The organism is Bacteroidia bacterium (genome assembly GCA_041391665.1).
Lineage (GTDB): Bacteria > Bacteroidota > Bacteroidia > J057 > J057 > JAGQVA01.
The window spans coordinates 1,211,100-1,326,442 of the sequence record JAWKNO010000003.1 but is presented as its reverse complement, the minus strand read 5'-3'; the positions used below and the strand labels follow the sequence as shown (position 1 = coordinate 1,326,442).

Sequence of the window (115,343 nt, the reverse complement as noted above, 5' to 3'; positions counted from 1 at the left end):
CACGGTAGATGTAACAGGGGCAAGTACCGCAACATATTCTACAGTCGTCACAAGCGGTGTATTGGCTTCTGGCGCGACGACCAGTGTTCTGGTTTCTACCAGTGCTAACTTTTCAGCAGCGGGTAACCATAACCTTTCTATATACACCAGCATTCCCGGTGATAATAACGATTTTAATGATACGACAACCGCTGTAATACAGGCTCTACCTGTTGTTTCATTTCCCTATATCGAAGATTTTGAAAGCGGATTTACCATAGGCTCTCCCGGTACATTTGGCAATGGCTGGACGACCAGTTCCACCAACACCAGTACGACTGTTGGCTGGACGGTAGAAACCGATGGTATTCAAAACTCCACCGGTACAGGGCCACTTGACGATCATACAACCGGTGGATCTATTTATGTGTATACAGAAACCTCAGGCGCTGTGTTGGGCAATGTGTTTGATCTGATCTCCCCCTGTGTGGATTTAGGTTCGGCCAACCAGCCCAAACTCGGCTTCTGGTATCATATGTTTGGTGCGGCTATGGGTACACTGCAGGTAGTCGTACGGTCTGATACCGGTGATGCCGTTGTATGGTCACTTTCCGGCCAGCAGCAGACCGCTGAAACCGACCCATGGCTGGAAGCTACCGTTGACCTGTCGGGTTATACTTCACTGGGAACGGTTCAGATTGTATTCAGAAGTATCGCAGGTACCACATTCACCAGCGATATGGCGATTGACGATATCAATCTGTTTGAGCCACAGCCTTATGATGTAAAAGCCGGAACCGTATTGCTGCCCAACGATGGTTGCGGACTTTCTTCCGCAGACTCTGTAAAAGTAGAAATCTACGGTTTTGGTCTTGATACGCTGACCAATATCATTGCATCCTTCTCTGTTGACGGTGGTGCATTTACGACTCCGGAAACCGTGCCCGGCATTCTGCCTCCCGGCGATACAATGGTGTACAGCTTTATAGCAACCGCAGATCTTTCTGCTGTCGGTCCTCATACGATCACTGTAGTTACCACCCAGGTTACGCCTGCTGATAACAATCCCCTGAATGACACCACCTCTAAATCGGTTATTCACTATCAGGCTTATACCGGTAACTATCCCTACTTCGAAAACTTTGATGGTCCGGGCTGGGTTCCCAATAACGTAACATTTGGCCCCGGTGCGCCGGTAATTACGCTGCCCAACGGATGGTTTAACGTACAGTTGTGTGCAATTAAAACTAAAAACTTAATGATTGACTTTAGACATATATTCCTATTTCTGACTTTTATCCCAGTGATTATATTTGGGCAAAGCAATACTTTTAGCAAAGAAATGATACTTGAGGATTTAACATACCTTCAGTCAGCATTAATTGAAAAACATCCAAACATTAATATCTACACAACGAAAGAGGAGTTTTCTAACTTCTTCAACAATTTAACTATAGAAGATAGTTTAACGGAATTGGAAGTGTATAATTTGTTATCCAATTCAAATGGAGTTATCAAAGATGGCCACACATTATTCTATCCAAATAAGAAATGGATGGAAAACAATAATGCAAACAAATTATTTATCCCGTTGCAGCCGTTTTGGGATGGCAGTAAATTGTACGTTTCTAAAAGCTATAGCTCAATAGGCAAATTGGAAGAAGGAACTCAAATAATTTCTATAAATGGAATAAAGTCATCCGAACTAATTCAAGAAATGCTGAGCAAAATGATGCGAGACGGAGACAATTACAATTACCCCACTTGGGTTCTGAATACGTATTTTTACGAATATTTCAGTTATTTCTATGGTTGTAGTGAAGAATACCAAATAAACTTTTATGATGGATTAGAAGAAAGGGCAATATCTTTTAAAGGTATTTCCAAACCTGAACTTTTTAAACAAATCAGAAAACTTCAAGAACCAGATGAAAAAGGAATAACACTTGCAATTGACGAAGAAAAAAGCATTGGTATTTTAACAATCAAAGACTGGCATAATAATATTTTAAAGAAGTATTACGGACAAAAGTTTGTTCCTGAAATTAAAAAAGCAATTGAGCAAATTAGAGATAAAAGTATTCAAAATCTTATTATTGATGTGCGTAATAATCAAGGAGGTGATACAAGGAACTCAAATTACTTACTTAAATATTTACTAAACGAACCATTTGTATTGGTAGAACAATATTATAGAAAGAAAAAAGGAATTATTGTAGAATGCAATGGTCCACAGAGTGGATTACATCAACCAATGTCTCAAAACTTCAAAGGGAATATCTATGTGCTAATAAATGGTGGTAGTTTTTCAAACACAGGGATATTCTGTTCCGTGCTTAGAAAACACAAAAGAGCAATCTTCATAGGTGAAGAAACGGGAGGAAGTGAGTTTGTAATTTGCGGGAGTCCCAAAAATATTACACTCCCCAATACTGCTATCCAAATCGAGTTGCCACAATTACAATATATGATTAAACCTAACGAAGATGACAAACTTCATAGTGTTATTCCAGATTATTACATTAAACCCAAAATCGATTATATCATAGAACAAAAAGATAAGGATTTGGAATTTGCTTTAGAACTAATAAGTAAAAGCACACAACAAAGGCTAAAACGACAATAGGCTCGATTCCTCGCCTCCTGCGTTTAGCCAAACCGAAAGATGCACCACAGGACTGGGCGGTGCGTAGTGCTGCTACAGGTTCGGCAAACACCGGTCCTATTGCTGACCATACTACCGGCAGTACGAACTATATCTTTGCTGAAGATGATTTCAACAATGACTCGGTGATTGTGATCTCTCCATGTTTTGATGTGAGTAGTTTCAACCAGCCGAAGATGCAGTTCTGGTATCACTCCAATGACGCCAACTTCCCCAACAACGAGAACACGCTGCATATTGACCTGATTCAGGGAAGTGATCTGATCCTTGATATTATTCCTCCGCTGGGACACAAAGATCCCAACTGGAATTTCATCGATCTGGATATGTCTGCTTATGGACCGGTATTCAGTGTGCGGTTCCGGGTGAATAACAACAATGGTTCATTTGTCCATGATATTGCTATTGATGACTTCGGATTGGTGGATGTAATTCCTCAGGATGCCGGTATTACTGACGTGTTTACCCCTGTAGGTGGTTGTGGGCTCACAGCAAGCGAAGACGTTACACTTGGCCTTTCCAACCTGGGTACGGACTCGATCCTGACAAATGTGACGGTAAGCTACCAGATCAGCCTCAATGGCGTGCCTGGAGCCGTCAATACTCTGCCAAGCCCGCAGGATACGATTGCTCCTGGTGTTACCATTCCGATTATCATTGCTGCACAGAACTTCAGCGTACCGGGAACTTATACCGTAACCGCATGGACTTCCGGTCTGGCAGGTGATACCAATGTCAACAATGACACTACCTCTGTTGATATTATCAATATTCCGGTTGTTTCCTCTTATCCATATTCGCAGGATTTTGAAAATGGCGATGGTGGCTGGACAGTAGAAGGAACTACTACTTTCGAATTGAATACCCCTGCCAATGTTGTTATCAACTCCGCAGCTTCCGGGGTAAACGCATGGGTTACCAATGCTACCGGACTGTACAATAATGACGAAAATGGCTGGGTACTCAGCCCATGTTTTGATTTCTCCAACCTCTCTGCTCCCCGGATAGAGATGGCCATCTGGTGGGAATCAGAAATCAGCTGGGATGGTGCTGTGCTTCAGTCAACCATTGACAACGGTGCTACCTGGCAAAACGTAGGTGCCTTTGGAGACCCCGACAACTGGTACACCGACAATACGATCAATGGTAATCCCGGAGGTCAGCAGGAAGGGTGGACAGGAAGAAATGGTTCCGGTTCCAATGGCTGGGTGATTGCTAAACATGCCCTTGATGGTCTGGCAGGTCAGACAGACGTGCGTCTGAGAGTGGCATTTGGTTCTGATGGATCTGTTCAGGATGATGGATTTGCTTTTGATGACATCTTTATCTACGATACCCCGGACGACGATATGGGGGTAGCGGCATTTACACAGCCCGCCGGACAGGATTGTAGCTCTGATTCTACAGTTATTGAAGTAATGCTGGTGAACTATGGTGTCCAAACCCAGCAAAACGTACCTGTAACAGTCAATATCACTGGCGCTGCAAATACCACGATTACGAGTGTTTTCCCGGACTCAATTGCTCCCGGAGACACGGCATTCTTTGTTGTGGGAACATTCAACTCCAACGTCGGCGGTATCTTCAACTTTGCGGGTTATACAGTACTGGCGGGAGATACGCTGTTCTTTAATGACAGTACACTGTTTAGCTCCGATATTTCGATCTCTGCTGCACCACCTACGGTATTCGCTGATTCGATCTGTTCGAGCGACTCTGCATCCTTTATGCTGATCGCCAATTCTGGATCTACCTCTATCCGTTGGTTTGATACGCCGGGTGGTAACATCATCGCGACAGGAGATACCCTGATTACTCCCTTCCTGACAAGTACCACCACGTATTATGCTCAGGCTACCGATCAGGTATCTTACAGCGGATTTTCTCCGGCAAATAATGCCATTGGAGCTGGTGCCAACTACACCTTCTTCGCCGATGGGCTTGTCTTTGATGCGCTTCAGGCACTGACGATCAATTCACTGAAGATTTACCCGTCAGGTGCCGGTAATATCGTGATTACAGTTTATGACAATACAGGCGCTATCGTTCAGACCGGAACTTTCCCATTTGCCGGAACGGTTCCTGATACCGTGCTGAATGTCAACTTTAGCGTTCCTGCGGGTGTGGGGTATGAAATCAATCTTGCGGGATCAACCATACCGAGTGCTTTCCGGAATACAGCAGGTGCTGTGTACCCCTATGAAGTCCCCGGTGTGATTTCCATCACCAATGCAATCAATAACCTCGCAGGGTTTTACTACTTCTTCTACGACTGGAACATTACACCATTCGGTTGTCCGAGCCCGTTTGTTCCTGTTCAGGCAGTATTCCTCCCGGATGTGCCTGTCGATCTGGGCCCTGATGGTACAGCTTGCGAAGGTCAGGTACTTGATGCATTCCTCCCACAGATTGTATCTTACATGTGGAGCACAGGTGATACGACTGCCAGTATCACAGCTAATGCCACCGGGTCTTATTATGTAAGTGTGGTGGATATCAATGGCTGTGTGGGTACTGACTCTGTGAATCTTTTGGTCAACCCCACGCCTACGGTTGACCTTGGTCCAAACGACACGGTAGCTTGTGATCAGATCGTACTCGACGCGGGTAACCCTGGCTCTACTTATGTATGGTCTGTACCGGGTACCTTTACCCAGACGCTGACTGTTACCGACAGTGGTACTTACTATGTAGAAGTAACTGCGCTGGGCTGTTCAGCAAGTGATACGATCACCATTGATGTGAAAGATGCACCGGTTGTAAGCCTTGGTGGCGACCTGACTACTTGTAACCCTGTTCCGCTCGACGCCGGCAACCCTGGTCTGAGCTTTAACTGGAGCACGGGCGACAACAGTCAGACTATCGTGGCGCTTCCTCCTGTAAGTGGTTCAGATACCGTTTCCGTAACGGTTACCGATCCAGCCAGTGGTTGTGCAACTACAGATGCGATTGTGATTACTGCGGGTACGCCTCCTTCGGTTGACCTCGGTGGCGATCAGGCAGGTTGCGACAGCATTACCCTTGATGCAGGCAACCCGGGAGCCAGCTACCTGTGGAGCAATGGCGCAACAACACAGACGATCACGGCAACATCCGCAGGGGTTTACTCTGTAGCCGTAACAGATGCTGGTGGTTGCGAAGGTGCAGACACCGTAACGCTGAGCCTCGAACTGAGTCCTGTGGCAGGCTTTAACTACAACTGGGTGAACTTCGGCTTTACCTTCCAGTTCAACGATGCGTCAGCCAATGGCTCATCCATCAGCTGGGATTTTGGAGACGGAAACACCAGTACAGATCCAAGCCCCACCCATACGTATCAGTTTACCGGTTCATTCCAGGTAACACAAATCGTAACCAATGACTGCGGTAGCGACACACTGGTACAGGTGGTAGGTCCGACAAGCATTGGCGACGAACTCTTTGGCAGTGCAATCAGCGTCTATCCGAACCCGACCGTCGATCAGTTCTGGATCGAAGGGCTGGATATTCAGGCTGAGACATTGACCATAGAAGTGAGCGATGCACGTGGACGTACGATCATGAAGCAGGTGGAAAACCATGTCTTCGGCGGATTTAAATACAGATTCGACCTTACCCAGCATGCGGAAGGTGTGTATGTAGTGAAAATTTCCGATGGCGAACGCACCGCTTACAAGCGTATTGTGAGAAAATAAATGATGATCTGATGATTGTCAGACAGAAGAAGGGGGCGTTATGCCCCCTTTTTTTTTATATTCTTATCATTTCAGGGGTAAACTTTTGTAGTTTAGGCTTTGTTTTATTTGTTTTGCAGACCAGATTAATATGCAATAAACTATGGCAAGCAAAGTAAAAGCGAGGGATTTGGACGACGAAGTATTGGACAAGGGCAAAGAAGTGTCTGAAGGCGGGTTTTCCATCGAAGAGTTTGTCGTGAAAAACCGAAACCTTATCATCATAGGGGTTGCAATAGTTGCCATCGTAATAGCGGCAATTGTTGGCTATGATGTAATGCGCAGCAGCAAACATACCGAAGCCAGCAGCGAGATGTTCCAGGCTGTAAAGTATTTTGAAGCTGATTCGCTCGACCTCGCATTAAACGGGGACGGACAATCGCTTGGTCTGCTCGATATTGTCTCTGACTACAGTGGTACAGAAGCCGCCAATATGGCCAACTTCTATATCGGTTCGATCTATTTACAGAAAAACGACCTGGAGTCCGCACGAGAGTATTTGGAGAAAGTCTCCCTTGGAGATAATCTTTTCTCCATGTCTGTACTTTCTGCATTGGCTTTCACCTATGAGGATCTCGGTAATCCGGAAAAAGCAGCTTCTCTTTTTGAGAAGGCCGCTTATACTCCAGCAGAGAACGAAGCCACGACTCCTACCATGCTGTTGAATGCAGGTAGAAACTACGAGGCTGCCGGCAAACCTCAAAAAGCATTGGGTCTTTACAAAAAGATCAAAACGGATTTCCCGACCAGTACCGAAGGGCTGAATATCGATAAATATATCGGAAGAGTATCAGAATGAGCGACTCTAAGGCGCACGACCTTTCTGCTATCCGTTACTCCGGAGGTAAAAACCACGGGGCTGACCGTGTAGTAATCGCTGTAAGCAACTGGCATAAAGAAATTACGACCGCACTTTTTCAAGGTGCGGTCAATGTTTTGAAAGAAACGGGTGTCCGTCCGGAAAATATTCTCCGGTATGATGTGCCTGGCTCTTTCGAACTGCCCATGGCTGCCAGCATTGCGCTTGCCAAACACTATAACCTCGATGGGGTCATTTGCCTCGGTTGTATTATTCAGGGTGAAACCCGCCACTTTGAATTTATCGCTCAGGCTGTAGCCAATGGGATCATCCGTGTTGCGCTTGACCACAATAAGCCTGTGATATTCGGTGTGCTGACTCCTGATACTCTGGAGCAGGCAATGGACCGTGCAGGCGGTAGTCTGGGAAATAAAGGCGCAGAAGCCGCCGTCGCACTTCTGGATATGATAGATCTGGAAAGAGGCTAAAGTTTTACCAGTAGAATACGGCATTCGCCAACAGCAACTTCCCGCTATACCAGAATCCCCTTATCACAGGTGAATCGGTAAAATAGATAATGGTTCCCCTCCCGTATTTCTCTACTCCAACTGCCATGCTATTGGGCATGATGTCTTTTACATTCTTTCCCGTAAAACCATGCGTTTCCAGTGCTTCCGGAAATTTTCCGACATTCCACCCCGAATCTTCTAATAGGGGAAACGCTGTAGAATTGTGCTTTAATAAATAAAAATGATCGCCCATCCCAAATGCCAGCGGATGCGTCGGGTCTGTATCTACACGGAAAATACTACCCGGAACCGAATTGCTGATCGCTAATCTGGGCATTTCCTCAAAAAGCGTGGCTGGTGTATCCTGCATCATAAAGTTGCGGGTAAGGCTCCTTTTCCCCCTTTCAATGGCCGTATATAATGCTGTCTGTTGTCTGTTTCCCGATTTTCCAAACAGATCCATGGCCTTTTCAAGGGCGATAACTGTGCCTCCGGTTTCAATGAAATCCATGATTTGATCGTAAAATCTTTCGTAGTTGCCCGATGGCAAAATCAAAAGATCAAAGGATTCTAAATCGACTTTTTCCAAAAATCGTGTATCCAATACCGAAACAGGATAACCCAGATCCTGCTCCAGATAATACCAGAGTTCGCCAAAACTAATCACTGACATCTCCGCTCCACGAAGCAACGCAACCTTTCGTTTTTGTAAGGCCTGGATCTGGTCAGACCCCAAATCGTTCCCTTCATCTACAAGGCCGCTCGCTACCGGAAATAATTCCACTCCACTTTCGGCAGCCAGTTTTTGTAGTTTTGAACCTGATGCATCTCCTTGTTTTCCTCCATAAAATATCAATGTACCCCGCTCAAATTCTTTGTCCCCGATACGAAAGGGCGCCGTAGCACGTGAGGGCACAATTCCGGCCTGGATCGCTGTGGCGAGAAACCTCGCATGGTGAAAGTCCTTCCATTCTACCAGCCATGCATAAGGATTGGCAGGTTGCAGTTTATCAGTTGGGTGGAAAGGGCTTCGATAGGGTTCCGGGTTGATCCGGCTTTCCAGTGCATAACATGACAACCCGTAGGCATACGGAAGTGCCCATGCCGTAAGATCATAGGTGAGAGAGTCTTCCAGTTGAGGTGAAGGTTCAAACAAGACCTGAAGTAAAAGGCTGTTGGGTTGATAGGCAGAAATGACAATGTCGTCCGCTGAGAGCTGGAAATTTATTTCTGCATTGTCCGCATAGCTGAATCCTTTCAAGGTTTTGGTTTCCCCCGACGGGCTACCGTATTGAATCTGGTTTTGATCCAGTAGCCGAAGCAATTGCCCGGCGCGTTCGGGGTGTGTACCTGGTTTTATTATATAAGTTTTGTATGAACCATAGGGTTTCTGGCTATTATTCTCAAAGTATTTTTGGAACTCGCCCAGGAGTTTTTTCCGGTTGTTATAGGCCGACTCAATGGTGGATATACCAGTCGTAAGGTGTTTGGCGATTCGGTCAGCGAGGGTTAGCGTATCGCCGTTTGCCAATAATACTGCCCTGCCCGCACCATCGCCACCGGTCTGCTCATAGGTAAAACCCATTGCGCCCTGAAACGAAGGCCAGGTATCACCATAGCTTGGGTAAAACAGGTCGTAAACTTCCTTGGAAAAGTATAACCAGTAGTTTTTATCAAACCATTTTGCATGGTTTTTCCCGATGATTGTGTGAAATTCTCTTTGCCAACCGGTGATGGCCGGATGGAAAGGACGGGCCGAAGGAGGGAAGAAGTACGTGGCTTTATCGGATTTCATTTCGTGGAAATCGACATGAATCTGGGGCATCCACTGGTAGTAAAGAGCGGCACGCTGGCGGCTTTCAGGCTGAGTTTGCCAACACCAGTCGCGGTTCAGGTCAAAATGATAGTGATTTTCTCTTCCACCGGGCCAGTCTTCGCTATGTTCGACGGATTGAGGAAAAAGATTCGGATTGGCTGCTCCGGTCTGATATTGCCAGTTTACATAGCGGTCGCGGCCATCGGGGTTCATACATGGATCGAGGATAACGACCATAGAATCAAGCCAGGGCAGTGTATCGGCAGTTGCCAGAAAGTACAGCATTTGCATGGCAGCTTCAGAACTGGAGGCCTCGTCTCCGTGTATATTGTAACTAAGCCATACAATCGGAATATCGGCTTTTTCCCCTTTGGATATTGCCCCCATACCTGCACGGACGAGGTTGGAAGCCTGGATTTGAGGCAAATTTTTATGATTTCCGGGAGAAGTTACTACTGCCACCAGCAAAGGGCGGCCTTCCCAGGTCGAGCCATAAGGAATAATCGCAACTTTGTCTGAAACCGAAGCGACATGAGAAAAGTAATCCGTAATCCTGTGATGAAAAGTGAAACGACTGCCAGGCGGATAACCAAGATATGCTTCCGGGGAAGGAACCAGACCGGCAAAGGAGGAAGGAACTATGAAAAAACACAAAAGCAGGGTATAAAGCCGAAGCATAAATAATTTTTATCCAAGCTAAGGATTCTGGATAAATTGGCCAAACAAAATTCAATCCAATCTTAAAGTGGATTATTTTGTTATTTTTTTTAAAAAATTCAACTTTAAAGTTTTATTATTCAATCTTATTTGTATATATTGCGTATATAAAGTTGAATTTAGGTGGAAGTTCAGGTGGAAACTCGTAACATACCCAATCTGGAAGAGATCGATTACTTTCTCTACGGCTTTCGGGCGTTGAAGAAAAAGTTTGGGATGATCATCTACGATCGTCGTAAAAATTTCAAAGCGCTGCTGGACCTGGAGATAACTGCTGAGGAGAGAGAACATATTCTCGACAACCTCTCAGCAAGAGATTACTACAAGGGCCCTAAGCCCGACGGAGTAAGGATCGGCGCCATGTATTGGGAGTTTGGTACGATGGTAAACGGAACGGAAGTCTATATCAAAATTTCCAAAGGATTGGGCAATCAGGCAGTGGCTTGTTTCTCTTTTCATCCGGCGGAAAGGAAAATTAAATATCCATATAAGTAGAAATGAAAAAGCCGCATATCGGGAAGGAATGGGTACTGAAAAGACAATTGGCAGCATCTGAGCCTTTCAGGAAAGAGGTGTTTGAAATCTGGGAACATTTTTATGTGCATAAGGAAACCGGTGAAGAGATTTCAACGACAGAACTTGACGAGATCAATATCCGGCAGGTATATAATCTCTACCGGGAAAAACATCATATTCCCTTCCCGGAAGAAATCAGACAAATTCGTGAACAGTACGGGTTGTCTGCTGCAAAAATGTCTGAAGTACTGGATCTCGGTGCCAATAGCTTCCGCAATTATGAAAATGGAGAAATCCCCAGCCTCGCCAATGCAAAACTCATTCGCCTGGCCAAAGCTCCGCAAAATTTTCTCAATTTTGTCAATGAAAAACGTGAACTCTTTTCTCCTGCTGCGTTTGACAAATTGATCAGACAGATTGATACCCTGATGGGTAAAGATAAACTGGATACGGTGGTGGAATATATCTGGAACTTCCACATGGAGGCCAATGAATATACTGGCTATACCCGGCCTGATTTTAAAAAGGTCGCCCATTTTGTCCTGTTTTTTGCAGAAAAAGTTCGCCCGCTAAAAACACGCATGAATAAGCTGATGTTTTACTGCGATTTTTTCAACTTCCAGCGAACGGGCATCTCAATATCGGGCTGCAATTACCGCGCGATTCCCTTTGGCCCTGTACCTTCACATTTCCATGAGTTGTTTGGCGTATTGGAAGCCGAAAAATTTATTTCTATTGAAGAGGAAATGTTTGATCACGGAGGCACAGGCGAGCGGTTTGTTGCTACTGCCCCCTTCGATCCCAGTCTCTTTACAACCGACGAGCTGGAGACAATGGAGCAGGTTGTGAAGGCCTTTGAAGATGTGCGTACCCGAAAGCTGATTGAACTTAGCCACAAAGAGGCTGGTTGGGTTGAAAATCAGGAAAAAAGAGAATTGATCAGCTATCAGAAATATGCTTTTAAATTGAATGAGTTTCCCGAAGAGGAATAAAAATATGCGTTTGATTTTTGGAACAGGAAGCAGAGAATTGTTTGTCCGAGATACTCACTTCCCTCCATACGTTCTTTCTATGATATCAGAACCCCGGTTTGCCGGGGTTTTTGATTTTACCTCTCTGACCGGGTGAGCCAGCCTGCTACCGACAATCGGTTGATCCGAAGCAATTCTTCAAATGTGGGGATTTGTACGTCCCTGGGGATTTTGATCAGGCGGTGGTCTTTTTTTTCAAATGGTGGCGGAACTTTTGACTGAAACAAAAGTCCCCATAAAGTAGCTGTACAGCTATACAGGATTTTTTGTGGTGCGTAGTCTTCCTCCCATTCGGTAAGCCGTTCGTTGATTTCCTCAAAAAATGTAACGGTATTGGCCAGCCTGACGCGCGAACCGGCTTTGGATTTCCCCCGGGTTTTCAGATAATTGATTTGAGATTTTCCCTGAGAGTGGCGTTTCATATACTTTTTGATCGCTTTGTGTTGCACGGCTTCTCCTTCTTCAAAATATCCAAGCGCGGCGGCGCCGGCCTGAACCAAAGCGATCATGTATGCGGGGATCTCCTCAGGTATAGACTGAAGGTATTGGGAAAGCGGAATATCTCTGTCAGAGATGGCCGGAAAGGGTAACGGCAAACGCATTTCCCATTCAATATTGGCATCTTTCCGCGCTACGATAAGATGCTTATCAGGAAATAGTTCTACCGAAAATTCAGAAACCGCCGGAGCCTGGAGGAAATCCAGACATTCAGCATAGGAAAGTCTCTGCGGTTTCTGCGGTGTTTCCGTAAAAATTCAATTAGTCGGCTTTTGCGAAATCAGCAGTTACAGGCATGGCTTTTTCTGCATGGTGCGTATCACCAGCATCTCCCACCACCTGCTCCACTACGATTTTGGCGCTTGGAGCGATTTGCTTCAGGAAAGGCGTAGCGTAAAAACCCATCCAGAACATCAGGATAATCAGCGGAAGCATAACGGCTATCTCACGGCCATTAATATCTTCAAGGCTGCGGTTTTCATCTTTATCAAGCTGGCCAAACATGACCCTTCTAAACATCCAGAGGAGATATACCGCTGCGATTACAACACCGGTAGCTGCGAAGATTGGAAGCGCATTGGAAATCGACTCCGATTTAAATGCACCCATCAGCACCAAAAATTCTCCAACAAAACCATTTAAGCCTGGAAGCCCTACAGAAGCCATGATCGTGATCATAAACAGGAGGGTGTATTTAGGCATTACGCGGGCGATACCCTGAAAATCGCTGATTTCACGGGTATGGCGACGGTCGTAGATCATTCCCACCAAAAGGAAAAGTCCTCCGGTAGCGATACCGTGGTTGATCATCTGAATGATTGCCCCGTTCATCGCTTCCTCTGTAAAGGCAAAAATGCCCAGTACGATAAATCCAAGGTGAGATACGGAGGAGTAGGCAACCAGTTTTTTGACGTCTGTCTGCACCATAGCGGCCATTGCGCCGTAAATGATTCCCACCACTGCAAGGGTTGACATAAACCCTGCGAAGTAAAGAGAGGCTTCCGGGAAAATCGGCAAACAGAAACGCACCAGACCATAAGTTCCCATTTTCAGCAATACACCTGCCAGAATCACAGAGCCGGCAGTAGGCGCCTGTACGTGCGCATCGGGCAACCAGGTGTGGAGCGGGAAAAGCGGAACTTTTATCGCAAAGCTGAGTGCAAAGGCAATAAACAGCCATTTTTCAGCTGAAGGTGTGATCGAAAGATGGTTGAGAATCAGGAAGTAGTCGGTAGTAAAAATCACTCCCTGAAGATCAGGACGCTGGCTCAGCAGTTCTGGTGAAATCGCCACGTGTGTGCCCAGATAAATGATGGCAATCAGCATCAGCAGAGAACCAACGAGTGTATAAAGGAAAAACTTAAGCGATGCATATACCCTGTCTTTTCCGCCCCATATCCCAATCAGGAAATACATGGGGATGAGCACCATTTCAAAGAAGACATAGAAAAGCAGCATGTCCAGGGCGATAAAGAAACCGAGAATACCCGCTTCCAGAATCAGAAGGAGCAGATAATACGCTCTCGGTGCTTTGGATACATCCCATGAAAAGTAAATACAAATGGGGAAAAGAATCGTGGTGAGCATCACCAGATAAACTGAAATTCCGTCAAGGGCAAAAGTGAAATTAATATCCACTCCGCCGGAAGACAGCCAGTCAAAGTTGAAAAAATAGACATAACCCGGAGCACCGCTGACGAATTCGCCTGCGTTGGAAAGAGAAAGGTAATCTATATACATTACCACACTCAGCACGAAGGGAACCATGGATACCCACAGGGCGATTTGCTTCGAAAGATTTTCCCGGGATTCATTGAGAGCGCCAATCAGGGCTGCGCCAATAAGCGGAGAAAAAACCAGAATAATGAGTAGCGTGCTCACAGGCTTTTATTAATTAGTATTTGATTTCAACGGCTCTTCGTTGAAGGGGCTAAAGATATAGACTTTTTCATATATAACCAATGGGAGAATGCCCTTACTGCCGGCCTGATGCAGAATTAATCGCAAATTCTTTCTCAGTATATTCTTTCACTGCCTCCACATATGCGCGGGCAACCACTTTTACCCGTTTGGAGACCGTAACTCCTCCGATATCTGTATCTTTTGTATTGAAAGTCCGGCTTTCTGAAATATTGTCCTGACAAAGACTTTCTCCATAACATACGGGCCCGTTGATCAGGCGGGTAAGGCTGAGGTTTCTCGCATATACACCGGGATATCCGGTATATACCGAGGCATTATGGAGGTAGCGGAGGGGGTATTCCTGTGTAACGATGGGCACGCCGGTAATTTGGGTGGAATGATGGATAAATGCCCGTGACAACTCGATAGACTGTTTTACATCATTGGTAAGCACCATTCGCAAAAAGGCCAGTCTGTTTTCGGGCTCCGCCAGTTCGCCCGCCATAAATGCACCTGGAACAAATGCCATACAGTAGTTTTGCCCGGTAGGCGAAAAATTTCCTTCTGCATCCCGGTTTTCCCAATTGGGTGAATCTACATTATAGTGAATGATGAGCGTCAGGTGAGGGTGGAAAGCATTGACAAGTTTTGCTCTTTCCCGAAGGTCTTCAGGGGTGAAAAACCGGCTCATGATGTCTTTGTCCTGCGCTTTGGTTTTCCACTGCCGGATTTCTTCAGCCGTCAGGGTACCTGTTTCTTTTTCTGCCTGCATCAGTGAATCCCACCGGTAGTTTTTCCATTCCTGAAATGTCAGCCCCAGCGCACCTCTGCCGGGCTGTGTACGTGTCATCAAAACGGTTGCACCCATTGCCTCCAGTTCTTCTCTGATCACCCATGCTGTGGCAAGCGTAAGCCCGGCTTCAAAAAACTGTATGGGTTGCATATAGGTAGCCGGAGAGGGTTTCATATGGATATATTTGCCTTCTGTAACTGCTGTTTCAAAATCGCCGGCTACATGCCCGGGGTCCAGGGCAATACGAAGACCTTTCAAAGGTTGCAGTGAGTCCTGTCCATAATGAAATATCGTTTCTTCGGTTGTCTGATAGGCGCTGAGAAGAGAATCAGGCCAGCGATTTGTGCCCTTTTTCAGGTAGAGACCAAGCATACTATCCGCAGACAGGGTATTGACCAGAGCGGCAAATAGTTCATATTCTTCGGGATAAATGACCGCTTCAGGAATGCCTGATTTTTTGTTTTCTGCATTTTCATACAAAAAAATCCCTTTTTCCGTCATGGCAAAATAGTCGTTGATGGCAGAATCTTTGACCAGAAAAGCAGTTTCATCCCGCAGTTCATCATAAGTGTCTGCTATAGAACTTTTCCCGGAAAAAAAGCAGCCGGCTACCCCGCAAAGGAGGACGGCGATGAAGAAGATGTTAGCGTGCGGATGCTGGTATTTCATGATTCGAAATTAACCGAATCCCTGTTCCTGCACAAATAAAAAAGGACCCTCGACAGAAGGTCCCTTGGCAATGACATATAAAAACTACAACTACTACTATCAGGTGGTATGATACAAAACTATGCATTCACCAGGGCTGCATCCAAACGAATATCGCATCTGACCTAACCAACAGGAATCCTGTGCACCTGCGCTCAAATATTCGCTAATCATCAAGCAAGGGCTGTCGTCCAGTGATTTTCCTTCGGTTCTCCTGATAATATTACAGTAGGTATAAATAGTTCTTCCGGACTAATTTGCTGCTCGCGACAAAGCTGAAAAATCACCGGCTGTGAGGTGCCCGGGAATGACGGTTTCGGCTTCATACATGATCCTCCCGCCTTCGGCTGAAAGTACGTACAATGTTTTGCCTCTGGGGTCAATATGCAAAAAGGCTGCATTGGGAAGCTGCGCATCTATCGCAGCGGCGATTGCCGCTTTATCTACAATACTGACCTCGTATTTGTAATATTTTTTCAGCGTTTCCAGATCTTGCAGATCGGTGGAAAGTTGTTCTTCCAATAAAAACAGGGTTTTCTCGTGAAGGGTATTGGCGAGGGCATTGTCAAATTTTTTGAGAAGCTTGGGGTGATTGTCTTCCGTGATTTTATTTGTGTCGAGAAAAACCAGGTAGTTGTGCATAGACTGGATGATCGCCGTAAGCTTATACAGGTATTCATCGACATTGTTGACATCGGTAAACTGATACTGGGCAATAGCTTCCGCTCCGGGGTAGTTTCTCATATCAGCTCCGTTGCCACAAAGGTAAAGTGCGATATGGTTACTTTTGATGCGGTCTGTGCGGCCCACCCGGTTGATAAAACGCTCGGCATCATTGCGCACAAGCATGGAGTAATCCTTACTCATCGAGAGTTTGAGCAGCTCTTCTGTGGTCGCAAATTGATACGGCGTCACCTTCCAGTATTTTTCTACCGCATCTTTGATTTTTTCATTATAGGCGTCCTGTCCTTCATAAAGTATGACAAGGGTAGTGGTTTTTTTGATTTTGGGCCATTCTTCCACAGCTCTGGTGCGGCCATTTTGTGCAAAACCCAAAGACAGGGCGACAACCAATAAGAAGCAAAATGATAGGATCGTTTTCATTCTGGGTATTTGGTAGTGAAACTAAGGATTCAAATTTTTACTTTATACGTATTTATCCCGGCAAAACGTGTAAAAATTATTCATTTTCGGTTGGAAAGGTACACCCCAGCGAGGATAACGCCCATTCCGCCAAATTGTGCCAATGAAAAACTTTCGCCATCCAGCAACCCCCACATGAGCGCTACTACCGGAATAAAGTAAGTTACCGAAGAGGCAAATATGGGACCACTTACCTGCACCAGGCGGTAAAATAAAACCAGTGCAACGGCAGTTCCAAATCCTCCCAGTATTACAATATAGCCCAGTGAAGCCCATGCGTGGTCATTGGTCTCAAAAACTTCAGGAAGACCGGCAAACAGCAGATAAATACTATAAGGGATAGCAATGGTTAACAGCGCAAATCCCGAGGCCTGTACAGACGGCGCATGATTGAGATACCGCTTCATAATATTGGTGCTGAAACCATATAAAATAGTAGCAATTACAACGAGGATGGAGTAAAGGGCATTTCCCCACAGATCGACCTCTGCTCCCCCTGACAAGATGAGGATCAGTGCTCCTGCAAGCCCCAGAAAAACGCCCGCAACCTGGCGGGATGAAAACCGAAACTCAAACAGCAAAAAGCCTATAAGCAGCACAAATAAAGGGCTCAGCGCATTCATTACTCCGGCAGTAGCGCTATTGATATGTGTTTCTGCCAGGGGAAAAAGAAATGCGGGGATTCCGTTTCCGATAAGGCCCATGACCATGACAAATTTCCATTCTGTCCGGGTGAGTTTTTTGGCTTTTCCAATTACGAATGGAAGTAAAAATAGTGCGGCTAACACCATTCGCAGCCCGGCTATCTGGAAAGGGTCAAATGCAAGGAGTGCTTTTTTTATCAGAATAAAGGAGCTGCCCCAGACCAGACAGAGAAGCGTAAAGGTGGTCCAGGCGATGAGATTGTTTTGGCGGTTATCCAAGGTGTTGGTGGTTAGGGATATTTAGGTATGATCGGGTCGGGGGCCTCTTTTGGCGCGAAAAAATTCCTGCATCAGCGTGCGGCAGTCGGTTTCCATCATTCCTGAAAGAATCTGGGTTTTGGGGTGAATAAGGCTGGGCGAATGTCGGCTAAAACCGGTTTTGGGCTCGTCTGCACCATATACAATTCTTTCTACCTGAGACCATCGGAGTGCACCTGCGCACATAGGGCAGGGTTCGACAGTGACAAACAGGGTACAATCGGTGAGGTATTTGCTTCCCAGATATTCGCAGGCTGCGGTGATGGCAATCATTTCTGCATGTGCAGTAGGGTCCTGTAATTTTTCCGTTTGGTTATAGCCTTTACCGATAATCCGGAAATTACTTACAACGACTGCCCCGATAGGCACTTCACCTTCTTCATAGGCGCGTTCTGCCTGAAGAAGTGCTTGTCGCATGAAGTATTCATCTGTATGGATAGAAAGCATATTATGATAATTCTATTTGGGTAAATGACTTCAACTCCGCATATAATCTTCCCGCGGGGAGTCCCATCACATTATAAAAATCGCCTTCAATCGCACGAACGCCAATCATGCCAATCCACTCCTGAATGCCATAGGCGCCTGCTTTGTCGTAGGGTTTGTAATGATCTGCATAATAGTAGATTTCCTCATCATCCAGTGTCCGGAAGCTTACGAATGTCTCTTCTGCAAAGCTGTGGAACTGCTCTTTGTATAAAATCGTGACTCCGGAAATAACGGAGTGTGTTTTCCCTGAAAGTTTGCGCAGCATATCGACTGCATCTTGCCGGTTTGCGGGTTTTCCCATTATTTCATCGCCGGAGACGACGATGGTATCGGCGGTGATGATGATATGATCGTGGCTGAGATCGCGGTAGTTTTCGGCTTTACTTTGGGCGATGGAAATGGCAACTTCTTTTGGGGAAAGATTTTCCTGGATATGTTCGTCTGAAGGGCGTACTACAGTTTCGAAGGTAAATCCCATGTCGCGCAGCAATTGCTGCCGCCGGGGAGACTGTGAAGCCAGAATAATTTTATGTGGGGTATTCATGGTTATCAATCGTCCTGACGCAACAGCCTTGGGATAAGATACCAGCGGAGGTGAATGGTCCTGACATCAAAGTGGGCCCAGTTGTCGGAGCGGCTTTCCATACAGGCCATGGCACAGGTGGGCATATAAAATGCGGCACTCATCTGAAGCAATTGTCTTACTGTATCTTCAAAGGTCGGGTTGTGGCCAAATAACATGACCGTATCTGCGTGGTCGGGAAGCTGATGAATCAGCTCCAGGGTTCCGGAGACGCCAGATTCGTAGATTTTTTTTTCAATTTCTATCTCCCCCTGATAATTGATTTTCCCACTGACAATCTTTGCCGTACTCAGCGCGCGGTTGGCGGGGGAACTGATAATCAGGTCTGGCTCAAAATTTTGTTGTCCGAGCATGGTACCCAGATATTTGGCGTCGTTGATGCCTCTTTGTTGGAGTGGTCGCTCAATATCCGAAACGCCGACCGGCCAGTCTGATTTTGCATGGCGGCAGATGACAAGGGTTTTCATTGATGCAGCAAATTGAGTGAAAAAATTTTGGGACAAAAATACAAAAAGTGTCCCGATAAGGGACACTTTTTATCTATAACCAATATAATGTTCGGATCAATGTACCACAACCGACTTCAGTGTTTGTGAAGTAGAGGTGGTTTCGTTCTGAATATCCACTCTGATAAAATACATTCCCGGCGAGAGGTGGCTGGTTTCAAGATTTACTTCATGAATACCCGTATCATAGTTGCTGTTTTGTGCCGATATGTTTCTGCCGTCAGCACTGTACATCATGATACGAACCTCCGCGGCTTCGGGAAGTTCAAACTTCACTGTGGCGATATCGCGGGTTGGGTTGGGATAAAGCGTAATATTTAATTTCTCTATGACAACAGGATCTACGGGTGCAGATTCCCTTCCAAGGACAGTCGAGGAGGTGGACCATAAACCCAGACCATGAGAAGCGATATATACCGTATTGTCCAGACTGAGGAAATGACCAGATTTGGTGACTTCCACTTCTGTGGTATCAAAACCTCCACCCGGAAGCGGATTGATTTTTACTTCTGTACGCTTCAGCGCGTCGGGGGTGAGTCTGGACTTATATTTTCTTACAAATATATCATACACAGGTGCACCGCTGAATTCAGCGCCTGACTCGTCTGTCCATGGAGAAGAGAGGTAGAGAGGTATAGAAGGACCTGCACGAACGATATCGCGTACGGACCATAGTTTGGTTTCTGTTCCAATCAGCAATACTGACTCGCTTTCAGCAGGATCTTTTACAAATTCTACAGAATAAACGGGTTCTTTCACAGCATGGCCTGACAGCAGCCCAAAAGAAGGACTGGTTTTGGCGGTTTCAGTCACCCATACAAAGCCTTGGGTTGCCTGGACATTTCCTCCGTAAGAGCCAAATGTTACGGCAATTCTATTTGGATTTTGTGGATCAACAGAAATATCCGAAACCCATCTTCCGGTCATCGGTGATAAGTTGCTGCCACTAACGTTGTCAATACGCACCACATTAGTCTGGACATTAAAGTTTTCCAGATCGTGTGCGCGGTCAATTCTCCAGATTTTACCACGGCTGGAACCCACGTATAAAGTGTGATCTGTGTCGCCGGATGCCGTGATCGTTGTCAGATATTCTGTACCTCCATCGACAAGCAGGTTGGTAATACGGTTCCATTTTACCTGAAGACCGTCGCCAAAAGCACCATTACATATCCATACATAGTTGCGCGAACAGAGGAAGAGATAGCTATCACTTTGGGCTTCAAGTTCTTCTTCTGTAATCTGATTATTGTTGAGCAGATTTGCCGGAACCACTTCATCAAGCACCCATGCAGTCTGGGCCGGAGTCGGCGAATTAAACAACGCACCTCCCTGGACATTGATGCCAGATCTGTCGACATAGACGTTATTTGCTGTGTCAAGATTTGCGACATTGGGGCGGATGGGCAATCCATAGAAACGCTCAGAGTTTGCGCCGGCATTAAAAGAGCGTACAACACCATTGTCTGTTCCCTGAAGAATCAGGGCTCCGGGGTGGAGGTAAGATACTGCGACGTCGCCAAGGTTTGTGGTTTGGATGGTACCAAATCCCTGACGCGTGGGGCTATCGCTATTGTAGTGGCGGTTGAGAAGGTAGCCTGCGGTTTCTGTTCCTGCAATGACTGCATCAAATAAGGGATCATCTGCGCCGACGGTTTCTACAGAAAGTGATGCGACACTATAGGCGATAGTTGCCTCATACCCTTTGGATTTTTGAGAGAAGGTAACACCACCATCGGGAGAATGCACGATCTGGCGGTCTGTTCCGACAAACAATTCATTTGGGTTTGAAGGATTATAGACAATCGTATAGATTTTCCGGGGTACATAATTGCTAAGGGTGGGAGAGGTCTGCTGAGCGGTGGGGGTCCAGCCTTTACCTTCTCTGAAGGTAAACCAGGCATTGCCCGCAACGATCAGTTCGTTGGGATTCGAGGGCGAAACCACCATAGCAAAAGCATTTTGGCCGGTAGATCCCAGAGGCGTAAAGCCGGGGCTTCCTTTGGGGCCATATACGCGCCAGGTTGCGCCATTGTCATCGGAGCGGAAGACACCACTGATTTCGTTATTGGCCTGAGTACCTGCTACATAGATCGTGCTTTTTGCACTGGGAGCTACGGCGATTTCACTTCTGGAAGTGCTAAATGCCCCCAGGCTGTAGAGCGTAGGATTTTTTACTACGGTAAAGTTTATTCCGTCAGCAGAAACATACAGAGAATCTCTGAATCCGGTTTTGGCAGTTGCAAATACGGTCGTACCGTCTGCCCCTTCCACATCGAAGACAACCCCTGCCTGAAAAGTCGGGCTTCCGCCACATTTTACCAGAGAGTTTGCTGTTAACTTTTTATCGTTGGAGTAAAAAAGCCCTTCTGCGGTTGCAACGTAAATGCGGTTGTTGATAACCGCTACTTTTTGAATCGCAGAGAATGGCCCTTTATAGTTGACGGTCTCGGCTGTATTGGTCGCAGGTGCCGGTTTCCAGGTTGCACCATTATCTTCCGAGAGAAATACTCCCCCACCGGGAAGTCCCGTCAAATAACCTTTAAACCCATCGGGGTCGGTACGCCAGTTATAGCTGCTGCTTCGGTTGAGGCGGGTTACAAAATAAGACAATTCAAAGGCGGTGGCACCTGTACCGACGTATATATTATTGCCATCAACGGCCAGCGAGGTAATGTTTGGATTGCCATTGTAGGAACTGGATTTTTCCCAGGAAACCCCGGAATTGCGGGAAATCCAGAGCCCGCCTCCCTGAGAACCTGCAAGCAGGTTTCCACTGTTGTCAAAAGCCAGTGCCCGGGTACGGCTACCACTATTGTCTGGGCCGAGGTTGCGCCAGGCGTACTGTGCATGGAGATTTATCCCGGAAGAAAGAATAAATATCACCCAAAAAGCTTTGTAAATATTTCTAATCATACAAACTACGGTTATCTGTCGTCTGGTAAAATAAGTATTTTCAACCTAACAAAACAAAATCACAGCCGGAAACTTGGCTAAGTACGAAATTAGCGGACTTACATCAACAAAGCCATATTCAAAACTGTTGCTGAATTACACAAAACAGGCAGCAATACTGCGCTTTTTTCAAAGATAAGTTTTATAGATGCCTTTCTGAATGGTAGCTCGAACGAACCAGCGGGCCGCTTTCCACATAGTCAAATCCCATTTCCATCCCGATTTTCTGGTAGTGTGCAAACAGATCAGGGTGAACGAACTCATGAACCGGTAGGTGCATTTTGGTAGGTTGGAGGTACTGACCGATGGTAAGCACATCACAGTCGTGTGATTTCAGATCGCGCATCAGTTCGTACACCTCTTCTACCGTTTCTCCCAGTCCAACCATAAATCCTGATTTTGTCCGGATGCCTTCGGCTTTGGTTCTTTGGATTTGCTCCAGGCTGCGTTCATAACGCGCCTGTGGGCGTACCCTTTTATAGAGCCTTTTCACCGTTTCCATATTGTGTGAGATGACGTCGGGCTTTTCGGCGGTGATCAGTTTCAGCATATCCCAGCGGGCCTTTACATCGGGGATGAGTGTTTCCATAGTTACCCCCGGACAATGTTTGTGAATAAGATTCACGGTCTGTGCCCAGATATTCATGCCACTGTCTTTCTGCTCATCGCGGTTTACAGACGTGATCACCGCATGGCGGATGCCCATGGATTTGATCGCTTGTGCTACCCGCTCGGGCTCCATTCCATCCATAACATCGGGACGGCCGGTAGCCACCGCGCAGAAGGAGCAGGAACGGGTACAGGTATTGCCCAGGATCATAAAAGTGGCCGTTCCGGCACCCCAGCATTCACCCATATTGGGGCAGCGGGCACTTTCACACACCGTATGAAGTTTATTATTATCAATGATCTGTCTCACATTGGTATAACTTTCCCCGTAAGGTAGTTTTACCCGCAGCCAAGACGGTCTCGGGCCATTGCCGGGAAGGTTCTTTGCCGTGAGATCGGTATATGTTGTTGTTATTGCCATGTAAGTATTAACTAAAATCCCCTACCATCTGTTTCCAATCATAAACCCTATCGAAAGTGCTACAAATATCCGGTGATTTTCCAACTTATCCAACCCGGTCATTATCGGTACGGGCTTCGCAAAAAAATCGGCATGGGCACCGAGTTTACACCCTGAGATATAACGGGAAGAACGGGCGAAATCAACCATGAGATATCCCTTGATACTTCCCCCCAATGTCGGGCGAAACGCGGGTTTTCCGGCAAAAAAACTGGCCCGTCCAAAGATTTTGGAATAGGTGTGAATGCCTGGATCATAAGCTTCAACCTGCCGGTCATTGGCGGTAGGTATCCCCAGTCCTGGCCGGAATATCTCCAGATAGTAAGGCGTAAGCAAGCCGATTGCCGGACCGACCTTGATTCCTCCCCGCAGATTGATAAGGTTGATGGAATTTAACCGGAAAAGATTTTTCTGAATGCCCGCAGAAGGGGTGAGTACAAAAAAGTAATTCAATTTCCCGTAAACGTATTTTCTCCCCAGTTCGGCACCGAAAGCTGGTTCGATATTCGATTCGTTTAATTCTTTCAGTGCAAAAAGATCAAGCCCCAGCATAATCTGTTTTTCATCGGGCCCGATCATATAGTTTAGTTCCATCCCCGCCCCTCGGTTGGTCTTATGAAACCCCAGCTCAAATCCTCCGGAAATAGGCTTTTCCTCCTTTTTTTGAGAAAAGAGAACCAGGGGAATCATAAAAAGGGCGATCAGATAAACGTTTTTCATAGGAGAGGATTTTTCCTCAGCCCGCATGGGCCATTCCCTAAATATAGTTATTAAACGCCAACATTCAACGATTTGCCCATGTGATTTTCTGCTAGGCCATAGCATTGGTGAGGAGAATTTCCTTTTTTTCTTCCAGCAAAGACATCAGCCGTTTTTCCGTCTCTTCCAGCGAATCTTTGCTTTTGCCGCCAGCGGCGTAAAAATGCCCGCCTCCGTCAAACTCTCTGGCAAACTCACTGGCAGAAACCTCTCCCCGGCTGCGAAAACTCATTTTGACCAGATCGTCCTGGGTTGTAATCAGGATGGCGAGATTGATATCCTTTATACTCATGGCATAATTCACCAATCCCTCGGTATCCCCAGCCTTTACATTAAACTGCCGGAAAACCTCTTTCTCCAGCTTAATATAGGCGGTTTTGTATTCGGGGAGTACATGCAGACAATTGAGCAGGCAGTAGCCGAGAAATTTATACCGCTCCGCACTAAAATTGGCAAAAAGCAGATCGTGAATACGATTGACATTGATGCCGGTTTCTATAAAATGTGCCACCATCCGGTGGACTTCAGCCGATGTATTGGTATAGCGAAATGAACCGGTATCGGTCATCACTCCTGTATATAACGCCTCCGCAACCGGCAGGTCTATCTTGTCGCTGTCTCCCAATGCCACGATGATCCGGTAGATCATTTCTGCAGTGGAGGAAGCCGAAGTATCGAGAAAGGTGAGGTCTTCAAAACCTTCGGGCTCAGGGTGATGATCCACCACGATTTTTTTGGCATAACTGTCTCTGACCATGGGCTCAAATTCGTTGATACGACTCAGTCCGTTGAAGTCAAGACAGAAGATCAGGTCGGCACCGTCAAAGGTCCAGCGGGCGAGGTCAGGGTCACTCGGCCCTACCAGCACCTTGTCCGAACCGGGAATCCATTTGAGGAAGTCGGCATATTCGGTGGGAGAAACAACCGTAACCCGGTGTCCGCATTTCACCAGATAGTGATAAAGTCCCAGGGAGGAACCCATCGCGTCTCCGTCTGGTTTTTGGTGTGTGGTAATGGCAATGCGTCCCGGACGGGATAAAAGAGATGCTAACGCTTCGATTTGTTCCATGAAATGATTCCCGGTAATTTTAAGACTGCGAAAATACGAATTGAAATTCACAGTATAAAATTGGATTATCAACCCCGTTGACCTAAGTTTGCACCTTATTTGCATTCCATAAGCAGAAACATACTTTAAAATGAGCAATATCACGCTTACGATCATCAAACCGGATGCTGTAGCCAGCGGACATACCGGCAAAATCATCGATCACATCCTTGCTTCCGGCTTTAAAATTAAAGCCATGAAAATGATCTACATGAACGAACGCGAAGCCGGTGGCTTCTACGATGTCCATCGCGAACGTCCGTTTTTCAAAGATCTCGTTGCTTTTATGACCAGTGGTCCCTGTGTACCTATGGTACTCGAAAAAGACAATGCTGTCGCCAGCTTCCGTGAAGTAATCGGTGCCACCGATCCGCAGAAAGCGGCAGAGGGCACAATTCGCAAACTGTATGCAAAATCAATCGAGGCAAACGCCATTCACGGCTCTGACTCTGATGAAAATGCACACCGCGAAGCGCACTACTTCTTCTCTGATCTGGAGATTTTCTAGCAAAAAAAAGGATGGCCATGCAACTGTATGGCCATCTTCATTTCCACTAAAATGTGTAACTTGAAAGCCGTAGCTTCAGTTGCATATTATGTCCAGTGATTTTGTTATTGTAGATATTGAGACGACTGGCGGAAATCCCAAATCTGACAGGATTACCGAGATAGCCATTTACCGCTACAATGGCGAGCAGGTGGTTGCGAAGTTTGAAAGTCTCATTAACCCGGAAATGCCTATTCCGGATTTTATTACCCGTATCACCGGCATCGACAATGATATGGTGCGCGACGCGCCCCGGTTTTTTGAAGTCGCCCGAGAAATTGTTGAGGTTACCCGCGATGCGGTATTCGTGGCGCACAATGTCCGGTTTGATTATAGCTTTGTGCAGAAAGAATTTCGCCAGCTGGGGTATACCTTTTCCCGCAAACAACTCTGTACCGTCAAGCTTAGCCGCAAGGTATTTCCCGGAATGGCTTCCTATAGCCTGGGTAAACTCTGTGACGCGCTCAATATATCCAACAAAAGCCGCCACCGCGCTGCCGGTGATGCCACTGCCACCCTGGAGCTTTTTCGGATGCTCACCGCACCCGAATCTCCGGCTTCCGAAGATGACCTGATGAATCAGGAAATCGCTATGGCTAAACTTCCGCCAAACCTCAATAAAAATGTACTTGAAGCGATTCCCGATGAGGCCGGAGTATATTATTTTATCGGAGAAAAAAGCGAAATCCTCTATGTAGGCAAAAGTAACCAGATCCGAAAACGAATTCTCTCCCACTTTCAGGGTGCCTATAAAGCAAATCGCAGCATACGGATGCTGGAACAGATTGTTGATATCGGCTTTGAAGTTACCGGCAGCGAATTGGTAGCGCTTTTGCTGGAAAATGAGGAGATCAAACGCCTGCAGCCGCCTTTCAACCGCGCGCAGCGACGGCGAAAGTTTAAGTATGCTGTCTATAAAGAAGAAACGCCCTCCGGCTATCTCAAACTATTTGTGGATAAATACGACGAAAACCGGAGACCTCTGGCAGGGTTTTCGCAAAAAACTTCAGCAGAAGGTATGCTGGAGCGTAAAGGCAGAAAATTTGAACTTTGCCCCAAACTCTACGACGCCGAAAAGGGCCCGGGCCGTTGTTTTCACCATCAACTCCATATCTGTAAAGGTGCCTGTGTCGAGGAAGAATCTGCAGAAGATTACAACGAACGCGTGCTGAAGGCGGTATATGAAATCAGTTATGGCAGAGATCAGATGGCAAGTTTTCTTATCGTGGGGGAAGGCCGGGATCCTTCAGAACAATCCGTCGTGTGGGTGGAGAATGGGGTGTACCGGGGATATGGTTTTCTGGATCTTTCTCAATTTTCTGCTGACCCGACTTCGATTACAGAGTTTATTCCGTTAAGAGAAGATCTTCCGGATGTAAGCAGGATCATTCACTCCTATATCAAAAAAAATCCGCGGCAGGTAGTCCCGATAAAACGCTGAAAATTCCGTTATTAACACTATGATCAGGAAACTTTCCATTATCTACTCCTTTCTTTTACTCATTCTCCTGCTACCCGCTCAGGCTCAGGTCTATAATGTCACTCGCTATACTACGCAAAATGGGCTGATTCAGTCTCAGGTGATGACCATGATGCAGGATCATCGCGGTTATCTCTGGCTGGGTACTCACCGGGGCATCAGTCGTTATGATGGCAATAAATTTGCCTCATACGGTGCAGAACAGGGGTTGACCGGTACATTCCTCTCTTCTATCATTGAAGATCGCGACGGGTATATCTGGGTGGGCTCTGATGCAGGGCTCAACCGTTTCGATGGCTACCGGTTTATGGATTTCTCCAGCCATAAAGAAATTGCAGATAAAGTCGTGGAGGTTTTGATGGAAGACCGCCAGGGCAATATCTGGATTGGCACCAAGTCCAGCGGAATTATTCTTTATTCAGACGGAACATTTGTCGAAAACCCTTTTCAATGGCCGGGAGAAAATAATAAAAATATTCTCTCTTTTCTCGAAGATCAATCGGGCAAGGTATGGATTGGCACGACACAAGGGCTGTATATGAAAGACCACTCTTCCGAAGTCAGGGCGCTTCGTGATTTCCCATTTAGCGATGATCTGGAGGTATTTTCGCTGACCGAAGATGGGCTGGGTGCTGTCTGGATTGGGACCAGCCGCGGGGTGTTTCGCTATTTCGAAGCTAAAACTGAGCATTTCGACCTCCTGAAACTGGGGTTTTCTGACAATCATGTATATTCCCTGATTGCAGATCTTCACCAGCAGGTATGGATGGGTACTGGTAAGGGAATTGTCAGATATCACCAGGGGCAGTTTTTTCCTTTGGTGAGAAATGACCGGATGCTTGATTTTCAGATGCGCTCCGCCTTACTGGATGCAGAGGGGAATCTCTGGTTTGGCACTGACGGCGGGGGCGTGCGAAAAATTACCGAAGGCGTTTTTGAAACCCTGGACATGGATGACGACCTATCTTCCAACCTGGCCAAGTCTTTCCTTCAGGATCGCCGCGGCAATATCTGGATCAGTACCAAAGACCGTGGTATCAATGTGTATGACGGAAAAAGAGTAATACGGAAATACCAGGTGACAGACGGGCTGGGGGGAAATGATATTTGTTCCAGTTTTCGGGACAGCAAAGGACATTTTTGGTTCTCTTCCTATAATGGTACTCTGACCCGCTATGATGGCGCACAGTTTCGGGTTTTTGGCCGGGAAAACGGATTGGAATGCAACTCCGCTTTTTGCGTGACGGAGGATAAAAATGGCTATATATGGGTAGGGACCGACAATGGTATTTTTGTGTGGAAGGGGAATGGCGGCTTTGTTCGATACTCTGTCGATCAGGGTTTACCTGACAATACCGTTTACTCTTTTGAAATGGATTCTGTTTCCGGTGATATATGGATCGGCACTTCTCTGGGGTTATGCCGGTTTTCAAAAGGTAGGTTTGCGGTGATGGACTCCGCCCGTTCCATAGGTAATAATGTCATTACCCTGCTTCGCGACAGGCAAAACCGCCTGTGGGTGGGAAGTGCTGAGGGATTGTCCTGTATTTCCGGCAACACAGATTACCGTATCCGGATCAGTGAGACACCCGGCGCGCATACAGTTGTAGGGCTGGTGCTGGAAAAAGGCCGGTACCTGTGGGTGGCTACGGAGAATGGCGCTTACCGTCTGGATCTTTCCGGTTTTTCTCTGGGAAGTGCAGACCGTGCCCGGTTTGAACATTATACCCAAAAAGACGGACTCCCCAGCCTCGAATGTAACGCAAATGCTGCCTTTCTTGACAATAAGGGCAATATTTGGCTTGGAACAGCGGAAGGTGCAATTTCCAAACCGGTAGGCACACAGCGCGATGAAAAAGATTATCCGCCTCTTGTCTATATTACGGAAGTGCGATCTGCCGCCGATACCAACTGGGCACAGGCGCAGTTTATGCCCCCCAAATCAGGTGTGCTCTTTCACCCGCCGCAATTGCAACCCAATGACAATCGGGTAGATTTTGAGTTTATCGGGCTGAGCCTCAAAAGCTCACAACAACTTATCTATAAATACAGACTGGAAGGGCTGACCGGCAAAGACTGGGACAGCCTGCCGGGACAAACACGGGTTTCCTATGCACACCTTGATCCCGGAGATTATACTTTTCAGGTAATCGCCAAAAAAGAAGCCGATGACTGGGAATACAATAATCCTGCTTCTTTTTCCTTTTCGATCAAATATCCGGTTTATCAGACCTGGTGGTTTATTTTGCTCATGTCGCTGTTAGGTTTGTCAATCGCTTCTGGTGTTTACTGGGTATTTTGGAGCCGGCGGAAACAGCAGATTGAAGAACAAAAAATCAGAGATACAGCCGAAAAACTCCAGCTCGAACATCAGGCATTATATGCCATGATGAACCCCCATTTTACCTTCAATGCACTTCAGTCGATCCAGTATTTTATTCATCGGCAGGACAAAATCTCTGCAAATAAATTTCTCTCAAGTTTTGCCAAACTGATTCGCAAAAACCTCGAAAGCACCAAAAGTGACTTTATCAGTTTGGGGGAAGAAATCGAAAGACTGAAACTGTATCTTTCGCTGGAGAAAATGCGTTTCCCCGAAAAATTTGACTATGTAGTCAATGTTGGCCCCGGGATTGAATTGAGCGAAACGCAGATTCCACCGATGCTTTTGCAACCGTTTGTGGAGAATTCCATCAAACACGGCATTATGCCGCTTGATGCCAACGGCATGATTGAGGTGAATCTCTCCCGAAAAGATGATGACTACCTGATGATCACCATCAGCGACAACGGGATCGGGATTGAGGCCAGCCGCAAACAACGCGCCGACCGGCCCAATGACCACGTGTCAAAAGGCATGCAGATCACGCTCGACAGACTTTCGCTGTTTGCCCGGATGACCCGCAAGAAGTACTCTCTCGACATTCACGAAATCGTCGATCCTGAAGGCAATATCAAAGGTACTATGGTGGAAATGCTGTTGCCTGTAAAGCAGTGGTAGCGCCTGAAGTCAGTTGGGTTGCCGGCTATCTATAATTCAAATTAGCATACAAGACGCCTTCATGATTCATGAAAGTGCTATCCTTTCTGTTGAGGTCCAATTTTCCTCCTGCAAAGTTTGTCGCCGGCAAGCCCAATTCCTGGTATATACAGGCCGTAGCTGCATAGTCCCAAATGCTCCCGCCGCCGTTTTCTTTTTTCGGAAGCTTTAGCATGCAGGCAGGGCCATTTTCGAGTACACGAATGGCATTCAATACGGCGCCGGCTCCTGCAATTTCCTGTACCCCATTCAACCCCAGCTTTCCTGCCTGTTGGTGTAGCAGGCTTTCTATTTCATCGGCATGGGGAGTATCCTTCAGCTTTCGATCTGTCACGTAGGTCAAATGGTTATTTATGGGATTGATTTCCCAAAGGCTGTTATTTTTACAGACTCCGTAGCCTTTGATTGCATGGTACAAAGTATCTGTGCTGGGATCAAACACTACCCCAATGTATGGCGTACCGTCTTTTGCAACTAAGGCAATCGATACAGAAAAACCTGGTTGTTTATTGATAAAAGGAAGCGTTCCGTCCATCGGATCGATGCACCAAAAAAAATCTCGCATGAACCGGCTCCCATCATCTTCGGTCTCCTCCGATAACAGGGCTATTCCAAACTCATCGCAGGCGGGAAGCAGATGAGCGAGAATGACGGCTTCAGAAGCTCTGTCTACTGCGGTTACGACTTGAGAGGCATAGCTGACGCCTCCCTGCTTTTTCTCTACAGCCACGTCTTCATTCATGTGTTTTTTAATGACTTCCCCTGCGGCAAGGGCTGCGTTGATCGCCATGTCGGTAAGTAGGTGTAGATCCATATTCAGAGGTTTTTGATCACTTCTGCGGTTACTCGTTCGCTATAACTATTGATTTTCCAGTGGCTGGGGCTCCAGCCTTTTAAAAAACGATGAAAGTCTGCCCAGGCTACCCGGTATAAAGACCGCCATTCCTTTTCCAGTGCTTCATTTCTTTCATTCAGTTCGCTTTGCAAATACTCAAAATAGGTATCCAGGATTTGTGTTTCCAGGCGTTCACACGCGCTTTCGTCGAGGCAACTCCCGATAAAATAAGCCACGTCTTTCATTCCACAGCCGCCCCCTGTATACTGAAAATCTACCCCGGCAACCTGCCCATTTTTCGCAAAACAGAAGTTTGCCAGCTTGGCATCGCCGTGAACAAAGGTTTTGTAAGTACAGCTATTGAGCTTCTCATCAATAGCAGGCGCAGCCTCTCTCAACCTTTGATCATCCAATGCGGCTAATTCCTGCGGTCGGGTCTCCAGATGCCAGTAGGTGCCTGCTTCCCAAAGCCCGTGTGGAATTTTTCCCAGATAACTTGCGTGAAACTGTGCCAGCCACGCCAGACAGGACTGTATTTCTTCCCATGTGAGAGACCGTTTGCGTAAGGGAAAACCAGCGATATCCAAATCCTCCAGCACAATCAGCACCTCATCATCTTGCGTCTCGATGGCCAGACATAGCGGCAGCCGGGCAGCGCTGCTTTGGCTGTATATGTCATACCAGGTAGTTTCTACTTTGTACGACTTCAGCTTTCGTTGATGCCCGATATCGGTGTTCCATCCGCGGGGGTGATTGTTAGATTTGGACGACAGCGGTGACTGAACGAGTTTGATTACTACGCTTTCGACAGAGGCATTTTTCAGGCCGATTCGCATGATTTTTCCGTAGCCACTCCACAATTTCTGGATGATCTCTTTTTCTACCAAAGAAGAAGCACCGGTTTGCTGCAGAATGATCGATCTGAAATATTCATTCATATTTACCCATAGATATTGTACACATCTCAAAAATCAGGATGGAAAGAAATGATTCCAAATTTAAGGATAAATCCCGCCGTTAAATTTTTTGCCTGTACTAAGGCCGTATGAAGTACCTTGTGTAAACCCTTTTGAATCTGCGCTTTGGGGAGTTAATGTAATGGGGCTGAGCGTTTGCCCGCAGCAGGGTTATTTGACATTTACAAGTTTCAATCTTGCTTCATGGTTTTGATTTTGAAACACAATATGATAATATCCTTTTTCCAACGCAAAAGTTATCGGTTCAAGGTTATCTTCTACTTCAACAATATCGACCGGAACTGATTTTCGGTAATCCTCATTTTCTTTAAAAGCCATTGCCAGAAAAGGTTTACCTATCTCAATTTCCTTAACATCAATATTCACTTTCATTTTGTCATTTCTTAAAATCCAGTCCGGGCGATTATGGACCATTTTGGTTTTTGGGTGAAAAATCATAATATCAAACCATTCAGGATTTTCCTCAAGTTTGAAAGAATTACCCATTCTGTCAATAAATACACTTGTTTCTATCAATGACAAATTTTGAAATAAAGGGTTTTCGAGGCTATCTACACTTCTTTCGGTAAACTCCGTTTGATTAATAGTCAATGGATTTATTCCTGTAAATTCTTGCAATCTCCCTGCCATGGCTTTACCCCAGGATTTATACTCCCCTTCTACAGCATGATCAAATCCGCAGTGAATCAAATATTTAGTTGTCGAATCATTTTTAATTTGGCTTTCTATATTTCTTGCTTGTCCTATTTCTCTTTCTCTACCATTTCCTTCTGATTCGTAGGCGAACAAATAATATCCGATGTCTAAAGCGCTCCTAATCAAATTCCCAAACTGGGGCTCTATTGAATATGTTCCACTGGAATATATAGGATATTTTCTTTTATTAATTTCCGTATCACTTTCCTGCAAGGTTTCTAATCCCAGGTATCTATATCCTTTTCCGTATAGTTCTTTCAGAAGTTCTGTTGTAAATACTCTATGTAGGGGTTGATGATGCGCTTCGTTTATAATTATTATTTGAAATGAATCTGCCTGACTTACTATATAATCTTTAGCATTTTTCCTTTCATACTTTTGCCTAAAAGAGTCAACCACTTCCTGGTTTACTGTACTTCTATTATCATGTTCTGTATCCCAGATATTTAGCATTTCTTCATACTTGCCTATATAAGAATAGTCCCAAGCCGCAACTTGATATTTCCAGGGTTCAGAACTCGTTTCAAGGTTTGTCAGTATCTCCTGACTAAATTTGTAAGGATGATCAATGGGTTCAATTTCAATCAATTCCGGAGAAGAATCACATTTTGTGGTTACAATTATTGTTGCAATTCCAATTAATTTAATCAACAGGGATTTCATCATCATTTCGGTTCATTTTATTGCTGCGAACGTTTCCTCACCTGATGTTGAGGCGAATACAAAGCGCCGGGATGGCACTTCACTCCGCCTGAGGCAACCCCCGGGTTGGGGGCTATCTGTATTTCCTTCCAGTGATTTGCCATTCGCCTCATAGAGCTGCTTCAATATTCTTAAAAAGTATTTCGTGTTGCTTTTTAAAAGTACGTTCCATAACGGATTTTACTGGAAAAGGAGAGTTAAAGTCAACTTGTTCTTCAATGATTGTACAATCGTCGTCTGCTGTTAAGACGAATATCATTTCAATCTTCGTCAGTTTGAACACAATTGCTCGAATAGAAACGGTTTTTTCAATTATACTCTTGTCTATTGTCACTGGATATGTAAACGGAAAAGGAATAAAACCAATTTTTAATGTTTCGTGAACTAAATAGGTTCCGCTTTCTATTTTATCCATTTGAGAAATAACCGGATGGACTGAAACAAATTTCTTCATATCAGTCAAATAGTCAAAAACAAAGTCAATGTTTTTATGTATTCTAAATGATAGTTTCATTGTGGTAAATGGTTTTGATTGTCGTGCGAATACAGGGTAAATGCCGTAATCTTAAAAAAATCAATTTCTATACGGTACTGTGCCAGTTGAATCAACGGCATACCCCCATTTTTCTAAATAGGAAGGCCCCGGTAAAAATTCATCGTTTAGGCGATTGAGCTCCTGAGTAAGTAAACCTGCTAAATTTTCAGCTATTGATTGATATGCAGGGTTTCCTGCGAGGTTATTTACCTGGTACGGGTCTGCCACATTATCAAAAAACAACCATTCTCCGGACAAATCGCGCGCATAAGTATATTTTTGGGTAATAATTCCTCTAAACTCTTTTCCCCCATGGGCCCTGGACCATTGCCCGAATGGTTGAACACAGGCAACAAGCGAAGCTTTTCGGTCATCTTCCTTTTTCCCAAGTATTATTTCTGTTATATCTTCTCCGTCCAAACCGGAGGGAATATCTATACCCGACATACCCAACATGGTCGGTAATATATCCATTGTATTGAGGAGGAAGTCGCTTTTCTTTCCCTCTTTCCCTAATAATGCCGGATATTTAATGATGAAAGGCACTTTGGCCGATTCTTCAAAAATTCTCTGCTTTTTCATTTGCCCGTGACTATTGATCAAATCGCCATGGTCTGAAGTAAAAACAAAAATGGTGTTGTCTTCAAGATTACTTCGCTTGAGTGCGTCCTGCAATTGTTTTATATAGCTGTCAAGCGCCGAACAGTGTGCATAATACCCTCTCAGGATGGCTTTTGTCTCCTCGGCTAATTCTGCCGGAACATTTGGTCTGAGTTGCACATCCATATTTTCGTATAGGTCCCTGAATTCTTGTGGCGCAGAATGATAGGGTGCGTGAGGCGGCCCCCAGGAAAGCAGTAAACAAAACGGGTTGCCGCTTCTTGACTGTTCTTCTATATATGCAATAGCATCTTTCGTTTGAGCCTCTGCATCATAACCTTCCCATGTATGCAACGCGTCATCATTTCCCCAGTAATTGGAATTATTATAACTATGCGAGCAGCCCAGGACCTTCCAATAATCGAAGCCTTGTCGCCTTTCTTTGGGAATAAAAGCTGAGCGGGCATTACCGTCAACGTGCCATTTTCCTATATAAGCAGTATTGTATCCATGTTGTTTAAATAGTTTGGCAAAACTCCTGGCTTCAGGCTCAAGCAAAACATCATTCATGAACATGCCATTTTTTAATCCATATTGCCCTGTCAACAACATCGCTCTGAAAGGGGTGCATACCGGAATAGTTGAAATTGCATGGGGAAAATATACCCCTTCAGAAGCAAGTTTATCAAGATTAGGTGTTTTAACATCTGGATTGCCAGCATACCCTAAGGATTGTGCGCGCCATTGGTCCGCAAACACAAATACGATATTAGGCTTTTGGGTTTTATCGCTACACGAAAAAATGAATAAGAATAAGCAGGCTATCAGAATACTATTTTTCATTTTACCGATGTTGAAGTTTGTATGAATAAGATAGCTGTTGGGGTGCCCGATGAGGCACTCTTTGCCTATTTTTTCTCACGGTTTTCCAAACGGTCTTTATCCTGTTCTTTGCTGTCGCGGATCATGTCTTCCACATTGTCGATTTCCGGAGATTCTTCCAGGGCTTTCCAGTTAAAGTTTTCGTCAAATGGATCTAATGCCTTTTGAGGATCGAAAATCCGGCCATCGATATCCACGGCATTGTACGCTGTGTAATCCGGATTTTCGGTGAAAAAATCGCTTAAGTCTGTCGCTCCGGCATCGTATTGATTTAAATAAGGCATTCCCAGAATATTCCAAAACGTTTTAAACAAGCTGCCAAAACTGTAATGCGTATGACTGACATAGTCTTTTTTTACCCAGGGAGAAATCAGCATTAAGATACTGCGGTGCGCATCAATATGGTCTACACCATTTTGCGCATCGTCCTCCGTAATCACGATCAGCATGTTTTTCCAGTAAGGGGTTCTGGAAAGATATTCCACAATACGGCCCACCGCCAGATCATTATCAGCCATATAACTTTCCCGGAAAGGGTATCCCGCTTCCGGCCGATCTCCGGCTCCATGATCATTGGGGATAATGACGGTTGTGAATGCCGGCATCATATTCTGCCCATCCATCCATTTTTCATCAAACTCTTTGATAAACTGATCCACCCTAAACTGATCCGGGATAGCGGTATTATACGTTGGATACATTTTGGAAGTACGCTCAAAAAGCGGTTGTGGCATGGGGTAATTCACGTATTGTTTTATCCCCGTATATTTATACTCAGCCTTGTAAAGTGCCGGCTCAAACATGATGCTAAACCCAAAATTATAGAAATCCACAGCATGGCGTTCCAGATGATCCCACATAGAACCCGCTTCGTTATAATCTTCGGGATAGATGGCACCTGCTGCGCCATTCATTGCAAAAATACCGGGAGCCTTTGAGTCTTCCTTAAAGTTTCGGTTGCCGCCATAACTGGCCGCTGTGGCTGTTTCACACCATTCATTCGGATAGGTATTTACCAGCCAGCGATGACCATCGGCTGAGACATCTGAATCCACATAAAAATTGTCGGAAATACCAAACTGCCTTGCTAATGCCAGGTGGTTGGGCATAACCGTTGCCTGAGAAACGGAGGCTGTTTTTTCATTGTTGGAAAAACTTGCGTTCCGGCCATAGCGAGCAATGGTGGAGTCGCCGTTGCCATTCTGTATCTGTCCAAAAACTTCATCGTAGGTTCTGTTTTCTTTTGAGATAAATACGATATGTTTGATTGGACTCTCTTTTTCTCCCGGATAGAGCGGTATGGGATTGTTTTCGCGGGTTTTATACACAGGATCAGTAGCTTTGGTGAATGCAAAGTTGTTTGATATTACCTGTTCTGTCATGGCTTTCAACCCGTGATCATCCGGGATATCTACTACCTGTACTGTCCCTTTCATCAGCGATCCGATATAACTGCCCTCCTCACCAGGGGTGAAGGCTGCCCCGCCATTAGGGCCGCTCCCAAAGCCTTTGGCATTTGCGATAATCAATTTTTTCCCATCGCGGCTTACTTCAACTTTTGAGGGAAACCAGCCCGTAGGAATATGCCCCAAAACCTTTTGCGTGGCAATATCTATAACCCCAATGGCATTGATCCCCGATTCTGCGACGAACAATTTTTTTTGATCCGGGCTCAAAGCCAATCCAAAAGGAATGACGCCCCGGAATTGTTTGATGCGATCATCCGGCTTCAGATAAATCGTGTTTACCACCGTATCTTTTTGGATGGAGATGACCGAGATATTATCATTTGTGCCATTGCTGACAAATACATATTCGTCAGTAGCTACCATTGAATTGGGACTGGAACCTCCGACTGCGGGAATATCCTCAACCATCGCCCCGACTAAATGACCAGTTTTGATTTTTGCTACCACCTCGGCGGCAAGTGGATTTTCGACACTGATGGCAAATACGGAAAATGCCTCAATGGCATTCATATCCCCTAAACCTTTAACTGAAAGGGTATCATTTTCAATACCCTTTTGCATTTCTTCTGAGCCATATGCAAACACAGGGTAAGGAACGGGTTTTATGTTGGCATCTTCCTGGGTACCATCTTTGATAAAGGAGTATTGAAACATGCCGACATTGGCTACATAAACCTTTTTTTCATCAGGGGATAAACAAATCCCAAACGGATAACGACCCACCGGAACAGATTTTTTAAGCGTTTTCGAACCTGTATCGATAATAATCATCCGAAAACCTATCTGATCTACGGCATACAGCGTTTTTCCGTCTTGTGATAACTTCAGGTCGCCGATATATCCGGTTGAATAATCCACATTTTCATCGCTGAATGAACAATCAATCATGCCTTTCTTTTCACCTGAATTCACGTCAAATATATACACCACGTTCTCCTGACCACCGGCAACATAGACTGTTTGGTTGTCAGGTGAAATGGCCAAACCCATAAAAACTGAAGCCAATACCCCCTGGTCAGATGAAGGGCCGGGGGGGATCTGTTGTACTTCCGGATTTTGGGATAAGATATTTCTGATGATGGTAATCGATAGGGGATTGGTTCCCGAATTGGCGGTAACCGCAACGTTGCCATCGGGGCTTAAGGTTAGCCCATAAGGGTGTGGGGCCGTTATAATACTGTTGCCGGCAGGCGTAAGGTACCTTCCGTTTGGGATGACCGTTTTTCCGGTTTTGTCAATTTGGGTGAATTCATTGCCTGCGGGTGCTGCGATGATCCATAATTGTTTTCCCTTCGAATTACTTTGAAATTCGCATGACGCAAAAAGTAATACTATCAGTAGTGGGACTATAAATTTCATATAGGATGATTGAAATTGAGGATTTGATGTGCATAATACAAAACATCCGCTCAACGCACAGGGTTTTATGGATAGCGTCGAATATCCTCCCTTTTCCCCGAAATCACAAACACTTACTTCCGGAATATGCAGGCCGTCGGGAGATCACACCCGGACGCCTTTTCCGGCGGTACGCCAGGGGGGGCTGTATTTTCACTCGTCATTCAGTGAGTGAATGCCTTGTTCTTTAAGTTTTTCCAATGCGTCTTTCATTGCGTCAACTTGCGCAGCCGGGTGTCCTTGCCAAACCGAAACTTCACCTACAATTTTAAAAGGTTCGGTCGAACGATAAGATTTTGTGGGATTGCCCGGAAATTTTTTATCTGTCAGATCCGGGTCGTCTTCAATTGCTCCTGTAGGCTCAACTAAATAAATTCTTTCCCGCCCTGCTCCAATGGCGAGTTCGGCACCCCAAATTGCCGCATCTAATGTGGCAGACAAGAAAATATATTTTGCATTTTTCCTTTGTCCAAAGTTTGAGTTGTTGCCAACTGTAATAAAGTCTCCAATTTTCAGGTCTGCCTTTGTACCGTGAAAATATGTCTGGGCAAAAGGCGTCGCACCTGGTCCGTTTGATTTCGCTTCTTTTTTGTTTTGTTCCATTGCCAAAGTCAATATTTAATTTTATGTCTGTAGTTTTTTTTCGGAATTGTAAAGTAATTGAGAGAAAGTAATCTTTCCGAAACGAAGCAGAAACCATCTGCATAGGCAGACAAAGGGCAAAAGGAAACGGCGATTTGTGTCCCTCGTGGCTTCCTGGGGTCCTTTGCGGTTTATCCCAATCAGTTGATAATTTCGTATTTCTTTACACAGAAATTATGGATTACAGTAATCACAGTACATAGGGTCTTCTTTTGTTTTTTTATGTGGATACATTTCTTCTTTGGTGAAATCACATTTTTGGCAGCGATAAATATAACTCAAGGTAGAGTTGGTGGGCGAACCACATAAACTACATTCTAATCCTTTTTTTGCTTCGGTAATGCCAAAACCGGGCATCTTGCATTGAGGGCAACAAGAATTTACTTTGTCAACTAATTTTTGGGTTGCAGTTTCAATTACCTTCAAACGGCTTGGGTTGTACATCGCTCTCATATCGGTTTCAACATACACCCTGCTGAATTTTTTATAGAGTAAATGGAATGCTTTTTTTAAGTCTGGTAAGTTTGTAATGCCTTTGATTATATCGCTGTTGTCTGTTTTCGACTTGCGAAGAATTAGCCCATGAGAAGGGAATTTTACTGATTCCGCAAAGTTTAAGAGGTCATTTTCATTTTCAATTTCTTTACCATTGAAATTCGTTTCTGTACTTAATTCTCTGGCTATTATCTCTAAATGGTTTGCTTTATCAATAAAAATAACAAACTCATCATCTGCATTTGCAAAAAACATTGAAGGATGAGCACCAAAAGAACCTTCACTTGCCACTCCCAGATCGCAGTTGCTTAGTGCCATTGCCATAAGGCATTTTTTTCTGACTGTCGCTACGGGATCAAGTTCTCTTTCAATCTCTCCTGTAAAAGTTCCTAATGTGTCAGTATCGAAGGTTTCATCTGTGAAGCATATTACGCCCAACTCTTTTTCAAGAATCGGTGCGATTACACTTTCCTTTTTGTGTTTCGTGGCTATGATTAAATTTCTACCATTAAACATAATAAGAGGGTAACAGCAGACCACCAGGCAATTTTGAAAAAATGCGGAAAAAGCAAGCGTATTGTGTTTACCACAACAACGATACTTATGCTTTTTCCGCAACTACTCAAATTTAGTAAAATCTACGAAGACTATGATTTGAGGGTAGCAAAGAATTTTTACCTGCTTTTCTTGCTGACCAGCCAGAAGTTATATGTGTTGTTGGGAATAATTTTTTATTTCATTTGTCGGCAATAACCTGGAATCTTCCAGGGCAGCTGTACGGTGTCCCGCTTTTTTCAAATAGTCTGGATTTTTCGCAAATTCCATAAACTTCAAAACAGATTCGTGTTCTACTAACAAAACTGCGTCCCATTTTTCCGAGTCGGGTCCAATCAAAAAGTTTTGGCTCTTTCCAAAATAGATAATTCGGCTACCAGCTTTCTCTAGTTCAGGTAGAGTATGGTCCATATACAACTGGTAGGCATCTTCTCCACTGATTTCATTCGCAGGTTTTAGTTCTTCCAGATCTGTATAGTCAGCGATTGCTTTAAATTTAAGTAAGTTTAGCATCACGATCTTTCCTTTGTTGTGGAAGTTTTGATAGAAAACTTTTCCAGCTTCAGGATTTGCGTCGATATATTTATTCATAACTTAACGTGAGTTTTGGATAAGAAAGCTTTAATATAAATCATATTTTATTGATAGTGAATTGATTGTATATTTTACATTCTCTATTGAGACGCAAAAAGATTAGACCCTTCCTTTCCCGGGGATCTGCGACCTTTGGCCGTCAGGTCCGTAAGGACTCCTTCGGAGGTGACGCCTTGCGTGGTTAAACCTACGCTTCTCCTGTCGGAGAAGCGCTTTTTGGGGCGATAGATCGTCATCCTGTGCGATAGCGTTGCAAATCCCTTAGGGAAAGGATCTTTCCCTTCTTTAAGCAATTTTGCTTATCCAAAACTCACGTTAACTTAATCGTCTCTTTGATGCCGCTGCACATCGAATCTTTAGCATCCTCCATTTATGGGTATGGCATAAATCACGTTGCCTGAAACTTGTAAATTGAAAACCTTGTCTTCTATGGAAGGAAGTAGCAGTTTCCAGGTTTTTCCCTTGTCCGATGATCTGAAAATGCCTTTGGGATGACCGCAAAAGAAGTTTTCACCAACCTGTATAATGGACGCAATGGAAAGCTGCGGCGGAAGGTCAGCATCAATGGGCTGCCAGGTTATGCCACCGTCGTAGGATGTTCGCACTCTTCGGGTTCTGGACTTTCCATTGAATGTGATCGCAGCAAATCCACCTTCGATGCGTTCTACCTCGATGCCTGCGCCGCCTTCGCTGATTACCAACGCCCAGGTTTCACCATTATCGGTCGATCTTACGATCCCTTTCGAGGTGGTCCCCAGCAATACGCCATTCGACTCTACCAATTCTCCGACCATGTCACCAACATGTTTCCATGATTTTCCACTATTGGTAGATCTAAAAAGACTTTTTTCGGCGTTGATGAAAATAGTGCCTGTGGCTGTTTCAAAAACGCTATACACCTGTTTCTCCTGGAAATCTGCGAATACCGGCGCCCATGCGTTCGTTCCATATTTTTTTTGGAAAACTCCGTTGCTCCAGTAATTGTATGCAAATATGCCGGCCCTTCCGGGAGCGATATTGCAGTGATTGTCGGGGAAAATATCTTTCTTCCAAATAGGAGCAGTAGAATGGGGTTTATTGTGATATATCCCATCCCCGACAGATACATAGAGTCCATGATCATCGGCAAACGAAAAGATCTTGTCTACACCATAATCATCTTTCACCGGCTCGGGCAAGCCTGCACTTATGTCCTGCCAGGATTGTCCGCCATCGGTAGATGTAAAAACAAGGTTTGCAGTTTTCGCGTTAGCGCTGTTTTGTTCAAGCTGACATTTCGGGAGATCAGATGACGGAGTCAATGCTAACTGCTCCTCAGAGGGGAATAAGAATTGAAAAAGAAGTAAGAAAGAGAGATTGTAGATATTCATTGCTGTAATGATTAGGTGAAACAATAAAGCAAATATATCGGGCATCAGCTATCCAGAACCTTTTTAACTGTAAAGAAGTGTAAAGGATATGTAAAACTTTGGGGGGAGTACAGTTGATATTAATCAATTCTATCAAAAATCGTATCAGTTGTAAAATTTCCTGTCGTCAATTCCATTTTATAACGAATTGTTTGATAATAAAATTTAGAAGGACTGTTTATGCCAATCCGGTATTTATAGTTTATATAAAGGTCATTCCTGACAATCGAATCAATTTTAGATCCTACACCATAAGGCCAGGGTGAAAGCTCGCCATATCTATTTTTCCATTTCTTGTCATGGTGTAAATATAACGGTGAAAAAGTGGTGTCTTTAAATATTTTTAGTTTTTGATTAGTCATTAAAATTATTGAACGAGAACCTTGTTCTATAGGTAAAACAATCCAATCTCCAATTTTAATTTCATTTAGCGTTAAACCCTCATCCCAGTTTTCATTTGAAAAAGTTACCTGACCTAAATTGATATCTTCTTTATTTTTTTCTTTAAGGGTAAAGTCCACATCGTAGAAAACTCCGGCAAAGTCTGCGCTGTATGTTTCTTTGCAAATTATTGTTTTGTCATTATTCACCTCAATTTCAACTGTTCTGTATATTGGCCCGAATGCCCCCCTAAGTATCCATTTTGCTACTAATAGAAATCCCACAAAGGTCAAACCTATTATCAATACCAATTTGAGAATTTTCATTTTTACTGTCTTTTTGTAATGCTTGCTGGAACATCCCTATATCCGCCGTAGCTTAAACCTGGTTTTCATGCTAGGCGCTGCGCGCAGCACGAAAATTTAGTTGTTGGGGACTGTTTTTCTTGTCAGACCGCCGTAACTAAACATTTCTTTTTCGTTATACACATTTTGGTCCAGGAATAAATCGTTTTCCAATTACAAGTTTAAAGCCAAATGAGAAGACCTGTTGCCAAGTTTTAAATAAACGTTGAGTGAAATTGTTTGTGAGTGCAAATTGTCCGCGGCAGTTAGTCGATTCCAAATCCTCCATGCATTCTTTGCCAATTCTTTCCAAATTCAATTTTTTCCAATGCCGCTTTCCGCTTGTCCTGGGGCAAACATTGGATACAGGTCGGATATTGAACCCCTTTGTAATATTCTTTGCATTTTGGACATAGTTCCATGTTGTTTATATCATAGTTAAATGCACATTTCTTACATGCAGTTATTGTATCCTCAAAGGAAAGATACTTTATGTTGTCGTCTAAAAATTGCAAAAATGCCTCTTTTCCGATGTCTTCGCTATTTTTAGCTTTTACCCTTTCTCTTTGCAACCAGTATTTTACATTTGGTAGGTTATGCTGATTCTTCCATTTGTCTTTTGAGACAAAGCATTTATCACGAACTTCAGCGACTTCTTCATTTTCATAGAAAGTTGCAATAAGTTCTTCTACTGATTTATAAGATGGTTCATCAAATTCGTATCGGCATACTGTGCAAAGATATTGTGGAACCTTTCTCATTCTCTTGTTTGGGTACCTACTTTTACAACTGGGGCACAACGGAACAGGTTCGTAATCATATTTTTGATTTATGTGTTCGATAAATTCAAATTTGTCAATGGTCGAATTAGAGTCTCTGAAAGATTGGGTATGCGTTTTAATTATTTTTCGCTCGAAGTCATTATATTTTTTCGGATGAGAACGATGCTGCAATGTCAATGTTTCTTTGCTTCCACATATTTCACATTTGTCTTTGATAACCCCACTTCGTCTTTCTTTCCAGTCCTTTGTATGCCATGACCGCTTCCCTTCCTCATGATCCTTACAATAAATTTCTTTTGCAAGCTCTTGCGTAATCTCTCCATTGGTCAGCTTCTTTCTTAATTCGATGAGTTCGTTATATGTCAACATATTCCATTTACTGTTATCTCAAACTGTCTGGAAAACTTGCCGCTAACATCCATATATCCACCACCCGTAGCGCGGATTTCCTTATTGACGCTTACTAATATCCTCCATTTCTCGCAGACTTACAAGTAGCTGGTAGAGACAAGGCCAGGCAGTAGGGTCTTGTTGGATTTTGGTAGCAGCAGATTTTCTGTAGTAGAGGTTTGCGTTTTGCCGCAAAAATCCTATCCGCCTGAACCGGGGGCTTAACTTAGTGGGGTGAGGGGAGGTTGGCGGAAATCAGGATATTTGTTCTAATGCGGTAATTGTCTCTTTGATGCCGCGGTACATAAATTGTCCCGAGTCGATCTCCTGTCGAATCCGCTTTATCACATCAGCAAATTCCGCCGCCGTCTCTATTGATATCGGCATATATCTCAGCGTCGCGTAAAATTTAAAGTAGAGATATTTTCTGTCCGGCTGATCGCTGAGTTTGATAAGCTTGATTGCTTTAAATTCGTATTCTTCCTCCATAGAATCTTCAACCCAAACAATGTCTCCGGGGTAGAATTCGAATAAGACAGTCGGATCGTCATCAATATACTCCGCATCGTCAAGAATTGTATAATTCAACCTGCCGGATGCAATGGCATTAACAGGAACCCAGTCTTCCACTCCGTCAATTATGCGTACATATACTTTTGTAGGCATGATGTTGGTATGAAGGGTTTGGGGGCTTGGCGTAGGTGGGGGTTTGGGAGCATCCGCCCCTGCGGATCAACATAGCACTGAATCCGCCTGAGGCGGACACAAAGTTCCAAGTTTGCACGTCACCCTGCCTGACGCAAAACCCATGGTGGTGCTGGCTTTCTCACGGTGTCAAGGTTTGAATAAAGTTTCTCATTAAGTCCACCGAGTCCTTGAGTTGTTGAAACGAATATCTTGCATTGTTTGTGTTTTCTGGGTGATGAATCTGATGTCTTATGTAATCTGTCAGCGCTACATTCTCAACAACTACGGTAACACCGTCTTTTTTCAGTCTATTGTAAGGCATTGTCGGTTTTCCATTTCTATAGTTTGTCATTTCGCCTTCTAACTCAATGAAGCCATATAATTCGTTATGATATTCTTCTGTAATCTCTGAAAACGCAAGGAAATTTACTTCATTTAACGATGGGTATGGTAGTCTGTTTGGCAATACTTTTTCAATGGTTTTTGTGGAACTGTCTGATTTTACAAGTCGTAAATGCTGAAACTCTAACTCTTTTACTAATGTTGCACTATGAGTAGTAATTATTACTTGAGTGTTTGGTGTGTTCGATAAGTCTAAAAACGCTTTTATAAGTTTCTTTTGATGCGCGGTGTGTTGTGATGTTTCAGGTTCTTCAATAGCGTAAATGATACTTGGAATGTTTTCAGCTAATTTTCTTCTTTCAGCTTCGGCTCTGAAAAAGTTCAAAAGAATAAGTCTTTTTACTCCGCTACCTCTTTTATTTATCGGTATGTTTTCGTCCCCGGCAATTGAAACACTTTTGAATACGTCTGTCCACTTCAAACTTTCTGTTGCAGGAATTACAGGTTTTAAGCTACTTGCAATTTCAGGATTCATCTCCTGAATTTTTGCTAATGTCCTTGAAGCAACGTCCTGCAATTTGGTTTTTACTTCTGTTGCTATTTCGTCAAACTTAGCCTTCAGTGCTGTATCATTTAGAATTTGTTTAACTGCTTCTTTTAGTGGGTCTTGGACTTCATCGTCTCCGTCACTATTTTTCCTGTCAGATTGGAATAAAGAGTAAAGAGGTAGATATGTTTGAAGTTTATCCCAAATTGATTTCGTGTCTCCTTTAGTAACATCAATTTCAATTTCCTGCAATTGAAGGTCTGAACTAAAGTGTTGCCAAATCGCAGTTCTCATTACTGCGTTTATTGTCTGATTGCTGCAAGTAACTGTAAGATCTTTGATGATTTTTTGAAGGTCAGTATTTTTCTTTTGCAAAAGGTCTTGACAACTGTTACTTGTCGGATGGTATGCTTTTACAAAGACTTTTTCCTTTCCACCGTTTGAATACTTTTTAATGATTTCAAGTTGATTATTTGAGTTTAAAAGGTATTCGTCTTGAAGTGTAGTTTGATTTGTGCTGTCAATTACGATACTCGTTGGCAACTCTTCAAAACAAACGGATATAACCGTTTCTGTATCTCCGTCTGCGAGTGCGTGTTTATTTACATCGTCTTTGTCAAGTTTGATTACGCCTTTGCTGTCGTTGAAGAAAATGTCTAACGCTTCTAATACTGTTGATTTGCCAATATCGTTTTTCCCAACAAATGATGTTAAGTCACCCAATTCGATTTCAACTTCGTCTTTGTAGCTTCTGAAATTTTTAATTTTTATCGTCTTAATTTTCATATTCCAATGTTATGTTGTCTGTTATGCTTGCTGCCAACGGTTTGGGGCTACCCGAAGGTGGCGATTTCGGAGCAATTCACTGTCAACCAAGCAGAAATCCGCTTGAGGCGGACACAAAGCTTGATTTAACCACTGAACCGCCACTTTTGGGTAGGTGCTGTTAGCAACAGTTACATTTCGTCATCTTCTGTAAAAATACCATCCTGAACATATTCAACTACAATTTCAATTACCGTCTGAATTTGTTCATTACAATTTTTGAAATTGAGTCTTTCTAAAACATCAACGCCATAATCACGAATCGTTTGACTGATCAAGGCATGGATGAAGGATTGAGTCGCAGAGGTAACTTTATCAAAGTCAATAGTCACCTCGCTCTCCTTTTTTAATTCAGGTTCAATCTCTTCTAATCGCAAGTTTCTCGCAATATCTTTATTCTCTGCAAAGTCTCTTGAGTAATTATGTAGCGGAATTATTTTCATGTAAATTTGGGTTTGCGATACTTGTCTTTATTTGCTTTTTTCACATCGAGATGATATGCATCCCGAATCATGGAAAGTAAATCCTGAAAGTCTTGATTTATGTCCATCGAAATATCAATTCCTACAGCCGTGCCTTTCCAATATGGAAGACCTTCTGATTTAAAATTAGCTTTGTCCGATTGTGGATTAGCAAATAGCTGGACATTTTCTTTGCTACTTGTCTTATGCAATTTGAAAAATGAATTGCCACTATAAATTAAGAAAAAGTCTCGGCTTACTTTTGCAATACTCTTTGTAAAAAATAATCCAGCTCCAGCATTAAATTCAGTTCCGCCAATTTTTGCAGTTGTACCAGTAATGCCTGGTCTAAGTGCGAGATCTATTGCAGCATAATCTGTTTCAGCATTATAAGATCTATTAATGGCTTGCCTTACACCCATTCCTCTGTCAGCTACACCGATTGATATTCTATTGCTTTTTTTAAAGTATTGAGCACAGACGATTGCGCCAATTTCAGATTGGGAATGTTCTAGTACATTTCTCACTAATTCACTCATAACATATTTAATTGGATATGCTTGTTCTGGTGTCGTATGAAGTAATGGAACCATATCCGTAATGAACTGATTAAGCTGCTCAGAGGTAGTGATGCTTCTTGCTTGGATAAATCTTCCAGAAGAATCATGCTCTTCAACGTTTAAATTGTGGTTAGGGTCTAGTGAATCGATCAAGCCCATCCTCAATAAATACGGTCTTGACTTAGCATTGAAAGTATCACAAGTTATAGGATTGTTGCTTCTTTTCATTTCCTCAGCAAGAGCAATTGCCATGGATATAACTATAGGATGAACTGAAATCCAATTTTGATTTGAAGTAACGTCTAATCTGGTTTCATCGCTTGGGTCAAAATGATTTAAGAAACTTTCAATGTTCCCTAAAAAGGCACTATTGGGTATATGTATCTTCATTTGTAATTGTTGCTAACATCCATATATCCGCTACGCGTAGCGTTTATTTTCTTATTGACACAGTCCAATATCCCCCATTTCCCCCGAAATCACAATAGTCTGACGAAGAAATTCCGGGCGCAACACGCTTTTCCGGGTAAAGCCTGAATTTTTGAAATGTCTGCTGGTGAATAGGGTTAAGTAGTTGTAGTGTTACCGCTAAAATTTTCGTGTCAGCCTGAACGCCATTCCTGTGTCGGGAAGCTGTGAACATCCCAGGTTAATTTGCTTTTGGGTTTGCGGGTTGGGCTTTCGCCGCCATGTGCGTTCATGCTTTGTTCTACGGTCTTATATTTCGTCAATTTCGGCACTTGATAAGCCCAAAAGCCGAGAAATTGTATCATTGTCAAAGCCTTCGACTTTCATTTTTTTGGCTACTTCCAATTTTGTTCTTTTTTCTGCTAATTCAACTTTCCCTCTTTCGTCCTGCTCCCGCATGGCTGCGTAGTCGTAGGCTTCTAATTCTTCTTTCGTCCAGGAGTGTTTGTTTGCATCTTGGTATGCGGCTTTTAAACCTTCATCGTCCACATTTTCAGGCACTACTTCCAAATTTTCAGCCTCTTTTATGAAAAATATCCACTTGTCCGTCACCTCCTGCAAGTCAGCCAGCAACTTTTCAAACTTCGGAAGTTCGATAAAGTAGAAGTCCATATCTTTAATCGTGCGCTCTCCGTTCTCAACATCGCAGACAGCATGGTGAGCAAGGTATTTGCTACCTTCCGTAAACTTAAAATCAAAAATGCCAATAAAAATTACTGGTTTGAGTTTGGTGTAGAACTCGCCGCTCTCAATTTGTTGGGAATACTCCTTACTGGCGTAGTAAAGCAACCTTTTGTCCAAGCCGTCCGGCTCGGCAACCTGCATCTCAATGATATAGGTTTTACCTTTTTTATCCCTCGCCTTCACGTCAATGATGGATGCTTTGAGGTTTTTGATGATGGGAAGTTGATAGGGGTTGAGGATTTCCACATCCTCAATGGCATCTTTGCCCTTCAACTTCATCACGGCGTTGAGGAAGGAAATGATGATGATTGTCTTGTTTTCGTTGCCGAAAATCTTCCGAAAAGCAATGTCATTTTTTATATCTACGAATTGCATAAGTTCAGATTTTCAGCAAAATTACGAAAAATCCGTCACTCCATTCATTTATAAACCTTCTTATCTATCTTAAAAAGGCTGTTGCTAAATTCCACTATTTTCGAAAATTAGGTAAAACGCCACAAAAGCTTAACTTAGGTTACCAAACGCTTTCCCAGGTAAAACCTGAATTTTGGAAATGTCTGCTGGTGAATAGGGTTAAGTAGTTGTAGCGTTACCGCTAAAATTTTCGTGTCAGCCTGAACGCCATTCCTGTGCGGTTGTCCTGTGCCGGAAAGCTGTGAACATCCCAGGTTAATTTGCTTTTAGGTTTGCGGTTCGATATTAAATTCCAGGTACTCAAAATCATGGTAGTTGTGCCAAGTCCAATGTTTACCATTGAAAGTACATTTTTGCTTTCGTTTATATAGCTTATTCCTCCCTGGGCCGGTTCAAACATAACAGCGCCAAGTACGATTTGTCCGGCCCCTGATATAAGGCCAATAGCCGGAGCAGTTTTGGTAGAGGTACCGTTTCCAATATGAATTCCGTTGACTGTATTAAGCGACAAATTGAGCCCGCCAATAATTGAAGATGAAATACCGTATCCTGGGGAAATATAATTGTAAGTATAAGTCGGCTGTATCATTGCACATTCCTCTTTTGTAAGCCCGCTTGCCAACACCCAGTTGTCAACCGTTTGGTCATTCATTGCTAAAAGTTCATCGTATTTAAACTTGCTGTTAATACCCTCTGCAACTTGTCTGTTTGTGGTTTGCTCTATCAAATACCCAACTGCGCAAATTGTCCCGTCCCTGTCTATAAAACAAGGTTTTCTCTGGTCAGGGTAGTCGTAATTTTTAGGGAAAACTCCTTTCGTCCAATAGTCGTGGAGCAGGTCTAAAAGATGGTTGCGTTTTGATTTAAGTTCAACGGAAAGATCTGAAACGTCCCTGGCTCTTAATAAATTTTCGACATACTCAAGATGAGTTCTGATTCTCAGGTCGTTGTCAGTTGTTGCGTCAGGTTTGTGTCCAAACTTACTCTCATAACTGATATCCCCGATAACGGGATTTACCATTTGGCTTTTGTCAACCGATGATTTGTTGCAACCTGAAAATAGCGTCGCAACTGTTAGTGTGATGATGGCGGCCAGGCGGCGGGTGGACATAATAAAAGAAAATTTGGAGGTTTGACGAAGTTAAACAAAAATCACATCTCCCAGCCTTTCCTCACCGGTTCCCTGATAATAACGTCAGCTTCTGGCAATCCTTTCACCTTCATATTTTCCGCATCCCATTGAATAGCTTTTCCACCCAAACGCAGCGACAGGACGCCCAATAAGGTAATCTCCGTCAAATGCGCGCCATATTCAAAATGTGAACTGGCCTTCGCTCCGCCTTTCATCGCATCTACCCAATCACGGTGATGTCCATTGGATGGGTTTAAAGTCGTTTTTTTCAGTTGAAACGAAACATCCAATTCTTCCGGGAAGAGTCTGGGCCTGGGTGCACCCCCCTGATACAGCATCATGCCCTTTTCCCCTATGTACAAAGCGCCACGTCCTGAAAGCGTCAAATCTTTGGGTAACCCTTCCGGAATCTGTGGTTTAAGTCCTCCGGAATACCAGGTCAGTTTGACCGGAGACTGTTTTTTATTTCCCGGGAAATGGAAATAGCCAATTTCTCCATAAGGGATAATATTTTCATCGCTATAACCGGCGGGATACATCACTACACTTTCCGGTGCGGGCAAATCCAATCCCCAAACCGGAGCGTCCAGATCATGGCACCCAAAATCTCCCATGGCACCACATCCAAAATCCCAGAAATCCCGCCATGAAACGGGTGCATACGCATGGTTAAAGTCCCGCATCTCCCGGGTGCCGATCCATTGATCCCAGTCAAAACCGGCCGGAAGGGTATCTTTGATCGTGGGTACGCCCTGCAAACCAGCCGTCCAGCGGGTTGCTCCTACCCAGACATGAATTTCACTGATTTTTCCAATTGCCTCAGCCCGGAGATATTCAACGGTCTGCCTAAGGTTTTGGCTACTGTGGAGTTGGTTGCCCATTTGGGTGGCGAGACCGGTTTCTTTGGCAACTTTTGCCACTTCCCGGGCTTCCCAGATATTGTGAGTGAGGGGTTTTTCGCAATAGACATGTTTCCCGGCTTTCATCGCCATCAGGGAAATATAGGCATGCGTATGATCCGGAGTCGCGCATAAAATGGCATCCAAGGAAGATTCCTTTTCCAGCATTTCCCTGAAATCCACATATTCAGCGACTTTAAAATTGGGGGTTTTTGCCTCATAGTGTGCTTCTGCTATGTCTTTCGCCGGTTTACGACCCGCAACAGAGTGGTAATAAAACCGGTTCAAATCCCAGTATTCCGCCGGATCTGCAATGGCAGTAACCTGCACATCATCCAGTTTGAGCAACTCCCGCAGGTTTTCGGTGCCCCGGCCACCAGCGCCAACGAGCGCGATATTCACTTTATCACTGGGAGCGACAAAACCCGGGCCGCCCAATACGTGGCGAGGCACGATCATCAAACCTGTAGTAGTGAGGGCAGAGCTTTTAATGAATGATCTGCGGGAGGTGGATTTGGGAGAATGGTCTTTCATGCTTCTTTGAGTTTCAGGAAAGTTCTGAAACTTAAAGCTCCGGTGCAAATTTTGGGGGTGGGGTCAGAATAAGGCTAATACTGCTCATAAAATCCTTTATTTTTGCAAAAAAAGTAAATATAAGCAGATTTCAACCTTCTTATTTATGCAAAATTTGCAAGGATAAGCGAAATTCTTATTTCCAATACTTCTAATTGGATAGGTTAAAGCTAGTCGTTGTCTTGATGATTCGTTATACAATGACGCACAACGAACGGTTTGCGGCTACCCGAAGGGCGGGGTTTTCAGCTATTCCCACCATTCAAAATTATCCGATATTATGATTTCATTCTTTTGAATATGGTGTGTAGTTTTCATTGGAATTGTCCGGAAGTCAAGCTTGTACTTGTTGGCCAAGGCTCTTATCTCTTCCGTATCATCATACGTGAGCATAAACTTTCCTTTCAGTTGTGCAGTCAAATCAAACAGAGCGTCATGGTGGATTTCAAAATGTGTGTATAGTCGCTTTCCTGCAACAGTGTATGGAGGATCAATGAATGAATAGGTGTTTTCATCATTCTTGATCTTCTCTAATTCTGCAAATGCATCACCTGTTACAAAATTAATTTTTGATTTAACATGTCCAACCGCCATGATTCTGTCTCGCAAGGTTTTGGGATACCAACGAGATTTGATTCCCTTTCCGTTCTCACCATTTTTAATTAGCCCCGAACCTTTCGTAATAATGCCACCATGAAAGATTCTGTTCTTAAGAATTGTGCTAAAAGCTTGTTCCTTAATCGTTTTATCTTCTTTTTGAAGTATTAAGTTTGCATTTTCAGGGTTTAGGTCAAATGAATAGATTTTGTCTGCCAACCAATTGTGGTCACCATTAATTATTATTTCCCAAACCGCAGCTACTTCAGGGTCAAGTTCAACCATTACAACCTTGTCCGCTAAATTTTCAAATGCTGCGGTAAGGCTGACAATTCCACCACCTGCAAAAGGCTCGATTAATATTTTAGTATCTTTTGATTGCTTAAGCCATTTTCTTACGACAGGAATCAACCAAGTCTTTCCACCTGGATATCTGAATGGACTTCTTTGTGGCACTGAAGCAACATTTACAACCTTCGGGGCTGCTTTCCTATTCTGAGTTTCAAACATTGATAATTGTCCGTCCATGTTTAACTGCTTATTATGTCTGTTAATGACGGAGCATCTGGCGGATTCTTGTCCAAATGCTCGTCAAGACGGTTTTGTAAAACATTGATGAAGTCTGTAATGTGTCCGGGTTCGGGAGTGGTTACTCTTACAAGCGCTGGTTCAAACTCTGTGTAAACCGTTTCACTTAGAATAAGATTGTTTTGTTTTTGTTCTTTATCAAATACAAGGTCGTACAAAAACCAGGCAATGTCTGCTTTTGATTTAGTGGTTGTTGGCAGTGAAGGGAGCGTTTCAAAAAATGATTTTTGTAGAACTACTGCCTGCTTCTTCTTCCATGATTGGAAAATACCTCCCTTATAAAGCAATTGAGGAATAAGTCGCTTTCGAGACGACGAAAGATAATCAGGTTTGGGATAATTGTATCCTGTTGGCCACTCAAAGTCTTTAGATGGCTTTTTGATATATTCTTCAAATGGATTTCTAAGGTTACCTGAAATATAAACGCCTTGAACTTCAAGCGAGGCAAAGTCAATCAGTTGGCCTTTATCATTGTACTGGACAAGCACAAAATCTATATTCCCTGCGGATTGCCCGTTTTTATCCACAAGCTTAATTTCAGATAGGGAAGTCCAATTCGCTTTTTGTCCAAATGCAAACTCAGCCACATTTTCAACAATTACCCAATCTTCTCTAAATCTTATTGGACAAGTTATTACTGATGTTCCATTATGCCAAACACTACAAACTCCCAGTGGATTGTTTGCTTTGTCCTTCGTGCAGTTTGGAACTTTGTTATTGTAAGGACAAAGTTTCTGCTTTCGATATCTTTGTGCTTTTGAGCTGGTATTCTCAATTGGAAAGCCAAAAACTTCACCAAGTGGACTTTTGTTTTCTGCTTTTTTTGCCATGCTCAAAGATATGAAATTCTGTCGGCCGATAGAAATTTAGTTGGTAATTTTCCCATTGGACCCAACATCCATATATCCGCCACGCGTAGCGTTTATTTTTGATCGCATTGGTTTCTCGTCAGTCGGCTAGCCCAGCCTGTCTATGCTTTCTCCACCTCCGCCACAATCTCCCGCCAGGCTTCCATCTCCGGGATGCCGGGCTTGCGCTTGCCAAACAACTGGACGATCTGCTGGCCTTTTTCGTTAAATACTTCCAGCGCCGTCACGGTTCCGTCAACGGTGGGTTTTCTCACGATCCAGGTCTGCGAAATGGCCGGCTCCAGCACGTGAAGGTTAAATTCGGGATCGAGTACATTCAGCCACGCTTCGTGATCGACGATCTTATGGACCGTGCCGGTGTGAATCTGAATCATCCCCCGGTTGCCGACAAATACCATGATGGGAACCTGTCTTTCAGATGCGAGATTCAACACTTTGCGAAGGGTGTCGTTGCCTGCCTGAATGGCAAAGTTGCCTTCCGGCGCCAGCCGCAAAGCCTGCGTACGGCTGATACGGTATTTTTGCAACAGCCCGAAAAAGTCGTGGGTGTCTTTCAGATTCACCCAACCTTCGCGAAAACCCGCCACATCAATGGCTGCATCGGGAAGTTCGGGCGACTCGGGCGGAAAGGGCGTTACCGCCTGTTCTGCGGACTGGTCTTCGTGGCGGTATTTTTCTACCAGTTTTTCAAATGCTTCATGGTTGCTCTGCGGGACGAGATAAATTTTGTGAATGGCTTCTCCGTCTGCGGCAAAAAACTGAAGGCTGTACCGCTTTTTGTCGGGGTCATTGGGGAAGCCTTCGGTAACGGCAAAAACCGATGCCCATGATTTGGGGAAAATGCGGAGGTCAATGTCCTCGCCTACAAACAACCCCACATGCGGATTGGAGAGGCTGGGATTGAGGTAAACGCCTTTGCGCTCATGCACGACTTCGTCGTTGCGGGTGAGGGCCATGACTTTGCCGAGGGAAGTGATTTCACCCAGAATAGCCGCAAACTCGGGCCGCAGGCGGATGGCGGTTTCACCACAGGTGGTCGCCAGGAGTTCGGCTTCACTGACGTTCAGGGCTTTGGCTGCATTGCGGATGCGGAGATGGGGCTGGCCTGCTTTCATGGCCTCCCAGCGGGATTTGAGATCTTGGTTAATCGGTTGCATAATGTGTTGATATAGTTTGCTTAATACCTTATTTAGAATTAGTCTAAATAAAAATAATGGCAAATGTATATAATTATTCCCCCCATCACCAAGCCGGGTGTGAAATATTTTCAGAATTACCGTATTTCAGTTTTGCTGATTTCGTTGTTCCCGTTTTTCACCGGAGCGTACATCATTTCTATTTGCGCGGGATTGAGGGTATAATTTCCCGTATAGCGGGGTTCGAGTTCGATGCGAAAGGTATAACTGCCCGCCGGAAGGCGGCTGAACCAGAGATTTACCCGATCTTTATAGTATTCGGCGTGATCTGCATAGGGGAAGGCCTGTTTTTTTTCTCCGAATGAACAACCTGCCGGAACGGGAATCTGAAGCATCAGATATTCGCCTGCTTCTCTTACACGCAGATTCACCTGAAGCCAGGCTTTTTCTCCTGTTTTAAGCATGGGGATATATCCTTCTTCTCCGGCAAATGAGGTATGAATCTCAAACAGGCTGTCTCTGCGCGGTGGCTGTGGATTCCAGTGGTTTTGGGTGAGAGAGACAAAAACAGGCTGTAACCCCGTCTTTTGTATGCTGATCATCTCCTCATTGCCGGAATAGATTCTTTTGACCGGAAATTCTTTGACCAATTCCTGATTTTGCAGGGAAATGGTGGCTTTTGTATCGAGAGAAACAGAAGCCGCCGCCAGGTCAGGAAGCACAACGGAAAGAATCCGTGCTGTTTCAATCGTGTTTTTATTGGGTACTCTGAGCAAATAATTGCGAATCGCAGTTAGCTCTTCGGGTGCCTGGCCTTTTCCCCGGAGAATTTCATACGCTAGTGTGGTCATTTCCACATTTCCTCCATACCAATACCAGCTCTCCGGTCCCCAGTATTTCCCTCCCATCAGGTCGGTATGGCTGTCGTCCCAAAATTTTTCCATATCCACGGGCAGTCCCTGATTTTGGCGAATGCGGGTTATCAACAGTTGATGGTAAGGGCGACTGGCAAGCTTTTCGGCTTTTTCCAGTTCGTAAGGAAACCGCAGCACCGGATACATTTCCGACAGCGTGAGCATCGCGTATAAAGCCTCATCCGGACTGAGGGTAAACAGCCGGTCGAGCAGCCATTGTGCAGAAATCGCCAGATTGTCTTTTTCTTCCCCGGCGACCAGGAGGGCACGGGTGATATAGGCGGTCATCCACACGTTTCCCGATCCGTTTTCCCACCAGCCCCACGAACCGTCTTTGTTGCGGTTGCGAAGGAGTTTTCTTTTGATATTCTGAATGGCGATTTCGTGATCGAATGGCTGATTGAGGATTTGCCTGATTTTTTTCTCCTGTGACCAGGCGATGAGTTTGGAGGCGAGTTGTTCGTTGCATTCAAATGGATAGCGTTTCAGCCATTCGAGGTCTTCGAGCAGGACTTCCAGCGGATTGGCGTGGATTTGAAGGGTTGCGGGACCTAGATCGGGGTTGGGGCGAAGGGATAAAGCCGTGTCTCCTTCGAGGTAGTGGAAACTGCCTGTATGTTCTTCCAGCCCTACGGGCAGTATGGGCAGATAGCGTTGTTCTCCATCGGAATAGCCGTTGGCGAGAAGGGCCTGATAGGCGATTTTCATACTGTCGCCATTTCCCGCAACGAGAGATGCCGGTTCGACCAGAAAATTTTTCAACAGGGTATCGGTTCCCGCGGCAAGCGGTTTGTCGTCAGCAGTGAATATAGTTTTTGTGAGAATGGGTTCTCCTGTGTAGTTGACCACGCGGCCGGTAAGCGAGAGCGAATCGCCCGTCAGGGCAAACCGCGGCATTCCCAGCCGGGCGATGACTGGTCGGCTGACCTGGGTGGAGGTTTTTCCATATCCGCTCTGCCGTTTGTCATTCATCGCCAGCACATAGGTATTCCAGGTGGTGATATTGTCGGGGAATGTCAGGGTAAAGGTGGCAGTTCCGTCTGCGCCGGTGATGAGGTTGGGTTCCCAGGCCGCGCAGTCGGCAAACTCGGAGCGGAGGATATACGGCAGGAGGAAGATGCTGTCAGCTTCAGGAGCCCGGCTTCCGTAAAGTCCTGAAAGGGGATTCGTCCAAAAAAGTGCTTCTTCTTTTTCTTTCTGCACTCTTCCCGGAAGAAAAACATCTTTCTTTAACCCCGATGCCGTCACCACGACTTCATCCAGCATCATTTTATCGTTCAGGTTAATATCGGCTGGCCGGTAAGAACCTGAAACACTACTTGCCCCGCGAACCACTATTCTTGGCTGCTGAATTCCTTCATCGTTATCACTTTCCCCCCTAACTCTTACTCCGTCTATATAATAATTTGTCTGACGGTAAAAGTTATTGGGCACTTTTTGTATAGCCAGTTCCACTTTGAGCGAGTCTATTTTTCCCGACAAAACGGGTTTAATGGATAATTTAACTGACTTTCCCTTTTGCCATTCTGCCGGTTGAAGTTGAATGGAATATCCTTTCCTGAGCGCCATCAATTCGTAGTGCCGTGCATAGATATCCGGAAAAATAAACCGTCCGTCTGCATCGGTTACGCTGCCCATAACTTGTTTGCCTTCTGCATACAAAATTACCTTTGCGTCCCGGATGGCTGCGCCGGTTTCGGCGTTGTTGACTGTTCCGCTCAAAGTATCTGCGCCAAACTGCACGGCCTCATTGAGAAACCATCCGTCAGGGGAAATCCTGGCGGGATCTGTGATATTACGGGCAAAGTAATGATGTTGCTCAAAAATGATCGTATCGCGCTGATCAAAAAAGATATAGTCTTCTTTGATTTCAAATGACCAGAGTGCAGCAAATTCTCCCTGATAGTTTTCGACTGTCATTTCGTAAATGCCCGGACTGAGGTTGGGAATGCGCAGATTTTCGGCGGGAATCGTCCATACATTTTTCCTGTCTCCGTATCGCTGGAGGTGGAGGAATCGAATCTTGTCTGGATGCTTACAGACCAGCCTGTATTCGCCCGAAGCTTTTAAAAAATCGGGCCTCTGGCTGGTATTCCTCGCCGGAGAATGGGGCATCTGATCGCTGAGAATATCTCCTGGCAAAAGGGCTGTTTGTCCAAAAGTTTGCGACCTGCCGTAGGGGAGGTAAGTATAAGGAATAAGATCTCCGGCGGAAAGCAGCGTGCTTTTTTCCAGCAGTGTGATCTTTTCTCCCACCTGGTAATTGTACCCCGGCCGCAGGGGCAGTTCTTCTCTGTATTCGCCACCTGAAAACACTGCCCGGAATTGGAGCGGTTCATATTGGGTAAATGGCCCTGCTAACAATGAATTCCCATAATTTACCACAAACCCCTGCCGGCTCTGCCAGAGATATACCCGCTGGTTAGGCCTGTAGTCGGGCGAAATGCTAACCAGCGAGCGATTGAGCGCAGATGCCTCTTTTTCTGTAAGCCATCCTGCCCGATTCAGCTTATACACGCCTTCGGGAAGATTTTCTGCATTCAGCGAAATTTCGAGCTTGTAGCCTTTTTTTAATTGTATGCCGGGAAGGGTGTATTCTGCATCCCTCGTCCGGAGGGTGAGGGTGTGATATCCTGATTCACCTATAAAAGCATAGGGACTGGAAACCTGTACGCCTGAATAATACACGGGCTGGTCATCCAGCCAGATCATAAGCAGCAGTTGTTGTTCGCCTTCTTTATACACATAAGGCGAAAACTGCGGGAGATAGTGGGGAATGGGTTCGTATTGAAGATATAGCGAATCGGGGTATTTCAGTTTGAAGTAGACCATCGTATCCAGACCCATGGGATGGAGCCACCCGGATGAAAGGGCCGGCCTTCCCGTATGGAGGTCATCTTTTACCGAAAAAGTAGTACTGTGTAAACCTGCTTCCTGCGGTTTTCCCAGATAGGGCGGATCGGGGACGTGGTTTGTTTCAAACTGGTTGCTGACCGTGAGCGCCGTCAGGTTTACGCCTGATACCGGCTGGTTTTGGTAGTCTTTGACAGAGATCGTTACCGGAACTTTTTCCCCTGGTGTTGCCTGGCCCGGCTGGCGGATTTCAATCGTAAGTGCCTGGGTAAATACCGGCAAAAGCACGGTATTGTTTTGTTTTTTCCCATCGCGCAGGTAATCGACCTGAAAGCGGTAGGGCGCATCAGAATCATCATTGATTGCTATCTCCAGATCAGTACCGGTAATAGCTGCTTTCACCAGCGTTTTCCCTTTCCACCACTGATAGCTGAAGGTAATTCCCGCCGGATTGGTAAGGTGAATGAATACAGAATCGGCGGTGCGGTTGCCGCTGAGGGTGATGTCGGGGGTGGGGAGAACAGGTTTGCCGGCGATTGTTTCCTCATCCTTTTTTTCTTCCGGCGTTTTGACTGTGAAGTAAAATGTGGTATCCCGGGTTTCGTTTTCACTGTTGGTAAAAGTAGCCGTAACCGCGTATGCAGCCGGAACGTGTGGAATCGCAGAAGGCGGAAGGGCAAATTTCCATTTACCGGCATCGATTAAAGCAGTGGTATCGGCAAGCAAAGAAGCGAGGTGCATGGAAACATCTGGCGGCGAAACAACGCTTCTCAGACGGATGGCAAGTTGGATGCGGGTGTCGGGTGCGGGTTGCCCGTTGGCATCAGTAGCGGTGGCGGTAAAGACGAGGGAATCATTCCATGTGAGGACAGGCGAATCATTGTTCAGCAGGTAGGTGACATTTTTGAGCTGGTAATCCTCATACAAAAATTCACCTCCGGAGAGAGAAATCCATTTTTTATTTTTTGTCCTGCGAACAGTCAGTTGATATTTTTTGTCAAGCGGCAGTGAATCAGGGATAGGAAATTGCCAGATATAGGCGCCAGGTGTGGAAGGTGAAAGTGTTGTGAGGGGCGATTCCTGCCAGTAACGGTTTTCTTTCAGGCGAAGATTAATGACCTCCCGCAAAGGTTTCCCATTTTTGCGGAGGATAAACGCCTTTAACCTGACGGTATCTCCCGGCAGGTATTTCGGCTGGTTTGTGATGATGTAGCCTTTAGCTGAAGGCTTGGTTTGGCGGCTGTAGGGGCGGAATGACCCGCTTTGGGCAGACCATGTATAGGCTGATATGGTTTTGCTGTGCCGTCGGTGGGAAATGGCATAAAATGCTTTTTCCTCAGTTGTTTGTACGGTGATTATACCTTTGTGTTTGCTTCCGGGCAAAATAAAAGTCTGAAATTCTGCTGACCAGGAAAGGGGGTTGTTGTCGTACAAAACTTTAGCCTCACCCGGAGGCACATTCAAATACAAAAGGGTCTGGTTTATGCCCGGCAAATAGTCGAATTGCAGTGCCGTAAGGTGGTACAATTTCAGTACCCATTGTCCTTTTTCCACCCATGTGAAGAGGTAATAGCCCTTGCGGAGCGTTTCTTTAAAAGCCTTCAGCGAGTCATTATTGGCTGTAAATCGCAGCGAGTCAACTTTCGAGTGGAGGAAAGTCGTATCGGGAACTACGTCCGGATTGGCGACCATATTGTTTGCCTCATCATCAGACAACCGGTACGCATAGATATACGGGCTATTGGGCGCAGTCGAAAGTTGCGTCTGGGCAAATAGATGACACAGGGCGAAAGAAAACAGGAAAAAAACGGCGTAGTTTTTCATAAGAAGTGGATCCTGTATTTAGATTTCAAATTTCCGGTATTTCCATAAAAAATTTCTATTTTGGGAAATCAAATAGTTCCTAAGCAGGAAACACAATATGCAATTGAAGATTACGCTAAAGGTAATGTATCCGGGGCAATTATTACCCCTGTCTTACCAGTATGAACTTAGCGCCTGGATTTACAAACTTATCAGCAGTGCGGACACTGATTTTGGTGCTTTTCTTCACGCCGAAGGATATAGTCAAGGCAACAAAAGATTTAAGTTATTTACCTTTTCCAATCTGTGGATTCCCCCCCGATACGAAATTCTCGACGACAGAATAAAAATATTCAGCGAGGAAATTTCTTTTGTGGTGTCTTTCCTCGTGCCGCGAGCCGCAGAGGAGATGATTTCGGGCTTGTTCAAAGAGCAGCGATTTGCCCTGGGCGACCGGATCAGCCGGGTGGATTTGCAGGTCTCAGCTGTCTCCATTATTTCTGCAGAGACATTTACAGACAAGGCAGTGTCTTTTCGCACAACGAGTCCGCTGCTTGTAATCAAACCAGAAATCCGGAAAGACGGGAAATTGTGGCAGAAATACCTTTCACCACAGGATGAAGATTATGCAAAGTATTTTTTCAGCAACCTGCTGGAAAAACATGAAATAGCGCATCATCATGGGTTGGTTGAACCGATTCCTGCAAACCCTGAGCTGAAATTTCGGCTGCTATCAGCAAAGCCTAAAAAGAATGGCATCCGCATCAAAGCCCATACACCGGAGGAAACCAAAGTCATAGGTTATATTTTCGATTTTGAAGTAATCGCACCTGCAGAACTCCTGCGTGTGGGCATGCTCGCAGGTTTTGGCGGTGAAAATGCTTTGGGATTTGGGGCGGTAAAAGTGATAGGGAGAAAATGATTTCGCTCCCCGGGATTTTAAACACACTCACAAAACATATATACCTTTATGGGACAAGAACCAGAAGACAGAACAAAAATACGACTACTCCGCGTCATGAGAGCGTTGCTGGAAAGGCCGTTTGGTTATACAAAAAAAGAACTGGCCGAACGTTACAGCGTAAGCCCCGACACAATTGGGCATGATTTGGAAGCTTTTCAGAATGCGGGGTTTGTGATTAAATACGACAAACGCTACCGATATGCTTTCGTAGAAGATAAGCCACTTAAGGCGCTGAAAAACCTGCTACACTTCTCTGAGGAGGAACTTGCCATTCTCGATCAGGCGATTGATCAGGTTTCTGATCATACCCGTATGCGCGAACAACTCAAGCGAAAGCTTGCCGCACTGTATGATTATCACCGGCTGGGACATTCGTATCTGCGCAAACCCTATCTCAACAAAGTAGATGCCCTTCAGCAGGCACAAAATGAAAAGCGGCGGGTGATACTGGTCGATTACCACAGCTCCAACAGCAATGTGATCAGTGATCGAATCGTGGAGCCTTTCCACGTCAGCCCGCCCGACGACATGGTCCACACCTACGATCTGGAGAAGATGGATTTGCGCCACTTTCAGATTTCGCGGATTAAGAGAGTGAAACTACTCGATGAGCCCTGGGAGCATGAAGGCAAACACAATGTCATGCCTACCGACACTTTTCGGATTGTGGATGGCAATCAGGTAATGGTACACCTCCGGATTAAGGTGGGCGCATACAATGACCTGATTGAGCGATATCCCACGGCAAAAGGATATATCGTAGAAGCCAACGAAGCCGAAATGTTTGACTTTCAGGCAATGGTCAACCACAAATTTCTTGGGCTTATCAACTTCATCCTCGGCAATTATCACCAGGGAATAGAAGTGCTGGAGCCTGATTCGCTGATCACACGTCTGCGCGAGGAAGTGAAGAGGATGAATTTTTAGTGTTTTCCCTTTGCAATATCTCCGCGAAAGGCAAAAAAAATCAAAAAAAATTAAGGGGTACCGCAGCCATTGCCATAGGTACCCCCATACACTTGTAAATAAATCAAAAATTTCTCCCATGAGAATCTACATCCATACTACACCCAATACCCAGATGGTGCCCTTCAACTACCAGCCGCAGTTGGTGGGCGCCCTGCATAAGTGGATCGGAATCAACGATTTACACGACGACCTCTCCCTTTATTCGCTCTCCTGGTTGTCGCACGGGCAAAAAACTTCCCGGGGATTTAACTTTCCCGAAGGATGTACCTTTTTCATCAGTGCACCTTCGCAGGAGCTGATCCAGCAATTGATACGCGGCATACAGATGGACACGGAAATCTGTTACGGCATGCGGGCTGCGGAGATTGTGCTGAAACCCACCCCAGACTTTGGTCCGATGCAGACGTTCTTTTTGCAGAGTCCGGTGCTGATCAAACGCACGGTAGAGACCCGTACGCAGTTTTATTTTCCGCAGGATGCGGAGTCCGACCAATTGATGACAGAGACCCTGGCCCACAAGCTGAAAAAAGCCGGACTGGGCGACCTGCCTGTAAAAGCCCGGTTTGACCGTACCTACCGCACAGCCAGAACCAAAGTTGCCGACTACAAAGGCATCAAAAACAAAGGCACCCTTTGCCCCGTGGTCGTCGAAGGCGACCCCAAAGCCGTAGCCTTCGCCTGGGAAGTAGGATTAGGCAATTCGACAGGAATTGGGTTTGGGGCGGTGAGATAATGGTTAATTTTTAATTGTTAATGGTTAATGGAGATGAGATATTATGTAGTCAAATATTCGGGGCCGTTTGGCTTTATCAAACCCTGGACGGCAGTCAGAGATGGCGAAACCTTCAGTCAGCAGTTTCTGACACCTTCGATTGTAGAAGGGATAGAGAAAAAAATATTTCCGGAGCTTCTTGGCCACCCGGGAATACATAAAATCCTGAGGCACAGGTTAAGTTATCAGGGGTTGGATATGCAGCAGGAGCGTACCTGGTCTAAAGGCGGAATTGATGTTTATAAAGATAAAAATCAGTACAAAACTAATCTGGGGATATTAACCAGAGGTGTTATGCTATACCCCAATTTATATCTCGCCTTTGCGGAAAAGTCCGATGTTGAGCGCGCATTATCACAAACTCTGTGTCTTTGCCGCAATGAGGATATTGTTTTTCCAGAGCATGCTTTTGAAACTGATGAAGAAGCATTTGATGAAATTGATGGGTTTGAACTAATGTTCTCAGATTTCAGATCAGGTTTTAAAGTAGGGCACAATCGTTTCGACAGCGCGGCAGACATGTATGGTGAATTAAAAGTTTTTGGAAATCCAATTCGCAGCCATTCATGAAGCCATTGCACGAAATCCTGGCTAAAAGTGCCAATTATGGCAGCCTGACTTTATTGGAACATACACAGCAGGTAACGCAGGCAATTGAATTGTTTGCTGAAAAATACGCGTTCGGATTTGACGTAGAAATGGCCCGTAAAGGAGCGATTTTACATGATCTGGGAAAAGCGCACCCCCATTTTCAGCGAAAAATACATCAGGCAAACGGCGAAAGTCTGGTTGAAAATATGGAGTGGGATTTTGCTCACAGACATGAAATTTCCTCTCTGGCTTTTTTGCCATGTTTCCCCAAATCCGAATGGAATACCCTGATTGATCTCGTAGTTGCCCACCACAAATCTATTCAAAACGATCCGAGTGGAAGGGGAATATTGGATCTTTTGGAAAATGACAGAGACTGGGCTGAAAATCATTTAAAAGACTGGGAAGAATGGTATCCGTATGGACTGCAAATTTTGGAAACATTTGGGTTGCCTGCAATTACCATATCAAAAGAGGAAGCGGAGAATACCCTGAAATATGTAGTTGATTACTGCGAAAAGAAAAAACGAGGGTTCTCACCTTTGAGAGGATTGCTGAAGTCTGCTGACCATTTTGCCTCTGCGTTTATGCACAATACCGAGAAAATGCTTAAGCCGTTGTTTGTTATTCCGGATTTGAGCTTTTATCGTGATTCGAATAGAGTTTCCCCGCTTTATCCTTTATCTGAAATACCCGCAGACGACAGTAGAAAACATACACTGGTAGTTGCGTCAACCGGGGCGGGGAAAACTGATTTTCTTCTAAGGAGATGTAAAGGCCGGGTATTTTATACGCTCCCTTTTCAGGCTTCCATCAATGCGATGTATGAGCGGATCAGGGATGCAGTCCACAAGTTTCAGCCGGAGGCAGATATCCGTTTGTTACATGCCACTTCAAAAGTGGTTGCAAGGGGGAAAATAGATGAACAAATTTTACAACCGCTGGCAGGTTCTTCGGTAAAAGTACTTACTCCTCACCAGTTGGCAGCTATTATTTTCGGCACTTCCGGATTTGAAACTGTGATGCTGGATGTGCAGGGGACAGATATTATTCTGGACGAAATCCATACCTATTCAGACTATTCAAGATCAATGGTTTTGGAAATAGTGAAAGCACTTTTGCGTCTGGATTGCCGGATTCATATCGGTACAGCTACCATGCCCTCTGTGCTTTACAGCGAACTTTTGACACTCTTGGGTGGAAAAGAGCATGTTTATCAGGTTCAATTATCGGATACTGTTCTCGACACCTTCGACCGCCATTTAGTAGAAAAATTAGAAGATGAAAGTGTAGTTCCCGAAATTCTGGAAAAAGCTTTTGCTAATCGCGAGAAAGTATTGGTTGTTTTTAACACGATCAAAAATGCGCAGGAATTTTTTTCAAAATGTCTCGAAACCTATCCCGAAATTCCTAAGATGTTGATTCACAGTAGATTTCGGCGAGGCGATCGTGTAAAGTTGGAAACCCGGCTCAAAACAGAATTTAACGGTGACGGCAGCGAACAATTTGGCGACGGGCTAAAACCCTGTTTGGTAGTTTCCACGCAAGTTGTTGAGGTCAGCCTGGATATAAGTTTTGATCGAATGATTACCCAATGTGCGCCTTTGGATGGAATGATTCAGCGGTTTGGAAGGGTAAACCGAAAACGAACCAGCGAAACGATTGGCAAATACAAACCTGTCCATGTAATCAAACCGGTCGGAAGTGGGAAACCATATAATAATGCCATTCTTCAGGCGAGTTTTGACCAGTTGCCTGACAATTTCGGTTTGTTGCGGGAGCGTGAATTGCAGGAGAAAATCAATAACGTATATCCGGTTCTGGAAACCAAAGAGATTGATATTCACCTGATTTATCGCAACGGGGATTATAACATCCGGGAATTGACCAATCACAAAAAAGCAGTTTTGGTAGAAGCGCTTGAGATTGAAAGTGCTACCTGTATCCTGGAATCAGACCGGGAAAAATACCTGACCGCCAACTGGGAAGATCGCCTGCAAATGGAGATCCCCGTCAACTATAAAACCATTGCTTACCGCAAAGAAAAATATGAACAATTGGAGGTTGGGGCATATCCGTTTGTCGTGTCGCAGAATGAAGATTTGTACCAACTATTGGGATTTCAATTAACCGAACACAATCAATTCTTATAAATTATGTACACCAGTTATATCGGAAAAAAATTCCTGAAACTGTACAAGGAGGAATATCAAAAACCCGACGATTATTCCGCCCGGCAGTTTTTTGACGAAGTGATGTTTCCGCTGTTTTTTGAGGATGAAAGCCACCTTTTACATGTCGGGAATTCCCCGTTTTTCCAGAAACCCAAAGAATCTGATGTCCTTGAAAGTGGAGGAAAAGCTTTGGCTCAAAGAAATAATCTTCGAAATAAAATTAAAAACAACGCGGTAAGTGGTTCTATTTATGTCGGCTTTGCTGCTGAGGGAATGCAGGCAACTTCTTCCGGACAACTTACCAACATTAATTTTTATATTGATGAACAAGAGATTTACACTTCGTGGATTGGCGCAGCTTTGGGAATCGGGGTTAGTGGCGGTCTGGTAATGCTGATAGACGAAAAAGAAGTATTGCTTGCACTTTTTCATGGATGGGAACATTACCGGAAATTTCTCCGCCAAACACCGGGCGTAAAGGACAAACAAATCGAAACCTGGAACGGGCACTGGCTATGCTTGTACTTTAGCAATGACTTTGATCCTGATTTTGTGAATTATTCCGCGATTGAAACGGGAGAAGTGGTCGGGAAAATGGCTATTCAAACTCAGAGATGGTCTCATGTGATATTCTCACTTTCTAAAAAATACCCTGATCAGACAATAATCGCCTACTCTTATAATCTTTCCCAGACGAATACTACGTTGGGATTTATCAATGTTTTTCTCCCTCAGGTTAGAAGGCTGTATGAATTAAGAGATAAAATATTTTTGAATGAAAAGGATGTGATCTTAAAGGATAAAGAGATCGAAAAACTAGAAACCTTCTTTACCTTCAAAAACGCCTGCCGCTTTGGCGTAATCGGCCTAAAAGCTCTGGAACCCGCCAAACTCCGCGAGTTTATGCCCAAAGGATCGGTCTTATACGCCCAGGGCAAAGACTTCAAATTCACAGACGAAAATTCATATTTCACTTATCAACTCTATAAACTCTGGATAATTGCCATGTTAAACAAAACTGAACTTCTCCAACTGGCCTCCGATATAGCTGCGGCTTTGCTGGAATACGAAAAACTATCAGAAAAAGGGAAAAGCACACACTCCCGATTGACTGAAGAGGTCCGAACTTCCTCAAATATTAAAACCTTCATTGATAAACTCACTGAAGTACTGGACAATGCTTCCGAACACGCAGAAACCTTTAAAAATGTGGTTGACCAGGTTTTGAAAATGCCTGCCGACAATTTTCCCCTTTTTGCGACCCTCATCCGTTTTGAATACACTTATCAAAAATCTAAAATCTAAAAAATCATGATAACGTTACCTTTTATTTACATCAGAGGCCTTCGCCATGCAGAACATACTGTCTTCGCTGTGAATGATGGACAGAAATATTATGTTGATCCTCAGTTTGGAAAACGAATGGCCTATTCAAGCGGTCAGCAGGTTAAACGCTCCATTATCGAAGCATTAAATATGCCTTTTGCAGCCATGACTTTTAACTGGGAAATTGATAAGAAGGAAAACAAAGCCAGTCAAAAAGAACCGCATTCTCCCTGTGATCCTACGTTTGCAGATCAGTTGTTGGGAGGGTATATGAAAGCTGAAAGTGGAGGTTCTACAGTAAAACGCAGAAGCCCAATGTCTATTTCTGCCATGCGTCCCCTTCATCCACTTTTAGGCGGAATAGAATATCCAACCGAAAACCTCACATTTGACAGAACTTCCCACCCTGATCATCACGAAGTCAAAGTTTTCTGGCTTGACAACAAAAAACGCGGAAACCAATTGACTAAAGAAGAACTGGATGAATGGCTTACTACCAACAAACGCGCTTTACCCAACCGTGCGTTTATTCAGGATCAAACCCGCGCCTCGGGCCTTTTCACCTACGACATTGCCATTGACCTGCGCACACTGTTTTGTGTATCAACCAACAAACTCGAACCCGAGCTTTTCCCCGAAATAGAAGAAAAACTCAGAGCCGAAGGCTGGGTGGACGGAGAAAATATTTTTGGAAAATGCCTGATTTGCCCCGAAGAAAAACGCAAACAAATCATCCCTGCCCTGGCAAAAGCGATTGTCAACTGGCGAATCACTTCCAATCAGGCGCGCACTTTCAGTCTGATGGAAACCGTAGCGCTTGCCATCAGCGATAATGCCAACCAGATTGCCTATGCCATTCGCGGCGAACTGAGAGATGATACCGAGCGGCCACAGGCTGTACCCAAAATTGACGAAACTACAAAGGCTGATCTGTTTATCACCCCGATTGCGTCTGCATATATTGCTGGTTCTGTAGGCAGCGCTGATGCGCTTGACAAAGCCGAAGCTCACCTTGTCAGAATCTTGTCTGATTTCCCTTATGAAAATCAGTTGGAGAAAGCGTAAAATTTTAATATAAATTTATTCAGTCCGGGCGTCATTCGACGCCCGGAAACTTTTTGGGGTATCGCTACTTTTCTACAAACATAGTATACCTCCGGGTTAGCTGGCTTCGCCACAGCCATTGAGTTCCCCTAACCAAACACCTCCGTCAAATCCACCTCAAATCCCGGTATCGATGCCACGGGCACTTTTTCGGGAGAGGTGAAGGGTTGAGGGCGGATCGGCTGGTAGAGGCCTGATTCGTTGAGTGTCCAGGCGATGAGGGTGCCTTCTTCGGGGTGGACGACCCAATATTCTTTTACGCCGGCGTGCTGGTAGAGGTCAAATTTTTCGATCAGGTCTTTGTGGGCTGTGCTTCGGGAGAGAATTTCAATGATCCAGTCAGGGGCACCGTTGCAGCCCTGGAGGTCGAGTTTGGTGAGATCGCAGATGATGCTCAGGTCGGGTTGTACTACTGTGTCTATTTTCTTTGAAGTCTGCCGGTCGGGAGGAAGGGGAAGACGCACATCAAAAGGGGCGGCGAAAACTTTGATTGGGCTCTTTCGGATGAATCTGTGAATTTGAATAAACAGATTTCCAGAGATCTCCTGATGGTTAAGATTGGGTGTGGGGATCATGCTGACGACCTTGCCCCGGATCAACTCTACCCTTTCGTCAAACTGCCAGGTCAGGTAGTCTGCGTAGGTGTAACGTTTGTTGAGATCCAACTGGCTGATGTCCGTGATCATGTTGTGATTTTACTGTAAATATAAAAAGAAACCATGAATAAAATCCCGGTTTTCCCCATCACTGGCACCCAGATCGCTTATCTCCACCTTTGCCAACGCAAGCTCTGGTTGTTTGCCAATGGCATTGAGATGGAGCACAGCAGCGAACTCGTCGCTCAAGGGCGGCTCATCGGCGAAACCAGTTATCCCCAGCGTGCGGAGAAATGGCAGGAACTTGCGGTCGCCGGCATTAAAATAGACCATTATGACCCCAAACACGGCATTGTCAGGGAAGTGAAAAAGTCCCGCAAACGCGAAGACGCACATATCGCCCAGCTCAAATATTATCTGTATGTACTCGAACAACACGGTATAAAGATTTCTCACGGCGTACTCGAGTACCCAAAGTTGCGTCAGACCGACCAGGTATGGCTGAGTGATGCTGACAGAGCGGCGATTCCCCAATGGGAAACAAAGGTGCGCGAGATTATTGCTTTGCCTGGATGCCCGGTATTGGTCAAGAAAAAAATCTGTAAAAAATGCGCTTACTATGAATTGTGTTATATCGGAGAAATATGAAAAAAACCTATTATCTGTTTAATCCGGGGCGCGTGAGCCGCAAGGACAATACCCTGAAATTTGTCGCTGTAGATGCGGAGGGGCGGGAAGCCCCTGCCAAATATCTGCCTGTGGAAGCCATCGAGGCATTGTATATATTTGGAAGCATAGACACCAATAGTGCTTTGTACAACTTTTTGGGCAGGCAGCATATACCGGTTCATTTTTTTGATTATTACGAGCATTATACCGGCTCATTTCAGCCCAAAGAATACCTTTTGGCGGGGAAGATGCAGATAGAGCAGACGCGTGCTTATTTACAGACCAAAAGGCGGTTGCACATAGCCCGCGGATTTGTGGATGGGTCAAGTTTTAACATTCTGAAAAACATGCGGTATTATCACAACCGGGGAAAACAGATGGGCGAGTTGATAGCGACGATTGAGGCGTACCGGGAGAAGATCGGGGCGGTGAGTGATATTGCGGAGTTGATGGGTGTGGAGGGCAATTGCCGGCAGGTATATTATCAGGCATGGGAGCGGATTGTGGATCATTTTCCGATGAATGGCAGGCAGATTCAGCCCCCTTCCAATGAAGTGAATGCATTGATTTCGTTTGGCAATATGATGTGTTACAGTTTGGCGTTGGACATGATTTATCATACGCAGATGAATCCGACGATTAGTTTTTTGCATGAGCCGGGGGTGAGGAGGTTTAGTTTGGCTTTGGATGTGGCGGAGGTGTTTAAGCCCATATTGGTGGACCGTACGATATTTAAGTTATTGAACGGTCGGGAGTTGAAGGAGAAGGATTTTGAGCAGAAGATGGGCGGATGTTTTTTAAAGGAGGGCGGGAAGAAGATATTTATCCAGGCATTTGAGGAGCGGTTGAAGGAGACGATCAAACACCGGACTTTGGGGAAGAAGGTGAGTTACAAGCGGTTGGTATTGTTGGAGTGTTATAAACTGGTGAAATATATCTTGAAGATAGAGGAGGAGTATAAACCATTTAAAATCTGGTGGTAGAAAGGAGTGGCAAATGTATGTAATATTGGTATATGACATAGGGGAGAAGCGGGTTGGCAAGATGTTGAAATTGTGCCGGAGGTATTTGAATTGGATACAGAATTCGGTATTTGAGGGAGAGATCACGGAGGTAAAATTGCGGACCTTAATTTTGGAGGCGGGGATAATTATGGAGAAAGAACAGGATAGTTTGATTATCTTTAAGAGCCGGGAGGAGAAGTGGCTGGAGAAGGAAGTGATTGGGCAGGAGCGGAACGATTTGGGGAATATATTATAGGGTCGTCGGGAGTGAGGGAGGGTGCAGGGTTTTTGCGGGAACCATCGGTGTGAGATTTTGTAAGTAATTGATTATTAATTTTTTATCGAGTCGTCGGGTCATGGGGTAAAAAATAGGAACAGGAGGCGACGACAAATTCCGGTAGAAAGAGCGGAAAGATCTTTGACGTATTGAAAATAAGCACGATTTTTATTGTAAATATGGCGGGGGCCTTAATCGCACCATTCTGGAATTGAAACGGCAGATCAGGCGGGCGAACCAGGCCAGGCAGATCAGCCTTAATCGCACCATTCTGGAATTGAAACTGTGGTATTGCCTACCATATACACCTGTAGATCTGTGCCTTAATCGCACCATTCTGGAATTGAAACATTTTGTAAAGTTCCATTGTTCGAGTGTGAAGAATGGCCTTAATCGCACCATTCTGGAATTGAAACAATAGGTGCGGGCTTCTTCCTGCTTCTGCCAGGTGGCCTTAATCGCACCATTCTGGAATTGAAACAGACTGCGGTAAAGGATAACAAGGGTCTTATCATTGCCTTAATCGCACCATTCTGGAATTGAAACTTAATAAATTGTGTGATATGGAAACTTTAGTTTTATGCCTTAATCGCACCATTCTGGAATTGAAACAAATCGACATCAACAAAGTATGGGCACAGGCAAAGAAGCCTTAATCGCACCATTCTGGAATTGAAACCCTACAATAGCCCCCTCAGATGTGTTATTTTTATCGCCTTAATCGCACCATTCTGGAATTGAAACTTTTAGAGATTTTACCGGGAACAGAAGGGACAAAGTGCCTTAATCGCACCATTCTGGAATTGAAACATTGCCGGAAACAGAAAACAAACTTCTGTACCAGGTGCCTTAATCGCACCATTCTGGAATTGAAACGTATTAGCAACACTAGCAGCCGCAATATTCTGCAATGCCTTAATCGCACCATTCTGGAATTGAAACTCAGAAGAATCATTCTTTCGACCCAAGAAAAAGACCGCCTTAATCGCACCATTCTGGAATTGAAACTCGATGCTGACTACCCGAATATTATCGGCTGGTCTAGCCTTAATCGCACCATTCTGGAATTGAAACAAGTTGATCGGAGATCGTCAAAGTAGTGAAGCGCAAAGCCTTAATCGCACCATTCTGGAATTGAAACTCATTATAAAAGTTTCCGGATCGAAGGGTAGTAAATGCCTTAATCGCACCATTCTGGAATTGAAACGGTGAAGAGGACCATATCCAAAAACTGGCCGATACAGGCCTTAATCGCACCATTCTGGAATTGAAACCAAACAACTTGCTGAAGCTGCTACACAGTTACCGGAGCCTTAATCGCACCATTCTGGAATTGAAACTGGTTTTCCCTTGCCGGTGAGCAGCCAGTGAGCGGAGCCTTAATCGCACCATTCTGGAATTGAAACTCCTCCAGAGGAGGATTTACAAGCGTGAAAATGCGGGCCTTAATCGCACCATTCTGGAATTGAAACGAAGAAGCAGCGCAGTATGGGCGCAAAGCGAGTCTGGCCTTAATCGCACCATTCTGGAATTGAAACGTGAATCGGATACTCCAGAATTCTTGGCCAGTCCGGCCTTAATCGCACCATTCTGGAATTGAAACGCTCCAGGCGCTTCCTGCCATTTGATGTTATCGATGCCTTAATCGCACCATTCTGGAATTGAAACTGTACGAATTACATTACCACAGCTTTCACCTGTTTTGCCTTAATCGCACCATTCTGGAATTGAAACTTGTAAGCAACGATTTCACCGATACCGTACCGCTTGGCCTTAATCGCACCATTCTGGAATTGAAACGACGCAGAAATCGTTGAAAAGGAATGAACGGTCAAACGCCTTAATCGCACCATTCTGGAATTGAAACTTATTCGTGCGGATTTTACGAAAACTCGTTCTTTCGCCTTAATCGCACCATTCTGGAATTGAAACGGTTAAAACCTACGATATATACTTTTTCTACTATCGGCCTTAATCGCACCATTCTGGAATTGAAACTTGAGGATCTGAAACTGCGCTTTCGTGAAGTCCTGCCTTAATCGCACCATTCTGGAATTGAAACATCCATTCTCCCTCAGTTAAGCGGGGAAAAACAGTGCCTTAATCGCACCATTCTGGAATTGAAACATTACTATAAAGTTTTGAGTACAATTGATCAAACAGGCCTTAATCGCACCATTCTGGAATTGAAACGGGGAAATCAAAAAAAGGGAGATGTATCTACTGTTGCCTTAATCGCACCATTCTGGAATTGAAACGATTTTTTTTATCTCGAGCATTTTTTGCCATTTGTGGCCTTAATCGCACCATTCTGGAATTGAAACATTCATCCCAGCCTTTTTGGTAAACGCAAGCATATTGCCTTAATCGCACCATTCTGGAATTGAAACTTTACGAAAGCATGAAAGACCTCGAACCGGTTGATTGCCTTAATCGCACCATTCTGGAATTGAAACACGCTTCAGAGGATCGTGTTTATAATCCTATCCCTGGCCTTAATCGCACCATTCTGGAATTGAAACTGTAAACTTGCGTGTCAACATCTGCCTGGAAGGTTGGCCTTAATCGCACCATTCTGGAATTGAAACAGGACCAGGCGAGAGCCGCCCGGCAGGAAAATATTCGCCTTAATCGCACCATTCTGGAATTGAAACTTGGCGCACCTTTTCGACATTCATCAGGACTCAAATGCCTTAATCGCACCATTCTGGAATTGAAACTTTTAAAACTGAGTAGAATCAAAAGGGCCGCAACTGGCCTTAATCGCACCATTCTGGAATTGAAACTCGGCAATTGGCGTCGGTTCAGGCCCTATTGCAAAGCCTTAATCGCACCATTCTGGAATTGAAACAATGCAGGGAAGGATTTTTTAGCCGATTCCCTACTGCCTTAATCGCACCATTCTGGAATTGAAACCGTAGGTTTGCGCGTTCTCTATCGTGCGCACCTGGTCGCCTTAATCGCACCATTCTGGAATTGAAACAATGTTTTCTGCAACAGTTCGACGTTCATCGGGGTTGCCTTAATCGCACCATTCTGGAATTGAAACAATTTGTCCCGGTCTGAATCGACGCGGGTAGAGCTGGCCTTAATCGCACCATTCTGGAATTGAAACCCAGGTATATCTCACAGTCTTGCGAATAGATGGCGCGCCTTAATCGCACCATTCTGGAATTGAAACAGGATAGGATCGAAAGCCGCTACATCAATAATAGCGCCTTAATCGCACCATTCTGGAATTGAAACTTCGAAGCCGGGGAAATCATGCGTAAGATTCAAGAGCCTTAATCGCACCATTCTGGAATTGAAACCATGTTCACAGACTGAGATTTCAAAATGACCGGCAAGCCTTAATCGCACCATTCTGGAATTGAAACTAAAAAAAACAACTACTCAAAAATCGCCAACAGATGCCTTAATCGCACCATTCTGGAATTGAAACACGTAGTATTAATTGGCCTGAATAATAGTCAAAAAGCCTTAATCGCACCATTCTGGAATTGAAACAAACCACGACGGCAACAATCAGCTTTCCCTTCCCGTGCCTTAATCGCACCATTCTGGAATTGAAACGGCATCCTTGCCGGTCATATTCATATAGAAATCAACGCCTTAATCGCACCATTCTGGAATTGAAACTATCGTAGATTTCCTGCTTATTTGATAGGTAAATTGCCTTAATCGCACCATTCTGGAATTGAAACCTCAACTTTTAATATTGATCTATAATTGAACTTTGAGCCTTAATCGCACCATTCTGGAATTGAAACCTCCTGGGCGGCTGTCATGGGGTGATTATTCAGATTGCCTTAATCGCACCATTCTGGAATTGAAACCATTTGCCCCTCGTAGGTATCCGTTATGGCGGTTGCCTTAATCGCACCATTCTGGAATTGAAACGTGGATAACTTGCCCGCCGGTGTGGATTTCGTCGAGCCTTAATCGCACCATTCTGGAATTGAAACAGCGGAGAAATTATTTTTAACAATCATAAATTACGGTGCCTTAATCGCACCATTCTGGAATTGAAACAACACTAAAGAAGTCCTTTCAACTGGCTCGCTGCTTGCCTTAATCGCACCATTCTGGAATTGAAACAGCGGTGATTTTGTATAACTACGTAATAGCAAGGCCGCCTTAATCGCACCATTCTGGAATTGAAACGTTAATTTCGATCATTACGTCGTCGGGCGTGTTGTCGCCTTAATCGCACCATTCTGGAATTGAAACATTGCGTAGGGTATAAAATCGCCTGTACTTTCAGAGAGCCTTAATCGCACCATTCTGGAATTGAAACCCCCCAGCTCTCAAACAACGCCTTGTAAGCAGCATCGCCTTAATCGCACCATTCTGGAATTGAAACGTGATACTATTGGGTAATTCTGGGTTTCCTTCGGAGGCCTTAATCGCACCATTCTGGAATTGAAACTAGAAACGATTGAGACATGACAAAAGCAGAGTTCTTGCCTTAATCGCACCATTCTGGAATTGAAACTGGCTTTCGCTGTCAACTCTTCCATTCGTCTATCGCCTTAATCGCACCATTCTGGAATTGAAACCGCCAAATGCGAAAACCAGTACGGCAATAATTACCGGCCTTAATCGCACCATTCTGGAATTGAAACGCGTTTGCAGCGTGTTGATTAGCTGCATACTGATAGCCTTAATCGCACCATTCTGGAATTGAAACCTATCTGCCGGGCTATGAAAACAAATCATTTCTAAAGCCTTAATCGCACCATTCTGGAATTGAAACGAAATGAAATTTACATTCCTTGCCAGGCGGTCAAGTGCCTTAATCGCACCATTCTGGAATTGAAACGAGGTGAATATCAATACTTTCGACACCCTGCCAGACGCCTTAATCGCACCATTCTGGAATTGAAACTATCATTGAATCGTCTTTCAGCGATACGATTGATAGCCTTAATCGCACCATCGTGGAATTGAAACTAATTCGAAGGTCGCAGCTGATCTTGAAATTGGTGATAGCCTTAATCGCACCATCGTGGAATTGAAACTGCAGCATATGCGTGCAGAGGACAATCGTCGCACCCGCCTTAATCGCACCATCGTGGAATTGAAACTACGTTGCACAGCGTTACAGAAACGTTGAGGCAATGGCCTTAATCGCACCATCGTGGAATTGAAACTTGACTTTTGCCCCGGCAGGTCATTCCTGCTATGACAGCCTTAATCGCACCATCGTGGAATTGAAACGGAGTGATTTGCTTATCCCCTGCTCGAAGCTGTTGTGCCTTAATCGCACCATCGTGGAATTGAAACTCACATCATCTACCGCAAAAAGGAAGTGCCCGAATGGCCTTAATCGCACCATCGTGGAATTGAAACCTGGGTAACAGCAACCGACACAGGAGCCGCCGCGCCGCCTTAATCGCACCATCGTGGAATTGAAACTGATACCTTTTGTCCTTATCGTTGTTTCGGGCATTGCCTTAATCGCACCATCGTGGAATTGAAACTACAGTAACTGCATGTGCTTCTTCACCAGTTGATCGCCTTAATCGCACCATCGTGGAATTGAAACTTCAGGATCACTGGCAACAATCTGAAGGTTTACAAGCCTTAATCGCACCATCGTGGAATTGAAACATCACGATCAGTAGTCGAGACTGCGGGAACTTGCGCCTTAATCGCACCATCGTGGAATTGAAACTAGCAGCCGCAACGACACCCGCAGAACGCCGAGCAGCGCCTTAATCGCACCATCGTGGAATTGAAACGGCAGAAATGTTGGGGATTTTGTTTTTTGGCCCTGTGCCTTAATCGCACCATCGTGGAATTGAAACGGTCAATAGCGATTTGCGCTAGGGTTTGCGCGATTGCCTTAATCGCACCATCGTGGAATTGAAACTACGTATAATGTTGATCCCTCTATTCCCTTCGACGGCCTTAATCGCACCATCGTGGAATTGAAACTTCGGATTTTCCTGAAAATCCTGATTCTGATGATCTGCCTTAATCGCACCATCGTGGAATTGAAACTTTTTGCTGACAATCTGCACAGAAACGGCAAGCGCGGCCTTAATCGCACCATCGTGGAATTGAAACTTGCCTTTATTCATGAAGGTATCGTTTTTGCTCTCGGCCTTAATCGCACCATCGTGGAATTGAAACCCACTCAGGGAATTAAGCTCTTTTCGAGCTTGTTCCGCCTTAATCGCACCATCGTGGAATTGAAACCAAATGATCGATGTTTTTTTCTGAAAACCGGAATAGCCTTAATCGCACCATCGTGGAATTGAAACACGGTTATTCCGGTTTCTATGCGTGAAGAAAGCCGAGCCTTAATCGCACCATCGTGGAATTGAAACAGTTTTGCCCTCTGGAAGACAATCGCAAAGTGCTCAGCCTTAATCGCACCATCGTGGAATTGAAACTCGCTAACATTTACCTGGATGGTATAAGGACTATTTGCCTTAATCGCACCATCGTGGAATTGAAACCGATGACTATGATGATCTCCAGTACATCAGCAAGGCCTTAATCGCACCATCGTGGAATTGAAACGTGCTGGTGAGTAATGGTTGATCGCCGCTTCCATCGCCTTAATCGCACCATCGTGGAATTGAAACAATAAAGTTTTTTGCCGTCCTTTTCAATTTCAATAGCCTTAATCGCACCATCGTGGAATTGAAACAAAACGATACTTTCTTGGTTACGTGGGAGCAAACCGCCTTAATCGCACCATCGTGGAATTGAAACGCGAGGACGCAGGCTTGGCATATCTAAAAACGCTAGCCTTAATCGCACCATCGTGGAATTGAAACGTTTGGGTATTCGATGCACCGGCAACGAAAAACGCAGCCTTAATCGCACCATCGTGGAATTGAAACAAACCAGCTTCCAAATAGCGAGGAAAATCCCGGTTCGCCTTAATCGCACCATCGTGGAATTGAAACCTATCATCTGGGTAAACTTGTAGCTTTGCGGTCTGAGCCTTAATCGCACCATCGTGGAATTGAAACTTAGGAAGGATTTTTCTGCCCTTCCATTCGGGCATAGCCTTAATCGCACCATCGTGGAATTGAAACAATGCTGCTGTCTTTACGACGGCTAACAATGCCGCTCATGCCTTAATCGCACCATCGTGGAATTGAAACCCGTCAAACAGCGCGGGTTCGCTTACTGTAAGTAACAGCCTTAATCGCACCATCGTGGAATTGAAACTTAATGAAAAATACAGGTCGCAGGTTGTGGTTGATCGCCTTAATCGCACCATCGTGGAATTGAAACTGAACTTGTAAACAATTGATTTCAAGCTCTCAAGGGCCTTAATCGCACCATCGTGGAATTGAAACGTCTCGGGTATTTTTCGACACAAAAACGGCCCCTGCAAGCCTTAATCGCACCATCGTGGAATTGAAACGGAGCAAATGGCCAAGATCTATGTCGAGGGATCTGGCCTTAATCGCACCATCGTGGAATTGAAACGATATATCGGGGCATCCAGATTTCTTCCTTTCGTTGGCCTTAATCGCACCATCGTGGAATTGAAACTTATGAGCAAGTGGACAAACTATTGGAAAAGGCTTAGCCTTAATCGCACCATCGTGGAATTGAAACTGCCTCGTAGGCTTTCTGGATCTTCTTCATCTGGCGGCCTTAATCGCACCATCGTGGAATTGAAACGGTAAAGTCTGACATCAATGCTCGCAGCCCTTTGGAGCCTTAATCGCACCATCGTGGAATTGAAACATGACAATCAGCATCCGAGACTGCGGGAACTTGCGGGCCTTAATCGCACCATCGTGGAATTGAAACCAATTTGTTTCTGTAAACTTAAAGCTTCTTTGCTCCCGCCTTAATCGCACCATCGTGGAATTGAAACCAGGTTGCGACTGTATTGTCAAAGCCCGCAAGGACCAGCCTTAATCGCACCATCGTGGAATTGAAACCAACAGTGACCGGGCAAACTATGCTTGAGTATGGTGGCCTTAATCGCACCATCGTGGAATTGAAACTCAGCATTTTTTTTGTATGCTGATCTGGTTCATCCATGCCTTAATCGCACCATCGTGGAATTGAAACATTACTTTACCAAACAAATTTTTTCTCACTTTATAGCCTTAATCGCACCATCGTGGAATTGAAACTGCTGATCGAGCTTGCGCACCATTGCGACGGTTTCCGCCTTAATCGCACCATCGTGGAATTGAAACGCAGTAGTTACGATGAATACTTGTCTCCGATATTTGTGCCTTAATCGCACCATCGTGGAATTGAAACGGCGGAAAAAGAATAAGGTCTGACGACAATATCGATAGCCTTAATCGCACCATCGTGGAATTGAAACGGGAATGACGCAAAAGTATAAATGAGGCGTCAAGATCGCCTTAATCGCACCATCGTGGAATTGAAACGGTTATGCGTGAGGCACTTGACAGAGCTTCAGCTCAGCCTTAATCGCACCATCGTGGAATTGAAACGCTATACAGCTTGAAGGCATTCGTATCATATCCGAGCCTTAATCGCACCATCGTGGAATTGAAACGCAATTCAACCAGTTCATTTAATCTCTCCTTTTTTTGCCTTAATCGCACCATCGTGGAATTGAAACATAATTTCCTTTATTGTCGTTATCCTCAAAATCATAGCCTTAATCGCACCATCGTGGAATTGAAACTATATACGGAGACCTGAAACCAGAGCAACAGATTCGGCCTTAATCGCACCATCGTGGAATTGAAACTCGCCGGGCAGACCGGCTCTCTCAATCCGGCTTATCGCCTTAATCGCACCATCGTGGAATTGAAACTTTCTTGAAAAATGTTTTTTACAACGAATTTTCCCAGCCTTAATCGCACCATCGTGGAATTGAAACATGTTACTGTTTACGTACCTTCTCTCTCCGCTACTGCGCCTTAATCGCACCATCGTGGAATTGAAACATGATACTTCATCGACGAGGGCACTTTCTTGTCTTTGCCTTAATCGCACCATCGTGGAATTGAAACCAACTTCGCAAAAGCCAAAATCATGTCCTGGCCAAACGCCTTAATCGCACCATCGTGGAATTGAAACCGGGTATACAGTAAACAAATTAGGAACGCGCAGAGGCCTTAATCGCACCATCGTGGAATTGAAACACCACATTAGCAAATATGTATTTGCATATCTGGTAAGCCTTAATCGCACCATCGTGGAATTGAAACTAACGAAAATATTATGAACTGGAAAGAAATCTTAATCGCCTTAATCGCACCATCGTGGAATTGAAACTTGGAACGGTATTTAGCAAATACCGCCAGCCAGAACGCCTTAATCGCACCATCGTGGAATTGAAACGGTATTGCCGGTTGTACTTACCCGGTTGAGCCGGTTGCCTTAATCGCACCATCGTGGAATTGAAACTGGCGTATAGGCAGCGGCCCATTCGTAGTGAGGTGCAGCCTTAATCGCACCATCGTGGAATTGAAACTCAGTCGTGAAATTAGTGTTATCCGGTAAAAAAAAAGCCTTAATCGCACCATCGTGGAATTGAAACTGTATTAGCATAAAGATAAGGTGATCCGCCGACCTCCTTAATCGCACCATCGTGGAATTGAAACACGCAAAAAACTCAGGTATGTCGTTGGAGAGATACTTGCCTTAATCGCACCATCGTGGAATTGAAACACAAAAAGCACTAATAAAAAAGCTGAAAAATGATTGGCCTTAATCGCACCATCGTGGAATTGAAACCAACTGTACAGTTTACTATACACCTGAGGCCCTGAGAGCCTTAATCGCACCATCGTGGAATTGAAACTCGTCAGCAACTGCTACAACATTCGGCAATCCTGTTGCCTTAATCGCACCATCGTGGAATTGAAACTTCACCCTCATTTCAACAATATTTTCTATTTGCTGGGCCTTAATCGCACCATCGTGGAATTGAAACATGTTGCAAACAAATAAAGTCCCAACATCAGCTCTGTGCCTTAATCGCACCATCGTGGAATTGAAACAAGAAATCGGCCTGTTTGGAAAATTGGGGATTGCCATGCCTTAATCGCACCATCGTGGAATTGAAACTGGCGAGAGTGTAGGCGATATCAGCAAACGATGCCGGCCTTAATCGCACCATCGTGGAATTGAAACATGTAATGCTGAGCATGAGACAGCTTGTCATTGAGAGCCTTAATCGCACCATCGTGGAATTGAAACCTGTCTATATTTAAATCTAAGAATTTCATTCTTAGGCCTTAATCGCACCATCGTGGAATTGAAACTTTTCTTTTTGTACGGATATAGCGATAACCTGATCTAGCCTTAATCGCACCATCGTGGAATTGAAACTTTTTTCCGGTTTGTGGCTTTTTCCGGAAAAACACCGCCTTAATCGCACCATCGTGGAATTGAAACGTGTTTCTGTATCTGTTTTTGAAGGCGCCGGAAGCTTGCCTTAATCGCACCATCGTGGAATTGAAACTACTATTGCTTGGCAGTGGATTTCTTGGCAACAAGCCTTAATCGCACCATCGTGGAATTGAAACGGATAACGGTAAATCCCTCATAGGTCGGAATGGCAGGCCTTAATCGCACCATCGTGGAATTGAAACGGCGGATAAGTGTACACCTCCGATTTTCTTAGATACTGCCTTAATCGCACCATCGTGGAATTGAAACTCGGCAAATGGAATCCCGGGCCCTGGTGATGGCTTTGCCTTAATCGCACCATCGTGGAATTGAAACTGATTCAAGATGCGGTAATCCGAAAACTGATGACTCCGCCTTAATCGCACCATCGTGGAATTGAAACGCTTTAGGAAGTCGGAAAACTTGAATTCATTTTGCATGCCTTAATCGCACCATCGTGGAATTGAAACTGAAGGAAATGGGAAGTTTGACTTCATTCAGGACGGGCCTTAATCGCACCATCGTGGAATTGAAACTTGGAAATACGGTTGCACGCATCTCCAAATGTCTCCCGCCTTAATCGCACCATCGTGGAATTGAAACGATTTTAAGGGAATGGTAATAATGCAGTAAAAAATAGCCTTAATCGCACCATCGTGGAATTGAAACTAGCCAGTGCCCCCGCCTCCTTTATCCCATGCGTCATGCCTTAATCGCACCATCGTGGAATTGAAACCAAAAAATGTGTATAGTCCGGCCTCGCTTTCCTCAGGCCTTAATCGCACCATCGTGGAATTGAAACGTGTTACTGCGTTAGCGCCTATTTCATCTGCTTTGAGCCTTAATCGCACCATCGTGGAATTGAAACGTGAGAAATGCCTCCCTGATGGACATCTGTATTTTAGCCTTAATCGCACCATCGTGGAATTGAAACTTGCTAATGCCCCCGCCACCAATATTCATGTACTCGAGCCTTAATCGCACCATCGTGGAATGGAAACCTTCCAACAACCAACAGCCAAAAGCCAACAACCAAAAACCAACAACCAAAAACCAACCGCCAAAAACCAACCGCCAACAACCAACAGCCAACAACCAACAGCCAACAGCCAACAACCAACAGCCAACCGCCAACAGCCAACAGCCAACAGCCAACAGCCAACAGCCAAAAGTCTCCATCCTGAAATGGAAAGCTAGTGTTTTGTCTCTCTCTTTTTTCTATTTTGCGGCCTCACACCTCACCCTTCCCCATGATCCGTAATCTCTCTGTCCCCGAATCGGCCTTTACCTTCTGCAATGAGCATCTCCCGCTCTCCGCCGTTATCGTCATTCACCTCCACGCTACCCTTACTCTCCCCACACTGGCTGCTGCGCTCGACAATCTCCAATCCCGCCACTCTCTCCTCCAGGCTTCCATCCGCCACCGCAAGGGCCGCTATTTCTTCGAAAAACTTCCCGCTCCCTCTCCTATTCCGCTATCCGCTGCTCCCCGCATTCATGAAACTTCCTGGGAAACTGAAACCGAAAAAGCACTCAATTCTTATTTTGACCCCAATGGCCCGCTCCTCCGCTGTGTCTATGTGCACAATTCTTCTCCCGCCAGCGAAATCCTCCTCATCCTCCACCATGCTATCATCGACGGAATCTCCGCCCGCCTCATTCTCTCTGATTTCCTCAAACTCCTCGGCGGCCAAAAGCTTGCCCACCTCCACCACCTCAATCAATCACATGGCGTTCCGCCCGAATTTCGCGGACTCCCCGGCCTCAAACGTAAAATGGCCTTCATGGTCAGACAGTTTGCTGACGAATTTGCCTTCGCCCTCAATGGGGAAAAACCGGCAATCCCGCCGCACTCCGAAAATGGTGTGGTCTGCTTTACCCTGGACGAGGACTGCTCCCAAAAAATCCTGAAAAAAGCGGGAGAAATGGGCATAAGCATCAACAGCCTCATTGGTGCCGCCATGCTCCATGCACTTTACCCCGACACTCTCAATACAAAATCTTCTCCCCGCCGCGCAGTGTTTTTTGCCGATATGCGCGCCAAAATGGACCCTCCCGTGCCTCCTCTCGCACTGGGCTGCTACGTCTCCATGGCGCGGTTTTCAGTCAATATCCTGCCCGGAGACGCTGTCTCGGTTACTGCAAAAAAGCTGTGGGAACGAATATTCGCCGCCGGGAAAAAAGGGGAATTTATCCTTTACGCCATGATGAGCCTCCAGGTGATGAAAGCTATGCTCACGCTGAAAAAGTTACGCATGGCCGATACCGCGCTGAGCTATATCGGCCAGCTCGATATCCATCCTCAATATGGCGATATCGCCGTAAAGGATATCAAGGCTTTTATTACCAACAATCGCTTCGGACCGAAATTTACGGCATTTGCCTTATGTGTTTTTGGATGTATAGGCGTAGATATGAACTTTCTTAAAGCTGAGTTTTCGCATGAAGAAGCGCAGGTACTGGCAAACAGAACCCGAAAATTATTGGAAGAATTTGCGTAGATTGGTTCGTTATTCTTCTACAAACAGACCGCTTTTATACAAACACTCATGAAACGATTTCTTCTGATATCAGTCTCCGCACTCATTCTTGTTTTTACTTTTGTCGCACTTTCAGCGCCAGAACTTCCCCCGATCCCTGAAATTTCTGAAGAATTGTCCCAAACAGTCGATTATTCCTTCGAAATTGAAGGAATGAACCTCAATGAGATCGAACTGGTCCACAGCAACCGGAACCAGCCCATGATGCTGGGCTTTAAGATTGCAGGTTCATGGGAAACCAAAAGGCCCAGCCTGTACCTGACTTCCATTCACCAGAAACCGATGATGAAAGCCGACCCCCGCGCCCATAACCAGAAAGGAAAAGGTTTTGACCGCTTTAAAAAAGATGCCAGCGGACGACCTGTCAATTCTTATACCTTCAGCAATACCCTGGTAAAAGATAAAATGGGGAAAACATATGTAAAAATGGTGTACAACGGTCCCGAAATGCCGATGGTCGGAACGCTGATTCTGGAGCGCAAACAGGTTTTTCCGGCATTTGTAGCCAAAAATTTTGATGTTCAGGGGGCAATTATCCTGAAGCCCGGTACCTATACGCTCGATGACAAAATCAATGGATTTTTTATAGAAGTTGAATAACAAAAGCTGGAATAGATACTGGAGTTAAAGTATCAGAAACTGATATTGAGAAGACTGAATTTTACGGCTTTGTATAAGTTTGGAAAAGTTGTATATTAGGGATTAAACCCCTAAAGTATGTCCGAACGCCCTGTCATTTTTCTCGCTTTTGCCAATAGCAGTAAAGAGAGCGCGTACCTTGCCGAACTAACCAAAGAAGCAGACGAGATATACACCATTTTACATGACCGCGCCGACATGGCGCAAAGCGACTACACGCTTCACTGGGATCAGGAATCCAGCCTCGAAAAACTGGCTGAATGGCTGGGAAAGTTTGAAAACCGCGTGGTGCTTTTTCATTTCGCGGGACATGCTGACAATGATAAGATATTTCTAACCTCCGGCGAAGCTAAATCTAAAGGTATCGCCAGACTGCTCGCCGATCAAAAAAACCTGAAACTCGTTTTCCTCAACGGCTGCTCTACCAAAGATCAGGTTGTAACGCTTTTAAGCCTGGGGGTACCGGCAGTAATTGCTACTGCCCGGCCTGTCAATGACAAAACCGCTTCCTTTTTTGCGAATATTCTGTACAAAAATCTCGAAAAGGGAAAAACGCTCAAACAGTCGTTCGACAAAGCGGTGGCAGTGGCAGAAGCTGACGACAAAGAGGTCGAAACCTATCGCTCAATCTCCTGGGATGAAGATGCCATTGACGATAAAGGTGGATTTCCCTGGGGCCTTTATGTAAATGAAGCCGAAGGTTCTGACGAGAAAAACAGTGTGCTCAACTGGATGCTGCCCCAGGCCGGCTCCGATGATGACGAGGCAGAACCTTATACTCCCAATGTCGCATTGGATACCGTGCTGGACGAAATGGTGAAATGGGACCCTGCACTCGAATCGGAAATCACTAACCAGAGAACGCAGGAAAAAATCGGGCCGCTGGAACGACTCGATCTCATAGTCGCAAGTTTCCCCTGGCCGATCGGCTCGCAGATAAGAATCCTGCTGGCAGATACCAAAGATATGAAACGGGCCAGCGTGGCGCGGTTTGCTCAAATGCTGCAAACGTATCAGTCTGTTTCCCGGTTTATCTGTTACGCCATGGTCGCCCAGCTTTGGGATGAAATACGTAAAAAGAAAGCATTTAAAGCCCTGATTACCAAAGTTCAAAATATGATTTCTCTCCCCGGAGAGGATGAGGTTTTTGCCTTTGATTATCTTCAGCTGGCACTTGAGATTTATCAGGCCTTCCTCAACGAGAAAATAGACCTCTTTCTGGAAAAAAGAGACCAAAAGGGAAAAAAAATCGAAGATGAAGTTGCTGTGCTCCTTACGGGACTCTCCAAAGAAGGCGATCCCGCCCAAAAACTATGGGCGTATTTTGAAGGGATAAAAAAGGAAACTCAACTTTCCACACTAAAGAAAAATATAGAAGAGAATTTTTTAGACAAAAACCTGATCCGCAAATGCCCGGAATGTGAGCGCAATCTGAGCGAAATTCTTAAAAAAACGGCTTTCCTCGTCCGCTATCATCTCATCAATGTCAAAGAAATTGATGTCAATAAATTTCGGGATGAAAATCTCTCATTTGTGCACTATCTGGACCGCCTTCACGCTTCCAACTCTTCCTACTTTGAAGGCCGAACCCGCCCCAAAAATCTGGAAAGTTTCACCGACTCCAGATCTGTACTGCTTGTCAAAAGCGATAGCTATCTGGACGAGCACAAAATGGATAAAAACCTGAACCTCTCACCGCTTGTCATCGACAGGCATACTTTCGAGCGGAAAAAAGGCACAGAAACGCCTCATATATATTTATACAGCCACGCTTCCAAAAAGGCTGTTTTCTATGATTCGGTTGACTTTAACATGTTTGACCCTAAAACAACCGGCGACATAAGTCTGGAAATAGCAATGGATGACGATGAAGTATTTCCTGAAATGAAAACACAGTTCAGGTTCCTGCTGAGAGACTTTGAAATAGATTCCTGATCCATGGATCCTTATCTGCCTCGTAAATTTCATACGTTAACTTTTTTTTTATGCCCACTCCTTTTAAGTTTTTGGCCCCGTACGAAAAAACTGATCGCGCTTACTTTTTTGGAAGGGAGCAGGAAACCCAGCAGTTGTTTCGAAGTGTCCATGCTTCTCCGCTGACGCTGCTCTATGGCGTGACAGGAGCGGGAAAGTCCAGTCTGGTAAAATGTGGCCTTTCCAATTGTTTTGCCGATACGGACTGGCATGGTATCTATGTCAACAGAACGAATGACCTCAGTCAGGATCTTTTTAATGCCATTCAAAAAGAGTCCTTAAGTTATATTCCCAAAAAAACTCCGGTCAATGACGCCATCCGCGATCTGTACCTGGAGAGTTTTATTCCGCTATATCTCATATTCGATCAGTTTGAACAGTTGTTTCTTTCCGGAAGTAAACAGGAACAACGGCTGTTTTTTAAGAATCTGGCTCAACTGCTGAATATTACAGAAGGGAATAATAAACAATCTTTTTCCCCTGTCTCCAGCCAAAGTACCCATAATCTTCTCTGCCGGGTCATCATTATCATGCGTGAAGAACACATTGGCTACCTCTCAGAATATGAAGACCGCTACCCGGATCTGTTTGAAAGCCGCGTCAGGCTGGAACGCATGAGGGATCATCAGATCCGGAACGTGATAAGCCAGACCATCAATCATCCGGATTTCCCCATTCAGGTGGAGGAAAAAAATCAAACGGTGAAGCTGATCATGAACCATCTCAAAGATCAGGTTTCCGTACCGGTTTTTATTCAACCTCAATCTGACCTGCGGAAGGAACTGTATCTGAAAGTCCGGCAGGAGTCATTTCATCCACTGCCTCAGATCACTTCCCTCGCCGAATCGCTGGGGTTGCTTTATCTCGACAAGGGCTTGCCGCTCGAACTGGTTTTTGAACCTTTTGATGACCATCAACTGCAATTTTCAGGCAACGGCAGAAAAGATTTTTCGGGCCAGATGGAGTCGCTGTTTGCCTATGAAAACGAACAAAATGAAACCCGTTTTTACCCCACTTTAAAAGATTTATTTGTTTCCGGTACTCCTGAAGCTCAGATGACTTTTGCTCACCGTCTGGCGGCTTTGTTTATTACCGGAAGTAAAGCCGAACAGGATGCTTTTGCCACCAGACTGATGGAATTGGCTGTGTTGGCAGGCAAAGACGACAGAGCAAACATTTTTACTCAGCTCAAAAACCTGTTTTACTCCTTTCAGCCCGGGCATAAAATTCAGTTTTTGAAGCAGCTGGCGGGGATATATTTGAAAAAAGATGAACAGAAACTTCACACAATTCTGGGGCCTGACTCCTTTTCAACCGAAGAAAGTGAGTTGTTTATCGGAAAAATCACAGACAGGTTTCACTCCGGAAGTATATTGGAACAGGCTGTATTTGCAGGTAAACTGGCAGACATACTTCCCGGCCAGAAAGGAACCTTCACCCGGCAGCTTGCAGAGTTGCTGCATTCAGTTTCACAGACAAAACAAAAAACATTTTTCCAAAAACTAATAGCCCTGGTATGGCCACAAAAGCCAGATGGACCCGGGTTGTGGAAACATTTCAAAGCATGGCGTGGCCGCACGTGGGACTCTGGCCTGGAAGCCCGTCTCAAACCTCTGAACGTCCTTTTCCCTCAATATAAAGATGAAAAACAAGATCGGTTTTTACGGCAGGTAGTGAATCTGTTTTTGCCGGAAAATGAAGGCGCTATGGCGGCATTTCTTGATTCCCAGGCACTACAACTTGCCGGAGCCGGTGTAAGTGTAAAGGAGCAATTCCTGATTGACCTCACCGCTTTGCTGGTTGAATGGGATGATAGCAAAAAGCAGGCCTTCCTGGAAATCATCCCCCAGATCTTTCTGCTTGCGACCAAAAGAAGCCGGGAAGATTTTGCAGGGTATTTAAAAAAGCGCCTGCGTGAGATGCCCAAACAACAGGCAAACCGCTTTCACAAAGATCTTTTGGATAATGATGAAGACCGGCAGGCTGCCTGGTATGCCAACCGGGTCGCCCATTTGCTTTTTGAGGCAGACAGGGAGCCAGCGGTTTCTATGGATGTACTGGCCGAGATGATGATTGCGCCGGAAGAACATACCGCTTCAGAGTTTTTTCATCAGCTTTTGGGGTTGATTTCCCTGGTAAAATCTCTTCAATGTAACCTGTATTTCGTCAACAGAAACGGATTTCCCCAGCCCGACCCGGAAACAGTGGAGCCAACTACCGGGGAGAAATTTTCGATGTGGGTGAATGAAATGATTTCGGAAAAAGAACAAACCAGTCTGCAACTCACACCTGTAGATCTCCCGGCAGAAGAAAACCGCCTCAAAGCGTACAAATTATCCTCCACTACAACCATCCGCACTGACTGGATACTGGATGCCCTGGAAACAGAAAGTCCGCTACCTCCGCAAGGGACAACGATTTCCAGTCAGGAAAGAATAGACCTGTCCAATATGCAGGTTTACCTCGACCGCCTTCACCAGAAAGCAGAAGAGAAAAGCGAACTCATCACATTTGACCCTGATCTTGTAAAGGAAGTTGGCCCCCTCTCGGGCGTAATAGGAGATTTTCTGGACGATGGCCTTCACCAGGTAAAACTAAACATAGACCTGAAAAAAGGACAGGAAGGAATCCCGCTCAAAGTACTGATGGCTCTGGTCAGTGATGAAGGCGGAAAACAAATAAAAAGCGAAACCGGCGTAGTGAGGTTTGTAACCCGCCAGTTGCAGGCCGAACAACCCGACGGCCCCCCGGTCGATGAAAAATTGATCAGACAGTGTATCGAGAAATTTCAGGAAATGAGAATCATAAGCGCCTAACTACCATGAATTTAGAAATATCCCACGACCTGCTTGCGTCTCAAATCCGCCGCAGATTTCCCTCCAGGGAAGAAAACCGCCGAAGATCCGAAAAGCTGATCAAACAAAATTACGCACTCCACCTTTCCCGTCGGCAGGAAGGCGGAAACTTTTGGCTGGATGAAGAAGATTTGGTATTTATTACCCCATTTCTTGGCGGAATTGACCTGAATCATGCAGAGGCTTCTTATGTCAAAAAAAGCAGAAGGAAAGCTGACCTGGCCGCAATATGGGCCAGAGGCAAATGGATTCTCTGGATTGGTACCGCCCTATTGGCGCTTCTGGTTTTAACCGGAAGCATTTCTATGTACCAGACAGGGGTGATCGAAGAAAAAAGCGACAGTATTGCGGGTTTCAATATGGGGGCAATCATTCCCAATATGCCCGCAAAACCCATTACCTTAATGATAGACAGTGTTCCTGTTACGGTCTTCTTTTCGGGGGACCTGAACCCAGCCATTGACACACTCTATGCGACAAACACAAGGCCGGTTCAAAAAGATGATCCATCCCCGGTACCTGATCCTCCGAAGCCTGGTCCTCCTTCGCCTGACCCTGTTGCCCCCAATGAATCTGCTGCCGCCTTGAAAGCGTGTAATAACCAGGTAGACAGCCTCGAAAAAAGAGAATACAATTACATTCTGCGGCTGAACAAACTGACCGCAGACCTGAGTCGAAAAGACAACCTCATCGCATCGCTCAACGAAAGAATTGACAAAAAAGACGGGCTGATTGACAATATCAACCACCGCAATGACAGCTTGCAAAAGGAACTGAAAACCTGCCAGAACCTGCCCACCAATCCCACGATCATTGAGAAACCCATCGCAATGATCAACCGTCAGGTAGATGATCTGATCTGCCAGCTTAAATACGATAAAGCCTACGATATACTCGCAGATGCCGGTGATTGGAAATCAACAGAAACGGTACCTAATCTCCTCGAACTGGCCTATTTTTATCTGGAAGCAGGTCAGACTCCCCAGGCGGCTGAGATGTTGGGGGAGGTACAAAAAATCGATCCCCCCCGTGGTGCTGATGCCCCGCTTTCCGGCAAAAGTCCCAGCCAGCTAAAGAAATACCTGAACGAGCTTTCAATTAAATATAACCTGAAGTCCAAAGTAAGCCTGGAAGAACGTTATTTTCCCGATATGGTCCGGGTGGATGGTGGAAATGTCGTTTACCGGCTTAAAACTCCTTCAGAGGTGGTGACTTTGGATGATTCTGCCAAAGCAACATCATCTGCCATCAATGCCCGGCTGGACAACTTTGAAATCGGTAAGTATGAAATTACCTCATGGCAATACAACCTTTATTGTACAGCCACAGGTAAGCGTATGCCCAACCTAATGCCGGGTATGCGGGTGTCAGGAGATCTCCCTGTTGTAAATATTACGTGGCTCGATGCCATTGAATATTGCAACTGGCTCAGCGAAAAACAGGGGCTCACCCCTGCTTATACCGGAAAAACGCTGAGCAGTATTCGCATAAACTGGGATGCTTCCGGATACCGGCTTCCTACAGAGATGGAATGGACTTTTGCCGCAGCCGGTGGCCGTAAGGGAGGGCCTGTAGAATTATATGCCGGAAGTGATGACCCCGCAGAAGTCGCCTGGTATGAGGAAAATTCTCAAGTCGCTGGCTCTGCCCAAATCGCCAAAGTAGGAGGCCTGGCTGCCAACGAATTGGGGCTGTACGATATGAGTGGCAATGCCTGGGAATGGTGCTGGGATAGTTATGACCCTGACTATATAAAAAAATTAGCAAAGGCAGATATCTGGCACATTAACCCAAGGGGCCCGGAGACTGGAGAATATAAGGTGCTTCACGGAGGATCTTATGCACTCGCAGGGAAATATTCTAAAATCAGGTTCCGGGGCCGTAGCAAACCGATGGTCGCCAACGAATATGATGGGTTCCGTGTGGTAAAAAAATAATTATCTTTGGCTATGAATACACCCACAGTCAATATTTACGTCGGCGATAAACGGCGTTTTGACAAGCCGTTTGCCACAATGGAAGGCGACCAGGTTTATGAAGGCGAAAAAGGTTTTATGGAATCCGCCCTGCTTACCATCGTGGAAAATAAGATCTTCCAGGGAAAAAAAGGTTGGTTTGAGTCGCCTCTTGCTACAGTTGTGGACAACAAAGTTTATGAAGGAGATAAAAATCTGTTTGAAAACCCTATAGCTACCATTATCGGCAATCAGGTTTTTCCGGGTGAAAAGGGCGATTTTAAATATCCTATAGCTTCTGTCGAACCGAAAAGCAATATGGCCGCCGCCGCTGCCGCAGTGCTTATTCTTCTGCCTTTTCAGGGTTAAAAGAATTTTGCCGGGAAGCAGGGGCGTATTTCACGTCGTCAATTACCATTTTTGCAATGATCTCGCGCATGATCTCCGATGTGCCGCCACCGATGGTGAGGATTCGGCTGTCGCGAAACATCCGCGCCATCCGGTATTCCTCCATATAGCCATAACCGCCCAAAAATTGAAGACAATCATACGCCGTTTTGTCTGACAATTCTGTGGAAAGAAGTTTTGCCATCGAACATTCTTTTACAATATATTCCCCGTCATTATGCCGTCGGGCGCAGTAAAGTACAAACTGTTTCACCGCTTCCAGCTCAGCAGCAAGCTGCGCAACCCGGTGCCGCAATACCTGAAATTTGTTGATCGTGCGGCCAAAGGCTTTTCTTTCAGCCATATACCCCAGCGCATATTCCAATGCAGCTTCACAACCTGCATAAGCACCTACAGATCCGGTAAGCCTTTCGACCTGCAAACCACCCATAAGATAATAAAATCCATGGCCTTCCTTTCCAATCAGGTTTTCGACCGGTACTTTTACCTGATCAAAGCTTAGTTCGGCCGTATCCGAGGCATGCCATCCAAGTTTTTTGAGTTTGGTGGCAGATACGCCGGGCGCATTTCGGTCTATGACCAGCAAACTTACCCCTGCCGGCCCCGCCTGTGGGTCAGTCTTGACAACCGCCACCAAAAAATCTCCATACACGCCATTTGTTATGAAGGTTTTGGCTCCATTCACTATATAATGATCGCCCTCTCTTGTTGCGTTGGTCTGGATATTGGCGGCATCTGAGCCGGCTCCGGGTTCGGTAATGGCAATGCTGCAAACCCATTCGCCTGAAATGATTTTGGGCAGGTATTTTTCTTTGAGAAAATCAGAACCGTATTTCAGAATATAAGGCCCCGACATATACTGTACAACCATCTGGGTAACGGCAAATCCTCCGGAAAAACATTTGGAAACCTCCTCACAAAATATCACATCGTAGAAAAAATCAAGCGCCATTCCTCCGTATTTTTCCGGATAAGAAAGGCCCAGAAACCCCAGGTCGCCCATTTTTTTCCATACTTCTTTGGGAATTTGCTCCTCCTCTTCCCAACGGTCAATATGGGGTATTACCTCTTTATCGAGAAAGCTTCGCAGGCTTTGGCGAAACATTTCGTGTTCTTCTGTGAAGTAATAGGATTTCATTGGTGGTTAATTAAAATTTAAACAATTCTCCGCTGAGTCTTCTTCCCCCATCTACATAAATGGTATCTCCTGTGGTAAATGCAGCCATCGGGCTGGCCAGAAAACACGTCATCCACGCTACTTCTTCAACCGTACCAAATCTTTTCATAGGAATGGCTTCTTCCAGCCCTTGTTTGAGCTGGGGAGGGTATTGGTCAAGTCCGGTAGAATTGATAATGCCCGGTGCGACAGAATTGATCCGGATGTGATATTTTGCCCATTCGACAGCAAGTGTTTTGGTGAGGTTTTCTACTCCTGCCCGTGCGGCACCTGTATGGGCCATACCCGGAAATCCTCTGAAAATGTCCGCAATAATATTGACAATTACCCCTTCCTTTTGCGGAATAAAAAATGTATTCGCCATATCACGGGTCATAAAAAATGTCCCGTTGAGGTTGTTGTTGATCACCGCGTTCCATCCATTATCGCTAATGGCTTCTGCCGCCAGGGGAAACTGCCCCCCGGCATTGTTGATCAGGATATCAAGCCTTCCCTCCCTGGTTTTGATGTGTTGCGCCAGGCGTGCGATCTGCTCTGTCTGACGAATATCGCAGGGGAATGCTTCGCAGTGGCCGAATTCGCCCAGCTTTGATGCGGCTTCCCGCAGTTTGTCTTCTTTTCGGGAAGCGATATACACCTTCGCTCCCAGCGAAAGCATCATCTGTGCGATGGCATAACCTATCCCGCTTCGGCCACCGGTTACCAGGGCAATTTTATCTTTGAATAAAGTACTTGCAAACATATCGTATCAATTTTCCCTGCTTTTCTTTTCTTTAAGAATCTGCTGGTTTTTTAAATCAGAGGCGAGGTCTTTTGCGCTGGTAAGTAAAATAGACGCATCAGATCCGCAGGCAATCACTCTAAAACCGAGGTCGTAAAACCGCTCGTATTGCTCACTGTCCAGCAAGAGGATACCTGCGGCCTTTCCCGCATTTTTGCAGGCTTTGACCGTAGCTTTGAGGGCTGCAACATAGTCGGGGTGTTCCCATTGCCCAAATATGCCTAATGCAAAAGTAAGATCTGAAGGCCCTACAAATAATACATCGGTTCCTTCCAGAGCTGCAATTTCGTCCAGATGTTTCAGGCTCTCCAGGGTTTCGATCTGCACCATGCTGGTGAGGTGGGCACGGGTATCTGCAAAATAAGTATTTGCATTCAGCCCAAAGTCGGTGGCTCGCACCATCCTCGCCGCTCCACGTGTCCCCGCCGGAGGATAAACCATGTGCCCAAGTGCTTCAGCAACTTCAGCGGAAGTATTTAACTGGGGAAACATGATGCCTGCGGCGCCTATATCCAGTACTCGCTGTATGCGTTTGGGTTGGCCGCTTTCCACGCGCACAATCGCCTGGGTAGGGACTCCTGAAAGCGCCTGCAACTGGCCGGGAAGTTCTGACTCTGTGCCTGCACCATGCTCCAGATCAATCAACAGCCAGTCAAAACCAGCTTTACCCATGATCTCTGCGTTCATCGCCGAACCCACACTTAGCCAGCAGCCATGTACGGCTTCATTGTTTTTTATCTTTTCTTTGAGAGCATTCATATTTTTGGTAAAAAGTTAACGAAAAAAAATAATACTTTACTCTTTCACTCTTATTCTCAAAATATGCCCAACCTATCTACCCAAATCGAAGAAGTTGTGATCACCCCCATAGCGATAGGAGATCCGCCGCTTCTCAATGCTGCGGGACTTCATGCACCGTACGCGTTGCGCAATATCGTACAGGTCAAAACCAGAGGAAATGTAACCGGCATTGCGGAGGTCCCCGGTGGGGTGGGTATTTTACATGCGCTGGAAGCTTCAAAAGAATTGCTGATCGGCGCGGATATCTTTCAGTTTAACTTGCTTGCCTACCGGATCAAAGAGTTTTTTCAAAAGAAATCAGATGAAAACAGGGGAGATAAACCCTGGGACCAGCGAAAAGCTGTCCATGTGATCAGCGCTTTTGAAGTAGCCTCACTGGATATAATGGGCAAGGAACTCAACCGCCGCGTGGCAGAGCTTCTGGGAGGGGTATTCCGGGAAAGGGTGCCTTTTGCTGCATATCTTTTTTATAAACATGAAGGTGCAGGCGGCGAATGGGGATTTGCTACCGATCCCAAAGCGACCGGCTGGGAAGCTGAACGACAAAAGGCTGCGCTCACGCCCGAAGATATGGTCAGACAGGCCGTAGAAATGTGCCGGTATTTTGGTTTTAAGTCTATAAAACTTAAAGGTGGGGTGTTTGAGCCCAAAGAAGAAGTCGCCGCGATTCGCGCGCTGGCAAAACATTTTGGCCCGCAAATACCGCTCCGGTTTGACCCCAATGCAGTCTGGTCTCCTCAAACTGCCCGCCGCTGGGGCAAGGAGCTGGAACCGATGCTCGACTATCTCGAAGATCCTGTAAGAGGGCAGCAGGAAATGGCGGCATTAAGAAAAGAATTGAAAGTGCCGCTCGCTACCAATATGTGTACGACTTCTTTTGCGCAGCTAAAATCTTCGGTTGAATGGGGTTCTGAAGATATTATTCTGTCTGACCATCACTTTTGGGGTGGCTTGAGAGCTTCGATGGACCTGTATAAAATATGCACCATTTTTGGACGGGGATTTTCCATGCACTCCAACAGCCATTTGGGCATCTCGCTGGCGGCAATGATACATCTTGGCGCAGCTTTGCCCGTATTCGCCCATGCGCTTGATACCCATTACCCATGGCAGGTTGATGAAGTGATAGAAGGTGGGAAAATACACTTTGAGGATGGGATGGCAAAACTCCCTGAAGGGCCTGGACTGGGGGTTTCCATTAATCAGGAAGCGCTGAAACAACTCCACCAAAACTATCTCCACTGCGGGCTTAAAGAGCGAAATGATGAAGTGGAAATGCAAAAAGTAATACCGGGCTGGAAGTTTATGCCCACAAGGTACTAAAACACAAAAGTCCCTGTTTAGGGACTTCTGCGCGCTCTATACAAAATTAGTTTTTAGCTGAGTTTACGTGCGAAGACAATGAACCATGGATTCAGAAGGTTTTCTTTGTTATAGACCACAGGTTCACCGGTTTCGTAATTGATCACGGTTCCGCCGGCTTCCTCCACAATCACCTGAGCCGCTGCGGTATCCCACTCCATAGTTGGAGCCAGCCGAGGGTAAATATCTGCTTTACCTTCCGCAATCATGATCAGTTTCAGCGAACTGCCAAGTGAAACGGCTTCCGGATTGTCAAACTGTGCTACATATTCTTCGACCTCTTTGGTCATGTGTGAACGCGAACATACGATACGCAATCCGCTGGCAGTCATTTCAAATTCGGAAGCTTCAATACGTGTTGTGACGCCTTCTTTTACGATAAAAGAACCTTCTCCTTTTGCCGCGAAATAGGTAGTATCCATTACCGGGACATGAACACATCCCATAATGACTTTCCCGCCTTCTACCAGCGCAATGTTGACGGTAAACTCGCCATTGCGTTTGATAAATTCTTTTGTCCCGTCAAGTGGATCAACCAGCCAGAACTGCCCCCATTGTGATCTTTCTTCATAAGGAATGTTACGTCCTTCTTCAGAGAGAATGGGAATTTCAGGTGTGATTTCCTTCAGATATTTTTCAATAACATTATGGGAGGCTTTATCGGCCAGCGTCAGCGGAGAATCATCCGATTTAAAATCCACCCGGTCAAACAAGGTTTCATCTGCATATATGCGAAGGATTTCTTTTCCCGCTTCCTGAGAAACATCTACGAGACTTTGGAGCAAGGATTTTGTTTTCGTTTCAATCATACTAATTTATTAAACCCTTGAAAGTACGTGTTTCCTCCTTTAAAAGCGGATAGAATTTCCCTGAAATGTTACAATCAACGGGTTAGCTGTTGTTAGCTGATCCCTGCCAGTTCTGCTTCATAAGCGGCGAGCCATCTTTCTGCGTCGAGCGCAGCCATACAACCTGTACCAGCAGCTGTCACTGCCTGACGATATACATTGTCAGCTGCATCTCCGCAGACAAATACGCCTTCGATATTGGTCAGGCTGGTTCCGGGTTTGTTTAGAATGTACCCGGCAGCATCCAAATCCAGCTGGCCGCGGAAAATTTCGGTTGTCGGCTCATGTCCGATGGCAACGAAAAAGGCTTTTGCCTCAATAGTGGATTCTTCGCCGGTCTGGTTGTTTACTATATGCACCTTTTCCACTGCGTGCTCTCCCGAAATATCTTTTGCTTCTGTATTCCAGTACATTTTGATATTAGGCGCAGCCGCTACCCTTGCCTGCATGATTTTTGAAGCGCGAAGTTCATCTCTCCTCACCAGCATATGTACGGTTGTGGCGAGTTTTGAGAGGTACAGTGCTTCCTCCGCAGCGGTATCTCCGCCACCTACGATCACTACTTCCATTCCCTTGAAGAAAAACCCATCACATACCGCACAGGCACTTACCCCACGGTTGGAATAGTTTTGTTCTGCCTCTATGCCCAGCCACTTGGCTTTGGCTCCGGTCGCAACGATCACGGTATCGGCGGTATATAGTACTCCGTCTCCCGTCCACAATTTTTTGGGATGCTGGTTGAGCTCAACCCGGGTGATATCCTCGTATTTGATACGTGTCCCAAATCTTTCAGCCTGCTTGCGAAAGTCTTCCATCATCTCTGGCCCCATAATTCCTTTGGGATATCCGGGGTAGTTTTCTACATCTGTTGTGATCATCAACTGACCACCTGGCTGCATTCCGCTAAACATCAGGGGCTTGAGGTCTGCCCTGGCGGTATAAATCGCAGCGGTATATCCGGCCGGACCTGACCCGATTATGATACATTTTTCGTGGTTTGCGGTTCCGTTATTTGCACTCATCTTGATCAATATTTATAGCTGACAATAATTAACTTTTATATAATACAAATGTAATATCTTTTCCAGGTAGTTTCTGTCATACAAAAGACATTCCTGCCGGGTTGACTCAGTTGCGGTTGTCACTTCCCCACATCAGACTCCGTCTGAGATTGTCCATATGTTTGGCTGTTGACATTCGAAGCAGACTTACCATAAAATCTGCTCTTCGCACAGCAATGGAAGTGCCGGCCTTTACGAGCTCTGTCCGTGTATCCAGCGCGACCATAGCCTCGCCAGAACGGGTTTCTATCTCAAATGATACCACCCAGTCATCGGGGATGACCACTGGCCGTACGGTAAGCGAATGCGGCGCTACCGGTGTAATCGCGAATGTCGCGCAACTGGGAAAGATAATGGGGCCCCCACACGAAAGACTATAAGCGGTTGATCCTGTAGGTGTTGCCACAATCAACCCGTCTCCCCAATAAGAATTGAGAAACTCTCCGTTGATATAGGCATGCACAGTAATCATCTCGTTGGTATTGCTTTTGTGAATCGTCATATCGTTCAGACCAAAAGGGTTTTCTGAAAATAATCCCGGTGGATCTGAAACGACTGAAAGTACCGAACGCTTATCGATCCGGTACATGTCTTTCATAAGTTCTTCTGTTGCCGGTATCAACTCAGACTGGCTGATACTGGTCAGATAGCCCAGACGCCCAAAATTGACACCCAAAATGGGTTTCCCCAGTTCTCCGGTAAAACGCACTGCCTCCAGCACCGTACCGTCTCCGCCAAAGCAATAGAGAAACTTGCTGTCGTGAAGTTCTTCCCGCTTGGAAAACGTCTCTGTATTTTCGGGATTGACCGACTCGGGAATTCTTTCAAATAACTGCCGGGCATACTTTCGGTACAATACAAACTTTATATCCCGCTGCCGCAGAAATGAAAAAAAGCGAACAAGAATACTAAGGTCTGTATTATCGGTCAGACGACCGAAGATTCCGATTTTCATTTTATTTGTACCGTCGTGTTTAAATAAATTCCTCCCTGATTGAGATGATTGCGGGAATACTCCACCCGCAAAAGTATATCATAAAATCCAATGATATTCAAGCCAACGCCATATCCGGTCAAAAATTTCCCCTTTAGGTATTGATCCTGATTGTTGAAACTCTCATCCAGAATATACCCTGTATCGACAAATGCCGTCAGATACATGCCTACTGCCGTATCCTGAAACCTTTGCATGGGGATATCTCCAAAGTGTAAGGTCTGCCGGGGAATAACGGCAAATTTGACTTCGGCTTTGTTCATATTCACAAATGTGCCGTCTATGGCATAAGGTTCATACCCTCGGAGGTTGGTGCTTACTCCGGCAAATTCACTCCGGCTGATGCCGACAAAGTTTTTGGCAAAAAATGGAATCGAATCACCTACGGCGAGCATATTGTGGGTGCCATAAGCGAAGTTCCATCTTCTGCCCAGTGGAATATGGTGTGCCCAGGTAGCACCTATTTTGTAAAATGAGGTGGAGGCAAAATTTCCTTTCGGCCCCACATACCGAAACAACAGCTGATATTTATATCCCTTTAATGGGAAACTTTTGATGTCTCGTCTGTCATCGCTGAAGGTGAGTATGAGGGATGGGAAAAATTCTCTTCCGTTGTTTTGGGTTATATAGCGTGCGTCGCCTCCATTAAGCTGAAACTGATACAGGCTGTCTGAAAAGGAAAAAGTCTGGTAACTGATTTCGGCATAAAGATTTTGATAGAGCGAAAATCGTTTCCGGGCTCCCAACAGCCCCTCCCACGAAAGTTGAAAGGGCTCTTGACTGACCCTTCGCCATTGGACATTCCCGGCCTCTGTACCAATGATGATTTCTTTTTCATCGATATACCGTAACCCGATCCGCCCGTCAATATTGGCTTTTCTGAATAAAGCCGGTCGGAAAAAATCTACATAAATCCTTTTGGAAAAACCGAGTTGCCCGTCAAATGTAAGCGTTTCGTTTCTCCCGGAAACATTTCTCCAACTCAGCGACAATCCATATACCAGTCTGCGGAAATCGCGCCGCCCCAATGCCTGCACCAAATCATAAGTATTTCGCTCTTCAACGCCGAGAATGGGGGCCCCCAACAGGTACCATCGTTCCTTTACCGTAATGATGATGTGTATATCTGCCCCTATGGGCTGAGGCATGATCTTTACTTCGTTGAACAGGCCGAGGTTGTAGATATTTTGTTCACTTCTTTCAATTTTACTTTCCAGAGACCGCGCAGAGAGCGTATCGCCAATATGAAAAGTAAGTTCACGCAGCACCACCCAGTCTTTGGTTTTTTGGGTACCAATGACGGTAATACCTGAGATTTTCAGCAGGTCCTGTGAAAATATATTTGAAAGGGAAAAAGATAATAACAGAAAGACAAATAATCTTCTGCCGGCCAGATACTGCTTTCCAATGGCATATACCTGATTCATGGAGGAAAATTAGATGTCGAGGTATCGGATGAGGGCCTCCATATTTCTGTGGTAATCGTCGTTTCGTTCAACCTTATGGTAGGTGCGGATGATTTTGTAGTCAAATCGCTCAAAGGTTGCGACAACCCGGGTCAGGTCTTCAATATTCAGTTTAAGGGTAAGGAAGATGTCATTGGTATCAGGGACAGGATACAGATAAAGGCTCAGTACTTTTGCATCTGCTGATTCGGTGATGCGGCCAATTTCCGATAGTACATAGCTATGAACAGGGATTTCCAGTACAAGAATGCCGCCTGGTTCCTGAATGGCAAACAATTTTCCCAGATATGCAGACAGGTCCCTCAACGTGATCACCCCCATGTAGGTATTTTCTTCGTCCAAAACGGGGAGAATCTCCATTTTCAGGCTGGCCATAATTTCAATGGCATCATACACATGATTTCCCTGATAGACATAAGCACCATCCCAGCCACTAAACTGAATGTCTCCAATGGATTGCGTAAGGTCGGTTGATTCAAGAATTACATCCTCCGTAATCAGTCCTTTATATTTACCATCTTCGACAACCGGGAGCTGGTTGAGCTTAAATTCACTCATCCAGTTAAGTGCCATCGCCGCTTGATCGGTAGTGGTAAGGGAAGGTACGGTATCTGAGATGAGTTCTCTGGCTATCATTAGGCTATTACCTGAGTGTGTTTCTTCAAAAACTGTGATAAGATACGGTTAAATTGATCAGCTTGTTCCATCATTGCGGCATGTCCGCATTTATCTATGAAAAACAATTCTGTATTCTCGATCATGCGGTCAAACTCATGGGCCACACGTGGCGGAGTAATATTATCGTTTAACCCCCATATAAGGAGTGTGGGTACTTTGATTTGGGCGAGATCATCCCGCATATTATGCCTTTGGGCTGACCGGGCAATTTTCAGGATTCTCAGGGTTTTAAAGTTGTCGCTCACAATTTCAAAAACCTCATCTACGAGATCTTTGGAAGCTGTGTCGGGGGAATAAAAGGTATAGGCTACTCTTTCTTTGATATACTCATAAGAACCTCTTTTCGGAAAGCCGCTTCCCATACCTGACTCAAACAGCCCCGAACTTCCGGTAAGCGTGAGAGAATTTACGATTTGAGGATTTCTAAGGGTAAAAACCAATCCGATATGACCACCGAGCGAATTCCCGACAAGATTGCAATCTTTCAATTGTTTGTAAGCTACAAAATCTTCCACATATGCAGTGAGACCTTCAACAGATGCGTCAGCATGGGTTTTTTCATAGATGGGTATAAGAGGAATGATTACCCGATAGTTTCTGGAAAACTGTTCGAGCATAGGTTCAAAGTTACTCAGTGCCCCAAAAAGTCCATGCAGAAGCAGAAGTATAGGACCTTCTCCTTTCTCAACATACTGGAATCCATTTTCCCGGGTAATGATCGGATTCATGTATACAAGGTTTAAAAGCCAAATTTACCCGCCGGCAGTTTCAACAACAAATCCATTTTACTTTATTACTGACAAGGATTTCTTGTTTTCTGCCGGTACCAGGCATATAATTATAATCACCGCGCAAATTAGCCAATTAATACGAAATTCCCATGCATCAGCGAATGGCCTTTGGTTTGGTCGCAGGCTGCTGGCTGGCAGGTGGTGTCTGATTGGGTACAGGTTTTCCGTTGATTCCGTACTTGTTTACTTGTTCGTTGGCTTCCCTGAGGACATTTACGCCAACCCCTAAAGCATAACGGGAGAAGTTTCTGACATGGGGGTATAATAGCGATCCTTTGGCATTGTCAGAGGAAGGAAAATTTACATAGCTCAGGAGAATGAACGACACACTCATGATCAATGTGGCAACAATTCCCCCAAAAACAGCGCCTAAAGCGGTGTCCATCGCCAGATTCATTTTCTTCAGAAGTTCGGTCAGCTGAGCCATGACAGTATATACCACTACAAACACCACAAAAAATGCAGTGATAAAGCTCAGAAAGGCAATCATTTCCGGTGCCATTTTGACATTGAGGTAGTCGCGGTACAGCGTCTCTGCAAAACTGCGGAGCCGAAATCCGAATATAATGCCAAAAGCAATCGCTACAAATCTGGATGCGCCTTTGATGAATCCTTGTTTGGAGCCTTTCCACATGCCAAAGCCGATCAGACCGGCAATGATCAGATCAAGCGGATTAAGTACAAATGATTCTTCCATGTCAGTTCAATATTTGTTTGACAACCTCTGAAATGGCTTTTCCATCAGCTTTTCCGGCCAGTTGTTTCGAGGCTAAGCCCATGACTTTTCCCATATCTTTAATAGAAGTTGCGCCCACCTCAGCTACAATGTTTTTGATCGCCGCGGTAAGTTCTTCCGTAGTAAACGGTTTGGGAAGATACCTTTCTATAATTGCTAATTCCTCCTGCTCTTTTTCTGCAAGGTCATTGCGGTTGCTCGCAAGAAATTGGGCAAGTGAATCTTTACGTTGTTTGGCCTGTTTTGTCAACAGCTTCATCTCTTCATCTTCAGAAAGATCTGCGCTGGTGTGACCTTCTGCTGTTTCTGCAAGCAGAATCGCAGATTTTATGGCGCGTAAGGCCCGAAGAGCCGCCTGGTCCTTCGATCTCATCGCATCCTTAATATCTTGTTCAATGGTGGTTTTAAGACTCATATTTTCTGCGGGTAAAACTGGTAACTGCTAAAATTATTTTTAGCAAGTTTACAAAAATTTTAGCAGACTTAATACTTCCTGCTCTTCTCCAAAATATTTCGGCCTCCGCTGGCCGGGTTTATAGAGGTAAATATTGATGGCGTCGTCAGTATATCCAAAATAGGTTTCAAAAGAAAAATCTTTGTCCTGAAGAAAATACAGGTATTTCAGCTTGGTTTTTCCAAAATGTTCTTCCTTAAATTGTTTTACCACTTCCGTCTCCGGCTCAATGGTTACAAATATAAGTTGTACATTCTCAAACTCTTTTTCCGCTTCCGCGATCCAATCCGCCTGATGTGCACAATGATCACAATAGGGATCAAAAAGCATAATCATCGTTGACAGATCCGTACGGACTTTTTCCTGTGTAAAAACTTTTCCTTCAAGATCATAAAATGAAAAGGAAGGGAGGTAATTGGTCTGCGCGTTTACTGCTCCGGCAGAAAAAAGCGCGCACATTACAACCGAAAAATAAAGTGATACTGTTTTCATAACAATTTAAACGGCAAATAAGACACCTTAGATATATTGATTTACAAAATTAGTTCCAATTCCCTAAATTAGAAACGCTCATATTCGCTTTAACACTTGGAAAAACTTTAATACTACTGACCGTGGGTGAATTGCTGCGATTGTTCACGCTTGCCACATCTGTCTTTCTCGCCTGTTCTCCTTCGGATATTCCTCCCAAGCGGCAGTTCCGCGCGGTTTGGGTTGCCACTTTCCACAATATTGACTGGCCTTCGACCCGTGGACTTTCTGCCGAAGATCAGCAGGAAGAATTTCTGTCTATACTGAAAAGCCAGAAAAAAAATGGTATGAATGCCCTGGTCGTGCAGATCAGGCCCTGTGGCGATGCCTTTTATCAAAGCCAGCTTGCGCCCTGGTCTGAATGGATCACCGGCGTACAGGGTAGGGCCCCGGAACCTTTTTATGATCCGCTCACTTTTATGGTTGAGGAAACGCATAAAGCCAATATGGAGTTTCACGCATGGATGAACCCTTTCCGTGCCGTATCTCACCAGCGATTTAGCAGCGTTGACAGCTCCAATCTGGTCAATAAAAAGCCTGAATGGTTTTTTCAATATGGCCAGAAAACTTTTTTTAATCCGGGTGAACCGGCAGTAAGGGATTACCTTACCCGGGTGGTCGTGGAGGTCGTCAAAAACTATGATGTGGATGGCATTCACTTTGACGATTATTTTTATCCCTATAAGGAAGACGGAATGCCAATCCCCGATCAAAAAACGTTTGAAACCTATGGGGGCGGATTTCCAGATATTGAATCCTGGCGTAGAAACAATATTGACCTTTTTGTAAGCCAGGTGTCTGAGGCCATTCGCAAGGAAAAATCTTATGTGAAATTTGGTATCAGCCCTCTGGGGATTTGGCGCAACAAGTCTGTGGATCCCGCCGGTTCAAATACCCGGGTATCCCAAACTTCCTATGATGCCCTGTATGCAGATGTGCGCAAGTGGCTGAAACTGCATTGGATTGACTATGTCGCGCCGCAACTCTATTGGGCAACCGAACACCCCTCCGCATCCTATTCCGAACTATTGCCCTGGTGGGCCGAAAACTCATTTGGCCGCCATGTGTACATCGGTCATGCGATGTTTAAAGTCAAAAATGACCAGTCGCGCTATTGGGAAAATCCTTCCCAGTTGATTTTGCAATTGAAGCTGAATAGTGCCCATCCCGAAGTAAAAGGAAGTATATTTTATAGCGCTAATTCCTTTAATGGTAACCCTTCTCATGTGGAGGAGACTTTGCAGAATGATTTTTTTCACTTTCCTGCTCTGATTCCTGCCATGACCTGGAAAGACAGCATCCCTCCCCTGGCTCCGGCTACACTCACAGCCTGGGAAGAAGGGGGGAAAGTAATTCTTACCTGGCCGCAATCAGAACGCGCAGAAGACAAGGAATTGCCGCGTTATTATGTCGTGTATCGGTTTTCTCAGGATGAAAAGGTGAATATGAACGATGCCACCGGAATTTTGGCGCTGGTGAAAACCACCAATTTTATCGACAACACCGCTTCTTCCGAAAAAACCTATACCTATCTCGTTACGGCGGTTGACCGGCTTCACAACGAGAGTCGTACCTGTGCGGCGGTTATTGTCAAAACGTTGCTGGCCGATTCTGGAAGTGTATTGCCTGAAGTTGGCGAATCGTTGGATTTCCATAATGCTGAGAATCTTGACGAAACCCTGAAAAAACGCCTCCGGAAAAATGTTCCATTCATTGCGCCTTTGGAATTCCGCACTTCGCATTGGTTGAGTCAGCCCATCGAACCGTACAAAAATTCGACACTTACCTCCCGTGGGATCAATCGTTGATTGTGTCAGGCTACCACAGGTTTTCCCGTAAGTACTTCACTGATCAGCTTGTGAAAATGATGTACGCCGACTTCCATTTTTGGGGAAAACCTGCCTTTGTGGTACAGGCGTGATTGCACTCCGCGCTGAACCATTTCGACGATTGCTTCATCTTCCAGCTCTGTCAGGTGCATCAGGTCCTGGCTGGCAAGATCAAAAAGGTCATCTTTCCAGATAAATGTCTCAAACCTGATCTGTGTTTCAAACGGTGAAAGTGGCTGGATCAGATTTAATGAAAGGCCCCATGGGTAGAAATTGAGCATGATATTGGGAAACAACCAGAAATACCAGGCGTGTACAGGCTTCCCATAGTCGCGATGATTGATTGGGATATTGAAGGTCATTTCTCCCTCCCTCGCTATTCCCAATTGCAGGTTGGCCCAGGGAAAAATTTCGTAGGAATATTCATTGTATTTCAGCCTTTCATTAAGCCCGGGATGAACAAAGGGGATATGAAATCCTTCCAGGTAATTGTCTACGTATAAAGCCCAGTTTGCCTGAACCGTATAAGTTTTGGAGTGATCAGGGCTATGGTAAAAATCTTCCAGCGGCATCCAGCCAATCCGATCCTTGATGGGTTTCATCCATTCTTCGAATGAATAGGCCGGATTTAATGCAGTAAACAATAATTCTCCCAGGGTTTTGAGTGGAAGCTGGGGCAAATGGTCTTCCTCCGAAGGGAAATTGCGCGCTTCCTTAAACTCAGGCATGGATCTGAATTTTCCGTTTAATTCAAATCTTCTCCCATGATACCTGCACCTGATTTCATTGCAAGTACCTCCCTCTTCTATCAGAATATTCCCTCTGTGTGTGCATACATTTGAGAGACAGTGAAGTTTATCCGCTTCATCTCTGGTCAGGAGTAAGGGCTCATTGAGATACCCCTCCATAAGTACAAAAGGTTGCACACTTCCGGACCCGTACACATCCGTCTGCAGACCGATACAGTGCCAGGTTCGTGCAAAAATGGCTTCTTTTACCAACTCAAAGACTTTAGGATTTCGGTAGAAATCTGCGGGAAGGGTATGTGCCTGGGTAATATCAGAATGAATAAAGTAGTCCTTTAGGTTCATAATATCGGGATTTGCCAGCGAAAGAAAGATTTTGGAAAATCCCTGCAATAGTCATTCCGAAATTGACCTTATAGCGGTTCCCTCATTCGTTTTGTACCGCTTGGCATGGAAACACCAGTTTTTTTCCTTCAGGGTCGTGCAGATCAGAAAGTCTTCTCCCCCCTCCTGGATATGTAGTTGTTGGCGGATAACCTTGGTTGTTTGGGGGAAATGTCTTTTCACAATATTGATTCGGCTGATTTGCAGGCTTTTGAGATATTTCTGGATCTGCCGGGGTTTATAAGGATGTGCGGAAATCACTTCGAATATTCTTCCGGGAAAATGTTCTCCCTTCACCGTGTCAGAGAGGAAAAATCCATCAGGATAATTTAATGCTCCCTGCCATTGAGGGAAATATAAGGAAAACAGCGCCGATACTTTTCTCGCTTTGTAGAAAGCAACATCAGGTTCTGCAATAAAATTGGGCAGAATGTCTGTATTTCTCTCCAAATGTCCGTTTTCTGACGCTGGGAAAACAAAATTGCTTTGATATTTGTCTCTGAAAAGTCCGATCTCAACCTGTGTGGGTTGTGTGAAATCGGAGGACTGATTGATTTCGATCAGTAGTTCTTTACACTCATTATTTACAGAAAAAACCCAAAGCTTACTTGCTTGCGGAAACAATCGGTATGCTTCAGCTATATCGAAAAGCGGAGAGAGTTTGATAAGAATGTTTCTGGCAAGAGGTTTTAGCAGGGGGAAAAGTGCGACCATGTCGGGAGACGTATCACGCAGATTGTGTATGCGGTTGCCACTATCATCGCGTCTTGAAGGATCTGCATACACCAGGTCAAAGACAGGTCCCTGATAGTTTTGAAGGAAAACTTCTGCAGATTGGTTCAGTACAGAGATATTGGTAGCTTTCAGTTTTTGAAAATTGTGGCAAATGACTTCAAAAAGAGCAGGATCCGGCTCCAGAGAGGTCACCAAAACAAATTTTTTTGCAAGGCTGAAAGTATCAACACCAAGGCCACAGGTGAGATCCAGACAATGTTGACCCTGGAAATTTTTCATGGCTGCGGTGGTTTCACTACTGCATTGTTCATACGCTAAACCCGGTATGATACATCTTGCATGAAACCATGAGGGAAGTTTTGTTTCGGCTTTTCGAAGGTATTTTAGTTGTTGAGAAACTAAAGCCACCGAAAAATCGTTCTGACTATAACTCAATGCAAATTCGACCGGGTCTCTGTGGAGATTTTCTTCGATTAAGCGCTGAATCTTGTCAGATGTTAGGAAATAGAAGTCTTCCCTGGTCATTTATGTAGTTGAAATTTTATTTTTTGATACAATTGTACTAATTTGATCCCCTGTAATCCTCTAATAAAGAAAGAATTATGAAGCGTTCAAAGCAAATTGCAATGGCTCTCCTTTTGCTTTTCACCGTTGCAGTTACTGCATCCGGTTGTACCTACGGTAAAGTTTGCCAGGCAACAAAAGTAGGAAATCACAGATAAGATTATGGATTCTTGGCGGTTTTTGCAAGATGAGGCTCAGTTATCTGAGATCTCAGAGGCTTCTTATATCAAACCTCAGCTTATTTTTAAACATAGTACGACCTGCGGCATTTCTGCTCAGGCTCACCATGTATTAATGGAATCTACGGATTCCCTTTCTGATTTTGCAGATCTGTATTATTTGGATTTACTTCGGTACAGACCGATATCCAACCGTGTTGCGGCCGAGCTCAATGTGCCGCATCAGTCTCCGCAAATTATAGTTGTAAAGGATGGGCAGGCAGTCTATAACTCCAGCCACTTTGCGATAAATCCTAAAGCAATTCTTTCGTCAGCTAGCTAGTAATTAGTTATTGACAAAAGGGACAATCATCGTAAAAGGTGGAATCATTACCTGAATAAAGGAATGGTCCACCTGTCTTTCCATGATATAATGTCCACTCATTCTTCCGATGGCCGTATAGAAATGGGAACCGCTGACATATTTATAGGTTTCTCCCGGCAGGATTACCGGCTGTTTACCGATCACCCCTTCACCTTTTACAGTTCGTTTTTCACCAAACCCGTCTGTAATCAGCCATTCCCGGGAGAGGAGTTGTACGCTGTATGCGGATTCGTTAATGATCTCAACTTCATAGGCAAACACGAAATACTGATGTTTGGGTGAGGACTCTTCCCGTACATAAGCAGTTCTGACATTTACCCGAATCCCTTCTGTAACCGTAGAAACGACATGTGAGGTCATAGGAGATGAATTTACGTATGGTTTAAGTTAGGGAAATAGACCGAATCAATCAAGCATGAGCGAATTTATTTCTCTGATTAGTACATACCGATACTGAGCAGGACCAACGTGCAGGCTTCTACAGGCTCAATATGATGGTTTCTGAGGATTTGTTCCAACTCCGGATTTTCAGCACCCGGGTTAAAAATCACCCGTTTAGGAGCGAGTTCGAGTATCCATTCGTAGTATTCCCGCTGGTTTTCAGGACTAAGGTAAACGGAAATAGTATCCAGGTTCGGAATATCGATTTCCTCTTTTTTATTTCTGACCGGAACGCCGGAGACTTCCGTTGCTTTTTTTGCAAATCCATGTACGGGATGTCCATGTTGAATAAGACGGTTGACTGCGAGATAGGAATATCTGTTTGGATTGTCAGAAGCACCTAATACAAGTGTAGATTTCATTGTAGATTCATTTTAAAATAAAAACGGAGGTCCGAATATATCAGACCTCCGTTCGTTTTTGCAAAGCTATATACGAAACTATTCTTCAGATTCCTCAGAGGCCTGTTTTACATCTTTTCTTTTCTTGGCCTTTTTCGGGCCAACAGTAATTTCCTCTTTTTCTTCGTCATAATCTACGTACAGCGTATCTCCTTCCTTGGCATTACCTTCAAGGATTTCGTCTGCAATTGGATCTTCGAGATATTTCTGCAGTGCGCGCTGAAGCGGGCGGGCCCCAAACTGCTTATCAAAGCCTTTTTCAGCAATAAACTTTTTGGCAGCGTCCGAAAGTTCGATGAAGAACCCTTTTTCTTCGATGCGGTTGAAAACGCTGCGAAGCTGCAGTTCGATAATGTGCATGATATGATCATGATCGAGTTCATTAAAGATAATGACCTCATCGATCCTGTTGAGGAACTCTGGGCGGAACACTTTTTTCATAGCGCCCTCAATGGTGCTGCGCATCATATCATTGGTCTGCCCTTCTCTGGATTTGGTGCTGAAACCCACACCTGTACCAAAGTTTTTCAGTTCCCTGACCCCTACGTTGGAGGTCATGATGATTACAGTGTTTTTGAAGTCAACACGACGCCCCAGACCATCTGTAAGAATACCATCATCGAGAACCTGGAGCATAATATTGAAAATATCAGGGTGAGCTTTTTCAATTTCATCCAGAAGCACGACTGAGTAAGGCCTTCTTCTCACACGTTCTGTAAGCTGACCCCCTTCTTCATATCCGACATATCCGGGAGGCGCTCCAATCAGGCGGGAAACAGTAAACTTCTCCATATACTCACTCATATCCAGACGGATGAGCGCTTCATCTGAGTCAAAAAGATATCTTGCGAGTACTTTGGCCATTTCCGTTTTACCGACACCGGTTTGTCCAAGAAAGATAAATGACCCAATCGGTTTCATCGGATCTTTCAGGCCAAGGCGAGAGCGTTTGATTGCTTTTACCAGTTTGTCGATAGCCATATCCTGCCCGATGATGACCCCTTTGAGTTGCTCACCCATTAGTTTGAGTTTGGCAATTTCTCCGGCAGCTACTTTGGTTACAGGAACCCCTGTCATCATAGAGACAACAGCCGCAACATCATCTTCGGAAACCGTATATCGTTTATTTTTTGTTTCTTCTTCCCACTCAATTTTTGCCTGTTCGAGTTCTTCCAGCAGGCGTTTTTCCTGATCGCGCAATTGAGCTGCCTCTTCATATTTCTGGCTTTTTACGACCTTGTTTTTCAGCTCTTTGACTTCTTCGATACGGGCTTCCAGATCGAGGATGCTTTGAGGAACGTGGATATTGGTAATGTGCACACGGCTTCCCGCTTCGTCAAGAACATCGATGGCTTTATCCGGGAAATACCGGTCGGAGATATACCTGTCGCTAAGTTTTACACAAGCTTCAATCGCTTCGGGTGTATAGTTTACGTTGTGGTGATCTTCGTATTTGGCCTTGATATTATTGAGGATGATCATGGTTTCTTCCACATTTGTGGGTTCAACCATAACTTTTTGGAACCTGCGTTCAAGCGCACCGTCTTTTTCAATATACTGGCGATATTCATCGAGGGTGGTAGCGCCGATACATTGGATTTCGCCACGGGCGAGTGCAGGTTTAAAAATATTGGAAGCATCGAGTGAGCCGGAGGCCCCGCCTGCGCCCACGATCGTATGTAATTCGTCAATGAAGAGAATGACATCTGGAGACTTTTCCAGTTCTGCCATTACAGCTTTCATTCTTTCTTCAAACTGCCCGCGGTATTTGGTACCGGCGACAAGTGAAGCGATATCCAGTGTTACTACTCTCTTATTGTAGAGAACACGGCTGACTTTCCTTTGAATAATACGAAGGGCCAGGCCTTCTGCGATAGCAGTTTTACCTACGCCAGGTTCACCGATCAATACCGGATTATTCTTTTTGCGGCGGGAAAGAATTTGAGCCACACGCTCGATTTCATTTTCCCTTCCAACAATAGGGTCCAGTTTATTGTCTTCAGCGGCTTTGGTGAGGTCTCTGCCAAAGTTGTCTAGAACAGGAGTTTTGGATTTTGTTGTTTTTCTGGGTCGATCTCCGGGTGTACTCATTTCTGATGATTCTGGGGGTTCGCTTGAAACAGACATTCTTGTGGTTTGATTCTCCTCCTTGTGTTCAAGTTCGGAGCGTACTACATCATAACTAATACCAAATCTTGCCAGAATTTGTGCAGCAACATTATTTTCCTCTCTAAGGATAGAGAGGATCAGATGTTCTGTACCAATCACGGCACTTTTTAGCAATTTGGCTTCCAGTCGGGTGATTTTTAATACTTTTTCAGCCTGACGTGTCAGGGGTAGATTTGACAGGTTGATCGGGGTCACATTACCTTTAACGGCATTTTCGATTGATCGTTTTAATTGAGCAAGATCTACGCTGAGGTTCACCAATATTTTAATGGCAAGCCCTTCTCCTTCTCGTATCAATCCAAGCAACAAGTGCTCAGGACCTATATAATCGTGGCCAAGCCGGATCGCTTCCTCCCTGCTGTAGGATATTACATCCTTGACCCTGTCTGAGAAATTTGATTCCATATAAATTTTATACATAAGTAGGCAATCGCCAGCTACTTAGTGCCGTATTCATGCCAGTAATGGGTTTGCTGACAAGATGTCAGCGATCTACTTCTTCAAACGCAGGTAGGGTGTCCGGGTTTCGGACAATTTACGCGGCTGAAGCAAGTACGTAGATTGCTGTTCCCATTGCAATGACCATTAGATTGGCGAGGGACAGCGGAAGGAACTTTTTCCATCCGATATCCATGAGCTGATTGTATTTGAAACGGGGCAATGTCCAACGCACCCAAACAAATACAAACACAAAAAAAGTAGTTTTTGCAAGGAACCAGGCCAGCCCCCAACCCAGTTGTGCTGCAGGTGCCCAGTTTGCTACACCTAATAACCCTTCAAATGGTCCTAGATAACCACCGATGAAGAGGGTTGTAATCAGCATGGAGGCTACGATTACGTGTATATATTCCGCAACGAAAAACAGGGCAAATTTCATGGAGCTATATTCTGTATGAAAACCGCCTACCAGCTCCTGCTCTGCTTCTACCAGGTCAAAAGGTGCCCGGTTTGCTTCTGCAAATGCACAAACAACAAAAATCAGGAAACCTAGAGGATTGATAAATATATTCCAGACAGATCGTTGCGCTTCTACAATGGAGGCAGGCCTTAAGAACCCGAGGTCGCCTTCATATCGTGCATTGGTGAGGAGGATAATACTCACTACGGCAAGGCCCATGGCCAGCTCATAGCTAATCATCTGAGCAGAAGACCGAAGTCCCCCCAACAATGCATACTTACTATTTGACGACCAGCCGGCCAGGGTTACACCATATACAGCAATGGAGGCTATCGCAAGCACATATAATATCCCAATATTTACGTCGGCAATCACGAGAAACCCGTGAGTGAATTCAGTCATTGCAATATCTGCTTTTGCAAAAGGAATCACCGCCATGGTAATCAATGCAATCGTAACTGATATTACCGGCGCGATAAAGTGCACCAGCTTATCTGAAATATCAGGAACAATGTCTTCCTTCAGGATAAGCTTGATAACATCTGCCAATGGCTGAAGTAATCCAAACGGACCTACACGATTGGGCCCTACCCGCTGCTGAATCAGGGCGGCTACCTTTCTTTCAAGGTATACGGAATAGGCTGCTGCGGTGAGCAGGACAAATAGTGCGAGACCAATCAGAATCAGAGAATACGTAACAAACTCCATATACTAAACAGGTAAATTTTCTATACAGACGGGGCACAAGTTACAAACTTACTAAAAGCTCTCCAAGCTTATTTTGCGACCGATACGAGATACCAACCGGCAGTGGTAAAAAAATCTCTAAAATGCGGGATTGCTGTGATAAATTTTGCCTGCTCCTTTGGCTTCAGGCCAAATTTGTACCGGTATATCGGGTTAATCAGGAAATGGATTTTCCGGTCTGTCTGAAGCTGACTTTGCTTCAGTATTTTTTCAAACCGGTTCAGGGAAATTCCCGTGTCTTTAATTTCCAGCAGGTCTTCAATTATCCGGTCTGATTCTCCGAAAAGTTTCAGAATACCTTTGTACAGTGTACGTGGCAGCAAATGAATCCAGGGCATTACACCTAAGGCTTTACTTTTACTGATCTGCTGGTGTCCGCCAAAAGGCATACGCCAGGGAGGGAATCCAAAAAATATTTTTCCATCTTCCCGAAGGAAATTTTTCAGATACGGGATAAATGATTCCTGATCAGGTATATGCTCAATGGTATCTTTCAGAATAATCAGGTCGAAAGATTTCCTGTATTTGTCGAGAAAATCTTCATCCCAGACATTTTTCACGATAAATTCTGCCAAACCCTTACTACTCATTTCCTGCATCATCTTCTGCGCGTCGGCAATCCTCGACTCACTCAGATCTACGCCCAGGCAGATGAGCTTCAATTCGGCAAAGGGTTGTAGCACGCCGCCTTCCCCACAGCCGATCTCCATTACACGCATCCCTTCCTTAAGGAGCATACCGCTTTGAATAAAGGGTATAAGATATTCGCGGGCATTGGCTACCTGCTGATCAAATCTTATCTGTATGGATGAATGTTGCGCTAATGCCATAGTTGAAGGCCAGATTTTGCGGCAAGTTAATGATTTGGGGGTAAAAGGAAGGTTTCCCGCAAAAAAAAATAAGGTTGTCTTATCAAATGGTAAGACAACCTGCTAATATTTACTGATCTCTACGCTTGTATGAGTTGTTCCCTTTGTCAGACCTCTATTCGTTCATTCTGACACTTGCGGGGATAAATTCCAGTTCGTAAAAACGATCAGGCAGCGCATATCTGCGAATAAAATCTTTGTGATCTGCACGCCAGCTAAGCAATTCCGGCAATTGCTGGGTCGCCAGACGGTCCCGATACAAATCCTTGGCTTTATCGGGGTTTGCTACCATCCAACGGAGGTTGCGGTGAAGGGAAATCATTACTTCAGGGTTTCGCGCATTCCATGCACGATCATTTACTATTTGGGCTGCCAGTTCTGCATTCTCGCACAACCATACCAGGTTGGTAAATAATGACCTGACGAGTTCCGGATTGCTCTTTAAATAGTTTTCATCAGCCTGTGCCAGCAGGGGATAGGATTCCGTCAAGGACCGTAGATTTTTTCTTTCCAGGTTGGTTCGGAACAGATATTCAGACTTCTTGCGGAGGCTTATTTCATTAAAACTCAAAAATCCGTCCTGATTTCTGTCTGCCAGCTCGAAATATCGATCAGCGAGATAATAACAAAATTCATCAGCGAATACTTTGATTTCGGCTTTGGAAAGAAGTGCATCATCGTTTTGATCTGCAATGATAAACCGCTCCTCCAAATACCAGTTGCTAATGTCGCTGGAAAGCTGCGGGCTTTGTGCTGAAAGGAGGTTGGCGAATAGAACCAGAACGGGCAAGGAGAGAATGTGAGAAAGGAAGGAGATTTGCATTTACTTCTAGAGGGTTTGATGTATGTGAATTGTGATAGTCTGGTAAATGTGCGTATAGGCGTAGTCGTTTTTATTCTGATTGTTCGGTTACAAATATACCCATCTAAATATTACATGAAGGCAGATTTAGACCCATAATTTGGCTATATGTAAGTTATAACGTCCTTTTGTTCCTTTTCGCATGACTATTTACGCCCAAATATACCCAACGGTAATAATCAGCTTTTGGTTGGGCACAATCCCCCGTTGGATGGTAATAGAAATTACATGTTTGATTCAGCCTTACGCTTATTTCTGTAATCAACCCGGCAAAAGAATCGCCGTCTTAAAAAAAATACCTGTAATTTACAGATTGTAATGTTTGAATAATTGTATAATTTATTATTTAATTATTATCGATCGACGTAGTATTGTGATGTAAAGGGAAATCAACAAAGGCAACCCTTTATTTAAACAATACCTGCGATACAAAATGGCAAAAAACCAATTCCAGTCAGCCAGGGTTCTGCTCCTTGCTGCGTTCACCAAAATTTCTCCCATAGCTTTTTCCCTTCTTCTTTTTTTCAATCAGTCTTTTGCTCAACCTGTCAATGCATATTTTGACCCGCCGGAATTTGAAAATGGCGATAAAATCGAACTGGTCATTGAATATGGTTCTCCCGATGATCCGGTACAGAATGCCCTGACTGCCCATTTTGAAATTGCTTATGATGGCTTTGAAATCGATGAATCCAGCAAGCTGTCAGTAGATGCCTCCGGCGCTTCCTGGTTTGGCTGGGATGAAGCGTATACAGGCAGGATTACAGTTAATCATACGCTTCACGTGATCACCGTGGATCTCGAAAGGGATGAGTCTCCGGTAAGTGGGGAGGGGTTTATTGCAAGGGGAAGCGGGGTTACCGTTTTTATCGAAGAGATCAATGCAAAGCGGAGTCCCAGCCTTAATGTGGTAGAAGTTAACTATGCATTCCCCGCTCCACAAAGCCTCTACTATGATGCGCTGAATAATA

The 115,343-nt window shown here is 45.0% G+C and carries 86 protein-coding genes and 1 CRISPR repeat array (2 of these 87 cut by a window edge); of the genes, 29 read left to right on the top strand and 57 right to left on the bottom strand.

Annotation, left to right across the window (positions count from 1 at the left end; translation table 11 throughout):
- The 4 genes from R3D00_28185 to ribH form a co-directional block, all read left to right on the top strand.
- Positions 1–2,605, top strand: partial view of a S41 family peptidase gene (locus tag R3D00_28185; protein MEZ4777088.1) — the 3' end only. The gene continues 2,642 nt to the left of window position 1, outside the view; 2,605 of the gene's 5,247 nt are visible here — the last part of the coding sequence; its start codon lies off the left edge, out of view; its stop codon occupies positions 2,603–2,605.
- Entirely contained in the window at positions 2,602–6,318 is a 3,717-nt protein-coding gene (locus R3D00_28180; protein ID MEZ4777087.1) for a T9SS type A sorting domain-containing protein, read from the top strand. The genes R3D00_28185 and R3D00_28180 overlap by 4 nt, the downstream gene beginning before the upstream one ends.
- A 142-nt stretch (positions 6,319–6,460) precedes the next feature.
- Complete coding sequence (locus R3D00_28175) at positions 6,461–7,156, top strand: tetratricopeptide repeat protein (GenBank protein MEZ4777086.1); 696 nt, start codon at positions 6,461–6,463, stop codon at positions 7,154–7,156.
- On the top strand, positions 7,153–7,644 hold the full coding sequence (gene ribH, locus R3D00_28170) for a 6,7-dimethyl-8-ribityllumazine synthase (protein ID MEZ4777085.1): 492 nt from the start codon (positions 7,153–7,155) through the stop codon (positions 7,642–7,644). Before R3D00_28175 ends, ribH begins: the two co-directional genes overlap by 4 nt.
- Before the next feature lie 4 nt (positions 7,645–7,648).
- On the opposite strand, the gene R3D00_28165 is transcribed toward ribH, so the two are convergent.
- A complete protein-coding gene (locus tag R3D00_28165) occupies positions 7,649–10,159 on the bottom strand; it encodes a M14 family metallopeptidase (protein ID MEZ4777084.1) in 2,511 nt (836 codons plus the stop codon).
- A 174-nt stretch (positions 10,160–10,333) separates the two neighbouring features.
- On the opposite strand from R3D00_28165, the gene R3D00_28160 reads away from it, so the two are divergent.
- Both R3D00_28160 and R3D00_28155 read left to right on the top strand, forming a co-directional pair.
- Positions 10,334–10,693, top strand: coding sequence for a toxin (locus R3D00_28160; protein MEZ4777083.1), 360 nt, complete (start codon positions 10,334–10,336; stop codon positions 10,691–10,693).
- A 2-nt stretch (positions 10,694–10,695) separates the two neighbouring features.
- On the top strand, positions 10,696–11,706 hold the full coding sequence (locus R3D00_28155) for a DUF4065 domain-containing protein (GenBank protein MEZ4777082.1): 1,011 nt from the start codon (positions 10,696–10,698) through the stop codon (positions 11,704–11,706).
- 116 nt (positions 11,707–11,822) lie between these two features.
- Here the strand turns inward: R3D00_28155 and R3D00_28150 are convergent, their stop codons facing one another.
- From R3D00_28150 to R3D00_28095, 12 genes are all read right to left on the bottom strand, one after another.
- Entirely contained in the window at positions 11,823–12,347 is a 525-nt protein-coding gene (locus R3D00_28150) for a hypothetical protein (GenBank protein MEZ4777081.1), read from the bottom strand.
- Positions 12,348–12,504: 157 nt separating this feature from the next.
- A complete protein-coding gene (locus tag R3D00_28145; GenBank protein ID MEZ4777080.1) occupies positions 12,505–14,124 on the bottom strand; it encodes an NADH-quinone oxidoreductase subunit M in 1,620 nt (539 codons plus the stop codon).
- Positions 14,125–14,218: 94 nt separating this feature from the next.
- On the bottom strand, positions 14,219–15,607 hold the full coding sequence (locus tag R3D00_28140) for a hypothetical protein (protein ID MEZ4777079.1): 1,389 nt from the start codon (positions 15,605–15,607) through the stop codon (positions 14,219–14,221).
- Between the two features lie 291 nt (positions 15,608–15,898).
- Complete coding sequence (locus tag R3D00_28135; protein MEZ4777078.1) at positions 15,899–16,750, bottom strand: hypothetical protein; 852 nt, start codon at positions 16,748–16,750, stop codon at positions 15,899–15,901.
- 80 nt (positions 16,751–16,830) lie between these two features.
- Complete coding sequence (locus R3D00_28130; GenBank protein MEZ4777077.1) at positions 16,831–17,712, bottom strand: EamA family transporter; 882 nt, start codon at positions 17,710–17,712, stop codon at positions 16,831–16,833.
- Positions 17,713–17,733: 21 nt separating this feature from the next.
- Positions 17,734–18,198, bottom strand: coding sequence for a nucleoside deaminase (locus R3D00_28125; protein ID MEZ4777076.1), 465 nt, complete (start codon positions 18,196–18,198; stop codon positions 17,734–17,736).
- A gap of 1 nt (position 18,199) precedes the next feature.
- Complete coding sequence (locus R3D00_28120; protein MEZ4777075.1) at positions 18,200–18,784, bottom strand: Maf family nucleotide pyrophosphatase; 585 nt, start codon at positions 18,782–18,784, stop codon at positions 18,200–18,202.
- Between the two features lie 5 nt (positions 18,785–18,789).
- Positions 18,790–19,290 (bottom strand): histidine phosphatase family protein, encoded by a 501-nt coding sequence (locus tag R3D00_28115; GenBank protein MEZ4777074.1) that lies wholly within the window; start codon positions 19,288–19,290, stop codon positions 18,790–18,792.
- A 96-nt stretch (positions 19,291–19,386) separates the two neighbouring features.
- Positions 19,387–22,245, bottom strand: coding sequence for a T9SS type A sorting domain-containing protein (locus R3D00_28110; GenBank protein MEZ4777073.1), 2,859 nt, complete (start codon positions 22,243–22,245; stop codon positions 19,387–19,389).
- 181 nt (positions 22,246–22,426) lie between these two features.
- On the bottom strand, positions 22,427–23,314 hold the full coding sequence (lipA, locus tag R3D00_28105; GenBank protein ID MEZ4777072.1) for a lipoyl synthase: 888 nt from the start codon (positions 23,312–23,314) through the stop codon (positions 22,427–22,429).
- A gap of 21 nt (positions 23,315–23,335) precedes the next feature.
- Positions 23,336–24,073, bottom strand: a complete 738-nt coding sequence (locus tag R3D00_28100) for a hypothetical protein (protein MEZ4777071.1) — start codon at positions 24,071–24,073, stop codon at positions 23,336–23,338.
- A gap of 91 nt (positions 24,074–24,164) precedes the next feature.
- A complete protein-coding gene (locus R3D00_28095; protein ID MEZ4777070.1) occupies positions 24,165–25,181 on the bottom strand; it encodes a bifunctional oligoribonuclease/PAP phosphatase NrnA in 1,017 nt (338 codons plus the stop codon).
- 130 nt (positions 25,182–25,311) lie between these two features.
- On the opposite strand from R3D00_28095, the gene ndk reads away from it, so the two are divergent.
- The 3 genes from ndk to R3D00_28080 all read left to right on the top strand — a co-directional run bounded on the left by ndk (position 25,312) and on the right by R3D00_28080 (position 30,248).
- Positions 25,312–25,728, top strand: coding sequence for a nucleoside-diphosphate kinase (gene ndk, locus R3D00_28090; protein ID MEZ4777069.1), 417 nt, complete (start codon positions 25,312–25,314; stop codon positions 25,726–25,728).
- 88 nt (positions 25,729–25,816) lie between these two features.
- Entirely contained in the window at positions 25,817–27,208 is a 1,392-nt protein-coding gene (locus tag R3D00_28085) for an exonuclease domain-containing protein (GenBank protein MEZ4777068.1), read from the top strand.
- Between the two features lie 19 nt (positions 27,209–27,227).
- A complete protein-coding gene (locus R3D00_28080) occupies positions 27,228–30,248 on the top strand; it encodes a two-component regulator propeller domain-containing protein (protein ID MEZ4777067.1) in 3,021 nt (1,006 codons plus the stop codon).
- A 25-nt stretch (positions 30,249–30,273) separates the two neighbouring features.
- Here R3D00_28080 and R3D00_28075 read toward each other — a convergent pair whose 3' ends face one another.
- The 23 genes from R3D00_28075 to R3D00_27965 all read right to left on the bottom strand — a co-directional run bounded on the left by R3D00_28075 (position 30,274) and on the right by R3D00_27965 (position 60,346).
- A complete protein-coding gene (locus R3D00_28075) occupies positions 30,274–31,101 on the bottom strand; it encodes an inositol monophosphatase family protein (GenBank protein MEZ4777066.1) in 828 nt (275 codons plus the stop codon).
- A gap of 2 nt (positions 31,102–31,103) precedes the next feature.
- Positions 31,104–32,060, bottom strand: a complete 957-nt coding sequence (locus tag R3D00_28070; protein ID MEZ4777065.1) for a phosphotransferase — start codon at positions 32,058–32,060, stop codon at positions 31,104–31,106.
- 189 nt (positions 32,061–32,249) lie between these two features.
- Complete coding sequence (locus tag R3D00_28065) at positions 32,250–33,464, bottom strand: hypothetical protein (protein MEZ4777064.1); 1,215 nt, start codon at positions 33,462–33,464, stop codon at positions 32,250–32,252.
- Between the two features lie 142 nt (positions 33,465–33,606).
- Entirely contained in the window at positions 33,607–34,011 is a 405-nt protein-coding gene (locus tag R3D00_28060; protein MEZ4777063.1) for an SRPBCC family protein, read from the bottom strand.
- A 60-nt stretch (positions 34,012–34,071) separates the two neighbouring features.
- Positions 34,072–35,475, bottom strand: coding sequence for a sulfatase (locus R3D00_28055; protein MEZ4777062.1), 1,404 nt, complete (start codon positions 35,473–35,475; stop codon positions 34,072–34,074).
- 65 nt (positions 35,476–35,540) lie between these two features.
- On the bottom strand, positions 35,541–38,342 hold the full coding sequence (locus tag R3D00_28050; protein ID MEZ4777061.1) for an alkaline phosphatase family protein: 2,802 nt from the start codon (positions 38,340–38,342) through the stop codon (positions 35,541–35,543).
- Positions 38,343–38,534: 192 nt separating this feature from the next.
- Positions 38,535–38,984 (bottom strand): NAD(+)--rifampin ADP-ribosyltransferase, encoded by a 450-nt coding sequence (gene arr / locus R3D00_28045; protein MEZ4777060.1) that lies wholly within the window; start codon positions 38,982–38,984, stop codon positions 38,535–38,537.
- A gap of 213 nt (positions 38,985–39,197) precedes the next feature.
- Complete coding sequence (locus tag R3D00_28040; GenBank protein ID MEZ4777059.1) at positions 39,198–40,034, bottom strand: DUF6671 family protein; 837 nt, start codon at positions 40,032–40,034, stop codon at positions 39,198–39,200.
- 189 nt (positions 40,035–40,223) lie between these two features.
- Positions 40,224–40,664, bottom strand: coding sequence for a DUF1330 domain-containing protein (locus R3D00_28035; GenBank protein ID MEZ4777058.1), 441 nt, complete (start codon positions 40,662–40,664; stop codon positions 40,224–40,226).
- 359 nt (positions 40,665–41,023) lie between these two features.
- Positions 41,024–42,037 carry a sialidase family protein gene (locus tag R3D00_28030; protein MEZ4777057.1) on the bottom strand — a complete coding sequence of 338 codons (1,014 nt, stop codon included), beginning with the start codon at positions 42,035–42,037 and terminating at the stop codon, positions 41,024–41,026.
- A gap of 119 nt (positions 42,038–42,156) precedes the next feature.
- Positions 42,157–42,783, bottom strand: a complete 627-nt coding sequence (locus R3D00_28025) for a hypothetical protein (protein MEZ4777056.1) — start codon at positions 42,781–42,783, stop codon at positions 42,157–42,159.
- A gap of 284 nt (positions 42,784–43,067) precedes the next feature.
- Entirely contained in the window at positions 43,068–43,952 is an 885-nt protein-coding gene (locus R3D00_28020) for a hypothetical protein (GenBank protein ID MEZ4777055.1), read from the bottom strand.
- A 276-nt stretch (positions 43,953–44,228) separates the two neighbouring features.
- Positions 44,229–44,639: a hypothetical protein gene (locus R3D00_28015; GenBank protein MEZ4777054.1), complete on the bottom strand. Its 411-nt coding sequence runs from the start codon at positions 44,637–44,639 to the stop codon at positions 44,229–44,231.
- A 160-nt stretch (positions 44,640–44,799) separates the two neighbouring features.
- Positions 44,800–46,335, bottom strand: a complete 1,536-nt coding sequence (locus R3D00_28010; protein ID MEZ4777053.1) for an ATP-binding protein — start codon at positions 46,333–46,335, stop codon at positions 44,800–44,802.
- Positions 46,336–46,505: 170 nt separating this feature from the next.
- On the bottom strand, positions 46,506–46,817 hold the full coding sequence (locus R3D00_28005) for an STAS-like domain-containing protein (protein ID MEZ4777052.1): 312 nt from the start codon (positions 46,815–46,817) through the stop codon (positions 46,506–46,508).
- Positions 46,814–47,785, bottom strand: a complete 972-nt coding sequence (locus R3D00_28000; protein ID MEZ4777051.1) for a hypothetical protein — start codon at positions 47,783–47,785, stop codon at positions 46,814–46,816. The genes R3D00_28005 and R3D00_28000 overlap by 4 nt, the downstream gene beginning before the upstream one ends.
- Before the next feature lie 327 nt (positions 47,786–48,112).
- Positions 48,113–48,922: an Rpn family recombination-promoting nuclease/putative transposase gene (locus R3D00_27995; protein MEZ4777050.1), complete on the bottom strand. Its 810-nt coding sequence runs from the start codon at positions 48,920–48,922 to the stop codon at positions 48,113–48,115.
- Positions 48,923–49,142: 220 nt separating this feature from the next.
- A complete protein-coding gene (locus R3D00_27990) occupies positions 49,143–50,072 on the bottom strand; it encodes a hypothetical protein (GenBank protein MEZ4777049.1) in 930 nt (309 codons plus the stop codon).
- A gap of 41 nt (positions 50,073–50,113) precedes the next feature.
- A complete protein-coding gene (locus R3D00_27985) occupies positions 50,114–51,526 on the bottom strand; it encodes a Gfo/Idh/MocA family oxidoreductase (GenBank protein ID MEZ4777048.1) in 1,413 nt (470 codons plus the stop codon).
- A gap of 288 nt (positions 51,527–51,814) precedes the next feature.
- On the bottom strand, positions 51,815–52,690 hold the full coding sequence (locus R3D00_27980) for a DNA adenine methylase (protein MEZ4777047.1): 876 nt from the start codon (positions 52,688–52,690) through the stop codon (positions 51,815–51,817).
- Positions 52,691–52,692: 2 nt separating this feature from the next.
- Positions 52,693–53,580 (bottom strand): NotI family restriction endonuclease, encoded by an 888-nt coding sequence (locus R3D00_27975; GenBank protein MEZ4777046.1) that lies wholly within the window; start codon positions 53,578–53,580, stop codon positions 52,693–52,695.
- 140 nt (positions 53,581–53,720) lie between these two features.
- A complete protein-coding gene (locus R3D00_27970) occupies positions 53,721–54,776 on the bottom strand; it encodes a ChuX/HutX family heme-like substrate-binding protein (GenBank protein ID MEZ4777045.1) in 1,056 nt (351 codons plus the stop codon).
- A gap of 116 nt (positions 54,777–54,892) precedes the next feature.
- Positions 54,893–60,346: an alpha-2-macroglobulin family protein gene (locus R3D00_27965; GenBank protein MEZ4777044.1), complete on the bottom strand. Its 5,454-nt coding sequence runs from the start codon at positions 60,344–60,346 to the stop codon at positions 54,893–54,895.
- A gap of 97 nt (positions 60,347–60,443) precedes the next feature.
- Here R3D00_27965 and cas6 (R3D00_27960) point away from each other — a divergent pair, with 97 nt between their 5' ends.
- The 7 genes from cas6 (R3D00_27960) (at position 60,444) to R3D00_27930 (ending at position 68,186) form a co-directional block, all read left to right on the top strand.
- A complete protein-coding gene (cas6, locus tag R3D00_27960) occupies positions 60,444–61,247 on the top strand; it encodes a CRISPR-associated endoribonuclease Cas6 (GenBank protein ID MEZ4777043.1) in 804 nt (267 codons plus the stop codon).
- Between the two features lie 48 nt (positions 61,248–61,295).
- On the top strand, positions 61,296–62,216 hold the full coding sequence (locus tag R3D00_27955; GenBank protein MEZ4777042.1) for a WYL domain-containing protein: 921 nt from the start codon (positions 61,296–61,298) through the stop codon (positions 62,214–62,216).
- Positions 62,217–62,334: 118 nt separating this feature from the next.
- Positions 62,335–62,991, top strand: coding sequence for a CRISPR-associated endoribonuclease Cas6 (cas6, locus tag R3D00_27950; GenBank protein MEZ4777041.1), 657 nt, complete (start codon positions 62,335–62,337; stop codon positions 62,989–62,991).
- A 33-nt stretch (positions 62,992–63,024) separates the two neighbouring features.
- Positions 63,025–63,600 (top strand): hypothetical protein, encoded by a 576-nt coding sequence (locus R3D00_27945; GenBank protein MEZ4777040.1) that lies wholly within the window; start codon positions 63,025–63,027, stop codon positions 63,598–63,600.
- The gene (cas3, locus tag R3D00_27940; protein ID MEZ4777039.1) at positions 63,597–65,774 is read left to right on the top strand and encodes a CRISPR-associated helicase Cas3'; all 2,178 of its coding nucleotides are present in this window, start codon (positions 63,597–63,599) and stop codon (positions 65,772–65,774) included. Before R3D00_27945 ends, cas3 begins: the two co-directional genes overlap by 4 nt.
- Positions 65,775–65,777: 3 nt before the next feature.
- Positions 65,778–67,100: a hypothetical protein gene (locus R3D00_27935; protein MEZ4777038.1), complete on the top strand. Its 1,323-nt coding sequence runs from the start codon at positions 65,778–65,780 to the stop codon at positions 67,098–67,100.
- Positions 67,101–67,106: 6 nt separating this feature from the next.
- Positions 67,107–68,186 carry a CRISPR-associated protein Cas7 gene (locus R3D00_27930; GenBank protein ID MEZ4777037.1) on the top strand — a complete coding sequence of 360 codons (1,080 nt, stop codon included), beginning with the start codon at positions 67,107–67,109 and terminating at the stop codon, positions 68,184–68,186.
- A gap of 128 nt (positions 68,187–68,314) precedes the next feature.
- Here R3D00_27930 and R3D00_27925 read toward each other — a convergent pair whose 3' ends face one another.
- Positions 68,315–68,911 (bottom strand): Uma2 family endonuclease, encoded by a 597-nt coding sequence (locus R3D00_27925; protein MEZ4777036.1) that lies wholly within the window; start codon positions 68,909–68,911, stop codon positions 68,315–68,317.
- A gap of 33 nt (positions 68,912–68,944) precedes the next feature.
- Here R3D00_27925 and R3D00_27920 point away from each other — a divergent pair, with 33 nt between their 5' ends.
- The 9 genes from R3D00_27920 (at position 68,945) to R3D00_27880 (ending at position 91,465) form a co-directional block, all read left to right on the top strand.
- Positions 68,945–69,469 carry a CRISPR-associated protein Cas4 gene (locus R3D00_27920; protein MEZ4777035.1) on the top strand — a complete coding sequence of 175 codons (525 nt, stop codon included), beginning with the start codon at positions 68,945–68,947 and terminating at the stop codon, positions 69,467–69,469.
- Positions 69,466–70,473 carry a type I-B CRISPR-associated endonuclease Cas1b gene (cas1b, locus tag R3D00_27915; protein ID MEZ4777034.1) on the top strand — a complete coding sequence of 336 codons (1,008 nt, stop codon included), beginning with the start codon at positions 69,466–69,468 and terminating at the stop codon, positions 70,471–70,473. Before R3D00_27920 ends, cas1b begins: the two co-directional genes overlap by 4 nt.
- 13 nt (positions 70,474–70,486) lie before the next feature.
- A complete protein-coding gene (gene cas2 / locus R3D00_27910) occupies positions 70,487–70,750 on the top strand; it encodes a CRISPR-associated endonuclease Cas2 (GenBank protein ID MEZ4777033.1) in 264 nt (87 codons plus the stop codon).
- A 209-nt stretch (positions 70,751–70,959) separates the two neighbouring features.
- Positions 70,960–82,134: direct repeats of the CRISPR family, unit length 16 nt; unit sequence GCCTTAATCGCACCAT.
- A gap of 249 nt (positions 82,135–82,383) precedes the next feature.
- A complete protein-coding gene (locus tag R3D00_27905; GenBank protein MEZ4777032.1) occupies positions 82,384–83,634 on the top strand; it encodes a condensation domain-containing protein in 1,251 nt (416 codons plus the stop codon).
- A gap of 48 nt (positions 83,635–83,682) precedes the next feature.
- Positions 83,683–84,273 carry a hypothetical protein gene (locus R3D00_27900; GenBank protein MEZ4777031.1) on the top strand — a complete coding sequence of 197 codons (591 nt, stop codon included), beginning with the start codon at positions 83,683–83,685 and terminating at the stop codon, positions 84,271–84,273.
- Between the two features lie 117 nt (positions 84,274–84,390).
- On the top strand, positions 84,391–86,247 hold the full coding sequence (locus R3D00_27895; protein MEZ4777030.1) for a CHAT domain-containing protein: 1,857 nt from the start codon (positions 84,391–84,393) through the stop codon (positions 86,245–86,247).
- A 50-nt stretch (positions 86,248–86,297) separates the two neighbouring features.
- Positions 86,298–89,102: an ATP-binding protein gene (locus tag R3D00_27890; protein MEZ4777029.1), complete on the top strand. Its 2,805-nt coding sequence runs from the start codon at positions 86,298–86,300 to the stop codon at positions 89,100–89,102.
- A gap of 5 nt (positions 89,103–89,107) precedes the next feature.
- Positions 89,108–91,078 (top strand): SUMF1/EgtB/PvdO family nonheme iron enzyme, encoded by a 1,971-nt coding sequence (locus R3D00_27885; protein ID MEZ4777028.1) that lies wholly within the window; start codon positions 89,108–89,110, stop codon positions 91,076–91,078.
- Between the two features lie 12 nt (positions 91,079–91,090).
- Positions 91,091–91,465 (top strand): hypothetical protein, encoded by a 375-nt coding sequence (locus R3D00_27880; GenBank protein MEZ4777027.1) that lies wholly within the window; start codon positions 91,091–91,093, stop codon positions 91,463–91,465.
- Here the strand turns inward: R3D00_27880 and R3D00_27875 are convergent.
- The 3 genes from R3D00_27875 to R3D00_27865 are packed head-to-tail and all read right to left on the bottom strand — an operon-like array spanning position 91,440 to position 94,221.
- A complete protein-coding gene (locus R3D00_27875; GenBank protein MEZ4777026.1) occupies positions 91,440–92,642 on the bottom strand; it encodes an acyl-CoA dehydrogenase family protein in 1,203 nt (400 codons plus the stop codon). The genes R3D00_27880 and R3D00_27875 overlap by 26 nt on opposite strands.
- 10 nt (positions 92,643–92,652) lie before the next feature.
- A complete protein-coding gene (locus R3D00_27870) occupies positions 92,653–93,423 on the bottom strand; it encodes an SDR family oxidoreductase (GenBank protein MEZ4777025.1) in 771 nt (256 codons plus the stop codon).
- A gap of 6 nt (positions 93,424–93,429) precedes the next feature.
- The gene (locus tag R3D00_27865; GenBank protein ID MEZ4777024.1) at positions 93,430–94,221 is read right to left on the bottom strand and encodes an aldolase/citrate lyase family protein; all 792 of its coding nucleotides are present in this window, start codon (positions 94,219–94,221) and stop codon (positions 93,430–93,432) included.
- 63 nt (positions 94,222–94,284) lie between these two features.
- On the opposite strand from R3D00_27865, the gene R3D00_27860 reads away from it, so the two are divergent.
- Entirely contained in the window at positions 94,285–95,586 is a 1,302-nt protein-coding gene (locus R3D00_27860; GenBank protein MEZ4777023.1) for an enolase C-terminal domain-like protein, read from the top strand.
- Between the two features lie 53 nt (positions 95,587–95,639).
- Here the strand turns inward: R3D00_27860 and cysQ are convergent, their stop codons facing one another.
- The 9 genes from cysQ to R3D00_27815 all read right to left on the bottom strand — a co-directional run bounded on the left by cysQ (position 95,640) and on the right by R3D00_27815 (position 103,145).
- Complete coding sequence (cysQ, locus tag R3D00_27855; GenBank protein ID MEZ4777022.1) at positions 95,640–96,434, bottom strand: 3'(2'),5'-bisphosphate nucleotidase CysQ; 795 nt, start codon at positions 96,432–96,434, stop codon at positions 95,640–95,642.
- Positions 96,435–96,526: 92 nt separating this feature from the next.
- A complete protein-coding gene (gene trxB, locus R3D00_27850; GenBank protein ID MEZ4777021.1) occupies positions 96,527–97,495 on the bottom strand; it encodes a thioredoxin-disulfide reductase in 969 nt (322 codons plus the stop codon).
- A gap of 106 nt (positions 97,496–97,601) precedes the next feature.
- Positions 97,602–98,489, bottom strand: a complete 888-nt coding sequence (locus tag R3D00_27845; protein ID MEZ4777020.1) for an NAD kinase — start codon at positions 98,487–98,489, stop codon at positions 97,602–97,604.
- Positions 98,486–99,955, bottom strand: coding sequence for a POTRA domain-containing protein (locus R3D00_27840; protein MEZ4777019.1), 1,470 nt, complete (start codon positions 99,953–99,955; stop codon positions 98,486–98,488). Before R3D00_27840 ends, R3D00_27845 begins: the two co-directional genes overlap by 4 nt.
- 9 nt (positions 99,956–99,964) lie before the next feature.
- Positions 99,965–100,630, bottom strand: coding sequence for a CBS domain-containing protein (locus tag R3D00_27835; GenBank protein MEZ4777018.1), 666 nt, complete (start codon positions 100,628–100,630; stop codon positions 99,965–99,967).
- A complete protein-coding gene (locus tag R3D00_27830) occupies positions 100,630–101,400 on the bottom strand; it encodes an alpha/beta fold hydrolase (GenBank protein ID MEZ4777017.1) in 771 nt (256 codons plus the stop codon). Before R3D00_27830 ends, R3D00_27835 begins: the two co-directional genes overlap by 1 nt.
- A 157-nt stretch (positions 101,401–101,557) precedes the next feature.
- Complete coding sequence (locus tag R3D00_27825) at positions 101,558–102,160, bottom strand: CvpA family protein (GenBank protein ID MEZ4777016.1); 603 nt, start codon at positions 102,158–102,160, stop codon at positions 101,558–101,560.
- A gap of 1 nt (position 102,161) precedes the next feature.
- On the bottom strand, positions 102,162–102,614 hold the full coding sequence (locus tag R3D00_27820; protein MEZ4777015.1) for a GatB/YqeY domain-containing protein: 453 nt from the start codon (positions 102,612–102,614) through the stop codon (positions 102,162–102,164).
- 48 nt (positions 102,615–102,662) lie between these two features.
- Positions 102,663–103,145 carry an SCO family protein gene (locus R3D00_27815; GenBank protein MEZ4777014.1) on the bottom strand — a complete coding sequence of 161 codons (483 nt, stop codon included), beginning with the start codon at positions 103,143–103,145 and terminating at the stop codon, positions 102,663–102,665.
- A gap of 122 nt (positions 103,146–103,267) precedes the next feature.
- Here R3D00_27815 and R3D00_27810 point away from each other — a divergent pair, with 122 nt between their 5' ends.
- Positions 103,268–104,992 (top strand): family 10 glycosylhydrolase, encoded by a 1,725-nt coding sequence (locus R3D00_27810; GenBank protein MEZ4777013.1) that lies wholly within the window; start codon positions 103,268–103,270, stop codon positions 104,990–104,992.
- Positions 104,993–104,997: 5 nt separating this feature from the next.
- Here the strand turns inward: R3D00_27810 and R3D00_27805 are convergent, their stop codons facing one another.
- Entirely contained in the window at positions 104,998–106,104 is a 1,107-nt protein-coding gene (locus R3D00_27805; protein ID MEZ4777012.1) for an aromatic ring-hydroxylating dioxygenase subunit alpha, read from the bottom strand.
- 51 nt (positions 106,105–106,155) lie between these two features.
- Positions 106,156–107,403: a class I SAM-dependent methyltransferase gene (locus R3D00_27800; protein MEZ4777011.1), complete on the bottom strand. Its 1,248-nt coding sequence runs from the start codon at positions 107,401–107,403 to the stop codon at positions 106,156–106,158.
- 201 nt (positions 107,404–107,604) lie between these two features.
- Between R3D00_27800 and ytxJ the strand changes: the two genes are divergently transcribed.
- Positions 107,605–107,943, top strand: coding sequence for a bacillithiol system redox-active protein YtxJ (gene ytxJ, locus R3D00_27795; protein MEZ4777010.1), 339 nt, complete (start codon positions 107,605–107,607; stop codon positions 107,941–107,943).
- Between the two features lie 3 nt (positions 107,944–107,946).
- Here ytxJ and apaG read toward each other — a convergent pair whose 3' ends face one another.
- The 6 genes from apaG to R3D00_27765 all read right to left on the bottom strand — a co-directional run bounded on the left by apaG (position 107,947) and on the right by R3D00_27765 (position 114,333).
- Positions 107,947–108,345, bottom strand: coding sequence for a Co2+/Mg2+ efflux protein ApaG (apaG, locus tag R3D00_27790; protein ID MEZ4777009.1), 399 nt, complete (start codon positions 108,343–108,345; stop codon positions 107,947–107,949).
- 77 nt (positions 108,346–108,422) lie between these two features.
- Complete coding sequence (locus tag R3D00_27785; GenBank protein ID MEZ4777008.1) at positions 108,423–108,788, bottom strand: CoA-binding protein; 366 nt, start codon at positions 108,786–108,788, stop codon at positions 108,423–108,425.
- 78 nt (positions 108,789–108,866) lie between these two features.
- Entirely contained in the window at positions 108,867–111,401 is a 2,535-nt protein-coding gene (locus tag R3D00_27780) for an ATP-dependent Clp protease ATP-binding subunit (protein MEZ4777007.1), read from the bottom strand.
- Positions 111,402–111,531: 130 nt separating this feature from the next.
- Positions 111,532–112,602 carry an NADH-quinone oxidoreductase subunit NuoH gene (gene nuoH, locus R3D00_27775; GenBank protein ID MEZ4777006.1) on the bottom strand — a complete coding sequence of 357 codons (1,071 nt, stop codon included), beginning with the start codon at positions 112,600–112,602 and terminating at the stop codon, positions 111,532–111,534.
- A gap of 68 nt (positions 112,603–112,670) precedes the next feature.
- The gene (locus tag R3D00_27770) at positions 112,671–113,471 is read right to left on the bottom strand and encodes a methyltransferase domain-containing protein (GenBank protein ID MEZ4777005.1); all 801 of its coding nucleotides are present in this window, start codon (positions 113,469–113,471) and stop codon (positions 112,671–112,673) included.
- Positions 113,472–113,625: 154 nt separating this feature from the next.
- Positions 113,626–114,333: an EF-hand domain-containing protein gene (locus tag R3D00_27765; protein MEZ4777004.1), complete on the bottom strand. Its 708-nt coding sequence runs from the start codon at positions 114,331–114,333 to the stop codon at positions 113,626–113,628.
- A gap of 472 nt (positions 114,334–114,805) precedes the next feature.
- Between R3D00_27765 and R3D00_27760 the strand changes: the two genes are divergently transcribed.
- Positions 114,806–115,343, top strand: partial view of a T9SS type A sorting domain-containing protein gene (locus tag R3D00_27760; protein ID MEZ4777003.1) — the 5' portion only. The gene runs 194 nt beyond the window's last position; the window shows 538 of its 732 coding nt (coding positions 1–538); its start codon is at positions 114,806–114,808; its stop codon lies beyond the right edge, outside the window.

What these genes read in the sequence shown, in the direction of transcription:
- R3D00_28175 (MEZ4777086.1), top strand. Translation starts at nt 6,461, where the DNA reads ATGGCAAGCAAAGTAAAAGCGAGGGATTTGGACGACGAAGTATTGGAC.
- ribH (MEZ4777085.1), top strand. Translation starts at nt 7,153, where the DNA reads ATGAGCGACTCTAAGGCGCACGACCTTTCTGCTATCCGTTACTCCGGA.
- R3D00_28165 (MEZ4777084.1), bottom strand. Translation starts at nt 10,159, where the DNA reads ATGCTTCGGCTTTATACCCTGCTTTTGTGTTTTTTCATAGTTCCTTCC.
- R3D00_28155 (MEZ4777082.1), top strand. Translation starts at nt 10,696, where the DNA reads ATGAAAAAGCCGCATATCGGGAAGGAATGGGTACTGAAAAGACAATTG.
- R3D00_28150 (MEZ4777081.1), bottom strand. Translation starts at nt 12,347, where the DNA reads ATGCGTTTGCCGTTACCCTTTCCGGCCATCTCTGACAGAGATATTCCG.
- R3D00_28140 (MEZ4777079.1), bottom strand. Translation starts at nt 15,607, where the DNA reads ATGAAATACCAGCATCCGCACGCTAACATCTTCTTCATCGCCGTCCTC.
- R3D00_28135 (MEZ4777078.1), bottom strand. Translation starts at nt 16,750, where the DNA reads ATGAAAACGATCCTATCATTTTGCTTCTTATTGGTTGTCGCCCTGTCT.
- R3D00_28125 (MEZ4777076.1), bottom strand. Translation starts at nt 18,198, where the DNA reads ATGCTTTCTATCCATACAGATGAATACTTCATGCGACAAGCACTTCTT.
- R3D00_28120 (MEZ4777075.1), bottom strand. Translation starts at nt 18,784, where the DNA reads ATGAATACCCCACATAAAATTATTCTGGCTTCACAGTCTCCCCGGCGG.
- R3D00_28115 (MEZ4777074.1), bottom strand. Translation starts at nt 19,290, where the DNA reads ATGAAAACCCTTGTCATCTGCCGCCATGCAAAATCAGACTGGCCGGTC.
- R3D00_28110 (MEZ4777073.1), bottom strand. Translation starts at nt 22,245, where the DNA reads ATGATTAGAAATATTTACAAAGCTTTTTGGGTGATATTTATTCTTTCT.
- lipA (MEZ4777072.1), bottom strand. Translation starts at nt 23,314, where the DNA reads ATGGCAATAACAACAACATATACCGATCTCACGGCAAAGAACCTTCCC.
- R3D00_28100 (MEZ4777071.1), bottom strand. Translation starts at nt 24,073, where the DNA reads ATGAAAAACGTTTATCTGATCGCCCTTTTTATGATTCCCCTGGTTCTC.
- R3D00_28095 (MEZ4777070.1), bottom strand. Translation starts at nt 25,181, where the DNA reads ATGGAACAAATCGAAGCGTTAGCATCTCTTTTATCCCGTCCGGGACGC.
- ndk (MEZ4777069.1), top strand. Translation starts at nt 25,312, where the DNA reads ATGAGCAATATCACGCTTACGATCATCAAACCGGATGCTGTAGCCAGC.
- R3D00_28085 (MEZ4777068.1), top strand. Translation starts at nt 25,817, where the DNA reads ATGTCCAGTGATTTTGTTATTGTAGATATTGAGACGACTGGCGGAAAT.
- R3D00_28080 (MEZ4777067.1), top strand. Translation starts at nt 27,228, where the DNA reads ATGATCAGGAAACTTTCCATTATCTACTCCTTTCTTTTACTCATTCTC.
- R3D00_28075 (MEZ4777066.1), bottom strand. Translation starts at nt 31,101, where the DNA reads ATGGATCTACACCTACTTACCGACATGGCGATCAACGCAGCCCTTGCC.
- R3D00_28070 (MEZ4777065.1), bottom strand. Translation starts at nt 32,060, where the DNA reads ATGAATGAATATTTCAGATCGATCATTCTGCAGCAAACCGGTGCTTCT.
- R3D00_28065 (MEZ4777064.1), bottom strand. Translation starts at nt 33,464, where the DNA reads ATGATGATGAAATCCCTGTTGATTAAATTAATTGGAATTGCAACAATA.
- R3D00_28060 (MEZ4777063.1), bottom strand. Translation starts at nt 34,011, where the DNA reads ATGAAACTATCATTTAGAATACATAAAAACATTGACTTTGTTTTTGAC.
- R3D00_28055 (MEZ4777062.1), bottom strand. Translation starts at nt 35,475, where the DNA reads ATGAAAAATAGTATTCTGATAGCCTGCTTATTCTTATTCATTTTTTCG.
- R3D00_28050 (MEZ4777061.1), bottom strand. Translation starts at nt 38,342, where the DNA reads ATGAAATTTATAGTCCCACTACTGATAGTATTACTTTTTGCGTCATGC.
- arr (MEZ4777060.1), bottom strand. Translation starts at nt 38,984, where the DNA reads ATGGAACAAAACAAAAAAGAAGCGAAATCAAACGGACCAGGTGCGACG.
- R3D00_28040 (MEZ4777059.1), bottom strand. Translation starts at nt 40,034, where the DNA reads ATGTTTAATGGTAGAAATTTAATCATAGCCACGAAACACAAAAAGGAA.
- R3D00_28035 (MEZ4777058.1), bottom strand. Translation starts at nt 40,664, where the DNA reads ATGAATAAATATATCGACGCAAATCCTGAAGCTGGAAAAGTTTTCTAT.
- R3D00_28030 (MEZ4777057.1), bottom strand. Translation starts at nt 42,037, where the DNA reads ATGAATATCTACAATCTCTCTTTCTTACTTCTTTTTCAATTCTTATTC.
- R3D00_28025 (MEZ4777056.1), bottom strand. Translation starts at nt 42,783, where the DNA reads ATGAAAATTCTCAAATTGGTATTGATAATAGGTTTGACCTTTGTGGGA.
- R3D00_28020 (MEZ4777055.1), bottom strand. Translation starts at nt 43,952, where the DNA reads ATGTTGACATATAACGAACTCATCGAATTAAGAAAGAAGCTGACCAAT.
- R3D00_28015 (MEZ4777054.1), bottom strand. Translation starts at nt 44,639, where the DNA reads ATGCCTACAAAAGTATATGTACGCATAATTGACGGAGTGGAAGACTGG.
- R3D00_28010 (MEZ4777053.1), bottom strand. Translation starts at nt 46,335, where the DNA reads ATGAAAATTAAGACGATAAAAATTAAAAATTTCAGAAGCTACAAAGAC.
- R3D00_28005 (MEZ4777052.1), bottom strand. Translation starts at nt 46,817, where the DNA reads ATGAAAATAATTCCGCTACATAATTACTCAAGAGACTTTGCAGAGAAT.
- R3D00_28000 (MEZ4777051.1), bottom strand. Translation starts at nt 47,785, where the DNA reads ATGAAGATACATATACCCAATAGTGCCTTTTTAGGGAACATTGAAAGT.
- R3D00_27995 (MEZ4777050.1), bottom strand. Translation starts at nt 48,922, where the DNA reads ATGCAATTCGTAGATATAAAAAATGACATTGCTTTTCGGAAGATTTTC.
- R3D00_27990 (MEZ4777049.1), bottom strand. Translation starts at nt 50,072, where the DNA reads ATGTCCACCCGCCGCCTGGCCGCCATCATCACACTAACAGTTGCGACG.
- R3D00_27985 (MEZ4777048.1), bottom strand. Translation starts at nt 51,526, where the DNA reads ATGAAAGACCATTCTCCCAAATCCACCTCCCGCAGATCATTCATTAAA.
- R3D00_27980 (MEZ4777047.1), bottom strand. Translation starts at nt 52,690, where the DNA reads ATGGACGGACAATTATCAATGTTTGAAACTCAGAATAGGAAAGCAGCC.
- R3D00_27975 (MEZ4777046.1), bottom strand. Translation starts at nt 53,580, where the DNA reads ATGGCAAAAAAAGCAGAAAACAAAAGTCCACTTGGTGAAGTTTTTGGC.
- R3D00_27970 (MEZ4777045.1), bottom strand. Translation starts at nt 54,776, where the DNA reads ATGCAACCGATTAACCAAGATCTCAAATCCCGCTGGGAGGCCATGAAA.
- R3D00_27965 (MEZ4777044.1), bottom strand. Translation starts at nt 60,346, where the DNA reads ATGAAAAACTACGCCGTTTTTTTCCTGTTTTCTTTCGCCCTGTGTCAT.
- cas6 (MEZ4777043.1), top strand. Translation starts at nt 60,444, where the DNA reads ATGCAATTGAAGATTACGCTAAAGGTAATGTATCCGGGGCAATTATTA.
- R3D00_27955 (MEZ4777042.1), top strand. Translation starts at nt 61,296, where the DNA reads ATGGGACAAGAACCAGAAGACAGAACAAAAATACGACTACTCCGCGTC.
- cas6 (MEZ4777041.1), top strand. Translation starts at nt 62,335, where the DNA reads ATGAGAATCTACATCCATACTACACCCAATACCCAGATGGTGCCCTTC.
- R3D00_27945 (MEZ4777040.1), top strand. Translation starts at nt 63,025, where the DNA reads ATGAGATATTATGTAGTCAAATATTCGGGGCCGTTTGGCTTTATCAAA.
- cas3 (MEZ4777039.1), top strand. Translation starts at nt 63,597, where the DNA reads ATGAAGCCATTGCACGAAATCCTGGCTAAAAGTGCCAATTATGGCAGC.
- R3D00_27935 (MEZ4777038.1), top strand. Translation starts at nt 65,778, where the DNA reads ATGTACACCAGTTATATCGGAAAAAAATTCCTGAAACTGTACAAGGAG.
- R3D00_27930 (MEZ4777037.1), top strand. Translation starts at nt 67,107, where the DNA reads ATGATAACGTTACCTTTTATTTACATCAGAGGCCTTCGCCATGCAGAA.
- R3D00_27925 (MEZ4777036.1), bottom strand. Translation starts at nt 68,911, where the DNA reads ATGATCACGGACATCAGCCAGTTGGATCTCAACAAACGTTACACCTAC.
- R3D00_27920 (MEZ4777035.1), top strand. Translation starts at nt 68,945, where the DNA reads ATGAATAAAATCCCGGTTTTCCCCATCACTGGCACCCAGATCGCTTAT.
- cas1b (MEZ4777034.1), top strand. Translation starts at nt 69,466, where the DNA reads ATGAAAAAAACCTATTATCTGTTTAATCCGGGGCGCGTGAGCCGCAAG.
- cas2 (MEZ4777033.1), top strand. Translation starts at nt 70,487, where the DNA reads ATGTATGTAATATTGGTATATGACATAGGGGAGAAGCGGGTTGGCAAG.
- R3D00_27905 (MEZ4777032.1), top strand. Translation starts at nt 82,384, where the DNA reads ATGATCCGTAATCTCTCTGTCCCCGAATCGGCCTTTACCTTCTGCAAT.
- R3D00_27900 (MEZ4777031.1), top strand. Translation starts at nt 83,683, where the DNA reads ATGAAACGATTTCTTCTGATATCAGTCTCCGCACTCATTCTTGTTTTT.
- R3D00_27895 (MEZ4777030.1), top strand. Translation starts at nt 84,391, where the DNA reads ATGTCCGAACGCCCTGTCATTTTTCTCGCTTTTGCCAATAGCAGTAAA.
- R3D00_27890 (MEZ4777029.1), top strand. Translation starts at nt 86,298, where the DNA reads ATGCCCACTCCTTTTAAGTTTTTGGCCCCGTACGAAAAAACTGATCGC.
- R3D00_27885 (MEZ4777028.1), top strand. Translation starts at nt 89,108, where the DNA reads ATGAATTTAGAAATATCCCACGACCTGCTTGCGTCTCAAATCCGCCGC.
- R3D00_27880 (MEZ4777027.1), top strand. Translation starts at nt 91,091, where the DNA reads ATGAATACACCCACAGTCAATATTTACGTCGGCGATAAACGGCGTTTT.
- R3D00_27875 (MEZ4777026.1), bottom strand. Translation starts at nt 92,642, where the DNA reads ATGAAATCCTATTACTTCACAGAAGAACACGAAATGTTTCGCCAAAGC.
- R3D00_27870 (MEZ4777025.1), bottom strand. Translation starts at nt 93,423, where the DNA reads ATGTTTGCAAGTACTTTATTCAAAGATAAAATTGCCCTGGTAACCGGT.
- R3D00_27865 (MEZ4777024.1), bottom strand. Translation starts at nt 94,221, where the DNA reads ATGAATGCTCTCAAAGAAAAGATAAAAAACAATGAAGCCGTACATGGC.
- R3D00_27860 (MEZ4777023.1), top strand. Translation starts at nt 94,285, where the DNA reads ATGCCCAACCTATCTACCCAAATCGAAGAAGTTGTGATCACCCCCATA.
- cysQ (MEZ4777022.1), bottom strand. Translation starts at nt 96,434, where the DNA reads ATGATTGAAACGAAAACAAAATCCTTGCTCCAAAGTCTCGTAGATGTT.
- trxB (MEZ4777021.1), bottom strand. Translation starts at nt 97,495, where the DNA reads ATGAGTGCAAATAACGGAACCGCAAACCACGAAAAATGTATCATAATC.
- R3D00_27845 (MEZ4777020.1), bottom strand. Translation starts at nt 98,489, where the DNA reads ATGAAAATCGGAATCTTCGGTCGTCTGACCGATAATACAGACCTTAGT.
- R3D00_27840 (MEZ4777019.1), bottom strand. Translation starts at nt 99,955, where the DNA reads ATGAATCAGGTATATGCCATTGGAAAGCAGTATCTGGCCGGCAGAAGA.
- R3D00_27835 (MEZ4777018.1), bottom strand. Translation starts at nt 100,630, where the DNA reads ATGATAGCCAGAGAACTCATCTCAGATACCGTACCTTCCCTTACCACT.
- R3D00_27830 (MEZ4777017.1), bottom strand. Translation starts at nt 101,400, where the DNA reads ATGAATCCGATCATTACCCGGGAAAATGGATTCCAGTATGTTGAGAAA.
- R3D00_27825 (MEZ4777016.1), bottom strand. Translation starts at nt 102,160, where the DNA reads ATGGAAGAATCATTTGTACTTAATCCGCTTGATCTGATCATTGCCGGT.
- R3D00_27820 (MEZ4777015.1), bottom strand. Translation starts at nt 102,614, where the DNA reads ATGAGTCTTAAAACCACCATTGAACAAGATATTAAGGATGCGATGAGA.
- R3D00_27815 (MEZ4777014.1), bottom strand. Translation starts at nt 103,145, where the DNA reads ATGAAAACAGTATCACTTTATTTTTCGGTTGTAATGTGCGCGCTTTTT.
- R3D00_27805 (MEZ4777012.1), bottom strand. Translation starts at nt 106,104, where the DNA reads ATGAACCTAAAGGACTACTTTATTCATTCTGATATTACCCAGGCACAT.
- R3D00_27800 (MEZ4777011.1), bottom strand. Translation starts at nt 107,403, where the DNA reads ATGACCAGGGAAGACTTCTATTTCCTAACATCTGACAAGATTCAGCGC.
- ytxJ (MEZ4777010.1), top strand. Translation starts at nt 107,605, where the DNA reads ATGGATTCTTGGCGGTTTTTGCAAGATGAGGCTCAGTTATCTGAGATC.
- apaG (MEZ4777009.1), bottom strand. Translation starts at nt 108,345, where the DNA reads ATGACCTCACATGTCGTTTCTACGGTTACAGAAGGGATTCGGGTAAAT.
- R3D00_27785 (MEZ4777008.1), bottom strand. Translation starts at nt 108,788, where the DNA reads ATGAAATCTACACTTGTATTAGGTGCTTCTGACAATCCAAACAGATAT.
- R3D00_27780 (MEZ4777007.1), bottom strand. Translation starts at nt 111,401, where the DNA reads ATGGAATCAAATTTCTCAGACAGGGTCAAGGATGTAATATCCTACAGC.
- nuoH (MEZ4777006.1), bottom strand. Translation starts at nt 112,602, where the DNA reads ATGGAGTTTGTTACGTATTCTCTGATTCTGATTGGTCTCGCACTATTT.
- R3D00_27770 (MEZ4777005.1), bottom strand. Translation starts at nt 113,471, where the DNA reads ATGGCATTAGCGCAACATTCATCCATACAGATAAGATTTGATCAGCAG.
- R3D00_27765 (MEZ4777004.1), bottom strand. Translation starts at nt 114,333, where the DNA reads ATGCAAATCTCCTTCCTTTCTCACATTCTCTCCTTGCCCGTTCTGGTT.